General features: G+C 70.3%; 82 protein-coding genes and 2 pseudogenes. 52 read left to right on the forward strand and 32 right to left on the reverse strand.

Annotation, left to right across the window (positions count from 1 at the left end; translation table 11 throughout):
• A partial coding sequence (locus tag ACIHCQ_RS20135; protein WP_399663839.1) for an acetyl-CoA C-acetyltransferase occupies positions 1–1,210 on the reverse strand: 1,210 nt, incomplete at its 3' end.
• A gap of 560 nt (positions 1,211–1,770) precedes the next feature.
• Positions 1,771–2,781: an SGNH/GDSL hydrolase family protein gene (locus ACIHCQ_RS20140; protein ID WP_399663841.1), complete on the reverse strand. Its 1,011-nt coding sequence runs from the start codon at positions 2,779–2,781 to the stop codon at positions 1,771–1,773.
• 175 nt (positions 2,782–2,956) lie between these two features.
• Here ACIHCQ_RS20140 and ACIHCQ_RS20145 point away from each other — a divergent pair, with 175 nt between their 5' ends.
• On the forward strand, positions 2,957–4,345 hold the full coding sequence (locus tag ACIHCQ_RS20145) for a cystathionine beta-synthase (RefSeq protein WP_399663843.1): 1,389 nt from the start codon (positions 2,957–2,959) through the stop codon (positions 4,343–4,345).
• 592 nt (positions 4,346–4,937) lie between these two features.
• Complete coding sequence (locus ACIHCQ_RS20150; protein WP_399663845.1) at positions 4,938–5,432, forward strand: MarR family winged helix-turn-helix transcriptional regulator; 495 nt, start codon at positions 4,938–4,940, stop codon at positions 5,430–5,432.
• A 114-nt stretch (positions 5,433–5,546) separates the two neighbouring features.
• Here ACIHCQ_RS20150 and ACIHCQ_RS20155 read toward each other — a convergent pair whose 3' ends face one another.
• The 5 genes and pseudogenes from ACIHCQ_RS20155 to ACIHCQ_RS20175 form a co-directional block, all read right to left on the reverse strand.
• Entirely contained in the window at positions 5,547–5,963 is a 417-nt protein-coding gene (locus ACIHCQ_RS20155) for a hypothetical protein (protein WP_399663847.1), read from the reverse strand.
• Positions 5,964–6,076: 113 nt separating this feature from the next.
• A complete protein-coding gene (locus ACIHCQ_RS20160) occupies positions 6,077–7,024 on the reverse strand; it encodes an ABC transporter substrate-binding protein (RefSeq protein ID WP_399663849.1) in 948 nt (315 codons plus the stop codon).
• A 66-nt stretch (positions 7,025–7,090) separates the two neighbouring features.
• On the reverse strand, positions 7,091–7,753 hold the full coding sequence (locus ACIHCQ_RS20165; protein ID WP_399663851.1) for an ABC transporter permease: 663 nt from the start codon (positions 7,751–7,753) through the stop codon (positions 7,091–7,093).
• A 1-nt stretch (position 7,754) separates the two neighbouring features.
• A complete protein-coding gene (locus ACIHCQ_RS20170) occupies positions 7,755–8,399 on the reverse strand; it encodes an ABC transporter permease (RefSeq protein ID WP_399663853.1) in 645 nt (214 codons plus the stop codon).
• Between the two features lie 320 nt (positions 8,400–8,719).
• Positions 8,720–9,787: pseudogene (locus tag ACIHCQ_RS20175) on the reverse strand (ABC transporter ATP-binding protein); the annotation flags it as partial.
• A gap of 151 nt (positions 9,788–9,938) precedes the next feature.
• On the opposite strand from ACIHCQ_RS20175, the gene ACIHCQ_RS20180 reads away from it, so the two are divergent.
• From ACIHCQ_RS20180 to ACIHCQ_RS20190, 3 genes are all read left to right on the forward strand, one after another.
• Positions 9,939–11,525 (forward strand): aromatic amino acid ammonia-lyase, encoded by a 1,587-nt coding sequence (locus tag ACIHCQ_RS20180; protein ID WP_399663855.1) that lies wholly within the window; start codon positions 9,939–9,941, stop codon positions 11,523–11,525.
• Complete coding sequence (locus ACIHCQ_RS20185; RefSeq protein WP_399663857.1) at positions 11,522–12,364, forward strand: MurR/RpiR family transcriptional regulator; 843 nt, start codon at positions 11,522–11,524, stop codon at positions 12,362–12,364. The genes ACIHCQ_RS20180 and ACIHCQ_RS20185 overlap by 4 nt, the downstream gene beginning before the upstream one ends.
• A gap of 236 nt (positions 12,365–12,600) precedes the next feature.
• A complete protein-coding gene (locus ACIHCQ_RS20190; protein ID WP_399663859.1) occupies positions 12,601–13,173 on the forward strand; it encodes a hypothetical protein in 573 nt (190 codons plus the stop codon).
• Positions 13,174–13,183: 10 nt separating this feature from the next.
• Here ACIHCQ_RS20190 and ACIHCQ_RS20195 read toward each other — a convergent pair whose 3' ends face one another.
• Together ACIHCQ_RS20195 and ACIHCQ_RS20200 are read right to left on the reverse strand one after the other, a co-directional pair.
• Positions 13,184–14,539 (reverse strand): APC family permease, encoded by a 1,356-nt coding sequence (locus ACIHCQ_RS20195; RefSeq protein WP_399663861.1) that lies wholly within the window; start codon positions 14,537–14,539, stop codon positions 13,184–13,186.
• Positions 14,540–14,609: 70 nt separating this feature from the next.
• Positions 14,610–15,938 carry a diaminopimelate decarboxylase gene (locus ACIHCQ_RS20200; RefSeq protein WP_399663863.1) on the reverse strand — a complete coding sequence of 443 codons (1,329 nt, stop codon included), beginning with the start codon at positions 15,936–15,938 and terminating at the stop codon, positions 14,610–14,612.
• Between the two features lie 106 nt (positions 15,939–16,044).
• Between ACIHCQ_RS20200 and hutU the strand changes: the two genes are divergently transcribed.
• The 6 genes from hutU (at position 16,045) to hutI (ending at position 23,768) form a co-directional block, all read left to right on the forward strand.
• Positions 16,045–17,709, forward strand: a complete 1,665-nt coding sequence (gene hutU, locus ACIHCQ_RS20205) for a urocanate hydratase (RefSeq protein ID WP_399663864.1) — start codon at positions 16,045–16,047, stop codon at positions 17,707–17,709.
• 452 nt (positions 17,710–18,161) lie between these two features.
• On the forward strand, positions 18,162–19,352 hold the full coding sequence (locus ACIHCQ_RS20210; protein WP_399663866.1) for an allantoate amidohydrolase: 1,191 nt from the start codon (positions 18,162–18,164) through the stop codon (positions 19,350–19,352).
• Positions 19,349–20,677: a formimidoylglutamate deiminase gene (locus ACIHCQ_RS20215; protein ID WP_399663979.1), complete on the forward strand. Its 1,329-nt coding sequence runs from the start codon at positions 19,349–19,351 to the stop codon at positions 20,675–20,677. The genes ACIHCQ_RS20210 and ACIHCQ_RS20215 overlap by 4 nt, the downstream gene beginning before the upstream one ends.
• 163 nt (positions 20,678–20,840) lie before the next feature.
• Entirely contained in the window at positions 20,841–21,248 is a 408-nt protein-coding gene (locus tag ACIHCQ_RS20220; RefSeq protein WP_399663868.1) for a YciI family protein, read from the forward strand.
• Positions 21,249–21,256: 8 nt separating this feature from the next.
• Positions 21,257–22,423, forward strand: a complete 1,167-nt coding sequence (locus ACIHCQ_RS20225; RefSeq protein WP_399663870.1) for an RNA polymerase sigma factor — start codon at positions 21,257–21,259, stop codon at positions 22,421–22,423.
• Between the two features lie 124 nt (positions 22,424–22,547).
• Positions 22,548–23,768 carry an imidazolonepropionase gene (hutI, locus tag ACIHCQ_RS20230; protein WP_399663872.1) on the forward strand — a complete coding sequence of 407 codons (1,221 nt, stop codon included), beginning with the start codon at positions 22,548–22,550 and terminating at the stop codon, positions 23,766–23,768.
• Here hutI and ACIHCQ_RS20235 read toward each other — a convergent pair.
• From ACIHCQ_RS20235 to ACIHCQ_RS20250, 4 genes are all read right to left on the reverse strand, one after another.
• Positions 23,729–24,352, reverse strand: coding sequence for a hypothetical protein (locus ACIHCQ_RS20235; protein ID WP_399663874.1), 624 nt, complete (start codon positions 24,350–24,352; stop codon positions 23,729–23,731). The genes hutI and ACIHCQ_RS20235 overlap by 40 nt on opposite strands.
• Complete coding sequence (locus ACIHCQ_RS20240; protein WP_399663876.1) at positions 24,318–27,884, reverse strand: hypothetical protein; 3,567 nt, start codon at positions 27,882–27,884, stop codon at positions 24,318–24,320. Before ACIHCQ_RS20240 ends, ACIHCQ_RS20235 begins: the two co-directional genes overlap by 35 nt.
• A complete protein-coding gene (locus tag ACIHCQ_RS20245; protein WP_399663878.1) occupies positions 27,877–28,782 on the reverse strand; it encodes a hypothetical protein in 906 nt (301 codons plus the stop codon). Before ACIHCQ_RS20245 ends, ACIHCQ_RS20240 begins: the two co-directional genes overlap by 8 nt.
• Before the next feature lie 128 nt (positions 28,783–28,910).
• Positions 28,911–29,873, reverse strand: coding sequence for a ricin-type beta-trefoil lectin domain protein (locus tag ACIHCQ_RS20250; RefSeq protein ID WP_399663880.1), 963 nt, complete (start codon positions 29,871–29,873; stop codon positions 28,911–28,913).
• A 315-nt stretch (positions 29,874–30,188) separates the two neighbouring features.
• Between ACIHCQ_RS20250 and ACIHCQ_RS20255 the strand changes: the two genes are divergently transcribed.
• The 8 genes from ACIHCQ_RS20255 to ACIHCQ_RS20290 all read left to right on the forward strand — a co-directional run bounded on the left by ACIHCQ_RS20255 (position 30,189) and on the right by ACIHCQ_RS20290 (position 38,425).
• Positions 30,189–30,854, forward strand: a complete 666-nt coding sequence (locus ACIHCQ_RS20255) for a formylglycine-generating enzyme family protein (protein ID WP_399663981.1) — start codon at positions 30,189–30,191, stop codon at positions 30,852–30,854.
• Positions 30,851–31,546: an aspartate/glutamate racemase family protein gene (locus ACIHCQ_RS20260; protein ID WP_399663882.1), complete on the forward strand. Its 696-nt coding sequence runs from the start codon at positions 30,851–30,853 to the stop codon at positions 31,544–31,546. Before ACIHCQ_RS20255 ends, ACIHCQ_RS20260 begins: the two co-directional genes overlap by 4 nt.
• Before the next feature lie 143 nt (positions 31,547–31,689).
• Positions 31,690–32,814, forward strand: a complete 1,125-nt coding sequence (locus tag ACIHCQ_RS20265) for a GNAT family N-acetyltransferase (protein ID WP_399663884.1) — start codon at positions 31,690–31,692, stop codon at positions 32,812–32,814.
• Between the two features lie 9 nt (positions 32,815–32,823).
• Positions 32,824–34,134, forward strand: coding sequence for a glycosyltransferase (locus tag ACIHCQ_RS20270; RefSeq protein ID WP_399663886.1), 1,311 nt, complete (start codon positions 32,824–32,826; stop codon positions 34,132–34,134).
• Positions 34,135–34,926, forward strand: coding sequence for a polysaccharide deacetylase family protein (locus tag ACIHCQ_RS20275; protein ID WP_399663888.1), 792 nt, complete (start codon positions 34,135–34,137; stop codon positions 34,924–34,926).
• Between the two features lie 90 nt (positions 34,927–35,016).
• The gene (locus ACIHCQ_RS20280) at positions 35,017–36,924 is read left to right on the forward strand and encodes a hypothetical protein (protein ID WP_399663890.1); all 1,908 of its coding nucleotides are present in this window, start codon (positions 35,017–35,019) and stop codon (positions 36,922–36,924) included.
• Positions 36,921–37,331, forward strand: coding sequence for a hypothetical protein (locus ACIHCQ_RS20285; RefSeq protein WP_399663983.1), 411 nt, complete (start codon positions 36,921–36,923; stop codon positions 37,329–37,331). Before ACIHCQ_RS20280 ends, ACIHCQ_RS20285 begins: the two co-directional genes overlap by 4 nt.
• Positions 37,328–38,425 (forward strand): glycoside hydrolase family 26 protein, encoded by a 1,098-nt coding sequence (locus ACIHCQ_RS20290; protein WP_399663892.1) that lies wholly within the window; start codon positions 37,328–37,330, stop codon positions 38,423–38,425. Before ACIHCQ_RS20285 ends, ACIHCQ_RS20290 begins: the two co-directional genes overlap by 4 nt.
• On the opposite strand, the gene ACIHCQ_RS20295 is transcribed toward ACIHCQ_RS20290, so the two are convergent.
• The 3 genes from ACIHCQ_RS20295 to ACIHCQ_RS20305 form a co-directional block, all read right to left on the reverse strand.
• Positions 38,400–40,622: a lipopolysaccharide biosynthesis protein gene (locus tag ACIHCQ_RS20295; RefSeq protein ID WP_399663894.1), complete on the reverse strand. Its 2,223-nt coding sequence runs from the start codon at positions 40,620–40,622 to the stop codon at positions 38,400–38,402. The two genes, ACIHCQ_RS20290 and ACIHCQ_RS20295, sit on opposite strands and share 26 nt — an antisense overlap.
• Positions 40,615–41,787, reverse strand: coding sequence for a DegT/DnrJ/EryC1/StrS family aminotransferase (locus ACIHCQ_RS20300; RefSeq protein WP_399663985.1), 1,173 nt, complete (start codon positions 41,785–41,787; stop codon positions 40,615–40,617). Before ACIHCQ_RS20300 ends, ACIHCQ_RS20295 begins: the two co-directional genes overlap by 8 nt.
• 170 nt (positions 41,788–41,957) lie before the next feature.
• A complete protein-coding gene (locus ACIHCQ_RS20305) occupies positions 41,958–42,863 on the reverse strand; it encodes an RNA polymerase sigma factor SigF (protein ID WP_399663896.1) in 906 nt (301 codons plus the stop codon).
• Between the two features lie 323 nt (positions 42,864–43,186).
• Here ACIHCQ_RS20305 and ACIHCQ_RS20310 point away from each other — a divergent pair, with 323 nt between their 5' ends.
• The 6 genes from ACIHCQ_RS20310 to ACIHCQ_RS20335 all read left to right on the forward strand — a co-directional run bounded on the left by ACIHCQ_RS20310 (position 43,187) and on the right by ACIHCQ_RS20335 (position 48,957).
• Entirely contained in the window at positions 43,187–43,555 is a 369-nt protein-coding gene (locus ACIHCQ_RS20310; protein WP_399663898.1) for an STAS domain-containing protein, read from the forward strand.
• A 157-nt stretch (positions 43,556–43,712) separates the two neighbouring features.
• Positions 43,713–44,207 carry an ATP-binding protein gene (locus tag ACIHCQ_RS20315; RefSeq protein ID WP_399663899.1) on the forward strand — a complete coding sequence of 165 codons (495 nt, stop codon included), beginning with the start codon at positions 43,713–43,715 and terminating at the stop codon, positions 44,205–44,207.
• Between the two features lie 150 nt (positions 44,208–44,357).
• Entirely contained in the window at positions 44,358–45,029 is a 672-nt protein-coding gene (locus tag ACIHCQ_RS20320) for a peptidase (protein ID WP_399663901.1), read from the forward strand.
• A gap of 18 nt (positions 45,030–45,047) precedes the next feature.
• The gene (locus tag ACIHCQ_RS20325; RefSeq protein WP_399663903.1) at positions 45,048–45,920 is read left to right on the forward strand and encodes a hypothetical protein; all 873 of its coding nucleotides are present in this window, start codon (positions 45,048–45,050) and stop codon (positions 45,918–45,920) included.
• Positions 45,921–46,588: 668 nt separating this feature from the next.
• The gene (locus ACIHCQ_RS20330) at positions 46,589–47,572 is read left to right on the forward strand and encodes a hypothetical protein (protein WP_399663987.1); all 984 of its coding nucleotides are present in this window, start codon (positions 46,589–46,591) and stop codon (positions 47,570–47,572) included.
• A 14-nt stretch (positions 47,573–47,586) separates the two neighbouring features.
• A complete protein-coding gene (locus ACIHCQ_RS20335) occupies positions 47,587–48,957 on the forward strand; it encodes a hypothetical protein (RefSeq protein WP_399663905.1) in 1,371 nt (456 codons plus the stop codon).
• 66 nt (positions 48,958–49,023) lie between these two features.
• Here ACIHCQ_RS20335 and ACIHCQ_RS20340 read toward each other — a convergent pair.
• A pseudogene (locus ACIHCQ_RS20340) lies at positions 49,024–49,902 on the reverse strand (peptide MFS transporter); the annotation flags it as partial.
• A gap of 320 nt (positions 49,903–50,222) precedes the next feature.
• Here ACIHCQ_RS20340 and ACIHCQ_RS20345 point away from each other — a divergent pair.
• Together ACIHCQ_RS20345 and ACIHCQ_RS20350 are read left to right on the forward strand one after the other, a co-directional pair.
• On the forward strand, positions 50,223–50,900 hold the full coding sequence (locus ACIHCQ_RS20345; RefSeq protein ID WP_399663907.1) for a response regulator transcription factor: 678 nt from the start codon (positions 50,223–50,225) through the stop codon (positions 50,898–50,900).
• A 145-nt stretch (positions 50,901–51,045) separates the two neighbouring features.
• Complete coding sequence (locus ACIHCQ_RS20350) at positions 51,046–52,314, forward strand: ATP-binding protein (RefSeq protein WP_399663908.1); 1,269 nt, start codon at positions 51,046–51,048, stop codon at positions 52,312–52,314.
• A 23-nt stretch (positions 52,315–52,337) separates the two neighbouring features.
• Here ACIHCQ_RS20350 and ACIHCQ_RS20355 read toward each other — a convergent pair whose 3' ends face one another.
• Positions 52,338–52,880, reverse strand: a complete 543-nt coding sequence (locus ACIHCQ_RS20355; protein WP_399663910.1) for a GtrA family protein — start codon at positions 52,878–52,880, stop codon at positions 52,338–52,340.
• A gap of 121 nt (positions 52,881–53,001) precedes the next feature.
• Here ACIHCQ_RS20355 and ACIHCQ_RS20360 point away from each other — a divergent pair, with 121 nt between their 5' ends.
• The 3 genes from ACIHCQ_RS20360 to ACIHCQ_RS20370 are packed head-to-tail and all read left to right on the forward strand — an operon-like array spanning position 53,002 to position 55,910.
• Positions 53,002–54,153, forward strand: a complete 1,152-nt coding sequence (locus ACIHCQ_RS20360) for a 5-(carboxyamino)imidazole ribonucleotide synthase (RefSeq protein WP_399663912.1) — start codon at positions 53,002–53,004, stop codon at positions 54,151–54,153.
• Positions 54,150–54,686 carry a 5-(carboxyamino)imidazole ribonucleotide mutase gene (gene purE, locus ACIHCQ_RS20365; RefSeq protein ID WP_399663914.1) on the forward strand — a complete coding sequence of 179 codons (537 nt, stop codon included), beginning with the start codon at positions 54,150–54,152 and terminating at the stop codon, positions 54,684–54,686. Before ACIHCQ_RS20360 ends, purE begins: the two co-directional genes overlap by 4 nt.
• A gap of 6 nt (positions 54,687–54,692) precedes the next feature.
• Positions 54,693–55,910: a dipeptidase gene (locus ACIHCQ_RS20370; protein WP_399663915.1), complete on the forward strand. Its 1,218-nt coding sequence runs from the start codon at positions 54,693–54,695 to the stop codon at positions 55,908–55,910.
• A 115-nt stretch (positions 55,911–56,025) separates the two neighbouring features.
• On the opposite strand, the gene ACIHCQ_RS20375 is transcribed toward ACIHCQ_RS20370, so the two are convergent.
• A complete protein-coding gene (locus tag ACIHCQ_RS20375; RefSeq protein ID WP_399663917.1) occupies positions 56,026–57,369 on the reverse strand; it encodes a UDP-glucose dehydrogenase family protein in 1,344 nt (447 codons plus the stop codon).
• A gap of 201 nt (positions 57,370–57,570) precedes the next feature.
• Between ACIHCQ_RS20375 and ACIHCQ_RS20380 the strand changes: the two genes are divergently transcribed.
• Positions 57,571–58,728, forward strand: coding sequence for an acyl-CoA dehydrogenase family protein (locus tag ACIHCQ_RS20380; RefSeq protein ID WP_399663919.1), 1,158 nt, complete (start codon positions 57,571–57,573; stop codon positions 58,726–58,728).
• Positions 58,729–58,817: 89 nt separating this feature from the next.
• On the opposite strand, the gene ACIHCQ_RS20385 is transcribed toward ACIHCQ_RS20380, so the two are convergent.
• Positions 58,818–59,282, reverse strand: a complete 465-nt coding sequence (locus tag ACIHCQ_RS20385; protein ID WP_399663921.1) for a hypothetical protein — start codon at positions 59,280–59,282, stop codon at positions 58,818–58,820.
• Positions 59,283–59,542: 260 nt separating this feature from the next.
• On the opposite strand from ACIHCQ_RS20385, the gene ACIHCQ_RS20390 reads away from it, so the two are divergent.
• On the forward strand, positions 59,543–60,196 hold the full coding sequence (locus ACIHCQ_RS20390) for a hypothetical protein (RefSeq protein ID WP_399663923.1): 654 nt from the start codon (positions 59,543–59,545) through the stop codon (positions 60,194–60,196).
• 60 nt (positions 60,197–60,256) lie between these two features.
• Here ACIHCQ_RS20390 and ACIHCQ_RS20395 read toward each other — a convergent pair whose 3' ends face one another.
• Positions 60,257–61,582, reverse strand: coding sequence for an LCP family protein (locus ACIHCQ_RS20395; protein ID WP_399663925.1), 1,326 nt, complete (start codon positions 61,580–61,582; stop codon positions 60,257–60,259).
• Positions 61,583–61,700: 118 nt separating this feature from the next.
• Here ACIHCQ_RS20395 and ACIHCQ_RS20400 point away from each other — a divergent pair, with 118 nt between their 5' ends.
• Positions 61,701–62,249 carry an acyl-CoA thioesterase gene (locus ACIHCQ_RS20400; protein WP_399663927.1) on the forward strand — a complete coding sequence of 183 codons (549 nt, stop codon included), beginning with the start codon at positions 61,701–61,703 and terminating at the stop codon, positions 62,247–62,249.
• A 40-nt stretch (positions 62,250–62,289) separates the two neighbouring features.
• Here ACIHCQ_RS20400 and ACIHCQ_RS20405 read toward each other — a convergent pair whose 3' ends face one another.
• Positions 62,290–63,987 carry an LCP family protein gene (locus tag ACIHCQ_RS20405; RefSeq protein ID WP_399663929.1) on the reverse strand — a complete coding sequence of 566 codons (1,698 nt, stop codon included), beginning with the start codon at positions 63,985–63,987 and terminating at the stop codon, positions 62,290–62,292.
• Between the two features lie 20 nt (positions 63,988–64,007).
• On the opposite strand from ACIHCQ_RS20405, the gene ACIHCQ_RS20410 reads away from it, so the two are divergent.
• Positions 64,008–65,027, forward strand: coding sequence for a glycosyltransferase family 2 protein (locus tag ACIHCQ_RS20410; RefSeq protein ID WP_399663931.1), 1,020 nt, complete (start codon positions 64,008–64,010; stop codon positions 65,025–65,027).
• A gap of 78 nt (positions 65,028–65,105) precedes the next feature.
• On the opposite strand, the gene ACIHCQ_RS20415 is transcribed toward ACIHCQ_RS20410, so the two are convergent.
• The 4 genes from ACIHCQ_RS20415 to ACIHCQ_RS20430 form a co-directional block, all read right to left on the reverse strand.
• Positions 65,106–66,860, reverse strand: coding sequence for an LCP family protein (locus ACIHCQ_RS20415; protein WP_399663932.1), 1,755 nt, complete (start codon positions 66,858–66,860; stop codon positions 65,106–65,108).
• Between the two features lie 53 nt (positions 66,861–66,913).
• Positions 66,914–68,779: an LCP family protein gene (locus ACIHCQ_RS20420; RefSeq protein WP_399663934.1), complete on the reverse strand. Its 1,866-nt coding sequence runs from the start codon at positions 68,777–68,779 to the stop codon at positions 66,914–66,916.
• Between the two features lie 227 nt (positions 68,780–69,006).
• Positions 69,007–70,314 (reverse strand): LCP family protein, encoded by a 1,308-nt coding sequence (locus tag ACIHCQ_RS20425; protein WP_399663936.1) that lies wholly within the window; start codon positions 70,312–70,314, stop codon positions 69,007–69,009.
• 203 nt (positions 70,315–70,517) lie between these two features.
• Positions 70,518–71,270: a TIGR03089 family protein gene (locus ACIHCQ_RS20430; protein ID WP_399663938.1), complete on the reverse strand. Its 753-nt coding sequence runs from the start codon at positions 71,268–71,270 to the stop codon at positions 70,518–70,520.
• 127 nt (positions 71,271–71,397) lie between these two features.
• On the opposite strand from ACIHCQ_RS20430, the gene ACIHCQ_RS20435 reads away from it, so the two are divergent.
• The 3 genes from ACIHCQ_RS20435 to ACIHCQ_RS20445 all read left to right on the forward strand — a co-directional run bounded on the left by ACIHCQ_RS20435 (position 71,398) and on the right by ACIHCQ_RS20445 (position 75,093).
• Entirely contained in the window at positions 71,398–72,636 is a 1,239-nt protein-coding gene (locus ACIHCQ_RS20435; RefSeq protein WP_399663940.1) for a peptidoglycan recognition protein, read from the forward strand.
• A 97-nt stretch (positions 72,637–72,733) separates the two neighbouring features.
• Entirely contained in the window at positions 72,734–73,825 is a 1,092-nt protein-coding gene (locus ACIHCQ_RS20440) for a sugar phosphate nucleotidyltransferase (protein ID WP_399663942.1), read from the forward strand.
• 254 nt (positions 73,826–74,079) lie between these two features.
• A complete protein-coding gene (locus ACIHCQ_RS20445) occupies positions 74,080–75,093 on the forward strand; it encodes a DNA-3-methyladenine glycosylase family protein (RefSeq protein ID WP_399663944.1) in 1,014 nt (337 codons plus the stop codon).
• Between the two features lie 54 nt (positions 75,094–75,147).
• On the opposite strand, the gene ACIHCQ_RS20450 is transcribed toward ACIHCQ_RS20445, so the two are convergent.
• On the reverse strand, positions 75,148–78,648 hold the full coding sequence (locus ACIHCQ_RS20450; protein ID WP_399663946.1) for a DNRLRE domain-containing protein: 3,501 nt from the start codon (positions 78,646–78,648) through the stop codon (positions 75,148–75,150).
• A gap of 384 nt (positions 78,649–79,032) precedes the next feature.
• Between ACIHCQ_RS20450 and ACIHCQ_RS20455 the strand changes: the two genes are divergently transcribed.
• Both ACIHCQ_RS20455 and ACIHCQ_RS20460 read left to right on the forward strand, forming a co-directional pair.
• Positions 79,033–85,704, forward strand: coding sequence for an RHS repeat domain-containing protein (locus ACIHCQ_RS20455; RefSeq protein ID WP_399663948.1), 6,672 nt, complete (start codon positions 79,033–79,035; stop codon positions 85,702–85,704).
• Between the two features lie 145 nt (positions 85,705–85,849).
• On the forward strand, positions 85,850–86,362 hold the full coding sequence (locus tag ACIHCQ_RS20460; RefSeq protein WP_399663949.1) for a hypothetical protein: 513 nt from the start codon (positions 85,850–85,852) through the stop codon (positions 86,360–86,362).
• 218 nt (positions 86,363–86,580) lie between these two features.
• Here the strand turns inward: ACIHCQ_RS20460 and ACIHCQ_RS20465 are convergent, their stop codons facing one another.
• Genes ACIHCQ_RS20465 through ACIHCQ_RS20475 form a run of 3 tightly spaced genes read right to left on the reverse strand, consistent with a single transcriptional unit; the run spans position 86,581 to position 89,457 of the window.
• Positions 86,581–87,966: a coenzyme F420-0:L-glutamate ligase gene (locus tag ACIHCQ_RS20465; protein ID WP_399663951.1), complete on the reverse strand. Its 1,386-nt coding sequence runs from the start codon at positions 87,964–87,966 to the stop codon at positions 86,581–86,583.
• Positions 87,963–88,931, reverse strand: coding sequence for a 2-phospho-L-lactate transferase (gene cofD, locus ACIHCQ_RS20470; protein WP_399663952.1), 969 nt, complete (start codon positions 88,929–88,931; stop codon positions 87,963–87,965). The genes ACIHCQ_RS20465 and cofD overlap by 4 nt, the downstream gene beginning before the upstream one ends.
• 13 nt (positions 88,932–88,944) lie before the next feature.
• Complete coding sequence (locus ACIHCQ_RS20475) at positions 88,945–89,457, reverse strand: cysteine dioxygenase (protein WP_399663954.1); 513 nt, start codon at positions 89,455–89,457, stop codon at positions 88,945–88,947.
• 630 nt (positions 89,458–90,087) lie between these two features.
• On the opposite strand from ACIHCQ_RS20475, the gene ACIHCQ_RS20480 reads away from it, so the two are divergent.
• From ACIHCQ_RS20480 to ACIHCQ_RS20490, 3 genes are all read left to right on the forward strand, one after another.
• Positions 90,088–90,351, forward strand: coding sequence for a WhiB family transcriptional regulator (locus ACIHCQ_RS20480; protein WP_023541320.1), 264 nt, complete (start codon positions 90,088–90,090; stop codon positions 90,349–90,351).
• A gap of 265 nt (positions 90,352–90,616) precedes the next feature.
• Positions 90,617–94,360, forward strand: coding sequence for a glycosyltransferase (locus ACIHCQ_RS20485; protein ID WP_399663956.1), 3,744 nt, complete (start codon positions 90,617–90,619; stop codon positions 94,358–94,360).
• 5 nt (positions 94,361–94,365) lie between these two features.
• Positions 94,366–95,922: a DUF5719 family protein gene (locus ACIHCQ_RS20490; protein WP_399663958.1), complete on the forward strand. Its 1,557-nt coding sequence runs from the start codon at positions 94,366–94,368 to the stop codon at positions 95,920–95,922.
• A gap of 50 nt (positions 95,923–95,972) precedes the next feature.
• Here the strand turns inward: ACIHCQ_RS20490 and ACIHCQ_RS20495 are convergent, their stop codons facing one another.
• Positions 95,973–96,401, reverse strand: a complete 429-nt coding sequence (locus tag ACIHCQ_RS20495) for a metallopeptidase family protein (RefSeq protein ID WP_399663989.1) — start codon at positions 96,399–96,401, stop codon at positions 95,973–95,975.
• Positions 96,402–96,688: 287 nt separating this feature from the next.
• On the opposite strand from ACIHCQ_RS20495, the gene ACIHCQ_RS20500 reads away from it, so the two are divergent.
• The 9 genes from ACIHCQ_RS20500 to ACIHCQ_RS20540 all read left to right on the forward strand — a co-directional run bounded on the left by ACIHCQ_RS20500 (position 96,689) and on the right by ACIHCQ_RS20540 (position 106,991).
• Positions 96,689–97,117: a DUF3499 domain-containing protein gene (locus ACIHCQ_RS20500; protein WP_399663960.1), complete on the forward strand. Its 429-nt coding sequence runs from the start codon at positions 96,689–96,691 to the stop codon at positions 97,115–97,117.
• A 101-nt stretch (positions 97,118–97,218) separates the two neighbouring features.
• Positions 97,219–98,853, forward strand: coding sequence for an L-lactate permease (locus tag ACIHCQ_RS20505; RefSeq protein ID WP_399663962.1), 1,635 nt, complete (start codon positions 97,219–97,221; stop codon positions 98,851–98,853).
• A 60-nt stretch (positions 98,854–98,913) separates the two neighbouring features.
• A complete protein-coding gene (locus tag ACIHCQ_RS20510) occupies positions 98,914–100,281 on the forward strand; it encodes a phosphomannomutase/phosphoglucomutase (RefSeq protein ID WP_399663964.1) in 1,368 nt (455 codons plus the stop codon).
• A 471-nt stretch (positions 100,282–100,752) separates the two neighbouring features.
• Positions 100,753–100,935, forward strand: coding sequence for a Trm112 family protein (locus ACIHCQ_RS20515; protein WP_360882018.1), 183 nt, complete (start codon positions 100,753–100,755; stop codon positions 100,933–100,935).
• Between the two features lie 84 nt (positions 100,936–101,019).
• The gene (locus ACIHCQ_RS20520; protein WP_399663966.1) at positions 101,020–102,162 is read left to right on the forward strand and encodes an SIS domain-containing protein; all 1,143 of its coding nucleotides are present in this window, start codon (positions 101,020–101,022) and stop codon (positions 102,160–102,162) included.
• 50 nt (positions 102,163–102,212) lie between these two features.
• On the forward strand, positions 102,213–103,403 hold the full coding sequence (gene manA, locus ACIHCQ_RS20525; RefSeq protein WP_399663968.1) for a mannose-6-phosphate isomerase, class I: 1,191 nt from the start codon (positions 102,213–102,215) through the stop codon (positions 103,401–103,403).
• 113 nt (positions 103,404–103,516) lie between these two features.
• Positions 103,517–104,482: a cation diffusion facilitator family transporter gene (locus ACIHCQ_RS20530; protein ID WP_399663970.1), complete on the forward strand. Its 966-nt coding sequence runs from the start codon at positions 103,517–103,519 to the stop codon at positions 104,480–104,482.
• A gap of 276 nt (positions 104,483–104,758) precedes the next feature.
• On the forward strand, positions 104,759–106,189 hold the full coding sequence (gene ahcY, locus ACIHCQ_RS20535) for an adenosylhomocysteinase (RefSeq protein WP_399663971.1): 1,431 nt from the start codon (positions 104,759–104,761) through the stop codon (positions 106,187–106,189).
• A gap of 187 nt (positions 106,190–106,376) precedes the next feature.
• Complete coding sequence (locus tag ACIHCQ_RS20540; RefSeq protein WP_399663973.1) at positions 106,377–106,991, forward strand: hypothetical protein; 615 nt, start codon at positions 106,377–106,379, stop codon at positions 106,989–106,991.
• A gap of 40 nt (positions 106,992–107,031) precedes the next feature.
• Here ACIHCQ_RS20540 and ACIHCQ_RS20545 read toward each other — a convergent pair whose 3' ends face one another.
• Complete coding sequence (locus ACIHCQ_RS20545; protein WP_399663975.1) at positions 107,032–108,024, reverse strand: RDD family protein; 993 nt, start codon at positions 108,022–108,024, stop codon at positions 107,032–107,034.
• Positions 108,025–108,167: 143 nt separating this feature from the next.
• Here ACIHCQ_RS20545 and ACIHCQ_RS20550 point away from each other — a divergent pair, with 143 nt between their 5' ends.
• Positions 108,168–109,175, forward strand: a complete 1,008-nt coding sequence (locus tag ACIHCQ_RS20550; protein ID WP_399663991.1) for a stage II sporulation protein M — start codon at positions 108,168–108,170, stop codon at positions 109,173–109,175.
• Positions 109,176–109,522: the final 347 nt, after the last annotated feature.

Here is a 109,522-nt window from a genome sequence, read left to right on the forward strand (position 1 = left end):
GCTCTATCACCATCGCCATGCCTTGGCCGCCGCCCACGCACATCGTCTCCAGGCCGAACTGCTTGTCGTGGAACTGGAGGCTGTTGATCAGCGTGCCGGTGATACGGGCGCCGGTCATGCCGAAGGGGTGGCCGACGGCGATCGCGCCACCGTTGACGTTGAGCTTGTCCAGGTCGACGCCGAGGTCGCGGTAGGAGGGGATCACCTGCGCGGCGAAGGCCTCGTTGATCTCGACCAGGTCGATATCGCCGATGGCCAGCCCGGCGCGGGACAGCGCCTGCTTGGAGGCCTCGACCGGCCCGTACCCCATGATCTCGGGCGAGAGGGCCGAGACACCCGTGGAGACGATGCGGGCGAGCGGGGTCAGACCGAGCTCGCGCGCCTTGGTGTCGGACATGATCACGAGCGCGGCGGCGCCGTCGTTGAGGGGGCAGCAGTTGCCGGCGGTGACGAGGCCGTCGGGGCGGAAGACGGGCTTGAGGCCCTGGACGCCCTCCAGGGTGACGCCGGCGCGGGGGCCGTCGTCCTTGGAGACGACTGTGCCGTCGGGGGTCGTCACCGGCGTGATCTCGCGCGCCCAGAAGCCGTTCTTGAGGGCTTCCTCGGCGAGGTTCTGCGACCGTACGCCGAACTCGTCCATGTCCTGACGGGTGACGCCCTTGAGGCGGGCGAGGTTCTCGGCGGTCTGCCCCATCGTGATGTACGCGTCGGGGACGAGGCCGCCCTCGCGGGGGTCGTGCCAGCTCGCGCCCTCGCTCTGGGCGACGGCGGCGGTACGGGCCTCGGCGTCGGCGAAGAGGGGGTTGTGGGTGCCGGGCATGCCGTCGGAGGAACCGTTGACGGAGCGGGAGACCATCTCGACGCCGGCGGAGATGAAGACGTCGCCCTCGCCGGCCTTGATGGCGTGCATGGCCATACGGGAGGTCTGGAGGGAGGAGGAGCAGTAACGGGTGATCGTGCAGCCGGGGAGGTGGTCCATCCCCATCTGCACGGCGACGATGCGGCCGAGGTTGTGCCCCTGCTCCCCGCCGGGCAGCCCGCAGCCGAGCATGAGGTCGTCGATGTCGCGCGGATCGAGCCCGGGGAGCTTGGCCAGCGCGGCCTGAATGATCGTGGCGGTCAGATCGTCGGGGCGCAGCTCCTTGAGGGAGCCCTTGAAGGCCCGGCCGATAGGGGAGCGGGCGGCAGAGACGATCACGGCTTCGGGCATCACAGCTCCAGGAGATCTGAGGGCAGGACTGTCTGGGAAGTTACCCGCACGTAGCGCACAGGTCACGGGGTGGGCGCTGTGATGCGGGCCTCTTTCCTAAGCGCTTGCTCAGGGTACCTCTGGATGCGGGGCGTGTTGTGGGTGCGGGCGGGTTGTTCCCCGACCCCGCCCCTCCCGTAACTGGGGGCTGCCGCCGAACGCGCTGCGTGCCGCGGCGATGCGCTTACCCGCGTCGAGGGACTGGCAGGTGGCCGAGAGCCGCCGCCCGCGCCGCGGGACAACGCCGACGAGGCGTGCCGGGCGGGTCCAGCCCTGGGAGTGGGGTCGGCCGCGCCTGTCGTTGTGCGGCAGTTTCGCGGCGGGGGCCATTGGCGCGGCCAGAGCCTGCCCGCGGCAGCCGTACGGGCGAGCCTTGGTACCGGGGCGGGTCCAGGTTTTGGGCCGACGCTCCCGCGCCTCCCGCCGTGCGGCAGCTTCGCGCCGTCGGCCGCTGAGGCGTCCACGCTCGCCGCGGCCGTGCGGGCGACCCGGGGGCCCGGGGCGCGCGCCCCCGGGGTGCCTCAGGCGCGGCGTACCTCCGCCTCAGCGGCGGGCGCCGCCCCCTCCGGTGTCGTCGACGCCTCCGACGGGGCGATGCGGTGCCTGCGACGGTGCTTGAGCAGAGCCCACGGGCCCCGAGCGCCCGTGACCTCCGTGCCCGCCTCCGACGCGGCCGTCGCCGCCGCCCTCGCCACCGGCAGCATGTCCTCGTCCCGCTCCGCATCCAGCCTGTCCGTCTCCGGCCACAGGCCCAGCGCCGCGCACAGCGTCGGCAGCATCGCCATCGCCGCCGTCGCGTAGCCCTCCGCCGACGGGTGGTAGTTGTCCGCCCCGAACATCTCCCGCGGGTTCGCCGCGAACTCCGGCCCCAGCAGGTCGCCCAGCGACACCGTACGGCCGCCCTGCTCCACCACCACGATCGTCTGCGCCGCCGCCAGCTGGCGCGAGACCCGGCGGGCCAGCCACCGCAGCGGCTGGTACACCGGCTCGATCGTCCCCAGGTCCGGGCACGTGCCCACCACCACCTCCGCGCCCGCCGTACGCAGCCTCCGCACCGCCGCCGACAGGTGGCGTACCGACTCCGTCGGCGGCATCCGGTGCGTCACATCATTCGCGCCGATCATGATCACGCAGACGTCGGGCGGCCCCGCCCGGTCCGCGAGCAGCAGGTTCACCTGCCGCTCCAGGTCGTCCGACATCGCGCCGGGCAGCGCGATATTACGCAGTTCCACCGGCCGCTCCGCCACCGCCGCCAGGCCCGACGCGAGCAGCGCCCCCAGCGTCTGGCCCGCCCGGCGTACGCCCTGCCCCGCCGCCGTGGAGTCGCCGAGCACCCTCAGGCTCAGCGGATCGGCGCGGCCGAAGTCCAGCCCGTACATACCGTCACCGCGCGGCGGGACCGGAGCCCTGCCATTGCTCAGGGAACGTTTCGCCAGCTGGACCTCCGCCAGCACCATCCCCACGGCAGCCGCACCCAGCAGGCCGATGCTGCCACCGCCGTAGGCCGCGCCCGCGGCGATGCGTCGTGCCACCCTCGCCCTCGACACTGTCGGAGCCACCTCCTCGTAGGCGTGGATCAGTCATCAGTGGATACCGGCAGTCACATCAGCTAACTGCCCCGTAGTCACCGTCGCTCAATCGCGTCGCGGTCCGCTTACGCTGGCCGCATTACTACGGAAACCCCGTACGGAGATCCCGGAGAACATTGTGCGCATCCACGACTCGATGATCAGTCTGGTCGGCAACACCCCGCTGGTCAGACTCAACAGCGTCACCACCGGCATTCAGGCGACCGTCCTCGCCAAGGTCGAGTACTTCAACCCCGGCGGCTCCGTCAAGGACCGGATCGCCGTGCGCATGATCGAGGCCGCCGAGCAGAGCGGCGCCCTCCTGCCGGGCGGCACCATCGTCGAGCCGACCAGTGGAAACACCGGCGTCGGACTCGCCATCGTCGCCCAGCAGAAGGGCTACAAGTGCATCTTCGTCTGCCCGGACAAGGTGTCCACAGACAAGATCAACGTCCTCCGGGCGTACGGCGCCGAGGTCGTCGTCTGCCCGACCGCCGTCGACCCCGACCACCCGGACTCGTACTACAACGTCTCCGACCGGCTGGTGCGTGAGACTCCCGGTGCCTGGAAGCCCGACCAGTACTCCAACCCCAACAACCCCCGCTCTCACTACGAGACCACCGGTCCCGAACTGTGGGACCAGACGGACGGGCGTATCACGCACTTCGTCGCGGGCGTCGGCACCGGCGGCACCATCACCGGAACCGGCCGCTACCTCAAAGAGGTCAGCGACGGCAAGGTCAGCGTCATCGGCGCCGACCCGGAAGGCTCCGTCTACTCCGGCGGCTCCGGGCGGCCCTACCTGGTCGAGGGCGTCGGCGAGGACTTCTGGCCGAGCGCGTACGACCGGACGGTGACCGACGAGATCATCGCGGTGTCCGACAAGGACTCCTTCCAGATGACGCGACGCCTCGCCAAGGAGGAGGGACTGCTCGTCGGCGGCTCCTGCGGCATGGCCGTGGTCGCGGCTCTGCGCGTGGCCGAACGGCTCGGGCCCGACGACATCGTCGTCGTCCTGCTGCCGGACAGCGGTCGCGGCTACCTCAGCAAGATCTTCAACGACGAGTGGATGGCGGACTACGGCTTCCTGGAGGGCTCGGGCCCGTCCGCGAGCGTTGCCGACGTGGTCCGGCACAAGGAGGGCGGCCGCATTCCCAGCCTGGTGCACATGCACCCGGAGGAGACCGTCGGCGAGGCCATCGAGGTGCTGCGCGAGTACGGCGTCTCCCAGATGCCCATCGTGAAGCCGGGCGCCGGGCACCCGGACGTCATGGCCGCGGAGGTCATCGGCTCGGTGGTCGAACGCGAACTGCTGGACGCGCTGTTCACGCAGCGGGCCTCGCTGGGCGACCCCCTGGAGAAGCACATGTCCTCGCCGCTGCCACAGGTTGGCTCGGGCGAGCCGGTCGGCGACCTGATGAAGGTCCTCGGCGAGGCGGACGCGGCGATAGTGCTGGTCGAGGGCAAGCCTGTGGGTGTCGTGAGCCGACAGGATCTGCTGGCGTTCCTGGCGAAAGGCGGCAATTAGCCCGCCGGAAGGCCGGACTCCCGGACGCGGGTTTGCGAAATAGGTACGAGCGCGACACGTACGCGCAGCACTCGCTTAACACGCGTCCGGCACATTGGTGGATGTCGGCAGGGGGACCGGGCAGGTAACCCGGCCGGCACCCACAGCGGCGTCTAGGACTTCGGAGCGGCTCCCGGATTCCCAAGACGCCTTGGACGCGGAGACCGGCCTGACCCGGACCGTGTCCCTCGCGGGGACCGCCGTCGTCCCGCCCTCCGGCTCGCCGGGGGTGCGGCGGTCCCCGCCTTATTTTTTTGGGGCTCGGTTAGCCGGCCTTCCCCAGCCCTCCACTTTCGACAGCGCCGCGCCCCTTCGGCTCACTCGTCGGCAACTTCAGCCCCGCCGGCGATTGAGGCGCTGGGGGTCCTCCCACGCCCGCTGGGGGTCCCCCCACGCCGCTAGGCGTAGGGGGAGTAGGGGGCGGGTTCGGGGGCAGCGCCCCCGACAAGGACCCGACGCCTTCAGCCCCGCCGGCGCACAGGTACCGCGGCTGACCGTGCATCATCGGTGCAGACGGCGCAGTCGGTGCCGAGTCACGGAGGAGCGGCGGCCAGTGGGCGAGCGGGCGGAGATCTCGACGGCGCAAGAGGCGGCGGACCATGAGCTGGTCCTGGCCTTCGGTCGGCTCCAGGGGGCGGCCAGCCGGCTGGAGTACATCCTCGGGCGGGCCATCGAGGAGGAGTGCGGGATCAGCCATCTCATGTACGAGGTGCTGCTGATCCTGGGCCGGGCGGGCGGCCCGGGCCTGTCGATGCGGGCCATCGCCCAGGAGCAGGTCCTCACCACGGGCGGGGCGACCCGGCTGATCGACCGGATGGAGGCCGCCGGGCTGGTGGAGCGTACCGACGACCCCGCCGACCGGCGCGGCCGTCAGGTGCGGCTCACGCCGCTGGGTGAGGAGACGGCCGTACGCGCATCCCGGGTGCACGTGGAGAACATCAAGCGCTACTTCCTGGAGCCTCTGCCCGCCGACCACCGCGAGCGCTTCGCGGAGGATCTCCGCCTCCTCAGCCACGCGGCGCGGGACGTGCTGCCGCGCCTGCGCTGAGCGCCCGGCAGGGCGTGCGGCTTCTACCCGCCGATCACACGAGCTGAAAATGCCTGTGCATGGTGATCGCCGCCGAGATCGGTGAACAAGGTCGCCAAGGGACCGCGACGTGTCTCAGTCCTCCCAGTCGGACTTCTCGCTCCGGGCGCGGTTCCACGGCCAGCCACGCGACGCGTGCACCGCGTTCACGCCGACGATGCCGAGCCACGTGACCAGCAGGCCCGGAAGCTCGGCGTTCACCGCGCCGATCGCCGACAGGGGAATCGCCAGGATCAGCGAGACGATGCCGAAGCCGAAGCGCTCCCCGAAATTGGACTCATCGGACTGCGGTGCGCGGCTGCCGCGCGCGACGACCATCTGCTGTTCGGCCATCTGGCGGCGGACCCGGCGGTCGACCGTGCTGTCGAGGCGCTGATCGACCTTGTCCAGAAATGATTCGACGAGGGCGGTTTCGTACTCCTCTCCCAGCTCGCGTCGGGCGTTGAGAGTGGCGTCGAGCTCTTTCTTGAGCTCAGGGTCGCGGGCTTCCATACTCCCCACGCTACGGGCGGCCTCCTGCGGCGTCAGTGGGGGTAGCACCACTGTTTCCCCTGGTTTTCCCCTAGGGGTACAGGGGTGCCACCGTCACTGGTCAGCTTCCATTGTCAGCTTGCCTGCTTGGCGAGGCCGTGCTGCTTCGCCCAGGCGTTCGCCACGTCCTCGGGGTCCTTCTTGTCCTTGTCGGCCTGCCGGTTCAGCTCGGTCAGCTGTTCCGTCGTCAGTACGGCGCCGAGCCGGGCCAGCGCCCTGCGGACGGTGGAATCCGCCTTGCGGTCGGCGATCAGCGGGACGACGTGCTGGCCGGGAATCAGGTTCTTGGGGTCGGCCAGGACCACCCACCCCTCCGCGACGATGTCCGTGTCGGTGGTGAACAGGTTGGCCACATCCACGTCGCCCTTCTTCAGCGCGCCCTTGACCAGCGGACCGGAGGAGTCCAGCGATTTGAACTCCTTGAACTCCACTCCGTACGCGTCCTTCAAGCCGATGACGCCGACGACCCTCTTCTTGACTTCGGGTGCGGCCCCGATGACGAGCTTGCCGTTCTGCTTGGCGAGGTCGCCGAGGGATTTCAGGCCGTACCTCGCGGCGGTCTCGCGGGTGACGGCGAAGGCGTCCGAGTCCTCGGCCATGCCGTACGGGAGAACCTGCAGGCCCTGAGGGAGCGCGATGGCCAGGGCGTTCTGCATCTCGCCCTCCTCGGTGGCCTTCGCCTTCGGGTCGAGGTAGTGCAGCAGCGCGCCCTGATACTCCGGGAGCAGATCGATGTCGCCGCCGCGGAGGGCGGGGATGAGGATCTCGCGGGTGCCGAGGTTGGGGCGGACCGTGGTCTTCACGCCGGCGGCCTGGAGCACGGCGGCGTACAGGAAGCCGAGAATCTGGTTCTCGGTGAAGTTGGCGGTGCCGATGATGATGCCGTCGGCACTGGAGCCGGCGCCGGTGCCGGTGCCTGCGGCTCCATCGCCGTCGAGGGAGGTGATGCCGCCGCTGCACGCGGCGAGCGCGGGGACGGAGGCCGCGGCGAAGAGGCCGCCGAGGAGGGCTCGTCGGTTCATGGAATGTCCTTACGCGGGTTCATGCGGGCTACGGCGGGTTGCGGCGGTTACGGCGGTTACGGCCGGTTACGCGGGGCGGTTGCTGAACAGCACGCGCTGGAGAGCGGCCAGCGTCAGATCGAGTGCGACGGCGACCACCGCGACGAGGACCGCTCCGCCCAGCACCTGGACCAGATCGCGCTGGGCGAGACCGTCGAAGACGTACCGCCCGAGTCCGCCGAAGCTGACGTACGCGGCGATGGTGGCCGTGGCCACGACCTGGATCAGGGCGAGCCGCACGCCGGTCATGATCAGCGGCAGCGCGAGCGGGATCTCCACCTGAAGCAGGACCTGGTGGGCGCGCATGCCCTGGCCGCGGGCGGCGTCCTTCACCTCCGGGTCGACGGCGCTCATGCCCGCGTACGTATTGGTGACGATCGACGGCACGGCGAGGGCGACCAGCGCGACGTACACCGGGGTCATGGACAGGCCGCTGGCCAGGAAGACCAGGACGACGAGTCCGACCGTGGGCAGCGCCCGGCCGAAGGACGAGAGGTTGATGGCGAGGAAGGCGCCCCGGCCGGTATGCCCGATGAGCAGGCCGACGGGCAGCGCGATCAGTACGGCGATCAGGGTCGCGAGCAACGAGTACTGCAGGTGTTCGGCGAGGCGGTGGCCGATGCCGTCGGGGCCCGTCCACTGTTCGCCGCTGACCAGCCAGGAGCCGAGATCCTTGAAGAGTTCGTACATCTCAGGCCCTTCGCTTTCTGGTCCAGGGGGTGAGGACGTACTGAAGGGCGACCAGCAGCGCGTCCGCGATCAGAGCGAGGAGAAGGGTGAGGACGACGCCGACCACCACGGGGGTGGGGAAATTGCGCTGGAAGCCGTCGGTGAACAGCTGGCCGAGGCCGCCGTCACCGATGTAGGTGGCCACGCTGACGAGCGAGATGGACATGACGGTGGCGATGCGTACGCCCGCCATGATCACGGGGAGCGCGAGGGGCAGCTCGACGGTGAGGAGGGCGCGCAAGGGGCGTGTCCCCATCGCTTTCGCGGCCTCCTTCGTACGGGCCGGTACGGAGTCGAGGCCCTCGACGGTGTTCCGGAGCAGGACCACGAGGGTGTAGATCGTCAGGCCGATGACGGTCGTGGTGCGGGTCAGCCCGGAGACGGGGAGGAGCAGCACGAAGACGGCGATGGAGGGGATGGTGAACAGGACGTTCGAGATCCCGAGGAGAAGTCCGCGCAGAAAGCGCACGCGGTGGGCGACGACGGCCAGGGGGAGGGAGATGAGCAGCCCGAACAGCACGGCGGACAGGGCGGCCTGGAGGTGGGAGACGGCGAGGGTGGTGAGGTCACCGGTGTGGTCGGCTATCCACGACCAGTCGATGGTCATGCGGTGCCGCCGGTGGGGGTGACGGCGTCGCTGCCGGTGCCGGGGGCCGTGCCTGTGGCCGGTGCGCTGCCGGTGCTGGTGGTCGCGCCTGTGGCGGGTGTAGTGCCGGTGCCGGTTTCCGTGGCGCTTGTGGTTTCTGGCGGTGCGGGAGTGAGTGGCTCGCCCGCGCCCTTGGCGGGGCCGATGTCGCCGCCGGCGGGTGTGGTGGGCTTCCCCGCGTCCTGGGCCGTGTCGGCGCTGGTGCTGGTGGCCTCCGCCTCTGCGTGCACCGCCTCTGCATGCACCGCGTCGGCGGGCAGTGGGCGCGCGGCCCCCCTCGCCGCCGAGATGTGCCACTCGCCCGCGTGGTCGTGGATCACCTCTCGGGGCGTGACCCCCGTCAGGACCCCGTTCGCGTCGACCCGGGCCACCAGTCCGGCGGGCGAGGCGACCGACTCGTTCAGTGCCGACAGCAGCGAGTCGCCGTCGCGCAGCGGGCGTACGGGGAGCAGCCGCCCCTCCGCCGCCCCGGACGTGTCCGACGTGCCCGGCGCCTCCGTGTCGAGCCAGCCCCGCGGCTCGCCCTTCGCCGAGACGACCAGCCGCCACCGGCCCGCGTCCCCGCCCGCCGGTGCCGGGCTCTGCGGTACGTCCCTGAGGGTGCTCAGAGACAGCAGCTTCAGGCCGCGCTCCGCGCCCAGGAAGTCCGCCACGAAGTCGTCCGCCGGGCGGGCCAGCAGTTCCGTGGGCGTCGCGCACTGGACCAGGTGGCCGCCCGTGCGGAAGACCGCTATCCGGTCGCCGAGCCTGACCGCCTCGTCGATGTCGTGCGTGACGAAGACGATCGTCTTGCCCAGCTCCTTCTGCAGCCGCAGCAGCTCGTCCTGGAGTTGCGTGCGTACGACAGGGTCGACCGCGCCGAACGGCTCGTCCATCAGCAGCACCGGCGGGTCCGCCGCCAGTGCGCGGGCCACCCCCACGCGCTGCTGCTGCCCGCCGGACAGCTGGTGCGGGTAGCGCTTCGCGGACTCGGCGGTCAGGCCCACCGTCTCCAGCAGCTCGGCGGCCCGCGCACGGGCCTTCTTGCGGCCCCAGCCCAGGAGCAGCGGCACGGTCGCGACGTTGTCGAGGACCGTGCGGTGCGGGAAGAGCCCGGACTGCTGGATGACGTAGCCGATGGAGCGCCGCAGCTCCGCCGCGTCCTGGGTCAGTACGTCCTTGCCGCCGACATGGATCGTGCCGGAGGTCGGATCGACCATCCGGTTGATCATGCGGAGGGTGGTCGTCTTACCGCACCCGGAGGAGCCGACGAGGACGGTGATACCGCCTTCGGCCATCTCCAGCGTGAGGTCGTGGACTGCGGTCGTGCCGTTCGGGAAGCGCTTGTTCACTGCGTCGAATCTGATCATCAGTCGTCCCTTGCCCGGCCTGCATATAGTCATGCAGAGTTCTCCGTGTCTGAATAAGTTGTCAATGCTCTCGGGTAAATCGCTGGTTACATATGCCCGACAGGCGAGACAAGCCATCCGAAAAGCATCGAAACGGAGGGGATGGCGCGTGATGTCGTCCCACATGGTGGACCCGCCCACCGGTACCGCTTCCGGCATTGTCGTCCTCGACGGACAGAGCCTCCCCGTTGCCGACGTTGTCCGGCTGGCCGACGGCATGGCCCGTCCCGTGCCCGGAGCCGCCGCGGCCGAGCGCGTCGAGCTCTCCTGGAACGTGGCGCGCGAACTCGCCGCGTCAGGCCGGGTGTACGGGCGCTCCACCGGAGTCGGCGCCAATCGGACCGAGGACCTGCCCACCGAGGCCGCAGGGCACGGCCTGCGGCTGCTGCGCTCGCACGCCGGCGCGATCGGTGATCCGCTGCCCGCCCGCGAGGTCCGCGCCATGCTCGCCGTACGGGCGAACCAACTGCTCGCGGGCGGCGCCGGATTGCGGCCCGGTGTCGTCACCGCGCTCTGCGAGGCGCTGGAGAGCGGCGCGTATCCGGTGGTCAACGAGTTCGGCTCGGTCGGCACCGGCGACATCGCGGCCCTGGCCCAGTTGGGCCTCGCGCTCGCGGGCGAGCACCCGTGGCACGGCGGCACGCCCCCCGAGCCGCAGGCCCTCGACAACAACGACGCGCTCGCGCTCATCAGCTCCAACGCCCTCACCCTGGGCCAGGCGGCGCTCGCCTTGGCGGAGCTGCGCGCGCTGATCACCGCCACCGAGCTGGTCGCGGCCCTCTCGCTGCTCGCCGTCGACGGCTCCTACGAGGCGTACGCGGAACCGGTGCACGCCGCCCGCCCGCACCCCGGGACGTACGCCGTCGCCGCCAGGATGCGGCAGCTGCTGGGCGCGCCCGAGCGGCCCACCCCGCCGCTCGGGCGGATCCAGGACCCGTACGGTTTCCGCTGTCTGCCGCAGATCCACGGGCCCGCGCAGGACGCGGCGGACGCGCTGGAGCGGACCCTCGCCGTCGAGATCAACGCCGCCGCCGAGAACCCGCTGATACGTCCGGCGGACAAAGCCGCGTACCACCACGGCGGCTTCTATCTGGCCGGTCTCGCCCTGGACCTCGACCACTTCAGGCTGGCCCTCACCCAGACCGCCCGGCTGTCCACCTCCCGCCTCTCCGCCCTGAACGAGCCCGCCTTTACCCGGCTGCGGCCCTTCCTCGCCGGCGCGGAGGCGGCAGGCTCCGGCGTGATGATCCTCGAATACGCGGCCGGCGCCGCCCTCGGTGACCTGCGGGCGTTCTCCGCGCCCGCCTCGCTCGGCCACGCGGTGCTGTCCCGTGGCGTCGAGGAGCAGGCCAGCTTCGCTTCGCTGGCCGCGCGCCAGACGCTGCGCGCGGTCGGCCCGTACCGGCTCGTCGTCGGCTGCGAACTGGTCGCGGCGGTACGGGCGTTGCGCCAGCGTGGGCTGCGGCCCGACCCCGGGCTCCCGGTGGGCAGGGCCTTCGAGCTGGCCGAAAATGTGCTCGACGCGGACGTCGCCGACCGGCCGCTGACCGATGATGTGACGGGGGCGGCCGGGCTGCTCGACCGGTTCACGGACCTGATGAGGGTCCTGACACCGGACCCGATCAGGGATCTGACCAGGGCTCCGATGACGGACCTGACCAGGGATCCGATAAGGGATCCGACGAGGGGGATGGTATGAGCGACAGCGCTGCCGCACGGCTCCAGCAGCTCTTCGAGGGCCACCGGCTCACCCCCACCCAGCGGCGCATCGCGCACAGCATGGTCCGCCGGGCCGTCGACGTTCCGTTCCTGTCCAGCGTGGAGCTCGCCGAACTCGCCGGTGTCAGCCAGCCGTCCGTCACCCGCTTCGCCGTCGCCCTCGGCTTCGACGGCTACCCCGCGCTGCGCCGCCATCTGCGGGAGGTCACGCCCACGGAGAGCGGTGGCGGTAGCGAGAAGGACGCGTACAACGAGTACCAGCAGGCCGTACAGGGCGAGATCGAGAACCTGCGCCACCTGTCCGAACTTCTCGCCGACCCCGCCCCCATCGAACGCGCCGGGCGGCTCCTCGCCGCGTCCCGCCCGCTCCTCGTGCTCGGGCTGCGCGCCGCGTCCTCGCAGGCCCGTGGTTTCACGTACTTCGCGGCCAAGGTCCACCCGGACGTACGCCTCCTCGACGAGGGCGGCACGATGCTCGCCGACCGCATCGACGCGGCCCGCCGGGCGGGCGCGAGCACGCTGCTCTGCTTCGCGCTGCCGCGCCACCCCAAGGAGGTCGTGGAGGCGCTGGAGTACGCGCGTTCGGCGGGCCTGACCGTGGTCACGGTCGCGGACTCCGCCTTCGCGCCGGTGGCCGGGCACAGCGACCTGCTGATCCCGGCGGCAGTCGGCACGGGCCTGGCCTTCGACACGGCGTGCGCGCCGATGCTGCTGGGGCGGGTGCTGCTGGAGGCGATGTGCGACGACCTGCCCGACGCGCAGGCGCGGCTGGAGGCGTTCGACGCGCAGGCGGCGGCGCGCGGCCTGTTCATCGAGTAGCCGGCAGCAGGGTTCCTGATGGGCCGTCTGTACGCTGCCCCGTGATACGCCGCCGCGTGATCGTTCTCGTCTGCTCCGCCGCGCTCGTGGCCACGGGCTGGTACGCGACCCGTACCGTCAGGCCCGATGGCGGCTGTTGTTCGACTGATCCGGCCGATTCCGCCGATTCTCACGCGCGCCTCAGAAACAGCCGCTAATCTCCGCGCCCAACAGCAACCGGCAGAGGGAGTACGGACGTGGGGCGCGGGGCGCAGTCGCTGGCGAGGGTGGCCGTGGTCGTACGGGCGGGGGCAGCGCCCCTGTGGTGGCTCGGGCTGATCGCCGCCGCCATCGGAATTCTGCTGCCCGGGCTGACCGGGCGCCGGATCGGGCTGCTCGCCGCAGCGGCCCTGTTCCTGGTCACGGCGGCCCTCGTCGCGCTCGTACGACGGCGCAGATACACGCGCTTCGCAGCCGACGACGTCACCACCCGGGCCGCCCGCGCCGACTTCCTCCAGGACCGCCGGGTGACCTTGCGCGTCTGGCGGCGCGCGCGCCGGTGGTGGCTGCTGCTCGCGTTCCTCGCCGCCGTGGGGAGCTCGTTCGTGCTGCCCGCCGCGGGCGGGGCGGTGCTGGCGGGCGCCGGGGCCGGGCTCTGGGCCAAGGCGCTGTGGGTCGGCCGCCGGGAGCGGGCGAGCGAGACGCTGCTGTGGATCCGTACCGACTGGATAGCGAAGGGACCGGTCGGCGCGCCCGTCGAGGGCTTCCACACCACCGGCATCGCGGCGGGCGACGCCGCACCCGGCGGGGCGCGGCGCCGCCCACGCTGAAGGTGGCTCCTCACTCCTCGCCGTGGACCTTCAGCACCACCTTGTTGACCACCCACAGCCCGATGCCGATCGCGAGCAGCACACCGGCCCGGATGTACACCTCCGCGTCCCGGTCGGCGAGCGGGCTCGCCAGGATCAGCGCGCTGATCGCGCCGAGCACCGGCAGGACCGTGGGCGTACGGAAGTGGGCGTGGCCCACGCGGTCCTTGCGCAGCACCAGCACCGCGATGTTGACCACCGCGAACACGCACAGCAGCAGGAACGCCGTCGTGTCGCCGAGCCCTGCGATCTCGCCCGTCGACACCAGGCCGATCGCGAGGACGGAGACGAAGATGATCCCGACGACGGGCGTACGGCGACGGGCCAGCACCCGTCCCATGGCCCGCGGCAGGATACGTTCGTTGGCCATGCCGTAACAGAGCCGCGAGGCCATCATGATGTTGATCAGCGCGGAGTTGGTGACCGCGAACAGTGCGATCAGCGCGAAGAGTCTGGGCGGGAAGTCGATGCCGCCCGCCTTGACGACCTCCAGCAGGGGGCCGCTGGATTTCTCCAGCGTCTCGTAGTCGACGAGCAGCGACGAGACCAGCGCCACCAGGACGTAGATCGTGCCGGTGACCGCGACCCCGATGAAGATGGCCTTCGGGAAGGTGCGGCCCGGGTCCTTGGTCTCCTCGGCCATGTTCACCGAGTCCTCGAAGCCCACGAAGGCGAAGAAGCCGAGCGCCGTGGCCCCCAGCACGCTGGTGATCAGCGCGTACCCGGTGCCGCTCGCCTCGAACTCGCCCAGCCGGGACGGCTGTCCGTCGCCGGACAGCACCGCCCACGCGCCGATCGCGAGGATGATCGCCAGGCCGGTCAGCTCGACCAGCGTCAGGACGACGTTCGTCTTCACCGACTCCGAGACGCCGCGCAGATTGAGCGCGGCCAGTGCGACGACGAACAGGATCGCGACCAGCGTCGCCGGGATCACGTCCGTGAACTCGGCCAGGTAGTCCCCGCTGAAGGCGCGTGCCGCCGCGCTCGCGGACGACAGCCCCGAGCACATCACCATGAACGCGACGATGAAGGTGAGGAAGGGGACCTTGAACGCCTTCTGGGTATAGAGCGCGGCACCGGCGGCCCGGGGGTACTTGCCGACGAGTTCGACGTACGACGCCGCCGTCAGGATCGCGACGACGAAGCCGATCAGGAACGGCAGCCAGAGCGCGCCGCCCACCCTCCCCGCGACCTTGCCGGTGGTGGCGTAGATGCCGGTGCCCAGGATGTCGCCGATGACGAAGAGGATCAGAAGTTTGGGCCCGATGGCACGTTTGAGCGGAGTTTCGAGTTCTGGTGCTTCTGGTGTTTCGGATGTGGTTGCCAAAGGGACCTCCCCCGATGTCATTTGGGGAAGTGTCTGCCCGCCGATACGCCTGTGATGCGTACGACACGGCTCAGGGAGCGAGCAGCGCGTCCGAATGGGCGCCGCCCGACTCGGCGACGATCTCCGCCACCCGCTGAGCGGTCCGTACGGTCGCGAACCGCACCTTCCCGCGCACATCGGTGACGAAGCCGTGGACGCCGGGGCGCGGCAGGCTGTTGTAGCCGTAGTGGTTCGAGAAGTAGTACGCACCGGTGTCCAGCACCGCGATCACATCGCCCTGCTCCAGCAGCGGCAGCGGGCGGTTCTCGGCGAGCAGGTCACCCGCGAAGCAGGCGGGCCCCGCTATGTCCTGCGGTACGGCCGGTCCGTTTTTGGGGCTGCCCCCGGCGTCGTACGCGGCGATCCGCAGCGGCCACGAGATGGGGTCGTAGACAGTACGGGTGGCGACCTGGACGCCCGCGTGGGTGACCGCGATGGGGCGTGCGCCGGCCGTCTTGGCGTACTCGACGCGGGCCAGGATCGTGCCGTGCTTGGCGAGCAGGGAGCGGCCGAACTCGGTGACCAGGCCGTAGCGCCCGTCGAGCAGTCCGGGAACCTCCTCCTTCAGCAGCAGCGCGTACTCGGCGAAGGTCGGCGTGGCCTCGTCGGACGCGAAGTTGACCGGGAGACCGCCACCGATGTCGATGGTGTCGATCTGCCGGCGGCCGGCCGCGGCGTTGATGTCCTCGGCCAGGTCGTACAGGACGCGGATGCCGCGGGCCATCAGGGTCAGGGGTATGCCCTGGGAGCCGGAGTGGGCGTGCAGGCGGGTGAGCCAGGGGCGGTCGGCATACGCGCGTACGACCCACTCGCGGGCGCCGCTGTCGAGCAGTGCGACGCCGAACTTGGAGGTGGCGGTGGCCGTCGACAGGGCGCTGATGGTGCCGCCGCCGACCTGGGGATTGACGCGCAGCCCGATCGGGGAGGCGGTGGCGGCTTCCGATCCGACGAGGGCGTCGATCCTCGCCAGTTCCTGCGGGTTGTCGGCGTTGACCGCGATGCCGAGGGCGAGGGCCTCCCGCAGTTCGGCGGGGGTCTTGGCGGGGGAGTCGAGGACCGTACGCCCGGCCGGCACCCCGGCGGCCCGCGCCAGGGCCAGCTCTCCCGGGCTCGCGACCTCCGCGCCGATGCCCTCGGCGTGCAGCAGCGCGAGTACGGGGACCAGGGGCGCGGCCTTCACGGCGAAGGCGTGCAGCACGGGGGTGCCCGCCGGGGTGACGGCGGCGAAGGCGGCGCGCAGCGCGCTCGCGGAGGCGCGGATCGCGGCCACGTCGAGGAGCGCGGCGACGGGCTCGGCCTCGGTGAGGAGGCCCTGGTCCAGCGCGGCGCGTATGGCCTGATCCCGGCGTTCTGGTGGCATGTGCGCCAGCCAATCATCAGGCGCGCCACCGCGCAGCCGTTGACTAAAACTATTCAGGTCGTCAGGATGTGAATATCTGTGGTCGTAGTCGCGAGGAGGCATCGCCATGTCAGGACCCCGCCCCGTACGGGCAGCGCGCGGTACGGAACTGAGCGCCCTGGGATGGCAGCAGGAAGCCGCCCTCCGCATGCTCCAGAACAATCTCGACCCCGAGGTCGCCGAGCACCCCGACAAACTCGTCGTCTACGGCGGCACCGGCAAGGCGGCCCGCGACTGGCGCTCCTTCGACGCGATGGTGCGCACGCTGCGGACGCTCAAGCAGGACGAGACGATGCTCGTCCAGTCCGGCCGCCCGGTGGGCGTGATGCAGACGCACGAGTGGGCGCCGCGCGTGCTCATCGCGAACTCCAACCTGGTCGGCGACTGGGCGAACTGGGAGGAGTTCCGGCGGCTTGAGCAGCTGGGCCTGACGATGTACGGGCAGATGACGGCGGGCTCGTGGATCTACATCGGCACGCAGGGCATTCTGCAGGGCACGTACGAGACGTTCGCGGCGGTGGCCGCGAAGAAGTTCAACGGCACGCTGGCCGGGACGATCACCCTGACGGCGGGCCTCGGCGGAATGGGCGGCGCGCAGCCGCTCGCGGTGACCATGAACGACGGCGTCGCGATCTGCGTCGACTGCGACCCGCGCGCGATCGAGCGCCGTATCGAACACGGCTACCTGGACGTACGCGCCGACTCCCTGGAGCACGCGCTGCACCTGGCGGTCGAGGCGCGTGACGCGCGCCGCCCGCTCTCCATCGGCCTGCTGGGCAACGCGGCGGAGCTGCTGCCGCGGATGCTGGCGGAGAGCGCGCCGATCGACATCGTGACCGACCAGACCTCGGCCCACGACCCGCTGTCGTATCTGCCGCTGGGCATCGACTTCGACGACATGGCCACGTACGCGGCCGACAAGCCCGCCGACTTCACACAGCGGGCGCGCGAGTCCATGGCCGCGCATGTGGAAGCCATGGTCGGCTTCATGGACGCGGGCGCGGAGGTCTTCGACTACGGGAACTCCATCCGGGGCGAGGCGCGGCTGGCGGGCTACGACCGGGCGTTCGCTTTCCCCGGCTTCGTACCGGCGTACATCCGGCCACTGTTCTGCGAGGGGAAGGGACCGTTCCGGTGGGCGGCCCTGTCGGGCGAGGCGTCGGACATCCACAAGACCGACAAGGCGATGCTGGAGCTCTTCCCGGAGAACGAGTCCCTGCACCGCTGGATCAAGCTGGCGGGCGAGCGCGTGCGCTTCCAGGGCCTGCCGGCGCGTATCTGCTGGCTCGGTTACGGGGAGCGGGACCGCGCGGGCGAGCGCTTCAACGACATGGTGGCGAGCGGCGAACTCGCGGCCCCGCTGGTGATCGGCCGCGACCACCTGGACTGCGGGTCGGTGGCCTCGCCGTACCGCGAGACGGAGGCGATGCTCGACGGCTCGGACGCGATCGCGGACTGGCCGCTGCTGAACGCGATGGTGAATGTGGCGTCGGGGGCGTCGTGGGTGTCGATCCACCACGGGGGAGGGGTCGGCATGGGCCGCTCCCTCCACGCGGGCCAGGTCTCGGTGGCGGACGGCACGAAGCTGGCGGGCGAGAAGATCCGGCGGGTGCTGACGAACGACCCGGGGATGGGCGTCATCCGCCATGTGGACGCGGGCTATGAGGCGGCGGAGTCGGTGGCGGAGGAGAAGGGCGTTCGCGTCCCGATGCGCGAGGGGGACGACGCGTGAGCGCGCGCGATACGGCTGGGGCTCGCGCGGAAGGCGCGGTGCCGGTGCCGTCGGCGGAGTCCGCGGATGTGGGTTCCGTGACGGGGAGCCGGGTAGCTCGGGCCTGCGCGGAAGGTGCGGTGCCGGTGCCGTCGGCGGAGTCTGCGGGTGCGGGTGCGGGTGCGGGTGCGGGTGCGGGTGCGGGTTCCGTAACGGGGAGCCGGGCAACCAGGACCTCCGCGGCGGGTTCGGCGGCGGAGTCTGCCGGTGTCGGCAGCGGTTACGGGCCCAGCAGCCCGGCGACCAGCGGGGCCTCGGCCGTGCCGTCTGCGCCGTCTGCGCCGGCCGCGCAGGGCGAAGCCCGAGGCGTCGGCCGGTCCGCCGTCCGGGCACGCACCGAAGGCGGCGTATCCGGTCCCGCTTCCGAGGGTCCGGGAGCCCAGCCCTCAGCGTCGGGAGACTCCTTCCACCGCATGTGGCGGGACCTCGCCCCCATCGGCCGCGACGCCGCCACCCACGGCTACCGCCGCCACGCCTGGACCGGCGCCGACGCCGACTGCCGCGCCTGGTTCCGCGACCAGGCGACCGCCCGCGGCCTCACCTACGAGCTCGACCGCAACGGCAACCAGTGGGCCTGGCTCGGCGACCCCGAGGGCCGCGACGCCGTCGTCACCGGCTCGCACCTCGACTCTGTCCCGGACGGCGGCGCCTTCGACGGGCCGCTCGGCGTCGTCTCGTCCTTCGCCGCGCTCGATGAACTCCGCCGCAGGGGAGCGGAGTTCACCAAGCCCCTCGCCATCGCCAACTTCGGCGACGAGGAAGGCGCGCGTTTCGGCCTCGCCTGCGTTGGCTCGCGCCTCACCTCCGGGCAGCTGACGCCACAGCAGGCGGCCGAGCTCCGGGACGCGGACGGCGTCACCCTCCCCCAGGCCATGGAGCGCGCCGGATACGACCCCTCGCGCATCGGCCCCGACCGCGACCGCCTCGCGCGCATCGGCGCGTTCGTGGAACTGCACGTCGAGCAGGGCCGCGCCCTGGACCTCACCGGCCACTCCGTCGGCATCGCCAGCGCCATCTGGCCGCACGGCCGCTGGCGGTTCGACTTCCACGGCGAGGCCAACCACGCGGGCACGACACGGCTCGCCGACCGCCGCGACCCGATGCTGACGTACGCGGAGACGGTCCTCGCGGCCCGCCGCGAGGCGGAACTCGCGGGCGCGGTCGCCACGTTCGGCAAGATCTCGGTCGAGCCGAACGGCGTCAACGCCATCCCCTCGCTCGTACGCGGCTGGCTGGACTCCCGCGCCGCCGACCAGGCCACCCTCGACACGGTCGTCGCCGCGATCCAGCAGGCCGCGAAGGGCCGGGCCGAGCGTGACGGCGTCGATCTGAACGTCGTCCGCGAATCGTTCACCCCGGTGATCGAGTTCGAGCACGCGCTGCGCGACGAGCTGAACACCATCCTGGGCGGCGACCTCCCGGTCCTCGGCACGGGCGCGGGACACGACGCCGGGATTCTGTCCGGCTCGATTCCGACCGCGATGCTGTTCGTACGGAACCCCACCGGCGTCTCGCACTCCCCGGCGGAGTTCGCCGAGGAAGACGACTGCGTGGCCGGGGTGCTGGCGCTCGCCGACGTACTGGAGGGGCTGGCGTGCGGATGACGTACTGGGCCGAGCACGCCTGGCTGGGCGAGCGGGTCGAGCCGGGCGTGGCCCTCGACGTGACGGACGGCCGGATCACGGCGGTACGGACGGGGGCCGAGGCCCCGACCCCGGGCGCGACGGTGCTGCGCGGCCTGACCATCCCGGGGCTGGCCAACAGCCACAGCCACGCCTTCCACCGGGCCCTGCGCGGCACGACGCAGGTAGGCGCCGGGACATTCTGGACGTGGCGGGAGGCGATGTACGAGGTCGCGTCCCGGCTGACCCCGGACACGTACTTCTCGCTCGCGCGGGCGACGTACGCGGAGATGGCGCTGGCGGGGATCACGGCGGTGGGCGAGTTCCACTACCTCCACCACGCCCCCGGGGGCGTCGCGTACTCCGACCCGAACGCGATGGGCGAGGCGCTGATCGCAGCGGCGGCGGAGGCGGGCATCCGGATCACGCTGCTCGACACGGCGTATCTGTCCGCCGGTTTCGGCGAGCCGCCCAACCGTCATCAGCTGCGCTTCTCCGACACCACGGCGCAGGCGTGGGCGGAGCGGGCCGCGCTGCTGAAGGACGGCGACCAGGTCCGTATCGGCGCGGCGATCCACTCCGTACGGGCGGTGCCGGCGGGGGAGCTGAGCACGGTGGCCGAGTGGGCGGCGGCCCGCCGAGCCCCTCTCCACGTCCACCTCTCCGAGCAGACGGCGGAGAACGACGCGTGCATGGCGGCCCACGGGTGCACCCCCACCCGCCTGCTCGCCGACCACGGCGTGCTCGGCCCCCGCACGACGGGCGTCCACAACACCCACCTGACGGACCTGGACATCGCCCTGCTCGGCGGAACGGCGACCGGCACCTGCATGTGCCCGACGACGGAACGCGACCTGGCGGACGGCATCGGCCCCGCCGCGGCGCTCCAGCGCGCGGGCTCCCCGCTGTCGCTCGGCAGCGACAGCCACGCGGTCATCGACCTTCTGGAGGAGGCCCGCGCCCTGGAACTCAACGAACGCCTGCGCACCCGCACCCGGGGCCACTGGACGGCGGCGGCCCTCCTCCGCGCGGCGACGGCGGACGGCCATGCGGCGCTGGGCTGGCCGGAGGCGGGCCGCATCGAGTCGGGCGCGCTCGCGGACTTCACGACGGTGGCACTGGACTCGGTACGGACGGCGGGCCCGGGGCCCGGGCTGGGGGCGGAGACGGTGGTGTTCGCGGGGGCGGCGGCGGATGTACGTCACACGGTTGTCGGGGGCCGTCATATCGTTCGGGACGGAGCGCACGCGCTGGTGGCCGACGTGCCGTCGGCGCTCGCGTCATCGATTGCGGCCCTGCGCGGATGACGTGCGGTCCCGGACACCGCGAGAGGGCTCGCCCAGGCTCGTCTACAAGAGCCAAAAAACAACGGCCAAGAAATTCGGTCGGTGATGTCGAGAACCCGTGATCGGCTCCGTCCCCGTAGTGAAGGCGACCACAATGGGTCGCATCAGCACCGAGGAGAAAACGATGGCCAAGTACTTGCTGCTCAAGCACTACCGCGGCGCCCCGGCTGCGGTCAACGACGTGCCCATGGAGAAGTGGACGCCGCAGGAGATCTCGGACCACGTGCAGTACATGAGCGACTTCGCGGCCCGGCTTGAGGGGACCGGGGAGTTCGTCGACGGTCAGGCGCTCGCCCCCGAGGGAACATGGGTCCGGTACGACGGCGAGGGCCGCCCGCCGGTCACCGACGGACCGTTCGCCGAGACCAAGGACCTCATCGCCGGCTGGATGGTGATCGACGTCGACAGCTACGAGCGCGCCGTCGAGCTGGCCGGCGAGCTGTCCGCGGCTCCGGGTGCGGGTGGGAAGCCGATCCACGAGTGGCTCGAGCTGCGCCCGTTCTACGGCGTGTCGCCCACGATCACGGAGTGACCTCTTAGATGAACGAGGCCCTGCTCCGGAGCCTCACACCGAGCGTGCTCGGGATCCTCGTCCGCCGCGGAGCCGACTTCGCGGCGGCCGAGGACGCCGTGCAGGACGCGCTGGTCGAGGCGGTCCGCGTCTGGCCGGCCGACCAGCCGCGGGATGCGAAGGGCTGGCTGGTCACCGTGGCCTGGCGCAAGTTCCTCGACCAGGCCCGGGCGGACACCTCCCGCCGCCGGCGTGAGGACCGCCTGGACGAGGAGCCGGCGCCCGGGCCCGCACCCGCGGTCGACGACACGCTCCAGCTCTGCTTCCTGTGCGCCCACCCCTCACTGACACCGTCGTCCGCGGTCGCGCTCACGCTGCGCGCCGTCGGCGGGCTGACCACCCGCCAGATCGCCCAGGCCTACCTGGTACCCGAGGCGACCATGGCGCAGCGCATCAGCCGGGCCAAGCGCACCGTCTCCGGCGTGCGCTTCGACCAGCCCGGCGACGTCGCCACCGTCCTGCGCGTCCTCTACCTGGTCTTCAACGAGGGCTACTCCGGAGACGTCGACCTCGCCGCCGAAGCCATCCGCCTCACTCGCCAGCTCACCGCCGCCATCGACCACCCCGAGGTGGCGGGACTGCTCGCCCTCATGCTGCTCCACCACGCCCGCCGCACCGCCCGGACCGCGCCCGACGGCAGCCTGGTGCCGCTCGCCGAGCAGGACCGAAGCCGGTGGGACACCAAGTCGATCGCCGAGGGCGTCGAGATCCTGCAGGCGGCCCTGGCCCGCGACCGGCTGGGCGAGTTCCAGGCCCAGGCCGCCATCGCGGCACTCCACGCCGACGCGCCCACCGCCGAGGAGACCGACTGGGTGCAGATCGTCGAGTGGTACGACGAGCTCGCGGCCCTGACCGACAGCCCGGTCGTCCGGCTCAACCGGGCGGTGGCCCTCGGCGAGGCCGACGGACCACGCGCCGGCCTGGCCGCGCTCGCGGCGCTGGACGACTCACTGCCCCGCCACGCCGCGGTGGCGGCCTACCTCCACGAGCGCGACGGCGACCTGGCGACGGCGGCACGGCTGTACGCCGAGGCAGCCCACAAGGCACCCAACCTCGCCGAACGCGACCACCTGACACGCCAGGCCGCCCGGCTCAACGCCCGCCGGGGGAGCGCACGTGGTGCGAGACTGCCTTGACCTGCTGCGTTACCGCCACTGTCGCTGGCGTAGGGGGAGGACCTGAGTGGGGGTAAGCCCGCCGCAGCGCACCCCGCACCCCGCAGGCAGGCGCCCGCGCCCGTTCCCCCGCACAGAGGAACCCATGACCACCACCCTCATCACCAACATCCGCACCCTCGTCACCAACGACCCCGACCTCGGCGACGGCACCCCCCTCGGCCTCCTCCACCACGCCGCCGTCCTCATCGACGGCCCCCGCATCGCCTGGGTCGGCCCAGCCGGCACCGCCCCCGCCGCCGACACCGCCTACGACGCCGACGGCCGCGCCGTCATCCCCGGCTTCGTCGACTCCCACTCCCACCTCCTCTTCGCGGGCGACCGCACCGAGGAGTTCAACGCCCGCATGTCCGGCCGCGCCTACTCCGCCGGCGGCATCCGCACCACCGTCGCGGCGACCCGCGCCGCCACCGACGACGAGCTGAGCGCCAACGTCGCGAGATACGTGGCCGAGGCCCTCCGCCAGGGCACCACCACCTTCGAGACCAAGTCCGGCTACGGACTGACCGTCGAGGACGAAGCCCGCGCCCTGCGGATCGCCGCGCGTCATACCGACGAGGTCACCTACCTCGGCGCCCACATCGTCCCGCCCGACTACGCCGACGACCCCGCCGCGTACGTCGCGCTCGTCACCGGCGAGATGCTGGACGCCTGCGCCCCGTACGCCCGTTGGATCGACGTCTTCTGCGAGCAGGGCGCCTTCGACGGCGACCAGGCCCGCGCGATCCTCACCGCGGGCAAGGCGAAGGGCCTGCACCCCCGCGTCCACGCCAACCAGCTCACGTACGGCCCCGGCGTGCAGCTCGCCGTCGAGCTCGACGCCGCTTCCGCCGACCACTGCACCCACCTCACCCAGCAGGACGTCGACGCGCTCGCGAGCGGGAACACCGTCGCCACGCTGCTCCCCGGCGCCGAGTTCTCCACCCGCGCCGAGTGGCCGGACGCCCGCCGCCTCCTCGACGCGGGCGTGACCGTGGCGCTCTCCACGGACTGCAACCCGGGCTCGTCCTTCACCTCCTCCGTCCCCTTCTGCATCGCCCTGGCGGTACGGGACATGAAGATGACCCCGGACGAAGCGCTCTGGTCCGCGACGGCGGGCGGCGCGGCGGCCCTGCGGCGTACCGACATCGGGCGCATCACACCGGGCGCCCGCGCCGACCTCGCGGTGCTCGACGCGCCGAGCCATGTCCACCTGGCGTACCGGCCGGGCGTACCGCTCATCACGGATGTGTGGCGGCAGGGCGAGAAGTGTCAGCGGCAGCCGGGTCAGCTGGGCCGCGCGGGCGGCACCGGCGGCGGGCTCTGATCACGCTGTGGCTCGGCCGACTCCTCCTCGACCATCCGCAGGAACCGGCTCCGGTCCTCCTCGGACCGCCAGGCGCGCAGCTCCAGCTCGGCATGCCCGTCCCTGCACTTGCCGAAGGTGAGCTTGAGACGCTTCTGGATCCGTTCCAGCAGGTCCTGCCACCACGACGGCATCGAGGCGTCCGAGTCGTTGGCGAAGGCCACCAGCCGCGCGCTGTAGAGGGCGGTGAGCTCCTCCACGGCAAACCCGTGACGCCACCAGCACGGCCTGATGTACTGCTGCATACCGTGCCGCTCCACGAGTTCGGTGACGAACTCGTCCAGTTCCAGCCAGGCCGCCCGGCGCTGCTCGCCGGTCAGAGTCTCCCAGCGGATCGGCTTCGGCTTGCCTCCGAAGGGCGGCGGCAGGGGCGGCGGCGGTGCGGCGGGCCGGGCCTCAAAAGTGTCCATACGGTCGTTGAGATGTGTCTCGACTCGCTCGATGTACTGCACGAGATAGTCGATCGACTCCTGCTGCGTCTGAATCAGGCCGACCAGCCGCTGTGTCTCGTCAGCGGCTTCCGTGGCTCCCGTGGCTTCCGGCATCGGCTGTTCTCCAATCCACGTCGAGTACGTACACGTCCGAATCGACCCGTCCCACGACGGTTCCCGTCTCCGGCACCGTGCAGACGTACGTCTCTTCCGGAAACGCGATGTTGTCGAGGCACTGACCCGAGGCCAGATCCCAGACGGGGACCACCGAATCCCCACTGGCCATCGCGATGTCGCGCCCCCGCATACGGCACGCGGACACGGAAGTGAACTCCCCCGCCCGATGTCCCCGCAGTGCCCGCACCCGTACACCGCGCTCCAGATCCCACAGCGCGGCGTTCCCGTCCAGGTCCGCGCTCACGGCGGTCACGGGACCGGGCAGCGAGGTCAGCGCGAGGCCGAAGGTGTCGGCCGAGAACCGGCCGGGCAGCGCCCTTCCGGTGCCCCGGGCCAGATCCCACACACGGATTTCGGCGTCGAGACTGGTGGTGGCGGCAAGGTGCTCGCCGCGTTCGGACACCGCGCAGACGACGCGGTCCACGTAGTCATTGTGGCCCTCCAGCACATGGAGTTCCTCGCCGGTCGTCACATCCCAGGCGATCGCGGTGCCGTCGCTGCTCGTCGTCACACAGACCGTGGGCGCGCTTTGGCAGACACCGATGCGCCAGATCGGGTACGCGTGACTGATGAGGCTGTGCACCTCTTCGCCGTGCTGAGGGTCCCAGACCATCACCGTGTGGTCGTCGCCGCCCGTGATGAGCAACGGCCGGCCGGGTTCCACCTCGCTGCACACCACAGAGGTGACCCGCTCCGTGTGTCCGCTCAGCACATGCAGCGCGTCGCCGGTCTCCGCGTCCCAGAGCCAGACGGTCGGATCCCCGCCCACAGCGGCGATGACGGGCCGCCCGCTCACCTCAGTGGTCTCGATCTCGTAAATGGCGTCGTCCGGGCCGGTCAGCACCCTCAGCAGCGCCCCCGTGCGCAGGTCCCACACGCGTACTTCGGCGTCCTCGCCGCAACTGACGAGGGCGTCTCCGGTGGCGAGCCGGACCGTCGTGACATCGTAGACACGGCCGTCATGGCCGGGCCTTCCCCGGCCTCCGGTCGCCCAGCGGGGCCGCAGCGTCAGCGGCGGCTCGGCAGGCGGGTCGATGAGGGCGGCGACGAGAGAGGGCATGCCATGCTGCGCCCCGGTGAAGGCCAGCAGCTGCCTGCGAGTCCGTCCGTCGGACGTACGCAGCCGGGACACCGCCGCCCGGTAGACGCGGGCCTGCCTGCGGGTGATGGGAGAACCCATACGCTGCGGGTCCACCAGCGGCAGCAGGACCGCCGGGTCGGCGTGGACCAGGAACTCCGGATCGGCGAGCAGCTGTTCCAGCCTGCTGCCCCGGTCGGGCGCCGTGCTGCCGGGCGGCGAGGGCACGGGCGCCGCATGGCCGACCGCCTCGCCGCGGTGCCGGTTCGACAGCCACTGGGGCTGTCGGTCACCCTGCGGTTCCGACTCGCTGCGGACCGCATGAGCCGCGATGTACTTGCGGGTGTACGCGGAGGCGCCGGCCCAGTCCGTGCCGTCGACGGTACGGCGCAGCCGCGAATGCAGCACCCTCGTGAAGGCGGCGTGAATGGCCGCCGGGTCCAGGTCGTCCTGCTCCCGCAGCCACTCCCCGAGAGCCTCGTGGTAGAGGCTGTAGACGGAGCCGCCGTCCTCGACGGTGTCGACCACATAGGAGCCCGCGGCTTTCATGAGCCAGCGGATGTCGTCCTCGCTGTACGGAGTGGAGGACAACTCCGAGGCGAGGCGCGGCCAGATGTCCTCGAAGGGCAGGCCCTGCCCTTCGTGGTGGGCGAGGGGCCTGAGCAGGTCTATGGCCCGCTGCCGCTGGTCGCCGAGGCGTTCCAGGTCCGTGCGCATCGCCCGGCCGGCGTGACGCGGCAGGGCGGCACGCCACCGGGAGTCGTGAGGATCGGGGATCACGGGGTCCGAGGCGAGCCTCAGACTGGTCATCCGGGCCACCAGGAACGAATGGCCGGCCGCTCTGGCGATGGCCTCGGCGACCGCCGCCGCGGTGGCCGTCGGGACCGAGTCCGAAGCGTAGGGGCTGTCGGGTGAACTGTCCCTGAGCCCTTGCAGGGCGTAATTCTTGAGCGCCTTGAAATCCGCGTACTTCTCCGCGTCCAGATCGATGACGTTTTCCGCGCTCTGCCGGGACAGTTTGAAGACCGGCAGCAGGTGCGGACGTGTGCCGACGATGAGCCGGACGCGGCCGTGAGAGTGAATCGCGAGATTCAGGAGCAGGTTCTCGCACAGCTCGTAGGGCGCCGCCGACTCGTCGAGCGCGTCGACGATGACGGTCAGCGGGCGTTCCCGGTCGCGCAGGCGGTCGATGAGCTGGCGTACGGTCTTCGCCTCCACGCCGGCGGCTGCGGCAATTCCCTGAAGCACCTGCCCCGACTGCTGGTTCTTGGCGTAGATGACGGTGTCGACGCTGCCGACCGCGAAGGTGTCCGCGGACAGTCCCAGCCGCCGCAGCGGCACGGCGGGGCGGTGCTGGGCATCCGTCACCGAGGCGACCATCCCCAGCAGAGCCGACTTCCCCGACCCCGGATCCGCCGTGATCGCGAGCAGCGGCCTGTCGGGGGACGGGTTGCGGAGCCATTCCGCGATGTCGTCCTGCGCCTGCTGCCGCCCCTCGAACCACCAGCCGCCGTCCGAGTCGGGGGAGGCCTTGGCCTTCGGCCGAAGATGCTTCTGGTATTCGAGCTGCCGCTCCTCCTGCTGCCTCTTGCGTTCGCGCACGTGCTGCATATGCAGGTCGAGACCGGTGAGTTCGGGGTCGTACCGGGGGTTGGGAAAGAAACGGGTGCTGTGCAGATCACCGAACGCCCGGCACTGCTGCTCGCCCGGGCCGCAGTTCGCGTTCATCCGGTCGACCAGGGTGTTGATCATCAGGTACTCGGGGCCGTGTCCCGCTGTGGCGCGGTCCTCGACCGCCGCACGGAGCCGGGCGGGGAACACGCCGGGCCTGGCGACATCGCCCACCCGAGCTGAGTTCATGACCACGACAGTGCGGTCCGGTTCGCCCATCCCGGCGAGATTGGCCTCGGTATGGGCCGCAGCCATCAGTGCGTTTCCGCCGCGAGCCGCGTAGCAGCAATCGAACATCAGGAGCAGATTGCGGACCTTGGTCCCGCGCAGCATGTCCGCCGCGAGACTCTCCGTGGATACGGAGGTGCCGCTGATGTCGCCGTGAACGGTGTCCTGCATCAGCAGCCGGTGCCCATGGGGACCCTCCCCCGGATCTCCGTGGGTGCCGATGTAGACGGCGACGCAGTCCTCCGCGGTGAGGTCTGGAGAGCGGCACACCTTTTTCAGCTGATCCTCAAGCTCCGCCTTCGACGGATTGAGACCGAGGCCGAGGAACAGCTGATAGCGGAGCCGTTCCGTGAAGAGGCGCACTATGTCCTCGCGGGCCGCCGCCAGCCCGGGCAGATCCCAGTCGCGCCACCGCCCGAAGGTGGTCACCGCCGTCGCGAGCAGGTATCTCCTGCCGCCCGGGTTCTCCGCGTTCTCCGCCTGCTCAGCCATCGAGGCCTCCGGCGATCGCGGTACCGGTCATGGCGTCGCAGAGATACGCGGTCGCGTCGTGCGCATGGCTTCCGTTGTGCACGACGCGCCCGTGTACGACCTGGCCCAAGGGCTGCCCGAAGACGGTGTGCAGGTTCTTCCGTAACGCGACCACGTCGCCCTGGTCGACCACATTGGTCCACTGGAATCCGGCAGCACTGCCGGGCCACTGGACCTTTCCGGTGTCCCGTACGGGCTGAAGGTGATCGAGGATCAGACGCGGAATCCCCAGCGGCGATCCGAGGGTCACGAACGCGCGCACGTGGTGGCCGCCCGCGCTTCGTGCGAGTGAGCAGAGGGTCTCGTACGCGGCGATGGATCCCAGCGAGTGTGCGATCACCACGCGCGTGTCCGGCCCGATCAGGGCGCGCAGGCGGCTCTGGACCTGCTCGCGCAGACTCTCGCGGTCGGGCGTCCCGGGTTCGAGCAAGTAGCGGCTGACCTGCTTGAGGTCGTACAGGAGGGAGCGGAGCGCCAGACCGGAGAAGAACGATGACGAGGCCAGCGCGAGCAGGGCGGCCTGTACGCGTGAGGGGACGCGGGCCATCGTGTTCGCCCCGGGAGGAGGCACCCGCTCGTCCACTGCGGCAGCCTCCGCCCACCAGGCCAGCAGAATTTCCTCTTCCAGCCCTTCTTCGACGTCCTGGGCGGTGAAGGGTGGATCCGCGACGTCCATGGTGTGCCCCGGCGGGCGGAAGAGATCACCGTAGAAGGCCATCCCGACATCGGCATCGGACAACGGCGCGCTTCTGCCCGCACGCGTCAACCCGTCATGCAGGGCGGGCAGCCATTCCCGCAGCAGCAGCTCTTCGCCGAGATACTGCTTCCCCACCCCATGGACACAGACCACACGAGCCACTGAGCCCCCTCATTGCCTCTCGTTGCCCCTCGCCCTGTTCAAGGGCAAGTGTTGGGCAGTCAGAAGGAGGCACGCAATAGCGGTACCGCCCGCGCGAGGAGGGAACGTTTGCACGAGGAGCGCGGGTGTCAGGCGCTGGACCAGCGCTGGTTGTCCCGGCCGTTGCATTCGAAGAGGACGACGGCAGTGCCGCTCGCGCCCCCGAAGAGGTCGGCGCATTTGCCCGACTGATCGGCCATCAGCGTGACGCCCGACAGGTGGAATCGCTGGCCCGCCGCGCCGTTGCAGGCGGCGAGTCCGATCGGGGTGCGGTCGGCGGTCTTGCCGCCCTCGACGCTCATGCACATCGCCCCGATCCGCAGGGTCCCGCCTGTCGCGACCCAGCTCTGCCCCGTCGAGGCGGCACAGGGCTGGACGGTCAACTGCGCGCTCGCCCCGCCCGACCCGCCGCTCAGGCACTTGCCGCCCGCTTCGACGGCCAGTCGCTGCCCGGACGGAGCTTTGGGCGAGGCAGAGCTTGTGCCTGTGCCCGTGCCCGTTGCCGGGCCGCCCGCCGGTTTCTTGTTCTTCCCGGCCTTGTCACCCGAAGCCGCCGTGGAACCGGTCGGGGTCGCGGCCGGGCTGGAGGTGGAGGAGGTGAGATCGCCGTCGGCGCTGACGGACGGTGCCGGGGAGGCGCTATCGGTGGCGGACGGGGCGACCTCCTCGGGCCGGACCTTGTCGGCCTCTCCCGCGTACTCGCTCGTATCGGCGTCCTTGTTCCCTGCACCGCTGATCACCACGCCCGCCCCGGCCAGCAGTGCGACAGCGCACAGGGCGGCGACGGCCCACAGCCGGCGGCGCTTGGGGGACTTCTCGCCGACCGCGGGCCCTGTGTCGTTTGCCGGAGCCGCTGCCGGTGGCGCCGAGGGCTTCTCGAAGGGTGACCACGTGGTTTTGCCGCGTCGCCGTTCCGCTGTGCCGCCCGATGATCGGCTGATGTCGGACTGATGTGCCGCGCTGGCCCGGGCCAGCGCGGCACGGGCAGCCGCCAGGCGCACCGCCTCGCGCGCTGACTCAGCTGATTCGTCGGTGGGGGGTCGGTCCGGCATGGGGGTAATGCTCCTTCGGCAGTTGATCTCATCGTCAGTCTGCCAGCGCCCAAGTGCGGTTCCTCATTCGGCGCGCCGCCCCATGCCGGCGTCAACGCTTCGCGGCATCACGGGGATTCGTGCCGTCCCACTCCGCCAACCCGTGCGCAATGCCGGCGCCGGCCGGTCCGGCGCTCGTGGCCGGGCAGGTCCAGCCGCCCGTCGGCCCACAGCCGGTGCATCGCCGAAAACCCGGACGGGTCGGCCAGACCGATTGAGTACGGTGGGCCACCCCGGACAGAGAGGCCCACCCGCGTGCACCCACCTGCCCCCGAGATGGTCCACGTTCCCGCCGGCGCCGTGGACCTCCGGGACGACCGGCGCGGTACCCGCTGGCGGACCGAGATCGCGCCCTTCCGGCTCGGCCGGTACCCCGTCACGGCAGCGCAGCTCGATCCCTCCGCGAGCGGAGCCCTGCCCGCGACCAACGTCAGCTGGCTCGATGCGGTCGACCTGTGCAACAGCATCTCGGCCCGGTCCGGACTGGACCAGGCCTACTCCCGCGACCCGCGGAGCGGGGAAGTCACCTGCGACTGGGCGTCCAACGGCTACCGCCTGCCGACCGAGGCGGAATGGCAGTACGCCTGCAAGGCGGGCACCAGCGGATACCGGTACGGCGAGATCGACGGCATCGCCTGGTACGCGGACAACTCCGACGGCCATGTCCACGACGTCGGCGGCAAGGCCCCCAACCCCTGGGGGCTGCACGACATGCTCGGCAACATCTGGGAGTGGTGCTGGGACCTCTACGACGAGGAGATCTACGGCTCCTACCGCATCTTCCGCGGCGGCGGCTGGGCCGAGTCGACGCGCGGCTGCGGCGCCTCCGTGCGCCGCCGCAGCCACCCCTCCTTCGCCATCGACGACCTCGGTTTCCGACTCGCTCAAACCGTTCAAACCGTTTCACCGGAGCCGTCCACGCCTGTCACAGTGGATCGATGAAGACCATCGGGCTCATCGGCGGCATGAGCTGGGAATCCAGCGCGGAGTACTACCGGCTGCTCAATGAACTCGTACGCGACCGGCTCGGCGGCCTGCACTCCGCCAAGTGCATCCTCCACTCCGTCGACTTCGCCGACATCGAGGCGCTCCAGGCCGCCGGGGAGTGGCAGCGCGCCGGTGAGATCCTCGCCGAGGCCGCCCGAGGGCTTCAGGTCGCCGGCGCCGACCTGATGCTGCTCTGCACCAACACCATGCACAAGGTCGCCGGGCAGGTCGAGGCCGCCGTCTCCGTACCGGTGCTGCACCTCGCCGACGCGACCGCCGATGCCGTACGGGCAGCGGGGCTCGTCCGGGTCGGGTTGCTCGGGACCGCGTTCACGATGGAGCAGGCCTTCTACCGGGACCGGCTGGCCGGGCACGGCATCGAGGTGCTCACGCCCGGTGCGCAGGAGCGCGCCCTGGTGCACCGGGTGATCTACGAAGAGCTGTGCGTCGGTGTCGTACGGGAGGAGTCCCGCGCCGCGTACCAGGACGTCATCGGCAGTCTCGTCACCGCCGGGGCCGAAGGCATCGTGCTCGGGTGCACCGAGATCGAGCTCCTCATCGGGGAACAGGACAGCCCGGTGCCCGTCTTCCCGACGACCCGGCTGCACGCCGAAGCCGCCGTGGCCGCCGCGCTGGACGCGCGCTAGGCGCCCTGGACGAGCGCTGGGCGCACAGGCCCGCTCTGAGCGCGTATCCGTACGTGCCCGTTCTTCACGGATCGGTCACAAATGGGTGATGCTCCCTACCCTGTCGGGATTTCAGCCGGTAGCTTCCCGCCCTGAGGAAGGCCATGGGGGAGCAGCGGGGGGTCGAGTTGAGCGGTGTACACATTCGCGTGGTGAAACCGGACGAGCTGAGCGAAGTGGAGACAGAGGTCTGGCGGGAACTGCGCGCCAAGACCGGCGCGCCCGCCAGTCCCTTCATGGAACCGGAGTTCACCCTCGCCGTCGGCCGCGTGCGGCCCGCGGCCAAGGTGGCGGTGCTGTGTGAGGACGGCGAGCCCGTCGGTTTCTTCCCGTACGAACGAGGGCGGCTGGGCCACGGACGTGCGATCGGTCTCGGCGTCTCCGACTGCCAGGGCGCCGTACTGAGCTCCGGCCTGAAGACGACAGCCCGCGAACTGCTGCGCGCCTGCGGCCTGTCCGCGTGGGAGTTCGACAACCTCGAAGCCGGGCAGGACGTGTTCCTGCCGGGCGCGGCCGAGGAGTCCGCCTCTCCCGTGATCGACGTCGGCGAGGGCTACGCGGCGTACGAAGAGGTCCTGCGCGCGCAGTCGCCGAAGTTCCTGCGGACGACCCTGGCCAAGGAGCGCAAACTGGGCCGACAGGTGGGCAAGGTGCGGTTCGTCTTCGACGAGCGCGACCCGGCGGCCCTGCGCGCGCTCATGGAGTGGAAGTCCGCGCAGTACCGCAGGACCGGCCGCCGGGACCGCTTCGCGCAGGAGTGGATCACCACCCTGGTCCGCCTCCTGCACGAGACGCGGACCCCGGGCTGCTCCGGGGTGCTGTCCGTGCTGTACGTCGGCGACCGGCCGGTCGCCGCGCACTTCGGGCTCCGCTCGCGCACCGTGCTGTCCTGCTGGTTCCCGGCGTACGACCCCGAGTTCGCCAAGTACTCGCCGGGGCTGATCCTGCATCTGCGGATGGCCGAGTCCGCCGCCGCGGAGGGCATCGGGATGCTGGATCTGGGGCGCGGCGCCGCGGAGTACAAGGACGCGCTGAAGACCGGGGAACTGCGGGTCCACGAGGGCTCCTCGGTGGTGCCGGGGGCGCGGGCCACGCTGTACTGGCTGAGCCGTGAGCCCGCGCGGCACGCACACCGTTTCGTACGCAGCAGGCCGCGGCTGGCCGGGTACGCCCAGCGGGCGCTGAACCACGTGGGCAAGGTGCGGGGCTCCAACCGACAGCGGGGATGAGGGGATCACATGGACGAGATACAGGTAGCCGAACTCGACCTGGACGGCCCCGACGGCGCCGTCCTCCACTTCGGCCCCGCCCCCGGCGGCGGCCCGCCCGTCCGGGACGGCGGTGACGTCTACGCCCTCGTCCGCCTCCGCGGCCGTCCCGCCGCGACCGTCGTCTGCCGGGTGCCGCCCGGCGAGGACCCCGCCCGTGTTGTCGCCGCGACCGCCCGCGCCACACTCGCGCACGACCTTACGTACGACCTCACGTACGACCGGGAACCCGCGCCGGTCATCCCGGCCGAACTGCCTCGTACGAGCATCGTCGTCGCCACCCGCGAGCGCGCCGATCAGCTGGCCCGCGCCCTGGACTCGCTGCTCGCCCAGGACCACCCGGACTTCGAGCTCGTCGTTGTCGACAACGCGCCCGCCACCAGCGCCACCTACGACCTCGTCGCGAACAAGTACGGCGAGCGCGTCCGGTACGTCCGCGAGCCCGTGCCCGGCCTCGCCGTCGCCCACAACCGGGGCATCGCCACCGCCGACGGCGCGGTCATCGCCTTCACCGACGACGACGTGATCGCCGACCCGCACTGGCTCACCGCGCTCACCATGTCCTTCGCCACCGACCCCGGCCTGGGCTGCGCCACCGGCCTGATCCTGCCCGCCCGGCTGCGCACGACCGCGCAGATCCTGCTGGAGAGCCACGGCGGCTTCGCCAAGGGCTTCACCACCCGCCAGTACGACCCGGCGCACCCGCCCGCCGGTGAACCGCTCTTCCCGTTCACCGCGGGCAGCTTCGGCTCCGGCGCGAACATGGCCTTCCGGGCCACGGTCCTGCGCGAGATCGGCGGCTTCGACCCCGCCACCGGCACCGGCACGCCCGCCAGGGGCGGCGACGACCTGTACGCGTTCGTCAGCGTCCTTACCGCCGGGCACCGGCTGCGCTACACCCCCGACGCGCTGGTCTGGCACCACCACCGGGAGAGCTGGCGGGACCTGACGAACCAGGCGTACGGATACGGGGCCGGGCTCACCGCGTATCTCACCGCCGTACTGGTACGCAGGCCCGCCCTGCTGCCCGCGCTGCTGCGCAAGCTCCCGGCCGGCCTCGCCCACGCCCGCTCGATCACCGCCCACCGCGAGGCGGGCGGCGGCGCCGTGCCCGGCGCGCACGGGGCGCAGGACCATCCCTGGCCGCGTCACCTCTCCCGGCTGGAGCGGCGCGGGATGCTGGCGGGCCCGCTCGGGTACGCGAAGGCGCGACGGCGGGTGCGCGGACTGCCGCTGCCATGGAACGAAAGAAGCGAAAGAAACGAAAGAAACGAGAGGTGAATGGAACGGATACCGGTACTGCTCTACCACGCGGTGACGGACGATCCGCCCGGCTGGATCGCCGAATTCTCCGTGACGCCGAAGGAGTTCGGCGCCCAGCTGGACGCGATCGTGGCGACCGGGCGCGCCCCGGTCACCGTCGGCGCGCTCGTGGACCACCTCGCGGGCCGCGCCCCGCTGCCGCCCCGGCCCGTCGTCCTCACCTTCGACGACGGCTTCGCCGATCTGCCGGGACCCACCGCCGAGGCACTGGCGTCCCGCGCGCTGCCCGCCACCGCGTATCTCACCACGGGGGCCATCACCCCGGGCGGGCACAGCCTCCTGCCGCCCGCGCCGATGATGACGCTCTCCCAGGTGCCGTTACTGGCGCAGTACGGAATGGAGGTGGGCGCCCACACGGTCACCCACCCGCAGCTCGACACCCTCCCCGCCGCCGCGCTCCGCCGCGAACTGCGCGAGCCCAAGGCGGTGCTGGAGGACGTACTCGGCCACGAGGTGACGCATCTGGCCTATCCGCACGGCTACAACAGCCGGGCCGTGCGCAGGGCCGTCGCCGACGCGGGCTACGCGTCGGCGGTCGCGGTCCGGCACGCGCTGAGCTCCGGGACGGACGAGGCGTACCGCATCGCCCGCCTCATCCTGCGCCGCGGTCATACGGTCGCGGACATCGAGGCATGGATGGACGGGCGTGGCGCCCCGGTCGCGCCGTTTCCCGACTCGCTGCCGACGGTCGGCTGGCGGCTGTACCGACGCGCCCGTGCGGCGGTGAAAGGGCCCGTCTTCGCGGGATGACGAGAGCCGCGCGAAAGCTACGCAAAAGCTACGCAAAGGCGAAGTGCATTCCTATACTTCACCGAAAGGGACAGTGGGGGGAGTCGCACAGTGCAGCAGAGCGTGCCCGCAGCGGTCACCGGGAGCAGCCTGCCGCCCCCAGGCCAGGACGACACCGGGGACGACACCGGGCCCCGTATCCGCAGCGCCCCCGACCTGCGGCGAATACGGCGGATCGGCCCCTTCCTGCCCTGGCTGACGCTGCTGCTCGCCGCCGCCCTGTGGATCTACTCCCTGGGCCACATCGGCTTCCGCGACATGGGCGACTACGGACTCCTCGACCGCCTTCCGCCCACGTACTACCTCTCTCTCCTGATCCTGACCGGCGGCTTCCTGATCACCCTGCGGCGCGCGGGGACCGCCCCCTGGTGGCCCCTCACCCACTGCGTGGCGCTGCTCTTCGCGCTGAAGGCCCCGCCCGCCCTGCTGTACGACTCCGTGCGCTACCCCTGGGCGTCCAAGCACGACTCGGTGGTCAGCCAGATGCTCACCAACGGCGAGCTCCGGCCGAACGCCGCACTGTCCGGCAATATGTCGGCGTACGACCAGTGGCCCGGCTTCTTCTCCCTCAACGCCGCTCTGGTGCGGGCCTTCGGAGTGGAGAGCACCGCCGCGTACCTCAACTGGGCGCCGATCGTGCTCGGGCTGCTGATGATGCCGGTGCTGATCCTCATGTACCAGACCTTCACCGAGGACTGGCGGCTGGTGTGGACGGCCTTGTGGATCTTCCAGCTCGCCAACTGGGTGGGGCAGGACTACCTGGCTCCGCAGGGCTTCGCCTACCTCCTCCACCTGGCCGTACTCGCCGTCGTGCTACGGCATTTCGTACGGCCGGGATCGGCCGGCAGGCTGCGGGACCGCTCGTATCTCGATCCGGCGTCGGCGGTCGTGCCACCGCCCACCGGGGCCGGGCAGCGCGCGGTCTGCGTCGTCATCCTCGCCCCGCTCATCGCCGCCATCAACGCCGCCCACCAGCTCACCCCGGTCATGCTGTGCGCCTCTCTCTTCGCGCTCAGCCTCACCCGCCGCTACCGCAATTACGGGCTGCTGGTCGTCGCCGGGGTGCTGATGCTGATCTGGGACCTGACCATGGGGCGGGCGCTGTTCATCGAGACCCTGTCCACCCTGCGGGACTCGATCGGCCAGCTGACCCAGAACTCCCGCGCCGGGTACGCCGGTCAGCTCACAGGACCGGGGCCCGAGCTGGCGGGCCGCGCCAATGTGCTGATGGTGCTGGCCGTCGCCGCGCTCGCCGGTGTCGCCGTCGTCGTGCGGCGCCGGCTCACCCGCAGCGCGCTGCCGCTGCTGCTGGTCTCCGCCGCGCCCCTGCCGCTGTTCGCCGTGAACGACTACGGCGGCGAAATGCTCTTCCGGGTCTACCTCTTCGGGCTGCCGGGCGCGGCGTTCTTCGCGGCTGCCGCGCTGATCCCGGCGGCGGGCGGAGCCCGCAGGACCAAGGCGCACATCGTACGGCGGCGCATCGCGGCGGTCGCGCTGCCACTGGCCCTGACCGCGCTGGTCGCGGGGTTCCTGCCGTCGTACTACGGCAAGGAGGCCATGTACTACACGCCGCCCGCCGAAACGGCGATGGTCACCCGGGCCATCGACCGCGCGCCCCGCGGGGCGCTGATCCTCGCCACCACCGGCTCGTTCCCGCAGGCCCTGCACCGCTACGACCGCGTCGAGCACTGGTTCTTCGCCGAGCAGGAGCTCCCGGAGAACGAGAAGATGCTCAAGGACCCGGCGGGCTACCTGGACGCGGGCATTCCGCCCGGCACCACGGCGTACGTCATCCTCACCCGCACCCAGGACATCTACAGCGCAGGAGAGGGACTGCTGCCGCCCGGCGGCTTCGCGACCCTGCGCTCGCGGCTGTCGGCGTCGCCGCTCTTCCGCGTCGTCGAAGAGCGCCCGTACGGCATCGTTCTCGAATACCGACCGCGAGGTGGGACCCGGTGAATCTTCCGTCGCGTCAGATACAGCTCAGAGTGGGCCTGGCGGTGTCCGGGTGGCCGGCGCTCGCGGCGACCGCGCTGCCCGGGGCCTCGCCGCTGCGCTGGATACCGGTGTTGCTGTTCGTCTGCTTCGGCCCCGGGCTCGCGCTGCTCTACCCGCAGCCGGGCGGGCTGCGGCCCGGCGCCCGGCTGGAGGCGGTCGCGCTCGCGGCGCCCATCAGCCTCTCGCTGGGGGTCCTCACCGCCACGTCGCTGTTCCTGGTGCGGGGCTTCTCGGCGACCGCCTTCCTGATCGCGCTGGCCGGTTTCACGACCGTCGCGTGCGCGCTGCCGGGGCTGCCGCTGCCCGCCGCGACGCAGGGCGCGGCCGAGCGCGTCAAACGCAAGCCGATCAGGCGCACTCGCCGGTGAACCGCCGCCCGTACGCGACGACGGTCCTGGTCGCGGTGGCATTGCTCGTCGCCGGGCTCAGCCTCTGGACTCTCGGCTCGGCGAACGACACCGGGCACGACCGGCAGGACCTGCCGCGGAACGCGGCGTCCGGCGAGCCGCTGGAGGGCCCGTGTGCCCCGACCGGGGAGCTGGTGCCGCGGTGCGGGGCCTGGTGGGGGGCCTATGTGCCGTACGCGCCGAACGGTTCCTTGAAGGACGCCGTGTACGCCTTCGAGAAGAAGCTCGGCCGCAGACTCGACCTCGTCTACAACTACCACGACATGTCGGGGAACGAACTCGACGGCGAGCTGCTCACCCCCGACGAGCAGGAGCTCGGCAAGGACCGGCTGCTGATGCTGGCCTGGGAGTCCACCGTGTGGCGCGAGCCCCATCACGCCGACTACACCGAGGACCAGCTCGGCTGGCGGAACATCGCCTCCGGGAAGTACGACTCCGAGATCATCGACCCGCAGGCCGCCCGTATCAAGGCGTACGGCAAGCGGATCTTCTTCTCCTTCGACCAGGAGGTCGACGCCCGCATCGATGAGGGCGCGGGCACGCCCGAGCAGTACGTCGCCGCCTACCGCCATCTGCGCGACCGCTTCGAGGAGCTGGGCGTGGACAACGTGGTGTGGGTGTGGACGGTCTCCGGCTTCCTCGACAACGCCGAGCTGTTCAAGCGGCTCTACCCCGGCGACGACTACGTCGACTGGATCGGCATGGACCAGTACAACTACTACCTCTGCCACGACACCACGGACTGGAAGGACTTCGAGCGGAGCCAGCGGCCGACGTACGAATGGCTGCGCGCGAACATCTCCGACAGCAAGCCGGTGATGCTGGCCGAGTTCGCCACCGTGCCCGACCCGGACCAGCCACTGCGGCAGCGCGACTGGTACACCGCCATCCCCGGCGCCGTGAAGAAACTGCCGGAAGTGAAGGCGCTGGTGCACTGGAACCGGCCGGTGGACGGCGAGAACTGCGATCTGACCGTCAACTCGGGCCCGGGCCTGGAGGGCTACCGGGAAGCGGGCAGGAACAGCTACTTCAAGCAGCCGGTCCCGACCCGGTAGGAGGCCCGGTAGGCGGCCCGCGCCGCACGTCGAGCGCCAGCGCCAGGGCCGCTGCGGCGAAGAACCCGGCGAAGACCGGGAACGGGGCCGCGGCGACGATGTCCTGCGCCACCCAGCCGGCCACCCCCAGCACCCACACCACACCCGCCGTCACCCGGCCGGGCACGCCGAACGCGTTGAGCGCGACGGCGGCCAGCGCCAGGCAGAGCAGTTGCAGGATCAGGGGCAGCGCCTGGGCGACCCCGGCGGGGCTGTCCAGACCCGCCGCCTGTGCCAGGAACCGGGCGAACGGCCCCGCCCCAGGACCGGTGGCGGGGTCCGGCCGGATGCCCAGCAGCAGCGGCGCGGTGTGCAGGGCGGCGACCGTGATCAGCAGTACGGCCGACAGCAGCACCAGGCGCAGCCGCAGCAGCGAAACGGCCGCGCAGTAGACGACGATCAGCAGGACGCCCCCGGTGAGGGTCATGGGGGGCAGGGCGTCGACCAGTTCCCGCCCGGACAGCCGTTCCTGCGCGACGGACTGGGCCCGCGAGAACGGCACCCAGAACAGCCCGGCGGCGAGCCCGAGCAGCAGCCACAGCCAGGCCGCCGGCCAGCGCTCGTCACCGTCCGGAGCCGCCGGCTCCGCCGCTTTGACCTGCGGCGCCGGACCCTGCCGTACGTACATGGGGATGCCGAAGGCAGGCGTCGCCGTGTCGTCGTGGACGCCGCGCAGATACGCGGTCTGCCGTGCCCAGTCCTCGCCGTACTCCTGCGCGTAGTGCGCCTCGGCAGCCCGGCGCTCGGCGGCCAGCCGCGCCCAGGTCGTCCCGTACTCCTCCGGGCTGGTCCGCTCGCGGCGCATCAGCCGCACCAGCCGGGCGAGCCGGCTCGGGCGGGGCTCGCGGCCCGACAGCGCGGCGCGCAGGCCGGGCGCGGACACCGCCGCCATCACCGTCATCGAGCACAGCAGCGCCAGGCCCGCCCCGGAGATCCCGAAGGGCCCGAGCATCAGCGCGGCGCTGCCGAGCACCAGCGCGCACATCGTGCCCTGGAGGGCGGCGAGCATGCCCGTACGGCCCTGGACGCGCAGCACCCCGATGTACAGCTCGACGACGACGCGGGGCAGGGCGGCGGCGGCCAGCAGCCGCAGCACTGTGGTGCCGTGCGAGGCGTAGTCCTCACCGAAGGGGGCGAGGATCTGCGGGGCGAGGAGCACCAGGAACAGGACGACCGGCACCAGCAGCACGGTCATCCGGCGCAGCGCGCCGCGTACCCCGACGGCCAGGTTCTCCGGGCTGTGCGAGGCGTGCGCGGTCAGCGAGGAGGCCATGTTGATGGCCATGAACTCCATGGTCCCGCCGACGGTGTACGCGATGTAGAAGAAGCCGTTGTGCGCGGCGTCGAAGCGGACCGCGACCATCACCGGCAGCAGGTTGATCATCGCCAGCGAGAAGAGCGAACCGACCGAGTCACCGGCGAGGAAGCGGCCGATCTCGCGCAGGCGCGGCGGCTCGCGGTCGCGGTCGGCGGCGGCCTGCCGGGGGATGAGTGTGCGGAAGATCAGCCAGCCCAGCGGCAGCACGGACAGGGCGATGGCGGCGGCCCAGGAGACGAAGATGCCCAGCATGGGCATGGCGGTGGCGAAGACGGCGAGGAGCAGCAGCTTGCCGATGGAGAAGACGGCGTTGCCGACCGGCACCCACACGGCCTTGCGCAGCCCGGTCAGGACCCCGTCCTGGAGGGTGAGCAGCGCCCAGCCGACGCAGGAGGCGGTGAAGATCAGCCCGGCGGTGAGCCCGCCGAGGGGCGCGTACGAGGGTCCCCAGAGGTCGAGCGTGCAGAGGAACACGACCGCGGCAAGGCAGACCACCAGGGAGCTGAGCGCGTAGGCGCGCCACACGAGCGGCCCGGTGGCGCGCCCGGCCCGGGGCACGTACCGCACGACCGCGCCGATCATGGTGGTGGCGGTGATGGAGGCCAGCAGACGCATGGCGGCGATGGCGGCGGAGCCCTCGCCGACCGCCTGCTCGGTGTAGTAGCGGGCGGCGACGAGCCAGAAGCCGAGGCCGAGGGCGGCGGAGACGCCGGTGGAGAGCATCAGCGCGTAAGCGTTGCGGAACATCGAGTCGCCACTGGGTGCCGCTTCCGGCACGGGGTCGGCGACCGGCCCGGCGGCCCGTTCCGACGGCTTGTTCAGCCGGGCGGTGTCAGACACCGCGCTCCCCCCAGGCCCGGGCGGGCTGTGCGTCCAGCTCCGTGAGGACGGATATCACCTGCTCCGCGAGGAGCGGGTCGACGGGCAGCGCGTGCCGGGCGAACCAGGCGGCCCGCTCCGGCGCGGGCGAGGGGTCGGTGAAGACCTCCCCCGCGTACGTATCGAGGGGCGGGTCGTAGAGATAGCCGACGGTGATCCGGCGGCGGGCGAGCGCGGCGATGGCGGCGTCACGGTCGGCTACGAGCAGCGGCACCCGGAACAGCGGCTGTACGGGACCGGGGCGACCGGGGCGCGGCACGGCCCACCGGGTCTCCAGCAGGCGCCCCGTCCCCGCCCGATGCGCGGCGAGCCGCGTGTCGAGGCGGCCCAGCAGCCGCCGCGTACGCCGCAGCCGCAGGGAGCCGGGCCGGCGGCGGTAGTCGTGCATGTCCACCCGTATCCAGGAGTGGAAGTCCGTGAGCGGGGGCGGCGCGGGCGCGGGCGCGGCGGAAAGGGCCTGCTTCAGCTCGCCGGGCCGCAGCTCCATCCGGATCTCCGCGCGCTCTTCGAGGCCGAGCAGCCGCAGCGTGGCGCGGGCCGCCCGGACGAGCCGCAGCCCCCGCACACCCGCCTCGGCGTACGGCCTCAGGCCGTACGCGAGCTCCGCCGACAGTCTCGACGGTTCGAGGAGCTCGTCGCGTGCCCGCTCCAGCGCGGGGCGCAGCGACGGGTCGGCGAGGGCGAGGAAGCCGCCGGTCCTGGCCCCGGTGTGCTTGGAGAGGCTGAAGACGGACGCCTCGCCGAAGGTCCCCACCGCCCGGCCGCCCACCGAACTGCCGATCGCGTGCGCGGCGTCCTCCAGCAGCGGGATCCCCAGCCGGTCGCAGCGGGCGCGCAGCTCCGGGGCGGGGTCGGGGTTCCCGTACAGATTGGTGGTGAGTACGGCGGACAGTCCCTGCCATACGGAGTCGGGCAGGCCCGCCGGGTCCAGCGAACCGTCCTCGGCTTTCAGCGGCGCCTGTACGGGGCGCAGCCCGGCCGCGAGCACCACAAAGAAGATGACGTCGTCATTGACGGGGGACATCAGCACCCGGCCGCCGGGTGGGCACCAGTGGCGCAGCGCGAGATAGAGCCCAAGACGGCAGGACGGCACGTACAGACATTCTCTGCCCAGGCGGCGGCGCATCAGTTCCTCCAGTGACGCGTACGCGTTCGGGCTCTCCCCAAGAGCCATGATCTTCCCCCCACTTAACCCAGGCTCAATGTGGACCAATCCGGACTGTCCCGTCAATAACGGGGAAGGGCTCACTCCTTGACGGAATGAGCCCTTCCCTGTCGGCCGTGGTCACATGCTGGTCACTCTTCGAGCGTCAGGCCCTTCCGGAGTCCGACCAGGGTGCGCGACAGCAGCCGGGACACGTGCATCTGGGAGATCCCGAGCTCCTCGCCGATCTCCGACTGGGTCATATTGGCGACGAAACGGAGGGAGAGGATCTTGCGGTCCCGTGGCGGGAGCTCCGCTATCAGCGGCTTCAGTGACTCGACGTACTCGATGCCTTCGAGGCCGTGGTCCTCGTAGCCGATCCGGTCCGCGAGCGCGCCCTCGGACTCGTCCTCCTCGGGCTGGGCGTCCAGCGAGCTCGCGGTGTACGCGTTGCTCGCCGCCATGCCCTCGACGACCTCTTCGTCGCTGAGGGAGAGGTGCTCGGCCAGCTCATGGACGGTGGGTGCGCGGTCGAGCCGCTGGGAGAGTTCGTCGCCCGCTTTCGCGAGGTCGAGCCGCAGCTCCTGGAGGCGTCGCGGGACCCGCACCGACCAGCTGGTGTCGCGGAAGAACCGCTTGATCTCGCCGATGATGGTCGGCATCGCGAAGGTAGGGAACTCGACGCCCCGGCTGAGCTCGAAGCGGTCGATCGACTTGATCAGGCCGATTGTGCCGACCTGGATGATGTCCTCCATCGGCTCGCTGCGGGAGCGGAACCGGGAGGCGGCGAACTTGACCAGGGCGAGGTTGAGTTCGACCAGGGTGTTGCGGACGTATGCGTACTCGTGCGTGCCTTCCTCAAGGGATTCGAGACGCGCGAAGAGCGTCTTCGACAGGGCGCGCGCGTCCAGTGGTCCCACCTGGTCGAAAGGCGGGATCTCCGGGAGGCCTTCCAGGAATGCGGAGGACGCTTCGGTGGCGAGGGTGGGGACGGGGGCGTGGGTGGTCAGTGCCGACGGCGCGCTCGGGGTTCGCGATTCGTCGAGCCGGGGTGACATGGGTCTCCTCCATCGTTCTCGGCATATGGCCGCCGATGCCAATACAAGCTGCTGCGGTGAGCGGCGCCTCCAAAGCCGGTCGAGGTTCGATGTGCGTGTGTCCTTACTAGGCCTACCCGTTTCGCACGGACAGGTGCAAGTGTCATATGTTCGGTATGCCGGTTTTGATGGGGAGTTCGGCTACCGGTCGACGTACGGAAGGCGTAATGTTCGACCGACGTCCACGCCGCCAGTCGGCGGCGTGCGGCGCGAGAAACGACACGGCGCGAGGCAGCCGCGAGGCGGCGAACACGCGGCGCACACCACGGCGAAGAGGGACGGGCATGGACCGCGGGACGGTCGGCAGCGCGAACCGGGGCCGACTTCAGGTCGAAGTCCGGACCGAGGGGCGCAGCGAGATTGTGAAACCGGCGGGTGAGCTGGATCACCACACCGCCGACCTGTTGCGCGTGCCGCTGGACGAGGCGCTGGAGCAGGGCCGGGTACGCCTGGTCATCGACTGCTCACGGCTTGAGTTCTGCGACTCCACCGGACTCAATGTGCTGCTCGGCGCGCGGCTGAAGGCCGAGGCGGCAGGGGGAGGCGTCCATTTGGCGGGGATGCTGCCCGTGGTGGCGAGGGTTTTCGAGATCACCGGGGCGGAAGCGGTCTTCACCGTGCACGACTCCGTCGAAGCGGCACTCGCCGACTGACTGTTGTCTGAGTCACGCGCCCCACGGCTACGTAGTGGGTGTTGTCACGATCCCGCAGGGCAGGAGAACCCCGCAGAACGTTGATGACCGCGCACTCTGTGTATTTCTGTGTACGGACGGCATGGCACATCTGGTGAATCGGTGAGGTGAAGCGCTGATGAGCACCACCCGGCAGGAACCGCCGGGCGATCTCGGCCCAGAGTCGAACGCCGCGGGCCCGCACGCTGCCGCGGCGGTATCCGGCGGGGCGGTGCGCAGCCTTGCCCTGGGCAGCGCGAGCGGCATCGTGCCGCTGGCCCGCGACTTCACCCGTGAGGCGCTGTACGACTGGGGCTGGCTGCCCTCGGCCACCGCCGACCGGCGCGCGGCGGCCGAGGACGTACTGCTGGTCGTGTCCGAACTGGTCACCAACGCCTGCCTGCACGCCGAGGGCCCGGAGGAGCTGCGGATCGGCTGCAACGGGAAGGTACTGCGCGTGGAGGTCGCGGACCGGGGCGCGGGGCAGCCCGCACCGCGCACGCCGCACCGGGCGGGACGTCCCGGCGGGCACGGCATGTTCATCGTCCAACGGCTCTGCATGGAGTGGGGAGTTGTACGGGTGCCCGGCGCGTCCGGCAAGGTTGTGTGGGCGGAGCTGGCCGCGCCGTCATAACGGCCCGCGGCCGGCGGTCTGCGGCCGGTTCATGAAGCTCTTGTAGAGCTTGTGGAGCACGTCAACAGGGCGTGCTCTTTGTCTTCCCTCCCCAAGGTCCCAGGCGTACCTTGACGCTCAATCTGATGGGTCGTCAGAGGGGAATTCGAGGTGTCGTACCAGAAGCGGACAGCTCTTGCGACGCTGGCGGCAGCGGTGTCGGGCTCGGTGGTGCTGATGGCCGCCCCCGCCGCCCATGCCACGGTCGTGGACGTCAATTACGAGTGCAAGACCCCGATCGGTCCCAAGAGCGCGGTCTCGCCGATCGACATCAAGAGTGTCAAGAGCGGCAGCGGCTACCGGCTGACGATGTCCTTCCAGAAGGGCGTCTCGTCCAGCCCTGTCGAGCTCGGCAAGGGCGCGATGAACCCGAGCGCGCTCATCAAGCTGGGTGGCGTGGGGGAGGGCACGGTGACGGTCTCCGGACCGTCGAACGCGGCGGCCGTCCCGGCCAATACCCCCATCAAGATCACTGACTTGACGGGGATGTACACGCCGAAGAAGAGCGGGAAGGTCACGTTCACGGCCGGGGTGCTGACGATCAAGGCGCTCGGTACGACGACGACGTGCACGCCCACGAACAACCCCGAACCGTCACTGGAACTCGACGTCACGGGGGCCGGCGGCACCACGCAGACGACCCCGACGGGCGGCGGCGAACTGCCGAAGACGGGCCCGCTGGACTCGGCCGTCGCGCTGGGCACGCTCGGCGGGACGGTACTGCTGTCGGGGGCGGCGGGTGTGCTGTGGCTGACCCGGCGCGGCCGGCGGACCGCGAGCTGACCTGTGCTTGTGCTGTGTGTGCTGCGGACCGCCGCCACCGCGGTTTTCGTGCTCCTGTGCGCTGCCCCCGCCGCGAGGGCGGCGGACGCCCCGACGTGGACGGTGGAGCCGACGGCGGGCGGTGGCAGACCGTACGTCTACATGGAGGGTGTGCCCGGCACCGTACTGGAGGACAGGCTGTCCGTGACGAACCGGAGCACCGATCCGCTCACGGTCCGGTTCCAGCACTCCAACAGTGCGGCCACCTGGCTCACCCTGGCCACGACCCGGCTCACGGTCCCGCCCCGCACCCGGGCGGAGATCCCCTTCTCGGTCACGGTCCCCGCGGACGCACTCCCGGGCGACCACCCGGCGGCGATCACGGCGGCGTCCGGCGGCCGTGAGGCGTCCGTACGCATCCGGCTGCGGGTCGGCGGCCCGACGCTGGGGGCGCTGACGGTCGAGGACGTATCGGTCTCCGGCGACGCGATCCGCTACTCCCTGGTCAACCGCGGCAACACGCCACTGACCCCGAGCATCACCATCCGCACGGACGGCTTCTTCGGCCGGCCTCTGCACCATCGCTCCCACGGGCAGCCCCCGGAACTGCTCCCGGGCAGGCGCGTCACGCTGACGGAGAAGTGGCCGAACCGCCCGTCGCTGGACGCGGTGGACGTCCACATCCGCGCCACGGCACCGGGCGCGCCGCCAAGCGAGGCGACGACCTCGGCGACGTTCGTCCCCTGGCGGACGGCGGCACTGGCGGCGGCCCTGTTGGTGGCGGCGGCGGTACCGGCGCGTCGGCTACTCCGCCGCAGGGATGCGTCTCCGGCGAGACCCCGGCCCCCTGACGCCGTGGACGCCCCCGAGGGCCCAGGCAACGTACGGCACGCGGCGAGGTCAGGAGCATGACGATGCACGACGACGATGCCGGCCTCGAACGCCGGCGACGCGGGGGAGCGGTGTGGGGCGTGGTGGGCGGCGTCCTGCGGGGTGAGGGCAGCTCCGTTGCGGGGCGGGCGGGGTCGCGGCGCGAGGGCCTTGTGTGGGCGGGCGCTTCTGCGGGGCCCGCTTCCGTACTGCTGGCTTGGTTGCGGTGGCGCGGGGTTGCGGTGTGGGGCGTGGTGGGCCGCGTTCCGCGGGGTGAGGGCAGCCCTGTCGCGGGGCGGGCAGGTGCTTCGGCGCTGGTGGCGCGGTTGCGGCACGCGCCTCCCGTACGGCGCGCTTTCACGCCGCCGGTGTGGTTTGCGGTCTGGGGCACGGTTGGTCGCGACCCGCGGAGTGAGGGCAGCTTCTCTGCGGGGCCGACGGGTTTGTGGCGCCAAGGTTCCGTGTCGAGAGCGGCTGGTCGCCGCGGCGCGAAGCTGCCGCGCGGCCGGTCCACGGGAGGCTCCGCGGCGGAGCCGCTGGAGCACCCGGGGGTGTGGGGGCGTCAGCCCCCACGTACCCCCACCCCTGCCCCCAGGGGTCTGGGGCACCGTCCCCCCACGCGGCGGAGCCGCATATCAGATGCGGCCGGGAAGGGGCGGCGTGGGGGAAAGGCAACCGCCCGCGCCCCGAAGGGCCTCGCCCTCCTTGGCCTGCTCGCCCTCCTCCTGCTCCCCGCCCCCGGCCTGGCCTCCGCCTCCGCCCCCACCCCACCCCCCACCGTCAAGCTCTCCCACCCCAACGCGAGCAAGGGCGCCGACATCACCGTCAGCGGCACCCGCTGGCGGCCCAACGCGTTGCTCATGATGCTCATCTGCGGGCAGTCCACCCCCGACGCAGGCGTGATCGGCGGCACCAACTCCTGTGCCAACGCCGACGGCCGCGCCGTCACCACGGACCGCAACGGCGCCTTCAGCAAGAAGTTGCCGGTGGCCACGCCCCCGAAGCCCTGCCCCTGCGTCGTACACGTAGCCACCGTCACAGGCGAACAGGCCACCGTCGACGCCCCCTTCACCGTCACCGGTCACCCCACCGCCCCCCTCCCCCAGCAGACCACCGGCGGCAAGCTCGCCGTCCTGGCCACCACCCGGCTCGAAGGGGACTCCGGCATCCTCGTCTTCTTCGGCGCCCCGCCCTCCCGCCAACTCGCCTTCACCGTCGGCAACCTCGGCTCGGCCCCCGTCAAGGACCCCGTCTTCCAGGTCGGCACCTCGCACGGCGTCTTCTCCCCGCAGTGGGAGGAGCAGCAGTGGCGCGGCACCATCGCGCCCGGCCAGAAGGCGCAGGTAAAACTCAACGTCCAGCTGTCCGCCGGTGCGCACGGCGGCTACCAGGTCTCCGTGAAGTACGGCACGAAGGTGCTCGTGGAGCAGCCGTGGGGCGTCGGCAGACCCTGGGGCGTCACGATCTTCTGGCTGCTGCTGGCCGTCGTCGTACCGGCCGCCGTCTTCCGTATCGGCATGGCCGTGGTCGACCGCCTCCGCCCCCACGGCAACCATCGCCACCGCCCCTGGCCACGGTTCCGTACGGAACCACCCGTAACCCCGAAGGCCACCACGACCACCACGGCTCTGCCGTGGTTCACATCTGACTCCGCACCGTCAGAGAACCGATCCACGACGAAGGGACATTCGTGAGCACCCAACGGAGGATGAGCGCGGCCGGAGTCGCGCTGATGCTCGGCGGTGCGGGGATTCTGCTGGCCGCGAGCCCCGCCCAGGCAGCCGAGGTGTCGTACAAGACGGAGTGCATACCGCCGCCCATCTCAGGCCTGCCGCCCGTGCAGGGCACCACCAAGGTCCAGATCACCGCGCCCGCCGAGGCCAAGGTCGGTGACTCGGTCGAGGTCGTGTGGAAGACGGTCGAGGCCGCGTCCAAGAACCCGGACATCCTCGACCTGGAGAAGGACACGGTCCTGCCGACCGGCACCATCACCGTGGGCGGCGCGGCGACGGGGGAGCTGGCGATGGAGGGCCCCCGGCAGAACCCGCCGATCCCCAAGAACAGCCCGATGGTGCTGCCCGACATGAAGGGCACGCTGAAGCTGGAGAAGGCGGGCGAGATCACGCTGACACCGGGCGCGTACAACATCAACGTCTCCAAGCCGGTCTCGACTGACACCAAGTGCTCGGCGAAGGAGGCGGTCCAGGCCGCGGCGACGATCAAGGTGTCGGCCGGGGGAAGCACGACCTCGGGCGGCACGACCAGCGGCGGCACCACGACCTCGGGCGGTACGACCACCGGTGGTACGACGACGTCCGGCGGAACCACGACGTCAGGCGGTACGACCTCCGGCGGTACGACGACGTCCGGCGGTACCACCTCCGGCGGCGGCAACGGCGGCCAGACCGACTTCCCCGGCAAGGCCGTCAACGTCACCTACGACTGCAAGTCACCCGGCCCCACGGGCGTCAAAACCCCGATCACCGTCAACGCCAAGAAGAACGGCGGCAGCTACGACCTCACCGTCAAGACCGGTGAGTCCGTCATGAACAGCCCCGCCGCCCTGCCCGCGGGCGCGCTCAAGGGCTCCATGCAGATCGTTCTCGGTGGCGCCGACAAGGGCACGGTCGGTGTCGTGGGCCAGCCCAACAAGGACCCGATCGAAGCGGGCAAGCCCGTCGGCATCGGCGATCTGACGGGTACGTACAAACCGGGCGCAAGCGGCAAGTCGACGCTCAGCCCCGGCACCCTGACGATCGATGTCGATCTGGCCGGACAGAAGCTCAGCATCCCGTGCAAGGTGAAGGGTTCGGTGGGCGTCTCGCTCGAACTCGACACCGATGCCCAGCCCGGCGGCGCGTCCGGCGGCACCGCGTCCGGCGGCGGCGACGGCGGCGCGACGGCCTCCGGCGGCGGTACGAGTACGAGCGGCGGCCTCGCCCAGACCGGCGCCGAGGACAACGGCACCCTGCGCGCCCTCGCGCTCGTCGCGGGCACGGCGATCCTGCTCGGCGGCGCGGTATTCACGTTCACCCCGTGGCGCCGGCTGTTCGCGGAACGCCCCACTGACAAGTGCTGACAAGCGACGGAGGGCCGCCGCACCGGAAACGATGCGGCGGCCCTCCCCCGAACATACGAAGCGTGCTCAGTGCACGCCGCCCATGAGCGGCTGCACCTTCCTGCGGTACATGAAGATCGCGAACCCGGCCAGCGCGGCGAGCGCACCCTGGCTGGCGAACCACCCCTGCGTATCGGTCGGCGCGCCGATCAGCTGAGCCAGCGCGATGACCGAGTCACCCGCGGTGACGGCCAGGAAGAAGACGCCCATCATCTGGGAGGCGTACTTCTTCGGCGCCAGCTTGGTGGTCAGCGACAGGCCGACCGGGGAGAGGCAGAGCTCACCGACGGTCTGGATGAAGTAGACGCCGACCAGCCACATCGGGGAGACCCGGGCGTCGCCCCCGGCCATGCCCTGGGCGATCATCATCACGCCGAAGGATCCACCGATCAGCACCAGCGCCGCCGCGAACTTCGACAGCGTGGTCGGCTCCTTGGCGCGCCTGCTGAGCGCGACCCACGCCCAGGCGAAGACCGGAGCCAGCGCCATCACGAACAGTGGGTTCAGGGACTGGAACCAGCTCTCCGGGAAGGCGAAGCCGAACAGCGACGACTGGGTGTCGTTCTTGGCGAAGAGCGACAGAGTCGAACCGGTCTGGTCGTAGATCGCCCAGAAAATGGCGGCGGCGACGAAGAACCAGATGTATCCGGACATCCGGCGCTGCTCGACGGCCGACAGGTCCTTGTCGCGCTTGATACGGAGCAGGTACCAGGCAGGCAGTACGAGGCCCAGGATCGTCAGCGGCCACAGCGCCCAGTTGATGGTGAACAGACCGGCCAGGCCGACGACGGCGTACGCGGAGCCCGCGACGGCCAGCCAGATCAGCGACTTGCGGAGCGTGGCGGCGCGCTCGGCGGCGGACAGCGGGGACGGGACCTGGTGGGACTTCTCGTCCAGGTGGCGGAAGCGGGTACGCGCCCGGTGGGGGGAGCCTTCGCGCAGAAAAAGCAGAAAAAGCAGAAAAAGCAGGAAACGCGCAAAAAGGCAGACAAAAAGGAGACCCTCGGCGCGCGTCACGCAGGCCAAAGGTCTCCATGTACTGCTACAGGCGTCCAGTCACCATACGACACGACACGGTGGCATATGGAAGGACTTGAGAGATGGATCACAGGTGATCGATAGGGCTGCTGCCCTAAATCGAAGGCGACAACCATGATTGCACCCCAAACTCGCAGGCCTTGCCGATCGGCCTCCGGCGCGCAGGACTTGCGGACTACCATCACCCCATGACCCGTGTACTGCTCGCCGAGGACGACGCTTCCATCTCGGAGCCGCTGGCCCGTGCCCTACGGCGGGAGGGTTACGAGGTAGAGGTGCGCGAGGACGGCCCAACCGCGCTCGACGCCGGTCTGGCCGGAGGCGTCGACCTGGTGGTCCTGGACCTCGGGCTGCCCGGCATGGACGGCCTGGAGGTGGCCCGGCGACTGCGTGCCGAAGGCCACACGATCCCCATCCTGGTGCTCACCGCGCGCGCCGACGAGGTCGACACGGTGGTGGGCCTGGACGCGGGCGCCGACGACTATGTGACCAAGCCCTTCCGTCTCGCGGAGCTGCTGGCGCGGGTGCGGGCGCTGCTGCGGCGCGGCGCGAGCGAGCCGGTGGTGGCACCGGCCACGCACGGCGTACGGATCGACGTGGAGTCGCACCGGGCGTGGATGGGCGAAGGGGAGCTCCAGCTCACGGCGAAGGAATTCGACCTGCTGCGGGTCCTGGTCCGGGACGCGGGCCGGGTCGTCACGCGTGACCAGCTGATGCGTGAGGTCTGGGACACGACGTGGTGGTCGTCCACGAAAACGCTTGACATGCACATCTCCTGGCTCCGCAAGAAGCTGGGCGACGACGCGGCGAACCCGAGATACATCGCGACGGTACGGGGTGTGGGCTTCCGCTTCGAGAAGAGCTGAGGGAGCCGCCGGGGAGCGTGTCCGTATCGGGTGGTGAATCCGTATCGGGTGGTGACCGTGGGCGGTACTTCCCACCCCGCATACGACCCCGCATACGCTGAACGCACGGGCACATCCGTACCCCGCTCCCCGCCCGGAGGGCACATTGCGCCGCCGTCTCATCAACTCCACGCTCGCCGTCGTGCTCGTCGTCATCGCCGTCTTCGGGGTCTCCCTGGTCCTCGTGGAGACCCGCACCATCAGCAACAGCGCCCAGGAAAGCGTGGAATCCGAGGCCCGTGGCCTCGTCAGCATCGTCGAGAGCCGTCTCACGAGCGGTGAGCCCGTCAACCCCGGCATCCTCGCCGAGCAGAGCGGCGCCAAGCGCTACGCCCTCATCGAGATCCCCGGCCGCCGCCCCATCGAGATCGGCGAGCGCCCCACCGGCGGCGTCATCCGCGGCGTCGCCGAGGGCAAGCGCAACGAGCGCGTCACCGTTGAGGAGTCCCGCTCCTCCGTCACCAGTGAAGTCGGCCGGAGCCTGATGATCATCGGCGGTGTGGCGCTGCTCGCGATCATCGCCGCCGTCCTGCTCGCCGTACGCCAGGCGAACCGGCTCGGCTCCCCCCTCACCGACCTCGCCGAGACCGCCGAACGCCTCGGCTCCGGCGACCCGCGCCCCCGCCACAAGCGCTACGGCGTCCCCGAGCTCGACCGGGTCGCCGACGTCCTCGACGCCAGCGCCGAGCGCATCGCCCGGATGCTCACCGCCGAGCGCCGGCTGGCCGCCGACGCCTCGCATCAGCTCCGTACGCCCCTGACCGCGCTCTCCATGCGGCTGGAGGAGATCACCGTCACCGACGATCTCCAGACGGTGAAGGAGGAGGCGAGCATCGCGCTCACGCAGGTGGAGCGGCTCACCGACGTCGTACAGCGGCTGCTCACCAACTCCCGAGATCCCCGTACGGGGTCCGCCGTGGCCTTCGACCTGGACGAGGTCGTCAAGCAGCAGCTGGAGGAGTGGCGGCCCGCCTACCGCAGCGTGGGCCGGGCGATCGTCTGCTCCGGCAAGCGGGGCATGCGGGCTGTCGGCACCCCGGGCGCGGTCGCCCAGGTGCTTGCCGCGCTGATCGAGAACTCCCTCATGCACGGCGGCGGCACCGTCGCCCTCCGCACCCGCGCCACCGGCAATCAGGCCGTGGTGGAGGTGACCGACGAGGGGCCCGGCGTACCGGCCGATCTCGGCGCGCGGATCTTCGAGCGGACCATCAGCGGCCGTAACTCCACCGGCATCGGACTGGCCGTGGCCCGCGACCTGGCCGAGGCGGACGGTGGTCGCCTGGAACTGCTTCAGCAGCACCCGCCGGTCTTCGCGCTCTTCCTGAGCCGGCTGCAGCGCAGCCGCACGGAGGACCCCGAGCCCACCGTCAGGTAGGGCTCGGGGAGGTCAGGGAGCTCTCAGCTCCGCACCCTGTCGGGCTCGGGCTGGGGCCGTCGGCGCCGCTGCCCCAGAATCGATTCCGCAGCTTGCACCGGGTCCGGGTCCGCGTCCGGTTCCGGCGCCGACGCCGGAAGCGCCTTGAACACCCACGTCCGGTACGACAAGAAGCGGAACAGCGTCGCGATGCCGATGCCGAGGAACTTGAAGATGTTGCTCTGCAGCGGGCTGTCCCAGCCGAAGCCGTACGTCGCCGCGTACAGAACCCCGCTCTGGATCACCAGCCCGACCAGGCTGAACAGGAAGAAGAGCGACAGCTCCTTGGTCCTGTGGGTCTTGTCGCGGTCCCGGTAAGTGAAGTACCGGAAGCCCAGATAGTTGACGCCGATCGCGACGACCGTGGCCACGATGCTCGCCCGAACGACCGGGAGCTCCGTGACCTGCCGTAGGAGATTGAAGACCCCCAGGTCCACCAGGAGCCCGACCCCGCCGACCGCGCCGAACTTCGCGAACTCGCGCATGAGCTGCTCAAGCCGCACACGCGGTGCGCTTCGTTCACTCATGGTGATTGCTCAGCCCCGTTCGGGTCGGTGTCGCCAACCCAGCCATGCTAACCAGCGCATACCGTTCGTGCTTGCGGAAGGTGACGGGACCTGGCTCAAACCCTACGGATACCCTAAGAGAGTGACGTTCCCGGTAGTCGGCATGGTCGGCGGCGGTCAGCTCGCCCGTATGACCCACGAGGCGGGCATCCCCCTCGGCATCAGATTCAAGCTCCTCAGCGATACCCCGCAGGACTCCGCGGCCCAGGTGGTCGGCGATGTCGTCATTGGCGACTACCGCGACCTGGACACGCTCCGTGAGTTCGCGCGGGGCTGCGATGTGCTCACTTTCGATCATGAGCATGTCCCCATCGAACATCTCCGGGCGCTGGAGGCGGACGGCATACCCGTCCGCCCCGGCCCCGAAGCGTTGGTCCACGCCCAGGACAAAGGTGTGATGCGGGCCAAGCTGGACGAGCTCGGCGCGCCCAGCCCGCGCCACCGCATCGTCGCGGACCCCGCCGACGTGGCCGCGTTCGCCGCGGAGGCCGGAGGCTTCCCCGTCATCCTCAAGACGGTGCGCGGCGGCTACGACGGCAAGGGAGTCTGGGTCGTCCATACGCAGCAGGACGCCGCCGGGCCCTTCCTCGCGGGGGTGCCCGTCCTTGCCGAGGAGAAGGTCGACTTCACGCGCGAACTCGCCGCGAACATCGTCCGCTCCCCGCACGGCCAGGCCGTCGCCTACCCCGTCGTCGAGTCGCGCCAGGTCGACGGCGTCTGCGACACGGTGATCGCGCCCGCGCCCGACCTGCCGGACGAGCTCGCCGGACAGGCCCAGGAGCTCGCCCTGCGCATCGCGCAGAGTCTCGGCGTCGTCGGCCACCTCGCGGTCGAGCTCTTCGAGACCGTCGCCGCCGACGGCACCCGCGGCATCCTGGTCAACGAGCTGGCCATGCGCCCGCACAACTCCGGCCACTGGACGCAGGACGGCGCGATGACCTCCCAGTTCGCCAACCACGTACGGGCGGTGCTCGACCTCCCGCTCGGCGACCCGCGCCCGCGCGCACGGTGGACGGTCATGGCGAACGTACTCGGCGGCGACTACCCGGACATGTACCAGGCGTATCTGCACTGCATGGCACGCGACCCGCAGCTCAAGATCCACATGTACGGCAAGGACGTGAAGCCCGGCCGCAAGGTGGGACACGTCAACACCTACGGCGACGACCTGGACGACGTGCTGGAGCGCGCCCGTCACGCTGCCGGCTACCTCAGAGGAACGATCACCGAATGACCATTCCCGCCGCCGGCCCTGTTGTCGGCATCGTCATGGGCTCGGACTCGGACTGGCCCGTCATGGAGGCCGCGGCGCAGGCTCTGGACGAGTTCGAGATCCCGTACGAGGTCGATGTCGTCTCCGCGCACCGGATGCCGCGCGAGATGATCGCGTACGGCGAGCAGGCCGACGAACGCGGTCTCAAGGTGATCATCGGGGGCGCCGGGGGAGCGGCCCACCTCCCGGGCATGCTCGCCTCCGTCACCCCGCTCCCGGTGATCGGCGTTCCCGTGCCGCTGAAGTATCTCGACGGGATGGACTCGCTGCTCTCCATCGCGCAGATGCCCGCGGGCGTGCCCGTCGCCACGGTCTCCATCGGCGGCGCCCGTAACGCGGGCCTGCTGGCCGTCCGCATCCTGGCCACGCAGGACCCCGAGCTCCTCGGCCGCGTACGGGAGTTCCAGCAGGAGCTGAACGACCAGGCCACCGAGAAGGGCAAGCGACTGCGCGCCAAGGTCGACGGCGCGGGCGCGTTCGGCTTCGGAAAGTAGGACCCCATGAACGCAGCGGCACCAGCCCCAGCGGTCCCGGCGGACTTCCTCGGGCGGGCGCGCGAACTCCTCGCCGCGCACCCCGTCGTGGACGGCCACAACGACCTGCCGTGGGCGCTGCGCGAGCACGTCCGCTACGACCTCGACCGGATGGACATCGCCCGCGACCTCACCGGCAGGCTCCACACCGACATCCCGCGGCTGCGCGCCGGCGGCGTCGGCGCGCAGTTCTGGTCGGTGTACGTACGCAGCGGCATGGCGGGCGACGAAGCGGTCAGCGCGACGCTCGAACAGATCGACGTGGTACGGCAGTTGCTCGACCGCTACCCCGCGGACCTGGCCCCCGCGTGGACCGCCGACGACATGGAGAAGGCGCGCGCTGAGGGCCGTATCGCCTCGCTCATGGGCGCCGAGGGCGGCCACTCCATCAATAACTCCCTCGCCACCCTGCGCGCGCTGTACACCCTGGGCGTGCGCTATATGACGCTCACCCACAACGACAACAACGCGTGGGCGGACTCGGCGACGGACGAGGAGGGCGTGGGCGGCCTGTCGGCCTTCGGCCACGAGGTCGTACGGGAGATGAACCGCACCGGCATGCTGGTCGACCTCTCGCACGTCGCCGCGTCCACGATGCGCGACGCGCTCGCGACCTCGGCCGCCCCGGTGGTCTTCTCGCACTCCTCGTCCCGGGCGGTCTGCGACCACCCGCGCAACATCCCCGACGACGTACTCACGCTGCTGCCCGCGAACGGCGGCGTCGCGATGGTCACGTTCGTACCGAAGTTTCTGCTTCAGGCGGCGGTCGACTGGACCCGGGCCGCGGACGAGAACATGGAGGCGCACGGCTTCGACCACCTGGACACCACGCCGGACGCGATGAAGATCCAGCAGGCCTACGAGGCGGCGCACCCGCGCCCGGTGGTGACGGCCGCGACGGTGGCCGACCACCTGGACCATATGCGGGAGGTCGCGGGCGTCGACCACATTGGTATCGGCGGCGACTTCGACGGCACGGCCTTCACCCCGGCCGGGCTCGACGATGTGGCGGGCTACCCGAACCTGATCGCGGAGCTGCTGCGCCGCGGCTGGTCGGCGGCGGACCTGGCGAAGCTCACCTGGCGCAACGCGGTACGGACGCTGCGGGGGGCGGAGGACGTGGCCAGGGGGCTGCGGGCGATCCGGGGCCCGTCGAACGCGACGATCAAGCAGCTCGACGGCTGAGACGAAGCGACGCGGCGGTACGGGGCGGGGGTACGGGGCTCGGGCGCCGTACCCCCGCCCCGTCCCGCCGCGCCCCGAACACCTGACCGCGCGAACGCTGGACTGGACGTCCCCCTCAGGCGCGGGGACGCCCCATCGCCCGGTACGTCCAGCCCGCCTCGCGCCACACGGCGCTGTCCAGAGCGTTCCGCCCGTCCAGGACGATCCGCTTCCTGGCGACCTCGCCCAGCTCCGCCGGGTCGAGCTCGCGGAACTCGCGCCACTCCGTCAGGTGCAGCACCACATCCGCGCCCCGCACGGCGTCGAGCGCCGAGTCCGCGTAGCCGAGCGTCGGGAAGAGGCGCTTCGCGTTGTCCATGCCCTTGGGGTCGTACACCGTGACCTGGCCGCCCTGAAGGTGCACCTGGCCCGCCACATTGAGCGCGGGGGAATCACGTACGTCGTCCGAGTCCGGCTTGAAGGTCGCGCCGAGCACCGCCACCCGCTTGCCCAGGAAACCGCCGTCCCCGAGCGCCACGCGCGTCAGCTCCACCATGTGGCCGCGCCGCCGCATATTGATCGAGTCGACCTCCCGCAGGAAGGTCAGCGCCTGGTCCGCGCCCAGCTCACCGGCGCGGGCCATGAACGCCCGGATGTCCTTGGGCAGACACCCGCCGCCGAAGCCGATCCCGGCGCGCAGGAACTTGGACCCGATGCGCTCGTCGTAGCCGATGGCCTCGGCGAGCTTGGCGACATCCCCGTCCGCGGCCTCGCACACCTCGGCCATGGCGTTGATGAAGGAGATCTTGGTCGCGAGGAAGGAGTTCGCGGCGGTCTTCACCAGCTCGGCGGTCGGGTAGTCCGTCACCACGAACGGCGACCCTTCCCCGACGGGCGTCGCGTAGACCTCGCGCAGCAGCTTCTCGGCGCGCTCGCTCTCCACACCGACCACGAGCCGGTCGGGGTGCAGCGTGTCCTGTACGGCGAAGCCCTCCCGCAGGAACTCGGGGTTCCAGGCCAGTTCGGCGTCCGCGCCGACCGGGGCGAGCTCGGCGAGCAGGCCGGCAAGGCGTGCCGCGCTGCCGACGGGCACGGTCGACTTGCCGACGACCAGGGCGGGTCGCTTCAGCTGCGGCGCGAGGGAGGCGAAGGCGCGGTCCACGTAGCTCATGTCGCAGGCGTACTCGCCGTGCTTCTGCGGAGTGTTCACGCAGACGAAGTGGATATCGCCGAACTCCCCGACCTCCTCCCAGGAGGTCGTGAAGCGCAGCCGCCCGCTGGATCCCTCGATCCCGGCGACATGGCGGGCGAGCAGCTCCTCAAGCCCCGGCTCGTACATGGGGACCTTGCCGGCGGACAGCATTTCGATCTTTTCGGGGACCACATCGAGGCCGAGGACCTCGAAGCCCAGCTCAGCCATGGCCGCGGCGTGGGTGGCGCCGAGATATCCGGTGCCGATCACAGTGATCCTCAGGGCCATGCGGTGCTCCAGTGACTGTGAAGTGCGGGCGAGGTTCGGGCTCAAGTGCGAGGTCCGAGCATAACCGGGGCTGGTCGGGGGTAGCCGGGGGCCTTTGCCGGCCCGGTTTCCCCTTGTCGCCAAGGTCACGTATCCCGGGAGCGCCGGGCACTCTAAAATTACGTTACTTAACGGTAGTTAGCATTCTGGGGAGTGAGAGTCTTGGCCGGTTCGGCTGATTTCGACCTGTACCGCCCATCCGAAGAGCACGACATGCTCCGCGACGCCGTCCGCTCGCTCGCCGAGGCGAAGATCGCCCCGTTCGCCGCGCAGGTGGACGAGGAGGCCCGCTTCCCGCAGGAGGCGCTGGACGCGCTGGTGGCCTCCGACCTGCACGCCATCCATGTCCCGGAGGAGTACGGCGGCGCGGGAGCGGACGCGCTGGCGACGGTCATCGTGATCGAGGAGGTCGCCCGCGTCTGCGCGTCCTCGTCCCTGATCCCGGCGGTCAACAAGCTCGGCTCCCTCCCGGTGATCCTCGCGGGCGGCGAAGACCTCAAGAAGAAGTACCTGGGCCCGCTGGCCAAGGGCGACGGGATGTTCTCGTACTGCCTCTCCGAGCCGGACGCGGGGTCGGACGCCGGCGGCATGAAGACCAAGGCGGTGCGGGACGGGGACTTCTGGGTCCTCGACGGCGTGAAGCGCTGGATCACCAACGCGGGCGTCTCCGAGTACTACACGGTGCTGGCCGTCACCGACCCGAGCAAGCGCACCAAGGGCATCAGCGCCTTCGTGGTGGAGAAGTCGGACGAGGGGGTCTCCTTCGGCGCCCCGGAGCGGAAGCTCGGCATCAAGGGCTCGCCGACGCGCGAGGTCTACCTCGACAACGTACGCATTCCGGCGGACCGCATGATCGGCGAGGAGGGCACCGGCTTCGCCACGGCGATGAGGACCCTGGACCACACGCGCATCACGATCGCGGCGCAGGCGCTGGGCATCGCGCAGGGGGCGCTGGACTATGCCAAGGGATACGTCCAGGAGCGCAAGCAGTTCGGCAAGGCGATCGCCGAGTTCCAGGGCGTGCAGTTCATGCTCGCGGACATGGCGATGAAGCTGGAGGCGGCGCGCCAGCTGACGTACTCGGCGGCGGCGAAGTCGGAGCGCGGGGACGGTGACCTGACGTTCTTCGGCGCGGCGGCGAAGTGCTTCGCGTCGGATGTGGCGATGGACATCACGACGGACGCGGTGCAGCTGCTGGGGGGCTACGGCTATACGCGGGACTACCCGGTGGAGCGGATGATGCGCGACGCGAAAATCACGCAGATCTACGAGGGTACGAACCAGGTTCAGCGAATCGTGATGGCGAGGAACCTGCCCTAGCAGGGCTTTTGCGGCCCGACCGACCGCGGGCCGCACGGCTCGGGCCGTCCACAGGCATGTGGACGGCCCGAGCCGCTGCTGTGGCTCCGTCAGAACGGGTCAGCGTTGCCGTCGTCCCATCCGCCAGGGTTGTTCATCGCCGCGCCGCGGCACTCGAGGATCTTCCCCTGCTCCAGCAGGCAGAGCTCAAGCTTCACCCAGTTGATGTTGTCGTGGTCGGAGAAGTACAGGTAGGTCTCCCAGCTGCCGGTGTCCCCGGCGCCGCCGGTCACCTTGCGCATGGTGAAGTACTCGGTGCCCCGCTTCTGGCTGTTCGAGACCACGCGCACGCCCACACTGTGGCCGTCCACTTTCTGGTCCTGCGCCCACAGCTTGATGGGCTTGATGCTCCAAGGGCTCTGCCACACGAAGGTGGCCGTGCCCTCGCCCCACGACTCGTCGATGTTCCTGGTGCCCTGTTCAGCCGCAGCGGCCGGCGAGGCGGCAGCCGGCACCAGGAAGGCGGCAAACGCCACGGCGACCGCTGCGGCAGTTACCGCGACGGCATTTTTCACGCCCTGGTGCGGCGGCCTCGGCCACCCTCCGCTACGGCGGGGGGGTCTCCATGTCCGTTTCCGTCAGACGATGTTGCGCGGGTCGTCCAGCCACACCCGTTGTCCGTCACCACCGGCCGACAGGCGTCAGGCGCCAGGGGGCCGGGGCCATGACGCCGTCGCGTTGGTGTGGAGGCGAACCGGAACGACACCCTCCGGTGCAGTTATGCTGCGCTGCCGCATACCGGCGATCAGCCGTCAGAGCATGACAGGGGTGGGTAATGAGAACGGGCGCAGACCGAAAAGCAGCGGAGCTGCTTCGCCAGATCGCGAGTGAGGACGTCGTCGTACTGCGGCACGAGATGTCCATAGCCGGAAAGCTGGCCTCCCAGGCATATGTCGTAGAGCAGTACGGCTTCGAGTACGGGGAGGCGTGGCGTGAAGGGCCCAACAAGCAGACACTGACGGTTCACATGTACCGCGACCCGCGTCCCGAGGCGCGTCGGCGCGAGGCGGCGACCATCGCCGCGTTCCCGGAAGCCGGCAACGGCGGTGCCGTTCCCGGGATGCAGCCCGGGTCGTTGAAGCCGACCGCCGAGGCGCAGGAGGCAGTAGCGCGGCTCAAGGACCGGATCGGGTTCGACGTCATGAGCAAGGGGGCGGACAAGAAGCAGAAGGCCGTCGCGTGGGGATGCTGCGGAGTCCTCGTGCTGACTCTGCTGCTTGCCGGAATGTACGTCGGAGCACTGGCCGGGGGTGCCGTGATGGCCGCGTTCCTGGCGGGAGCCTTCAAGCTGAGCACTGTCCGCAGGCAGCGGCTTGCGCAGCGGTTGCAGGACGCCGGGTTCGTCCCCGTGCAGGACGAGCACGGCAGGCAGCGCTTTTTGCGGCCGGGACAGCAACTGCCCGGGCACGCGAACCCGTTCGTGGGCTGAGAGAGCCCCGAAGGGGCCCGCACCGGGCAGTGGATGCCGGTGCGGGCCCCTTCGCGTACGTCAGCGGTCCGAGGTGACCGTGACCTTCTCGTCGTTGTTCAGCTGCTGCACCAGCTGCTTCACCTTCGCCTTGTCCCAGACCAGGTTCCCGCCGCTGCTCCCCGAGATCGGGATGTTCATCGACGTGCCGTCGCCGCCCGTCACGCCCTTCATCGCGAAGAACATCTGGCCCAGCGACCACAGGGACATGTCCTTGTCGACAATCAGCGTGTCCAGGCCCGCGCCCATCACCGGGTAGAGCTTGAACGGGTTGATGATCGTGCCCGGCGTCGCCGTCTGGCTCGCGAGCGCCGCGAGGAACTTCTGCTGGTTCTTCGTACGGTCCAGGTCGCTGTTGGCGAACGCGTACCGCGTCCGTACGAACGCCAGCGACTCCTCGCCGTCGAGCGTCTGCTTGCCCGCCTGGAAGTCCGCGCCCGAGTTCTTGTCCTTGAACGCCTTCGGGATGTCGATCTCCACACCGCCGATCGCGTCCACGATGTTGGCGAAGCCCGCGAAGCCGATCTCGACGTAGTGGTCGATACGCAGGCCCGTGTTGAACTCGACCGTACGGACCAGCAGCTCCGGGCCGTCCGTCGAGTACGTCGCGTTCAGCTTGGTGCGCTTCCCTGCTGCCGGGAAGAGCTTGCCCGACTCCGAGCCCCTGAAGGACGGAATCTCCACGTCCGAGTCGCGCGGCAGCGAGATCAGGGTCGGCCCGTTCGAGCCGTCGTGCAGGATCATCATCGAGTCGGTCCGCTTGCCCTCGGCCGAGCCCGTGTGGAGCTTCTTCTTCTCCTCCGCCGACATGCCCTCACGGCTGTCGGAGCCCACTATCAGATAGTTCGTGCCGTCGCCCGCGCTCGGGCGCTCGATCACCTTCGACAGGTCGACCTCCCGCTTGAGCTTGGAGTCGGCCCAGAAGTACGTGCCTATGGAGACCACGAGCAGCGCCACGACCAGGGTCAGCGACCCGATCTTGATCCGGCGGCGCCAGTTCGGGGCCGGTCGGCCGCCGGGCGGCGGGCCGCCGTACGGCTCGTGGCGGCTCTGCGGTGGGACGCCGCCGTTGCCGCCGGCGGGGGAGCCGTAGACCTGGCCCGTGTTGTAGTCGCTGTCGTACGACGACTGCTGGTCAGGGCCGGCGTCGTACGTCCGCGGCTGCTGCGGAGGGACCCCGCCGTACTGCGGCGGGCCCGGAGGGGCAGCAGGGCGCTGCACATGGCGCATCACCTGCGCGCCCTCGGGCTGGGCGCCGGCGCTGCCACGTCCGTAACCGCGCGCGTTGCCCGCGTTGCCGTTGCCGTCGCGGTTGTCGTCGGTCCATCCATCGGGCCAATCGTTCATGCGGACAGTGTGCAGGCCGGGCGGTCCCGCCAGACAGGGAGGGTGGGAAATCGGGCCACGCCTGTTGCCAAGCTGATGCAATGAGGGCCCCGGCACGGCCCCGCATAGGGTGGAGGGCATGACAGATCAGCCCCAGCGCCCGGAGAGTGAGATTCCGGGCAAGCCCACCTCGGCGTCCCGGACGACCCTCAGCCACATCATGACCCACAGTGACACCAACCTCCTCGGCACGGTGCACGGCGGCGTGATCATGAAGCTGGTGGACGACGCGGCGGGCGCGGTCGCGGGCCGGCACTCCGGCGGGCCCGCCGTCACCGCCTCCATGGACGAGATGGTCTTCCTGGAGCCGGTCAGGGTCGGCGATCTGGTTCATGTGAAGGCGCAGGTCAACTGGACCGGCCGGTCCTCGATGGAGGTCGGCGTGCGGGTGCTGGCCGAGCGCTGGAACGAGTCGACCCCGGCGACGCAGGTCGGCAGCGCGTATCTCGTCTTCGCGGCGGTCGACGCGGACGGCAAGCCCCGCACCGTACCGCCGGTGCTTCCCGAGTCCGAGCGTGACCGGCGGCGTCACCAGGAGGCGCAGATCCGGCGTACGCACCGGCTCGCCCGGCGGCGCGCGATCAAGGAGCTGAGGGAGAAGCGCACGGCGGAGGGTATGGCGGATTAGCGCCCAGCGGCGGGCCTATCAGCGGGTCTACCAGCGGGCCTCAGCGGCAGACGACCTGGTCTCCCTTCACCGCGCCGTACTCCCCGCGGGCGGGCTCCTCCGCGCGTACCGGCGTGGCCGCCTTGAAGTCCCGGCCCGCCACCACCTTCAGGGTCGGGCCCTGGCCCTTGGACTTCCGTAGCTCCGAACCCGGCAGCGCCGCCGCGAGCGATCTCGCCGAGCGGTCCCAGCGCGGGTCGTACAGCACATAGGTGCGCCGGACCTCGCGGCTCTCGCCGTTCAGCGGGGCGCGGGTGGTGTTGAAGCCGATGGCGCGCAGCGCGTCGTCCATTCTCCTGCCGAGGCCGTCCGTGTGTGTTCCGTTGTAGATCTGGACCCGGATACGCCGTGGCTCGACATCCACCAGTGCTGTTGACGGCTGTGCCGAGGCCGAGGCCGGTACGGGTACGGGTACGGGTACGGGTACGGGTACCGGCCCCGACGGCGCCGCGGTGAGCGGCTTGTCCTCGCGCAGCATCCGGAACAGCTTCCCCGCCTTCGCCTCGTCCCACTTCACCGTCGAGCCGATCCCCTTCACAATCACGCTGGAGTCGCCCACCGGCACCGACGTGAACTCCGACGACGCCGCCGAGAACCCCCGCATCGCCCTGCCCAGCGCGACCAGCTCCGCCGCGCCGAAGCCCTTGTCGGCCCGTACGGAATCCAGCATCGTCCCTGTGACATCGCGGAACTTCCCAGGGTTCAGCAGGGCGCCGCCCTGAGCCCCCTGGTGGATGAGAGCCGCCAGGAAACGCTGCTGGCGCCGCATCCGGCCCAGGTCGCCCGCCCCGTCGACATGGCGCGAGCGCACGTACTGCAGCGCCTGCCCGCCATTCAGCCGGTGCGTGCCCGCGCCCAGATCGAGACCGGTGCGCGTGTCCTTCAACGGCCGGGCGGTGCAGATCTCCACCCCGCCCAGCGTGTCCACCGTCTTCATGAAGGTGGTGAAGTCGACCTCCAGATAGTGATCGATCTTCACCTTGGTCAGCTGCTCGACGGTCCGCACGGTCAGCTGAGGACCGCCCTCCGAGTACGCCGCGTTCAGCTTCAGCGGATGCGCCGTGTGGCGCTCGCCCGTGCGGGCGTCCGTGTGCTCGGGAATCTCGGCGTAACTGTCCCGCGGCAGGCTCACCACACTCGCGCGCTCCCGGTCCGCCGAGATGTGGACCAGCATGATCGTGTCGGCGCAGCGGCAGGGCGCGCCGCCGAGGCGGTATGTCCGCTTGTCCTCCGGCGTGATCTTGTCGCGGCCGTCCGTGCCGACGACCAGCAGATTCATGCCGTGGCCCGCCTCGGGCCGGTTCTTCATGTCCTTGAACGGGTCGACCCGGCCGATCCCCGTGTCCAGGCTGGTGACCACCGCGTGCCCGATGCCGCCCGTGCTCAGCACCAGCACCGAGAGCGTCGTCGCCACGCGCGTACGCCAGTGGGTCGTCCGCACCGCAGGACGGGGTCGGGGCCGGGGCTGAGACGGCCGGGGCTGAGACGGCCGGGGCTGAGACGACTGGGGCTGGGACCGGGACCGGGGGCGGGGACGGGGGCGGTGGCCCGGGCTGGGGCCGGGAGCGCGGCGGGGGCGGGGCGGCGTGGGCACGAGGGACACCTCCGCGGGGTGAAGAGGGGGAATCCTGAGCACCGTAGGCCCATACGATCTGCGACAACCGGCAGGGACCGGCCGCCGCGCGTCCGTGTCCCCCATTCGCGGTAACGTGGCGCCCGATGAACGCCACGCCGCCTGTCTCCGTGATCATGCCGGTCCTCAACGAGGAGCGGCATCTGCGCGACTCCGTCCGTCACATCCTCCAGCAGGAGTACGACGGCGAGATGGAGGTGGTGATCGCGATCGGACCGTCCACGGACCGTACCGACGAGATCGCCGCCGAGCTCGTACGGGAGGACCCACGGGTCCACACCGTGCCCAACCCCACCGGCCGCACCCCGGCCGCCCTGAACGCCGCCATCAAGGCATCGCGCCACCCGATCGTGGTACGCGTCGACGGCCACGGCATGCTGTCGGCCAATTACATCGCCACCGCCGTCCGTCTCCTGGAGGAGACCGGCGCGCAGAACGTCGGCGGCATCATGCACGCCGAGGGCGAGAACGACTGGGAGCGGGCCGTCGCCGCCGCCATGACCGCCAAGATCGGCGTCGGGAACGCGGCCTTCCACACCGGTGGCGAAGCCGCCCCGGCGGAAACCGTGTATCTGGGTGTCTTCCGCCGTGAGGCGCTGGAGCAACAGGGCGGCTACAACGAGGAGTTCATCCGCGCCCAGGACTGGGAGCTGAACTTCCGTATCCGCGAGGCGGGCGGCCTGATCTGGTTCTCGCCGGAGCTCAAGGTCCAGTACCGGCCGCGGCCCTCCGTCCGCGCGCTCGCCAAGCAGTACAAGGACTACGGCCGCTGGCGTCATGTCGTCGCCCGCTACCACCAGGGCTCCATCAACCTCCGCTACCTCGCCCCGCCGGCCGCCGTCTGCGCGATCGCCGCGGGCATCGTGGTGGGCGTGGCCCTCACCCCCTGGGGCCTGCTGATCCCGGGTGGCTACCTGGCCGCGATCGCCGCCGGGTCGGTCCCGGCCGGCAAGGGGCTGCCGCTCAAGTCCCGCCTGCGGATTCCGGTCGCGCTGGCCACGATGCACATGTCGTGGGGGTACGGCTTCCTGACCAGCCCGCGCTCGCTGGCGCGGAAGGTCATCGCGAGCCGCCGCCCGTCCGTGAAGACGGAGACGGCCGCCTGAACCTGAACCACGTACGTACGCGAAGGAGCCCCGGGCAGGTCGTCGCCCGGGGCTCCTTCGCTTCCGCCGCCCTCGCTGCTAATAGGTGAAGCCGGGCTGCACGGGCATGCAGAACTTGTCGTCGTCGCCCTGCAGCGCGTTCGCCGAAGTCGGCGTCTTGTCGTCCTTCGGCGCCGCCTTCGGGAAGGCGGTGCCCTTGCGCCAGTCGGCGCCCACGGTCAGCGTGATACCGGTGGCCTCCGTCGACTTCTTCACCGAAGTGAGCGGAATCCCCAGGGACGTGGCAATCGCCTGCGCGTCGCCCTCCAGCTCCGCGTTGGAGAACAGGATCATCGTCTTCTTCTGCGGATTGCGCGTGGCGTCCTTCTTGGCCTGGGTGAAGCCCTTGCCCGTGAGGATCTCGGCGACCGTCCCAGCCCGCCCCCTCTCGGCGAGCAGGCCGTCGCCGTCGGTGCCGTTCTGCACCAGCACCGCGATCTCACCGGGCGCCGCCGCCGGGTCCTTGGACTTGGCGGGCACGGTGGCGGGCTTCTTCTTCGACGCCTTGCCGTCCATCGGAATGTCTTCACGGATCATGCGGAACACCTGCTCGGCGTCGCCCGGCTTGGGCACGACCTTGCCCGTGTAGCCCTGCCGCGTGCTGTATTCGTTCGGCATGGTCGTCATGGTGATGCGCCCGGTCGGAACGCTCTTGAGCTCCTGGGCCAGGTCGTAGAGATCCGTGACGGTTTCGATGTTCTTGTCGACGACGAGCGCGTTGATCGCGGCCGTGGCGAGCTTGCGCAGCTTGTTCGGGTCGGTGAGCTTGGTGTTCTTGCGCATCTCGCGGACCATCGAGTTCATGTACATATGCTGCCCGCGGGTGCGGGCGAGGTCGGTTCCGTCGATGAAGCCGTAGCGCGTACGCAGCCACTGGAGCGCCTGTTCGCCCTTGACGGGGTGCGTGCCCTTCGGCAGCTTCAGCCCGGAGCCCTCGCCCTTGCTGTTGAGTGAGTGGACGTTGTCCAAAACGCAGACGGGGACGCCGCCGATCGCGTCGGCCATGGAGACCACACCCGCGAAGTCGATCATCATGAAGTGGTCGATGGTGATGCCGGTGAGCTTGAACCAGGTGGCCACCGTGCAGCCGGGCCCGCCGCGGCCGAGCGACTCATTGGTCTGCGTCCAGGTGGTGGCGGCGAACTTCTTGCCGGTGTCGGGGTCCTCGCACGCCGGTATGTCCAGCATGGTGTCGCGCGGCATGCTGATCGCGGAGATATTGCTGCGGTCGGCCGAGATGTGCAGCAGCAGCTGTACGTCCGCGAGCGGCGGGCCGTTGAACGTCTTCTTCGCGCCGCCGAGCGCCTGGTTCGCCTTGTTGTTCCGCGCGTCAGAGCCGATGACCAGTATGTTCAGCGGGGTCTGCCCGGCGGCGTTGGCCTTGTGGCCGGGCATCTTCTCGCCGAGCGTCAGGTCGTCCTTCTTGAGCTTGCTGTTGAGGTACTCGTAGTAGAGGTATCCGGCCCCGGCCGTGCCCACGATCAGCAGCGCCACCGAGGAGGCGACCCAGCGCAGTATCCGGCGTTTGCCGCTGGGTCTTCCGCGTCGGCGCGCGTCGGCGCGACGTTGACCGCTGCCGTCGTCGCTGCCCTCGCCATCCGCCGCCGCCGCCGTCGCCGTCGTGGCGTCCGTGCCGCTGCCGGGCGGGTCGATCGTGCCCGTACGGCTCTTGGGCACGCGCTCGCCGCCCGCGCCCTCCTCGCTGTACAGGCTGTCGTCCCAGCCCAGCTCGCGGGCTTGGGCTTGGCGGCCACGGGACCGCGGCCCTTCCCCCCGTGCTCTGTTCTGTCCCACCCCGGGTCCCCCCCCTGTAGTTCAGGCTCTCCCCATGACCCGGTGTTCCGGTGTCACTTGGCGCACACTTGCTTGTCCGCTTCGACCTTCTGCACATCCGAGGGCAGCTTGGCCGGACCGCTGATGGGCACCCCCGCGCCCTTGAAGTCCGAGCCGAGGGTCAGCGTCATCGCCTCAAGCCCCACGGCGTCCGTTGCGCCCGGCTTCAGCGCCGTGGCGGGCAGGCCCATCAGGTCCGCGAGCTTACGGGCCTGATCGGCCTGGTTCGGCGCGTACGTCAGCGTCGTCGTGGCGAGGTTCTGCGGCGCGTTGCCCTCGTTGCTCGACTTCAGTACGCCTTGCTCGTTCTGCAACCATTGCAGGGTCGCCAGCGCCGCCCCTTGCTTCTGGCTGCCGTTGAAGACCGCGACGCGCACATCGGCGGCGGCGGCCCTGGTCCCCTTGAGGAGGCCCTGCTGCCGGGCCTTGGCGGCCTGCTCCTTCGCCTTCACCTCGGTCAGCGAGGTGTCGCTCTTCATCATCGAGAACAGCGTTTGGGCCTGGGGCTCTTTGAGCACGACCGTGGCCTTGATCTTCTCCGCGGGGTTGTCGTTGACGGGCACCGTGGCGAAGGTCAGGTTCTTCATCTCGAACTTGCCGAGCTCCAGGCCCAGGTCGCGGAGCTTCCCGATGTCGCTGATCTTGCTGTCGACGGTCAGCGCCTTGGTGCCGGCCTCCGCCAGCTTGAACAGCTTCGTCGGGCTGCTGAGCGTGTCGTTCGACTTCAGGGTGCGCATCAGCGAGCTGAGGAACTGCTGCTGCTGCTGGATGCGGTCGAGGTCACCCCTGTTGCCGAACGAGTACCGGGTGCGGAGGAATGCCAGGGCCTCTTCGCCCTGGATCTTGTGATTGCCCGCCGGCAGATTCAGATGCGACTCCGGGTCCTTGACGTCCTTGGCGAGACAGATGGGGACACCGCCGACCGCGCTGGTCAGCGTCTTGACGGCATTGAAGTCGGCCACCATGAAGTGGTCCAGCGTGATGCCGGTGATCGCCGTGACTGTCCGCATGGTGCAGCTCGCCGTACGCCCGGACTGGCCGAGGCTCGTGTTGAACCGTTCGTTCGGAGTTCCGGGGATGGTCTTGACGGAGCCGTCCGGCTGCGTGGTGTCACAGTCCGGGATGTCGGTCTTCAGGTCACGGGGAATGCTCAACGCCGTCGCGTTGGTGCGGTCCTTGGACACATGCAGCAGCACCGTCGTATCGGCGTGGCCGGGGCTGTTCTTGTCGCCGTAACCCTGGTTGCCCGCGCCGGTGCGCTTGTCCGTGCCGATCAGCAGGATGTTGATCGCCCGGTCCTTGCTGAAGCCGCCGGTGCCCGCGTTGTCGTCGGGGATCGTGGTGATGTTCGAGTTGAGGTGCTCGTAGTAGAGGTATCCGCCGGTCACGGTCGCGACCATCACCAGCGCGAGCGTGCCGCCCGTCCACAGCAGCATCTTCTTCGCACGCGATTTGGACTGCTTGCGCTTGCGGCGGCCGACTGTGGCGGACGCCGCACTCTCGGCGCCCTTGCCCGCGCGGCGCGAGCGCTGCCCGGGCACGTCGCCACCAGGTGTGCCGGGCGTGCCGGGCGTGCCGGGAGCGCCGGGCACGTCATGGCCGGGAATGCCCAGGGCCTGGGTGTCGCCGCCGGGCGCCTGCCGGGGGCCGGGCGCGGCGGTACCGCGGCGTCGCTGCCCTTGGCTCTGTCCCTGTCCCTGACTCTGTCCCTGGCGCGGAGTCCGCGGGGCCGGGGGTCTGGTCGCAGCGGCGCCAGGCGGGGCCGATGGCTGCTGTGCGGAATTGTCCAGTCGCAATTCGTAATTGCCGGTTTGCGGATTGAGTACCCACTGGTCGGCGGGATCGATCTCGTCCGCCTGTCCACGGCTTTGCGCATCCACGGTTGCCTGAGTCCTCCGTCGGTGCCACGCGAGGCGCCTCCCCCGAAGGGCGCTCGGTCTTTCGATCCAGCAGTGCGCGACCCATGGTCGGGGTCGGATAGACCGGATCGCGTCACACTATCCGCCCAGTTCAGCGTCGAGCGACGTCCGTGACACATTCCACGTCCCTTACATGCGGGCAATCCACCCAATCTCCATAGACTACCGACCCTGCCTTGGCCATTGTTTTACTCACACATACCGACAGCGGCGTTTGTGCCGGTGAAAGTCGGGGTCGGGGTGGGGCTGGCACCGGTGCTGGTGTCGCCCGATTCTTTTTCGGTTTCCTTGTCCGGGTCCGTCTTCGCGACGACTGAGACCGGTTTGTCCTCGCGCAGCCGCTGGAAGAGGTCGCTCGCGTCGGGCTGGACCAGTTCGTCGCGGTTCCGGTTCGCCGTGTACGGCTGCCGCGGAACCGTCAGAAACTGCACCTTTTCCGTCGGAATGCTGCGGAGCGCGCGGGTCAGATCGTACAGATCCTTGAGCGAGTCCAGACCCGGGTCCGTGGTCAGCGACTTGGTCGCCGCGTCCAGCACCGGGACGAGCCTGGCCGGATTGAGCAGTACGCCGTCGCTCTGCATCTTGTTGACCAGCGCGCCCAGGAACCGCTGCTGGCGGTCCATGCGTTCGGTGTCGCTGCCGTCGCCGATGGACTTGCGGGCGCGTACGTAACCGAGCGCCTCCTCGCCGTTGAGCTTCTGCTTGCCCGCCGCGAGCCGCAGGCGGGCGTCGGCGTCGTTGATCGGCTCGGTGAGGCAGACATCGACCCCGTCCACCGCGTCGACCATGTCCTTGAAGCCGCTGAAGTCCACCACCATGTGGTGGTCGAGGCGGATACCGGTGAGGCGCTCGACCGTACGGACGGTGCATGCCGTGCCGCCGAGCTCGAACGCCCAGTTGAACTGCGAGAACTGATTCCGCGAGCGGGTGCCGTCGTGCTTGCGGCAGCTCGGGATGTCCACCATCAGATCGCGCGGGACGGACATCGCGGTCGCGCTCCGCAGGTCCGCGGAGATGTGCAGCAGGATGGTGGTGTCCGAGCGCTGGCTGCCGCCGTCGTCACGGCCGTACTTGCTGTTGCCCTCGCCGGTGCGGGTGTCGGAACCGAGGAGCAGGATGTTCTGCGCGTCGTGAACGAGCGGGGTCGGGCGCTCCTTCTCGTACGTCTCCAGTTCCTCGGCGGCGGTGGTGTCGGTGGTGATGTTGGCGTCGAGCTTGCGGTAGAACCACCAGCCGACGCCGGCGGCGGCGAGGAGGACGAGGGAGGTGGCGAGGGCGGTCCAACGCACCCAGTGCTGCTTGTGTTTGGGCACGATGTCCTCGGCGTCGCTGTCCTCGGCGTCACCATCCACGGTGCCGGTGACCGCCTCCGAGTCCGCCTTCGCCCTCGCGTCCGGTGCCTCGGCGGTCCCGGCCCCGGGCCCAGGCGTTCCGGTGGGCGGCTCGTTCTCGGCCGGCCCGTCCGGTTCGGTGGGCGTGCCAGCACTGTCCGTCACGTCTGCGTCCATCCTTCACGGCGTCGGCGGCGCGCTGGGTCGCCGATCGCAGGACTAGACGGCTGAACCTCGCGCTTGGTTGTGCTCGGTTGTGATTGCCTTTGTGTTGAAGCGCATGCATCGCCGATCATCCACCGGAGTTGACTCTGAGGCCCGGGGGCTCGGCCCGGGTGTGCGCCACACGAGTGGACCTCAGAGGCTTGTCATACTGCGGTTTTGGTGACCCGCTCGCTGTCGACCCGCTTCGCGAGACCCTCCTGGGACAGCTCGCCGAGGTACGGACAGAGCACCACGGATCCACCCGCCGCGAGCGGCGCGTACAGCCCGGCGGACAGCCCCTCCCACGAGTCGTACGAACGTCCCGAGAGCAGCCGCGAGCCGGGCGCAAGGCCGAATCCGGCCGCGTCCGCGCGGGCCCGCTCCACCAACTGCGCGCCGGTGAACTCGATGCCGTCCACGGCCAGGGCGGGTGCGTCGGGATCCACCGGTGCGTACGGGGCGAAACGGTCACCCTGGCTCGGCACCTCGACCGCGTAATCCAGGTAACCGGCGGGCGGCTGAGGGAAGCGGCGGCCGAGCGGCGCGAGGGAGAGCGCGACGCGCTCGCCGGAGCAGGCGAGTCCGGCGTCGAAGTGCCCGGGCCCGGCGACGACGAGGTCGGCGTCCGCCGGATCGCCGCCGATGTCCACGACCACGCCCACCGAGGAGCAGGCGAGCAGCCAGACCGCGCTCTGCCAGTGCGCGGGCAGCAGCAGAGCGAGCCGGTCGCCGGGCGCGGCGGCAAGATCGCCCTGGAGCAGGTTCGCCGTCTTGGCCACCCAATTGGCGAAGGTGGTCACGGACAATTCGATCCGCTCACCGGTGGCGTCGTCGTAGAAGGTGACCAAGGGGCGCGCCGGGTCCGTGGCGAGCGCGGATCGCAGCAGGTCGGCAGGGGTACGGTCGCTGGCGTTCATCCGGGCAAGCGTACGTGGCGGGGCGGCGGGCGGGCCGCCGTACCGGTGACGGGGTCCACCGGTCGGACGGACGGGCCGCCGGTTTTCCGGGGAGCGGCGGCGGTGGACCCGGCACAGCATCGAAGCCATGCGTGGATTTCTAGCTACTTCGATCGGCGTCGCGTGCTCAGCCGCGCTGATACTGCCCCTCTGTCTGCCCTCCGGGGCCGCCGTTGCCTCGGCTTCAGGGGCATCGGATCCGCCCGGCTCCACTCAGTCCCTGCCGCTGGCGGCGGTTGATGCGGGGGGCTCGAACCGGTCGCTGGGGCCGGGAGCGGGGGCGGTTCATGGGCTGACCCGGCGTGACGTCAGACCGTTCTCCCTGGTCGGCATCATCTGGGACGACGTGCAGGCCGAACTGCACGGCACCGTCCAGATCCGCGTCCGGGCGGTGGGCTCCACCCGCTGGTCCGGCTGGCAGGACGTGGAGACCCACAACCACGAGCACGCGGCCGACCCCGGTACGGCGGAGAGCGACTCGGGGAAGGTGCGCGGTTCGACGGCGCCGCTGTGGGTGGGGGAGTCGGACGGCGTGGAGGTACGCGTACGGCCGGAGGCGATGCCGCTCCCCGAGGGGCTGCGCCTGGAACTCGTCGATCCGGGCGACGATCCGGAGGCGGAGTCCACGGTCGAGGAATCCACGGCCGAGGAGCCCATGTCCGCAGCGGAAGCCAGGAGCATGGCCGGGGGCGTTGGCGCACGGTCGCACACACGGCCGTACATCGGACCGCGCCCGCGCATCATCACCCGTAAGGGCTGGGGCGCCAGCGAATCGCTGCGCGAGGAGGGCTTCGTCTACTCGAAGGCGGTGAAGGCCGCCTTCGTACACCACAGTGCCACCGGCAACGGCTTCACCTGCAAGCAGGCGCCCTCAGTCCTCCGCAGCATCTACCGCTACCACGTAAAGAGCAGCGGATGGCGGGACATCGGCTACAACTTCGCCGTCGACAAGTGCGGAAACATCTACGAAGGACGCGCGGGAGGCGTGGCCAAGGCGGTGCGGGGCGCACACACGCTGGGGTTCAACACCAACAGCATGGGCGTCGCTGTGCTCGGCACCTACAGTCACTCCACTCCGCCGGCGGCGGCGGTGAACGCCGTCGCCCGGCTGACCGCGTGGAAGCTCGGACTGTACGGAGTCAATCCGCGCGGCCAGTCGGTGCTGACGTCGCAGGGCAGCAACAAGTACAAGAAGGGCAGAAAGGTGAGCTTCAACGCCATCTCCGGGCACCGGGACGGATTCCTCACGGAATGCCCCGGCAGCCGCCTGTACGGCAAACTCGGTACCGCCAGGACATCCTCGGCCGCGTATCAGGGCCGTCGCTGACGGAATCGCGGCAGCCCACTGCATACACTGGCCGGTCTCGAACGAGTGATCACGCCCGTCCGTCATGCCCGCCCCAGCAGGAAGCAGAGACAACACGGTGACTGAAGCGCCAGAAGCGATCCTCCTGGTCGGCGGCAAAGGCACGCGGCTGCGTCCGCTCACCGTCAACACGCCGAAGCCGATGGTTCCGGCGGCGGGTGTCCCCTTCCTCGCGCATCAGCTGGCGCGGGCACGGGCGGCGGGTGTCGTCCACGTCGTGCTGGCGACGTCGTACCTGGCGGAGGTGTTCGAGCCGTACTTCGGCGACGGCTCGTCGCTCGGCCTGCGCCTGGAGTACGTCACCGAGGAGGAGCCGCTCGGCACGGGCGGGGCGATCCGCAATGTGGCGTCCCGGCTGACCTCGGGCCCCGAGGACCCGGTGCTGATCTTCAACGGGGACATTCTGACGGGCCTCGACATCGGGGCGCTGGTCTCCACGCACCGGTCGTCGGGCGCGGACGTCTCGCTCCACCTGACGCGGGTCGAGGACCCGCGGGCCTTCGGCCTGGTCCCGACGGATGCGAACGGCCGGGTGACGGCCTTCCTGGAGAAGCCGCAGACGCCGGAGGAGATCGTCACCGACCAGATCAACGCGGGTGCGTACGTCTTCCGCCGCTCGGTCATCGACCTGATCCCGGAGGGCCGCGCGGTCTCGGTGGAACGCGAGACGTTCCCGGGCCTGCTGTCGTCCGGAGCGCATCTGCAGGGCATGGTCGACTCCACGTACTGGCTGGACCTGGGCACCCCGCAGGCCTTCGTCCGCGGCTCGGCGGACCTGGTTCTGGGCCGCGCCCCTTCCCCGGCGGTCCCGGGCCGCTGCGGCGACCGCCTGGTGCTCGCGTCGGCGACGGTGGCCCCCGACGCGAAACTGACGGGCGGCACGGTCATCGGCGAGGGCGCGGTGATCGGCGCGGGTGCCCGGATCGACGGCAGCGCGGTCCTGGAGGGCGCGACCGTGGAAGCGGGCGCGGTGATCTCGTCCTCCCTGATCGGCGCGGGGGCGCGGGTGGGGGCGCGCACGGTGCTGTCGGGCGTGGTGATCGGCGACGGCGCGGTGGTGGGGGAGGACAACGAACTCCGCGAGGGCGCGAGGGTGTGGTGCGGTGCGACGCTCCCGGCCTCGTCGGTGCGCTTCTCTTCTGACCAGTAGGACGGATACGGGTCCGACTGGGCCCTCGGGGCCGGGAGCCGGACGGGCGCGTGGGGACATTGCTGCGGCAGGCCGCCGAGGCCCCGCGTCCGCGCCGCGAAGCCGGCGCGCCCGGAGGTGTGGGGCGTCAGCCACCACGTTCCCTCCCCGGCAGGGGGCTGGGGGCACCGCCCCCAGTTTCGGGAAGGGGCGGGGTGGGGGAACAACACCGCCTACCCTCAAAGGGCGCACCCCGAGCCCCAAGGACCACCCCCGTGTCAGGACGCTTCGCCCCCCGCCACCCCCGCACCCCCATATCAGGCCCCCACACCGCCGTACCCCACCAGAAGGCCCACCCGCCAAGCTCGCGCACCCGGCGCTGGGCGCCCCCCGGGCCACTCGATCTCGGGCTGGTCCTTGGGCCCCTTCGGCGGGGGCCCGCCGATCCCACCTTCCGTACGACCCCGGACGGCTCCGTCTGGCGCACCAGCCATACGCCCGCCGGCCCCGGCACGCTCCGTGTCGGCCCCGGCCACGCCCCCGGCCCCGTCGCCGGAGAGGTCGAGGCCGAAGCCTGGGGCCCCGGCGCCGACTGGCTCCTGGAGCAGCTCCCGGCGATGCTCGGCGAGGCGGACGACCCCGCCGCCTTCACCCCGCACCACCGACTGATCGCCGCCTCCCAGCGCCGCACCCCGGGCCTGCGTCTCACCCGCACCGGTCGCGTTCTCGAATCCCTGATCCCCTCGATCCTGGAACAGAAGGTCACCACGGACGAGGCGTACCGCGCCTGGCGGCTGCTGGTAAGGAAGTACGGCGAGCCCGCCCCCGGCCCCGCCCCCGACCGGATGAGCGTGATACCCGACCCCCGCACCTGGGCGCTGATTCCCTCGTGGGAGTGGCACCGCGCGGGTGTCGACAACAAACGCGCGGCGACCATCCTGCGCGCCGTCCGCGTCGCCCGCCGCCTTGAGGAGGCCGCGGCGATGGAGCCCCAACAGGCCCAGGAGCGACTGGAGCTGATCCCCGGCATCGGCCCCTGGACCTCCGCCGAAACCATCCAGCGCAGCAACGGCGCCCCCGACGCCGTCACCACCGGCGACCTGCATCTGCCCGGCATCGTCGGCTACGCCCTCGTCGGCGACCGCACCACCGACGACGCGGCGATGCTCGAACTCCTCGTCCCCTACGCGGGCCAGCGCCACCGCGCCGCCCGCCTGATCCTCCTCAGCGGCCGGACTCCGCCCCGCCGCAAGCCGAAGATGCGGCGCACGGACATCGCCGCCTGGTAGATCGCCGGGGGCCCGGTCGAATCCGACCGGGCCCCCGACGCGTGCGCACGTACGTCAGCCGATGGCCAGCTTGCTCTGCCAGCCGCCGGCACTGATGTCGATGACCTCGACTCCGCTGTGCGGCATTTCCCCGCGTGTGCCCGCGTAGAAGCGCACGGCGCCGTCGGTCCGCAGCGTCCAGATGTCCGGGATCAAGTCGCCATTGGCGTCGGGGGTGCCGATGAGCAGCCGGATGCCGCTGGTGCCCCAGCCGGATGATCCGTACACCTCGTCCAGTCCCTTGGCCGAGTTGGCCGCGGCGGCGAGCGAGTTGAGATCGACGCCGCCGGACGCGGCCTTCTTGCCTGTACGCAGCAGCAGCCGCCCGGTCGCATCGGTCCGGTAGAGGAGGTCGGTGACCCCGTCCCCGGTGATGTCCTGGGCGGTGACGATGTCACGGTCCAGCCACGGCGAGCTGGACAGCTGGACCGCTTGCTCGACGGAGGCGCCGTTGTAGCCGATCAGCACCCAGATCGCGTCGCCGACCGTGAGGAAGAAGTCGGTCTTGCCGTCACCCGTGGCGTCTCCGGCGGAGACGATCTGGCTGATGGAGTCCGGAGCGGGCGCGTTCGACGGCAGCAGAATCTGCTGCCGCTTGTCGATGTTCACACCGCCGTATCCGTCACCGGGGTAGACCCAGAGCCTGCCCTCCCGGCGAGCGACCAGGTCCTGCAGACCGTCGCCGCCGTAGATGTCGCCGAGGTGGGTGATCAGGGTGTTCTTCCAGTACCCGGACGCCGCCGCGACATGGACCGGGCGGCCGTCGTCCCCGTTCGGATCCTTGTCCGGGTTGCCCTGGTACGCACCCGACATGGAGTAGTCGAGATCGCCTGTGCCCTTCAACAGGTCTGTCGTCGACTCGGAGGGGTACTGCCGCAGATTGCCGTTTCCGTCCACGACCATCAGGTCGGGCAGCCCGTCACCCGTGAAGTCCCCGGCCTTGTCGGCCTGGTCGCGCGGGGTGACGTAGAAGAAGTACTTCAGCGGCTGGGAGACATGGCCCGCGTCGTCCACCGCGCGCACATACAGCACATTGGGGCCCGCGAGCGGCGGCTTGGCGTTGGCCACGGTGGTCAGCGTGGTGACGGCAGCCCCGTTCGTACGCGGTACCGAGAAGGGGTACGAGGCCTGGTTGAAGCCGTACTCGAACTTCACCACATCGGTCTGGGCGGCCTTGAAGGTGAAGGAGCCCGCGGTGCCGAACTTGATCGTGCTCCACTTCACGTCCTCGGCATCGTTGTTGAAGCCGTTGTCCATGGCGTCGGCGTCCGGGAAGTGGGGCGAGGTGACGGTCGGCGGCGACGGCTTCGCACTGTCGAACACGAACCGGCACGGCGTCTTCGCGGGCGAGTACCCGGAGGCCGCGCCGAACTTGTCGACGGCCTTGGCGCGCCACGAGTAGGTGGTGCCGTTGACCAGCTTGAGTCCGCCGGTCACATTGCCGGTTGCCACCGGATCGGTGTGGACGCGGGCCGAGCTGGTCTGACTGCCGACGGACACCTTGCCCTTGGTGCCGAGCAGGTTGGCGGTGCTGCCACTGGTGGGCCACAGCTCGAACTGGAGCGTGGCGAGGTTGCCGTCCTTGTCGCTGCCGCTGCCCCAGAAGGTGATGGAGGAGGCTCCGACGTTCACGTACGGGGCGGTGGTGTCGCAGCTCAGGTTGGGGTCGAGGTCGAGGCTGCCGGGGGGCGCCGGCGGCCTGTTGTACGACAAGTCGACGTACGGGTCGCTGCCGCCGTCCGCCCGGAACTTCTTCCAGGAGTACTGAGAGTCCTCGTCCGAGGCCCTGAAGCCGACGGTCATCGTCTTCCAGCCGCCGTCGACGGCGCTCTTGGCGGTGGGTTTCACATCGAAGACGACGTACTCGTCGGGGCAGGAGGAGGACTTCCAGCCGTGCGCGAAGCTGCCGCCGCCGATCTTGTTGGCAGTCGTCATCTTCGGCGCGTTCTTCCACGTGGTCTTGGAGCTGATCGCGCCCGTAAGGTGCACCGTCATGCTGCGCTTGCTGCACGACCACGAGTAGGTCTCCAGAGCCCGCAGCTTCGCGCTGTGCACCGTGGCACCCTTCAGGTCCGGGTCCCAGTCGATGGTGAAGAACGACCGTGACGTGCCCCAGGTGTCCGATTCGAAGCCGACGCGGGCCTCGTGGGTGCCCCCCTTGTTGAAGCCCTTGCCGTTGTAGAAGTTGGCGTTGGGATGGCGGCTGTACGCCGTCGTCCAGTCGTTGGTGTGCTTCTTGACCGACGGGTCGATGAAGACGGGATACGCGGTCGTGGGATCCGTCAGGAAATCCTGATCAGGAGTGAGAACCCAGTCCGAGCCGGACAGGTCGGTCCCGACGAGCGTGCCGTGCGAGTTGGGCTGCGGCCCATTGAGAGACGGCAGGGAGAGTGTGGCCGCGGCGCCGGTCTGCGTGGGCTCCGGGGAGGGCTCCGCGGGTACGGGGGGAGCCGACCCCTCGATCTCGGTGATCACGGAGGGGTCGGCGGCCTCGTCGGTCGCCTCCGGCAGCACCTCGTTGAAGGTGTCGCCCTGGTCGCCGTCATTCATCGAGTCGGTGGGCTCGGCCGAAGCCGAGGGGGAGATCTCGGGGTCGGAGGTGGGAACCGGGGAGTCGGACGGGATGATCTCGGGGGGCGGGCTCGCCGTGCCGCCGCCCTGGCCGTCGGTGTCCGTCGGGGTGCCCGCGCTGTCCCACATCAGCGGAGTGGGGGAGACCGCCACGTCCTTGCCCCCGATGTCCTCGGCGCTGACGATGCCGGTGGTCGGGTCGAGCTGGAAGACCAGATCGGGGGAGGAGAGTCCGTACGAGAGCCGGGCGACACGTGGGTCAGCTGCCGCCTGACGGTTCTTCACGACCAGAAGCTGGGCGAAACCGCTGTCGTCGGCGGTGAGGACCAGGTCGGCGCCCGGGAGGATCTCCGGGTAGAGAGCGCGCGAGCCGTCGATGATGGGCTGAGGGACGCTCCCCGGCCAGGTCAGGGTGATGTCATGGCCGTTCACGGTCAGCGTCACCAGCGGGTCGCCGGTCGCGACAGCGCCCTTGAGCAGGGACATCTGTCGGACCTGGCCGCGCGAGGCACGCTCGGCGCCGGCCTTCGACCCGTCGGAGAAGACCATCTGTGCGTTCGTCGCCTTCGGCGCCCAGCCACCCTTGACCCGGGTGAGGTCCGTGTTGATGGCCTTCCATGCGCCGCCGACCTTCGCTCGTACCGGGCTGGCGTGGATACGCCGTTGGAGCAGCCCGTCGGGGCGTGCCCAGGTCGTCGAGTACGCGGTGCGCATCGCCGTGGCCTCCACCGACTGGCCGGTCCGCGTGGCCTTGATACCGGCGTCGGCCTCGCTCAGCGGAGCGCTGAGCTCAGCGGGCTTGTCCGAATCCCGTTGACCCCGTTGATCCCGTTGATCCACCGGGCCGTTCAGCCCGGCGTAGGTGAGCCCTGAGGCTACGACGACGGCCACCGCGACCGCCGACATTGACCGGCGTCCGGGCATGCGGCGCCATCTGCTCGTCATGAGCGAGATTCCCTTTCCCCCTCGAAACCGGCCTGACGGCGGACCGTCGGCCGGGCTCCTCCAGCTGGTCACGCGGGGTGCGGAGAGCGGGCCCGAGCGTGACGGATGCGAGCAGATCATGACGTACGAGGGGTCGGCTGATTGCTGACTGTGATGATCATCACTTGATCACTTCATGTCTGGCGTTTCTTCACAGTGGCCCCACAGAATCACACCGGCCTGATCTGGCCTCACCTGCGGTTTTTCGCCCATTGCCGCTCCATGTCGTCCGGGGGGACCACACCCGTGTCTGCAGTGCTGTCAGCGCGCCATCGGCGCCTTCGTTCTGCCCTGGTGCCGGCCATTGGTGCCGCACTCCTCGTGGGGCTTCTTCCCCTGCAGGCCATGGCGTTGCCGCCGGATCCCGCCAAGGACGAAGTGCCCCGCGAGGAACTCGTCCTGGAGGACCTCCCCGCCGAGCAACTCGTGAGCGGCGCGACCCGCAACGCCGGTCTGGAGAGCATCGAGGCAGCGGCTCCGGAGGACCAGGTCGAGGCCCCGGCGGGCACGGCGACGCCGCCCGCCGCAGGCGCGGCCGACGTCTCCTTCGGTGGATCGGTGCAGCAGACGGCGCTCGCCGCCCCCGCCACCTCGGTCGAGCCCGCCGCGCTCGAACCCGCCGGCAGCCTCCCCGTGAAGCTGGGTCAGGCTCCCGGCGCGGCCATGCCGACAGGCACCTGGCAGGTGGCCGTCTCCGCACGAACGGCTCCGGAGTCCGACGGTATCGACGGTGCGGTGGTCACCGTGACGGCCCCCGCCACCGGCTCGGTCCCGGTCTCCGTCCAGCTCGACTACAAGACGTACCAGAACCTCTACGGCGCGGACTGGGCCTCCCGGCTGCGGTTCGTGCAGTTCCCCGAGTGCTACCGGACCACTCCTGATCTCGAGGAGTGCCAGGCGTACGAGGAACTGGAGACCGTCAACGACACCGACGCCAAGACGATCACTGCCACAGTCGATACCGCCGCCGACGGCACGATCACTCCGGCTGTGGCGCCCCGGACTGCCACCACCTCGCCCGGCGTGATGCAAGCCGCCTACGTCCAGCCGGTCGCGGTCGCGGCCGGCGGCGACACGGCCGTCATCGGCGCGGTTGACTCCGGTACCGGAGAAGGGGGGTCGTTCAAGGCGACCCCGCTGACCTCCAACGGAAGCTGGGCGTCGGGCAACTCCGCGGGCGCGTTCAGCTGGACGTACCCCCTGGCGGTGCCGTCGGCGCCGGCCGGCCCCACGCCGGACATCTCCTTCGCCTACAACTCGCAGTCGGTCGACGGCAGAACGTCTGTTTCCTCTCCGCAGGCATCCTGGATCGGCGAGGGCTGGGACTACGACCCGGGCCACATCGAGCGCCGCTACCGGACGTGCAGCGATGACCGGAAGGCCACGGACGCCGGCACCCCGAACAACACAGCCAAGAAGGAGAAGACCTCCGACCTGTGCTGGGTCTCGTACAACGCCGTGATCTCCCTCAACGGCAAGACCCTTGAACTCGTACGGGTCGGTGAGACGAATGTCTACAAGCCGCAGCAGGACGACGGCACCCGGGTCGAGCTGAAGACCGGCGGTGACAACGGCGACAACGACGGCGAGCACTGGATCGTCACCGGCCCCGATGGCACCCGGTACTTCTACGGTCTGAACAAAGTGGGAGACGGCCACGCCGACACCAACTCGGTCTTCACCGTCCCCGTCTTCGGCAACCATCCCGGCGAGCCCTGCCACGCTTCCACGTTCGCCGCGTCCCGCTGCAACAACGACACCCAGAAGCAGCAGGCCTGGCACTGGGGCCTGGACAAGGTCGTCGACATCCACGGCAACGCCATGGTCGTCAACTGGGTCCAGTCGATGAACCACTACGCCGTCAACAAGAAGTTCAAGACGCCCGAGAAGTACATCAGAGGCGGCCTCCCGGACTCCATCGACTACGGTCTGCGCGTCGGCGCGCTGGGTGCCACGCCCGCCGCGAAGATCGACTTCCTGCTGAAGCAGCGCTGCGTGCAGAACGACACCGTCTGTTCCTCGGAGAAGTTCGACCTCACCAAGGACCCGGCCTCCTACCGCCCATGGTGGGACAGCCCCGGCAACCTCAACTGCAAGTCGGATTCCAAGCTCTGCCCTGCGTTCCCGTCGTTCTGGAACCGGCTGCGTCTCGGTGGTGTCACCACCTATGCCCATCGCCCCGGCGTGAGCGGGCTGGCCAAGGTGGACACGTACACGCTCAACCACTCCTTCCCGCGTGACTGGTACGACACCTCTCCCGGTCTCTGGCTGAACTCCATCACCCGCCATGGCTTCACGCCCGGTGCGACCAGCGGCACGCCGATGTCCTCCGCCGGTGTCAGCTTCCACCCGTATGTCGTCGGCACCGGAGCCGAGCACCCGCTGAGCTCTTACCTCAAGGACAAGCATCTCCCCAACCTGGTGCCCAGGAGTGGCACAGATCCGCGTCCTGGCTTCACCCGCCCGCGCATCGGCGCCGTCTCCACCGAGCACGGCGGCGACATCGAGGTCACGTACAAGGGCGGCTGCAAGATCCAGCCGAGCGTTGCGCCCGCGGACAACCACGGCACGTGCTATCCGGTCCGCTGGTCTCCGGACGGCGAGGAGGAGAAGCCGGCCCTCGCCTGGTTCAACAAGTACGTCGTCCACACGGTGACCGAGACAGACAAGATCACCGGTGTCTCGGACCGAATCACCACCAAGTACGACTACGCGGGCGCCGGCTGGGGCAAGAGCGACGACGAATTCACCAAGCCCGAGCTGCGCACCCACAGCGTGTGGCGCGGCTACCAGCAGGTCACCACGGTCAAGGGCAGCAAGAACATCCCCGCCACGGGCCGGCCTCAGACCCAGTCGTACTCCGTCGTGCGCTACTTCCGCGGCACAGGCGGAGCAGTCAAGGACTCCAAGGGCGAAGTCACGCTCGCGGCGGACGACGCGCCCCAGTACGCCGGCCTGCCCGCCGAGGCCATCACCTATGACGGCACCGGCGGCCGGATCCTCAAGCGCACCCTGAACTTCCCCTGGTCCAAACAGACCGCCTCGCGCGAGCGAGCGGGCATCCCGGAGCCACTGCTGGCGCACCGGACCGGTGTCAGGCGCACCGATGCGATCCAGACCGTCGGCACCGGGTGGCAGGCGGTCCGCACCGAGACCGAGGTCGACCCCGACCACGGGCTGCCCATCCAGGTGCAGAGCGCGGTGGTCAAGCCCAACGGAACAGGCGAGACGCTCAGCGACTACAGCTGCGCCAAGACCGAGTACGTGGAGAACACGGTCGCGCACCTCATCGGCCTGCCCAAGTCCGCACGGGCGACGTCGACTTCGTGCGCGGACCATGCCTCCGCCGACCCCGCCACCCAGCTGATGGAAGCGGAGCACGTCTCCTACGACGGGCAGGCGTGGGGTGCGGCGCCGGTGAAGGGCCTGGCCACGACCGTCGCCCAGATCAACGGTGCGGGCACCGCCCATGACGTCGTCACCAGCGCGACGTACGACCCGCTGGGCCGCGTCCGCACCGTGACGAAGCCGCTCGTCGGGACCACGGAGACCCAGTACACCCCTGGTGACGCGGGTGGTCCCACCACCTCGGTCAAGTCCATCAATCCGAAGGGCCACACGAACGTCACCACGTTGGACCCCGGGCGCGGTACGGAACTGACGGTCACGGACACCAACGGCCGAGTGGTCCGCAACGAGTACGACGCGTTCGGACGGCTCATCAAGGGATGGTCGCCGTCGCGGTCCTCGGGCATTCAGAACCCCGACGTCCAGATCAGCTACCAGATGGCGGCGGTCACGCCCACGACGACCAAGCCATCCGCGGTGACCGTCCAGAAGATCAAGGACGACGGCACCTACGCCAAGCAGGTCACGATCTACGACGGTCTGATGCGGCCCGTCCAAACCCAGGGCGAGGCACACGGCCCCGGTCGGATCATCACCGACACCCGCTATGGCGACCACGGTGAGGTGAGCGAGCAGACCAACTCTTACCTGGCCAAGGGCGCCCCGGAGGCGGCGCAGTTCAAGCGGGCGTCCGACTCGCTCGTCCCGAGCCTGACCCGGACGCGCTACGACGGCCTTGAGCGCCCGGTCCGCGTGACCACCTACCACGGCGGAGAGTCCGCGTACTACTCGACGACGAGCTACCAGGACACGAGCACGTACAGCCGCCCGGCGGGTGGCGCGGCGCCGGCGACGAACACGTGGACCGATGCCCGTGGCCGGGTCGACATGGTCCAGCACTACACGAACTACTCCAGCAGCAAGTGGCGCGATACCCGCTACACCTACGACGCCCGGGGCAACCGCACCAAGGTCACCGACCCGGCGAACAATGTCTGGACGTACACGTACGACGCGCGGGGTCGCGTCACCGCCGCCACCGACCCGGACACCGGGGACGAGACGTACGGCTACGACGACGCCGACCGCCGGATCAGCGTCTCCGGCATCCGGAGCACGGTCCACACCGCATACGACACGCTGAGCCGCGTCACTGCCATCCGCGAGGGCTCCACGACCGCCGCGCCCGTCAAGGAGTTCACGTACGACACCCTGCCCGGTGCCGTGGGCAAGCAGGTGGCCTCGATCCGGCACGACGCCAGCGGCGACTACATCAACAGGATCACCGGGTACGACACCAGCTACCGGCCGACCGGCAGCGAGAAGGTCATCCCGGTGAACTCGATGACCACAGGAGTCTCGGGAACCTACGCCTACGCGTACGCCTACACCCCGACCGGCAAGCCGCTCTCGGTGACTCTGCCGGCCAAGGGCGGCTTGGCCCAGGAGAAGGTCATCTCTCGCTACAACGGAGATGGTCTGATCGAATCGACGTCAGGTCACACCTGGTACACCGCCGATGCGACGTACTCCCCGTACGGCGAGGCGCTGCGCACCGTCAGCGGACCGCAGCCGTACCGGGTGTGGACGACGAACTTCATCGATGAGCACACGGGCCGGGTGCAGCGCACGGTCGCCGACCGCGAGACCGCGAACTCCCACCGCATCAGCGACAGTTACTACTCGTACGACCTCGTGGGCAACATCACCTCCAATGCCCGCAAACTGACCGACTCCACCACCTCGACGTGGGACAACCAGTGCTTCACCTACGACGCGCTCGGCGAGCTCGTCCAGGCCTGGACGTCCAGCATCACGCCCACGACGGGTGGCACCGGGTGTAAGGCGGCGAACGGGGCCACCTGGGGGCCCCGCACGGACGGGATGAGTTCCGGCGGCCCGGTCGCGGACGCGGCCAACGCCGAGAACCCGGACGCCGCAGTGACGGACTCACTGGCGACAGCCGCCCCGGCGGCCGGAACGGTTTCCACAGGGACCACCGCGTACTGGCAGTCGTACGCGTTCGACGTCATCGGCAACCGCTCGTCGCTGGTTGAGCACAACACGGCCGATGCCACGAAGGACGTCACGTTCACGTACGGCTACGGCACCACGGTCACCGGGAATGGCACGGGTCCGTCCTCCCTGTCACAGCCGCACACCCTGGCCTATGTCTCGTCCACCCCGGCCGGCAGCGGCAGCTCCTACAAGAACGACGCGGCGGGCAACACGACGCTGCGCGACCTGCCGAGCGCCACGCAGGACCTGAAGTGGAACCGGGAGGACAAGCTCGAATCGATCACTGACGACGGCGTCACGACGCGGTACGTCTACGACGCCGATGGCAACCGCATCCTGGAGAACTCTCCTGCGGGCAGCGTCCTGTACCTCGGTGAGACCGAGTTGACCACCGCGGCGGGCACGATCACCCGGGCGGCTCGTACCTATGCGCAGGCGGGTGCCCCCACAGTCGTCCGCTCCACTGTCAACGGTGCCGCCAGTGGCCACAAGCTGGCCGTCCTGCTCACCGACCACCTCGGTACGGCTACGACGTCCGTCGAGCAGGCGGCGACCCAGCCGGTGACCCGCCGGGCCCACAAGCCCTACGGCGAGACGCGCGGTCCGAAGCCCGCCTGGCCCAACAAGCGCTCCTACCTCGGCGTCGGCATCGATGACGCGTCCGGCCTCACTCACATAGGAGCCCGCGAGTACGACCAGTCGACGGGACGCTTCATCTCCGCGGACCCGGTCATCGACATCACCGATCCGCTCCAGATGAACGGCTACACCTACGCCAACGGCAGTCCGATCACCAGGAGCGACCCCACGGGCCTCTTCTCCTGGGGAGACATCGGGAAGGCGATCAAGGACGCGGCCAAGGGCGGGTACCACGCCGGCGTCGACTGGTCGTCCGAGGTGGGCGAGACCTGGCACCGGTGGACCGGAGACCGGGACAAGGCCGAGCGCATGAAGGCGGAACGGGAGGGGAGGACGGGTCCCTTCAACGGGACTCAGTTCCTCAAGGGCCTCGCGGGCAAGCCGGTCAACAGCGTTCCCTACCGCGCCGGGTACGCGACTGTGTGGTTCCTGATGCCCATCCTGCCGGGGGCCTCAGTGGCGGCCAAGGCTCCTGCCTTGGTGGCCAAGGCGACGAACAAGTTGGGGTCGGGTGCGGCGAAGGGCGCCGCGAGTAGTTCGGTCCGGGCGGCACGAGAGGGCCTTCCGGTCATCGTTCCCAGCAGACGGGGTAATGGGTCGGTGAAGTTGCCCGCGCCCCCGCTGGAAATCCACAAGGCCTCCCCCGGGTGGACGCATTCGGGTCAGCTCGAGAAGGCATCGGGGATGGTTCACGACTTCGCCGTGAGGACTCGAAGCGGTAAGGTGAAGAACCGGACTTTCGCGGGTGCGTACAATATCGATACGGGTGATATCGCACTCGCCGGTTCTGGAGGAAAATCTCCCGGTTGCGGCTACTGCGCCGAGGGGAACCTCGTATGGGCGCTCGGCGGGGATGCTTCGAGAATTGTCTTCACCCACGCTGTCCAGGGTTCCGGTACGGCAGTGGAAAAAAAGACCAAGCCAAAGCCGGTCTGTGTCGATTGCCAGGATGACTTCCTGCCCGACATGTTTGAAGACGGCATCACGTTTGAACCTGGCGGCGCCTGGTAGCTTCCCGGGCCCTGAGAGGTGAAAGCATCTGGTTACCCGCCTGTCCCTGGCCCTCAGTGGCCGGGGGCAGGCGGGTAATATTTTGTTCGCCGGTGCGGGTTGAGCCCGACAGGGCAGTCGCCGAATGAGAGGCATGGAATTCCCAATGGACCATCGAAGTCGGCTGATTCACGCCGTGGTTGAGCAGAGTGGGCTCTCGAGGAGTCTCTGCAAGTGCGGAAGGCACAGCTCCCGCCACATCGTTGACGAGTTCTTCGAGACGCTTGACCGTGACCCCGGCAGCCTCATCGAGGAGGATTGGATGGAGGGGCACGTCCTTATTCAGTCATTCCTGATGGACTCGGCACCTGCCGTCGCGAGGATCCTCATGGCAGCCCTGCCGCACTACGGTTCCGGGGATGCCAGGGAAGTACTCCTGGAATCCATCAGTTTTCTCTCCGGCGGCGACTCCGACGAACTGGTCGCGCAATGCCAGGAAGTGATGGTCCGCGGTGTTTGGATCTTCCTCGAGGAGATTTCTTCGGGTAGGTCGGACAGATGTGCCTCATATGCCTTCGAAATCCTTGAGGCCCTCGAAGAGGACGAGTGGGTGAGGTTCGCGCGAGCCGAGTTCGCTGATCTCCTGCCGGCCGAACTGCTTGATCCGGATCATCTGTGAGGTTGTGAACGGCACGGACTCAGTGACGGGATCTGGAGCAGATTGGGGCCCGGAACTGAATCAGCAGGATGTTCCGGCTGCCGCACAGGAACCTGTGGCCCCGCCGGTTGGCCAGTCGTCGCCGCAGGAGCTTCAACGCCTACCTGGAGGCCCTGCCTGACGACGCGATGGTCGTACGCGTGCTCCACCACTCATGACGCGCGGCAAGGGAAGCCCAGTCATCGCACCTCGATGAACGCCTCGGCGTTCCTCGGCGGCCGTTCCTTCGGCGCCGCCGCCGCGTGTCCCACCGCCACCGCCCCCATCGGGTCCCACCCCGCCGGCAGCCCCAGCACCTCCCGTACGACGTCCCGGCAGAACATCGTCGACGACACCCACGCCGAGCCGAGCCGCTCGCCCGCCAGCGCCACCAGGAAGTTCTGCACCCCCGCGCCCGCCGCGACCACGAACATCTCGCGCTCGGCCGCGTCGCGCCGCGCGTCCCCGTAGTGGTGCGAGCCGTCCATCACCAGGCACGGCACGACCAGATACGGCGCCTTGCGCAGCACATCCCCGCGCCGCACCCGCTTGGCGACGGACTCCTCCGACTTGCCGTCGCGCCGCAGGTCCGCGACCCACGCCTCGCGCATCGCGTCGAGCAACCCGGCCCGCGCCGCCGCCGATTCGAGGAGTACGAACCGCCACGGCGTGGTGTGATGCGGCGCCGGGGCCGTCACCGCCGCGGCCACCGCCCGGCGTACCGCGCCCGGATCGACGGGCGCGTCGGTGAACTCCCGTACCGTGCGGCGCTGGGTCACCGCCTCCCGTACCGCCTCCGAGGTCCCCAGCCGGAACATGTCGTCGGCCGCGCTCCGCACCAGCGCCCGCGCGCCGGCCGCCGAGCCGTCGATGTCGCCCACCAGCTGGGACAGCCCGCGGACCACCGCCACCGGCAGCCCCGCCGCCTTGCCCTTCACCAGGTCGCCCGCCCCGGCCAGTTCATCGGCGGTCGCGACGACGGTCGCGCTCAGCTCATTGCCGTACGCGTCGACCCCGCCGCGCAGATCGTCCAGCACCCGCACCCCGGCCGCGCCGATCGCGACATCGGTCAGGCCACTGCGCCAGGGCCGCCCCGACGTGTCCGTGACGATCACGCCGATGTCGACCCCCAGCGCCTCCCGCAGCCCCTCGCGGATCGTCCGCGCCGAGGCGTCAGGGTCGGCGGGCAGCAACAGCACCGTCCCGGCGGGGGTGTTGGACGCGTCGACACCGGCCGCGGCCATCACCAGGCCCTGCCGGTTCTCGACGATACGCAGGGTGCCGCGCCGCGCCACCACCCGTACCGTCTCGGCGTCGATGGCCGCCTCACGCGAATCGGCCTCGACGATCCGGCCCTCCGCCTTGGACACGATCTTCGAGGTGACCAGCAGGACGTCACCGTCCACCAGTCCGGGTGACGCGGCGACGATCAGCTTGGTGAGATCGTCTCCCGGCTGGATCTCCCCGAGACCGGGCAGCGCCCAGACGCGGTACGAGGGCGCGGCCACCGGCACCGGCGAGGGCGCCGCGGCGGGTGAGGGCGCCAGAGCGGGTGAGGGCGTCGGAGCGGGTGACGGCGCGCTCATGTCCGAACCTCCTCGGCCAGCTCCAGCGCCCGCCGCGCCATCTCCGCCGCCGCGTCCACATCCGTCATCAGCAGCGGCACGGCCCGGCAGCGGATGCCCGCCTCCTCGACCTCCGCCACCGCGCCCGCGTCCACCGTGTCGACCAGCCAGCCGTCCAGCAGCCCCGAGCCGTAGTGCTGGGCGACGGCCGCGGCCGTGGCCTCGACGCCCACCGCGGCCAGAACCTTGTCCGCCATCCCCCGCACCGGCGCGCCCCCGACGATGGGCGACAGGCCCACCACCGGGACGCCCGCCTCCGCGATGGCCTCGCGGATCCCCGGCACCGCCAGAATCGTGCCGATGCTGACGACCGGGTTGGACGGCGGGAAGAGGATCACGTCGGCGGAGGCGATCGCCTCCAGCACCCCCGGCGCGGGCTTCGCCTGCTCCGCGCCCACCGGCACGACCGCCTCGGCGGGCACGGACGCCCGCAGCCGCACCCAGTACTCCTGGAAGTGAATGACCTTGCGCTCACCGTCCATCTCGACGGCGACATGCGTCTCGACGCGGTCGTCGGACATCGGCAGCAGCCGCACGCCCGGGTTCCAGCGCGCGCAGAGCGCCTCCGTGACGGCGCTGAGCGGATAGCCCGCGGCGAGCATCTGCGTACGGACGATGTGCGTGGCGAAGTCGCGGTCGCCGAGGCCGAACCAGTCGGGCCCCACTCCGTACGCCGCGAGCTCGCTCTTGACCTGGAAGGTCTCGTCCGTACGCCCCCAGCCCTGCTCCTCGTTGATGCCACCCCCCAGGGTGTACATCACGGTGTCGAGGTCGGGGCAGACCTTGAGTCCGAACAGATGAATGTCGTCACCGGTGTTGCCGATGACCGTGACGGCAGTGTCCGCGGCGTCGCCGCCGACGGCCTTTTGCAGACCGCGGAGGAAACGGGCGCCGCCGATGCCGCCGGCCAGAACCAGAATGCGCATGGAGAGCAGTCTGTCAGGCGGATACGACATCCCGGGCACCATCCCGGGCGGCCGGTGAGCAGTGCGCATGATGCATCGGCATCTCGGTCAGACCCGGGTAGTAAATGTGCAGACTGACGGCCGGTTCGAGCGAATCATTGATCACTTCGTGTACGTAGCCGGGAGCGAACACCCGCTGCGCGCCCGCCGTCAGAGAGCGGGCGGTCTGCCGTGTCCGTTCCGTGAGCTCGCCGTCGAGGACGGTCAGCACACCGGAGGACGGGCCGTGGTCGTGCGCTCCGCTGCCCTGGCCGGGCACCCAGGACAGCAGCCACACCTCGTAACCGGGGCCGGTGCGCAGCCGGTGGTACCAGCGGGTGGCGGTGTCGTACTGGACGAGGCCGGCCCACTGCGCGCGGTCGGCGGCGATGGAGCGGGCGAGCCCGGCGAATTCGGCGACGGTGGCCGGGTGGAGGGGGGCGGGCTGGAGGAGGTGCTGTACGGCGAGGATGTCGCCGGCAATCTGGAGATCGCTGTCGCTGTTCATGGGTGCGGTGGTTCCTCGGCAGAGAAGGTGCAGCGAAGGTGCGGAGCACGCGGAGGGAGCGAAGCCGGAGCGCTGAGGCATCAACAGCTGGAACAGCAACAGCAACAGCGCGCCTGGACAGCGCTGCGGAACCCACGGAGGGGGGTCGCGGAGAGCGCTGCGGTCGCTGGCATGGAATCAAAGGTGACGGGCGGGTCCACTGCTGTCAAATCAATGCCCGATTTGGCGGTAATGTTTCACCTCATCCGGTTACTGGGTGCGGAGAAAGGTTTGTGCATCCGCGACCGCGGAGACATGGCGCAGCAACCGCGCTCGTAAACGTCGTTGCGTCCCTGTGATCGGACTGTGATCCAGATCGCTTCAGTGGCTCGATCGCAACAGGATCGAACCCCGCGGCGTCTTCCCCGTGGTGGGGAGGGGTGCGGGGCAGGCCACTGGCATGTGTCAGGTTTTTGCTGATTTGAACACTTTCCGCATAGCCTTGGTTCCGCAGAGTGAATACCGGGCTCGATAGCAGATCTCGGCTTGACTGGCCCGGAGCTACGCACTTGTAATTTCACTCGTGTCGTTCCGCCTGAAATGGATAGCGGCAACATCACGGGGACGCAAAAAGACAGACGAGGGGCGCACATGACCGAGCTGTTCGAACAACTGCTGGTCGAGGACGCGGACGAGGAACTCGGCTGGCAGGAGCGTGCGTTGTGCGCCCAGACAGATCCCGAGTCCTTCTTCCCCGAGAAGGGCGGTTCCACCCGCGAGGCCAAGAAGGTATGCCTCGCCTGCGAGGTCCGTTCCGAATGCCTTGAGTACGCCCTCGCCAACGACGAGCGATTCGGCATCTGGGGCGGCCTGTCCGAACGCGAACGCCGACGGCTCAAGAAGGCCGCCGTCTGAAAAGCCGACAACCCGCAAACCCGGCCGATGCCGGGGCGGATTCCTGAACCCGAGCGGACTGCCTGAACCGGATGCCTGAACCAACGCGCCTCATACCCGAGACCCGGCCAAACGCCACAAGCCGCTACGTACACCACGGTCCGTCGCCTGCGTACTCTCCGCAGTCGGCGGACCGTTGCAGTACCAGCCGTTAGTGTGGGGCCCCGTCCGAGACGCTCCAACGCCCCCCACGGGGCGAACCCCCGGCCGGAGGGCCCGTACCTCGATGTCCGCCACCACAGCCGCGTTCGTTCCCGCACATCCGCCTGAGTTCCCGCGGCATGTCGTCACCGCCGTGCTCGTCTCCCACGACGGCGCGCGCTGGCTCCCCGACGTCCTCGCCGGACTCCTCGGCCAGGAGCGCCCCGTACAGAACGTCGTAGCCGCCGACACCGGCAGCGCCGACGACTCCGCCCGGCTGGTCACCGAAGCGCTCGGCGCCGAACGTGTGCTCCACCTGGCCCGCCGTACCGGCTTCGGCACCGCCGTCGACGAGGCCACCCGCACCGCGGCCGAACTCACCCCCGACGACCTGCCTTACCTGAAGCGGCCCAGCGGCTGGGATCCCGTCAGCCGGAGCTGGCGCGACGAGGCCTACGACCTGCCTGAGCTGCCCCACGGCGAACCCGTCCAGTGGCTGTGGCTGCTCCACGACGACAGCGCGCCCGAGCCCGGCGCCCTCGCCGCGCTCCTCAGGGTCGCCGACTCCGACGAGTACGCGGCCGTCATCGGCCCCAAACTGCGCGGCTGGTACGACCGCAAGCAGCTCCTCGAAGCAGGCGTCTCCATCGCCAACAGCGGACGGCGCTGGACCGGACTCGACCGGCGCGAACAGGACCAGGGACAGCACGACCAGGTCCGTTCCGTCCTCTCCGTCTCCTCCGCCGGAATGCTCATCCGCCGCGACGTCTTCGATCAGCTCGGCGGCTTCGACCGGCGGCTGCCCCTCATGCGCGACGACGTCGACCTGTGCTGGCGCGCCCACACCGCCGGGCACCGCGTCCTCATCGCCCCCGACGCCGTCATGCGCCACGCCGAGGCCGCCGCCCGCGAGCGCCGCAGCGTCGACTGCGCGGGCCGGTCGGTCGCCAACGCGCACCGCGTCGACAAAGCGGGCGCGATCTACACCCTCCTCACCAACACGCGCGGCGTCGCCCTCCCCTACGTACTCCTGCGGATCGTCCTCGGGACCCTGCTGCGCACCCTCGCCTACCTCGTCGGCAAGGCGCCCGGACAGGCCGTCGACGAAGTCATGGGCCTCTTCGGCACCCTGCTGCGGCCCGAGCGGATCATCGCCGGACGCCGCAGACGCGCCAAACAGGGCAGCGCCGTGGAGAAGGGCGAGCTGCGGCCCCTGTTCCCGCCGCCCGGTGCCACCATCCGCGCCACCGTCGAACAGATCGCGGGCCACTTCGGCAGCGGCGACGAGGCCGACACGGGCGGTTCGCGGCACGGAGCGGCCGGCGTCGTCGAATCGGGGCCCGGCGACGACGAAGCGGACTTCCTCCAGGTCGAACAGTTCGCGCGGCTGAAGAAAATCGCGCGCAAGCCGGGCCCGTTGCTCTTCGCCGTGCTGCTCGTCGTCTCGGTCGTCGCCTGCCGCGGACTGTACGGCGGCGGGGCGCTGGCGGGCGGCGCGCTGCTGCCCGCGCCCGCCGACGTCTCCGATCTCTGGTCGCGCTACGCCGACAGCTGGCACCCTCTCTCCACCGGCGGCACCCAGACCGCACCCCCCTACCTCGCGGTGCTCGCGGCCCTGTCGGCGCTGTTCCTCGGCTCCACCGGGCTCGCGCTCACCGTGCTGCTGGTCTGCTCGGTCCCGCTCGCCGGGTTCACCGCGTACTTCGCGTCGCGCCCCATAGTCGGATCCCGGCTGCTGCGCGCGTGGGCGAGCATCGCGTACGCCTTCCTGCCCGCCGCCACCGGCGCGCTGGCGACCGGACGGATCGGGACCGCCGTACTGGCGGTGCTGCTGCCCCTGATCGCACGCGCGGGCGTCGCCGCCCACGGACTGCGATACGGCGGCGGGAGCGGGAGTGGTGAGCGGGGCAGCTGGCGCGCCACCTGGGCCTACGCCCTCCTGCTGACCCTCGCCATGGCGTTCACGCCCATCGTGTGGCCGATCGCCCTCGTTCTCGGGATCGGCGTCCTCGCTCTGCGGCGCGGCGACATCATGGCGTACGGGCTGCGCTTCCTCGCCGCCCTGGGCACCCCGCTGCTGATGCTCGCGCCCTGGTCGCTGACGCTGCTGACCAGCCCGTCGGCCTTCCTCGGTGAAGCCGGACTCGAGGCCGGAACCGCTGCCCTGGATTCCGGGCAGGCCACCGCGCTCGACCTTCTCTCCATCAGCCCCGGCGGCCCCAAGGCAGCCGGCGGACTCCTGCTCATCGGTATCGTCCTCGCGGCGCTGGCGGCTCTGCTGCGCGGCGAACGGCAGTTCGCGATCCGTACCGCCTGGGCCGCCGCCCTCATCGCGCTGATCTTCGCGGCACTGGCCAACGGCTCCGGCTGGGCAGGCCCCGCCACCCTCGTCTACGGCATCGCCCTGCTGGCCGCCGCGGTACTCGGCGCCGAAGGCGGCCGTACCCGCGTCGCCGCCCAGAACTTCGGCTGGCGCCAGCCCGTCGCCGTACTCATCGCGCTCGCGGCGGGCGTCGGCCCGGTCCTGGCCGCGGGCAGCTGGATGCTCAGCGGGGCGGCCGGGCCGCTGGAACGCCGCGACCCGGTCCAGGTGCCCGCCTTCGTCGCGGAGGAGAGCAGCACCCGCGACCAGCCGCGCACCCTGGTCCTCGGCGGCACCTCGGCCGCCAAGGTCTCGTACAGCCTGGTACGGGGTTCCGGCGCCCGGCTCGGCGATGCCGAACTCGCCGCGGCGGGCGGCGGCGACGCCCGCCTCGACAAGGTCGTCGCCAACCTCGTCGCGGGCTCGGGCGCCGACCAGACCAGCCAGCTCAGCGGCTTCGCGATCCGGTACGTGCTCGTACGGGCCGGAGTACCGCGCCAGACCAGCCGCGTCCTCGATGCCACGCCCGGTCTCAGCAGGCTGAGCCAGCTCGACGGCAGCGCGCTGTGGCGCGTCGACCGGCAGGTCGCACGGGCGACCATTGTCACCGGCAAGAGCGACCCGCTGCCGGTCGCGTCCGACGCCGTCGAGGCGCACGCCAAGATCCCCGCGGGAGCGGCGGGCCGGGTGCTGCGCATCGCCGACCGCGCCGACGAGGGCTGGCAGGCCACACTCGACGGCCGCGCCCTGAAGAAGACCACCGTCGACGGCTGGGCCCAGGGCTTCGAACTGCCCGCGGAGGGCGGTCGGCTGGACCTGACGTACGAGGACACCGCCGCGCACACGGTGTGGGTCTGGGCACAGGTCGTGCTGGTGCTGGTACTGGTGGTGCTCGCGCTGCCGGGCAGGCGGCGCGAGATCGACGACGACCTGCCGGAGGAGGAGGTCGTCGTACCCGCGCAGGCGGTGGCGGGCGAGGGCCGCAGGGCACGCAGGCTGCGCGCGCAGTCGGAGGAGGGGGCGGCGACCGAAGAGGCCGCGGAAGTGGCGGTGGACGCCGGCCCTGAGCAGTACGAGCAGCAGCACGAGCAGCACGAGCAGCACGAGCAGCACGCGGCCGTGCCGCAGCAGCAGCCCCAGCCGCAGTACGACGAATGGGACGCGCAGACGTACCCGGCCCCGGATGCCGGAGGCGGCTACGCCGCAGCCCCGTACAGCAATGAGCAGCAGTACCAGTACGGCGGCGAGCAGCAGCAGTACCAGCAGCAGCCGCCGTACCAGGCGGACCCGTACCAGGCGGACCCGTACCAAGCGGACCCGTACCAGGCGGACCCGTACCAGTACGGCGAGGCGCAGCAGTACCAGGAGGGGCAGTACGACCCGTACGGATACGGTCAGCAGCCCCCGCAACAGCCCTACGTCGACGGTGTCGACGGTACTGAGAACGAGCGAGGCGAGTCACAGTGATCAGAGTGCAGCGCACCACCATCTCGCTGATCGCGACCGCCGTCGCACTCGCCGCGGTCACGGGTTTCGCCGTGCTCACCGCGCCGGACGGCGGTACGGCCGACGAGGCGAAGGCCCCGGCGCGGCTGCCCGTCGAGCGCTCCAGCCTGGTCTGCCCCGCGCCCAGCAGCTCCGAGATCGCGGAGACCGCGTACACGTCCTTCACACCGGCGGGGAAGGCCGCAGGGTCAGGAGAGGCGAAGGGCGGCACAGCGGAACTGAAGCCGTCCGCCACCACCCTGGTTGACGTCGACACGGCAAAGACGGACACGGCGAAGACGGACACGGCCAAGGCTCCGAAGAAGCCGGCGGCGGACAAGCCGGGCAAGGCGCTGCTCACCCTGAAGGAGCCCGGCAAACCGGTCGCGGCCAAGGCCGCCGGCGGCGAGGCCCCCGCCCTCGTCGGCACCGCCACCGGCAGCCTCGCCCCCGGCTGGGCCGCCCAGCAGACCACCGAGGTCAGCGTGGGCGACGGGCGCGGCCTGCTCGGCGTCAGCTGCACCGCGCCCGACACCGACTTCTGGTTCCCCAGCGCGTCCATCGCCAAGGAGCGCCAGGACTATGTCCACCTCACCAACCCGGACGACACCGCCGCCGTCGCCGACATCGAGCTGTACGGCAAGGACGGCACCCTCAAGACCACGCTGAACGAGGGCATCCCGGTCCCGCCCGGAGCGAGCGTCCCGGTCCTGCTCTCCACGCTGACCGACGAGACGGCCACGGATGTCACCGTCCATGTCAGCACCCGTACGGGCCGCATCGGCGCGGTGGTCCGGGCCGCCGACGACAAGACGGGCAGCGACTGGCTGGCCGCGTCCGCCGACCCGTCGGGCACGATGGTGCTCCCCGGCATCCCGGCGGACGCCACCTCGGTACAGCTGGTGGCTCTCGCGCCCGGCGACGAAGACGCCGACCTGAAGGTGCAACTGGCGGGCGCGACCGGCACGATCACCCCGGCCGGATCAGAGACGCTGCACCTCAAGTCCGGGATGACCGCGGCCCTCGACCTCAAGGACGTAACCAAGGGCGAGGCAGGGTCCCTGATCCTCAGCCCGGTCCAGAGCGGCCGGGCGACCCCTGTGGTGGCGGCGCTGCGCGTCGTACGGGGCAAGGGCGACAAGCAGGAGATCGCCTTCATCCCGGCGACGGCCCCGGTGGGCGAACGGTCGAGCATCACCGACAACCGGGCCACGGGCTCGATCCTCTCCCTGACCGCGCCGGGCGCCGCCGCCCAGGTCAAGGTCACCGCTTCGGCCGGTACGGAGGGGGGCACCCAGGTCGTCAAGACGTACACCGTCAAGGCCGGTACGACGCAGGCGGTCACCCCGCCGGTCCCGGCGGGCCTCAAGGGCTCGTACGCCCTCACGATCGAGACGGAGTCGGGCGGCCCGGTACACGCGTCGCGCACGCTCACGCTGCCGGAGAACGGCATCCCGATGTTCACGGTGCAGACGCTGCCGGACGACCGGGGGACGGTGGCGGTACCGGAGGCGGAGCAGGACCTGTCCGTACTCGACGACTGACCGGTCGGCCGTCAGTCCTGTCCGTTCACTTCACTTCACTTCAGTTCAGTTCAGTCCTGCCCGTACCGGGGATCCACCGACTCCGGCGCCAGCCCCAGCAGCTCAGCGACCTGCTCCACCACGACCTCGTGCACCAGCATGGCCCGCTCGTCGCGGCTCTTCGTACGGATCTCCACGGGCCGCCGGTACACGACGACCTGGGCGGGCCGTTCCTTGTTCGCCGGAACGGAGCTGCCCAGCGGCACCGACTCCTCCGGCGCGCCCGGCACGTCCAGTACGAGGAAATCAACATCGGCGAGCTGTGGCCATCGCCGCTCCAGCCGCTCCACCGAGTCCTGCACGAGGTCCCTGAAGGACTCGGCCCGGCTGGTGGCAAGGGGTACCTGGGGCGGTGCGACCGGCCCGCGCATACCGCGGCCGTGGCGGTCGCGGCGGCGCGGCCGTGGCTCGGTCGGGCGGGGCGGTACGGGACTGTCCATCACTGACGCAGCGTAGCTCTCCCGGGCGTGCGTCGATCCGGTGCGCGCCCCCGGGGCAGCGGCATGTCGCCATGCGTGTCGCTAATTGAACATTCCAGCCAAGCTTGGGCCCGAATGTGTACCGCCCGACGATCATCGATCGCATCGGGACTGACCTTATTTATCCCAAGTCGTGACCGGCCAGGCCGCGGCCGTCGCCCGCGCGCCTCTCTTTCCGTGCAGGTCAGGGCAGTTGCCCGGAGAGCCGCTATGGCGGACGTCACACGGCGACACGGTGGAGTGAGCTGGTGGAGAGTCGTCGCAGCCCGCTCAAGAGTGCGGTACCGTCCAACATCGTGAGCCCTGTACGTCGCTGTTCGCGCACCGCGTGCGGCCGTCCCGCCGTCGCGACACTGACGTACGTCTATGCCGACTCGACCGCGGTCCTCGGCCCGCTCGCCACCTACGCCGAGCCCCACTGCTACGACCTGTGCGCCGAGCACAGTGAGCGGCTGACCGCCCCGCGCGGCTGGGAGGTCGTGCGGCTCACCGACGGTTCCGTTCCGGCGCGCCCCAGTGGTGACGATCTCGAAGCGCTCGCCAATGCCGTACGGGAAGCGGCCCGCCCGCAGGGGCGGACGGCCGAGGCGGGCGCGCGGAACGGCCGCAGGACGGCGGACCCGCTGGAGGTCGCGCGCCGCGGCCATCTGAGGGTGCTGCGCTCCCCGGATTCCTGAGCGACCAGGGGACCCTTCTTGGCGAGTGAATCCCGTCCGGACGATTGACCTCCACTTGTCGCGAACATGACAATTCCTTCATCTCTGGAGGTAGGTCTGCCGTGTTTGTGCAGCAACTGGAACCCGTCGCCGACTCGCTCGCCCTGTCCGCCCTGGTAGCCGCGCTGCCGCTGGTCACCGTCCTCGTACTCCTCGGCGTCGTACGCATGAAAGCCCACCGCGCCGGACTCACCGGCCTCGCCGTCGCCCTGTCGACCGCCTGGCTCGCCTACGGAATGCCCCTCGGGCAGACCCTCTCGGCAGGCGCGCAGGGAGTGCTCTTCGCGCTCTTCCCCATCATGTGGATCGTCGTCAACGCCCTGTGGGTCTACCGGATGACCGTCCGCACCCAGCACTTCGACGTCCTGCGGCGCTCCTTCGGCCGGCTCTCCGACGATCCCCGCATCCAGGCCCTCGTCATCGCGTTCTGTTTCGGCGCGCTGCTCGAAGCGCTCGCCGGTTTCGGTGCGCCGGTGGCCATCTGCTCGGTGATGCTCGTCGCGCTCGGTTTCGACCCGGTCAAGGCGGCGGTGGTCGCCCTCGTCGCCAACACCGCGCCCGTCGCCTTCGGCGCGATGGGCACCCCTGTGGTGACACTCGCGCAGGTCACAGGCCTGCCGCTGGACTCGGTCGCCTCGGTCGTCGGCCGCCAGACACCGCTGCTCGCCCTCGTCGTGCCGCTGGTGCTGATCGGCCTGGTCGACGGGCGGCGCGGCCTGCGCGAGACCTGGGCCCCGGCGCTCGCCTGCGGTTTCGCCTTCGCGGCGGCACAGTTCGCGGCGGCCAACTACGTCTCGGCCCAACTCGCGGACATCGGCGCCGCACTGGCGGGCGCGGCGGCCTTGGTCGCGGTGCCGGGCGCGCGCAGGCCGGCCGCCGAGGCGGTACGTACGGCGGTGCTCACGGGCGTACGGAGTGAGGACCTGGACCAGGAGGACCCGCGGCGCGAAGTGGTGCGCGCCTACGCGCCGTACGCGCTCATCGTCGCGATCTTCTCCGTCGCCCAGATCCCTCCGGTCAAGCGCCTGCTGGCGGAGGCGACCCGCGTCTTCGACTGGCCCTTCCTGGAGGTCGCCGGTCCGGATCCGGAGCGGGCGCCGGCCGGCGCCAATGTCTTCACGCTGCCGCTCGTCTCCACCGGCGGGACGCTGGTGCTGCTGGCGGGGGCGCTGACCGCGTTCGTCCTGGGCGTACGCGCGCGGGAAGCGCTGCGCGAGTGGGCGGCGACCGTGCGCGAGCTGCGGTACGCGATCCTCACCGTGACCTCCGTACTGGCGCTCGCGTACGTCATGAACCTGTCCGGCCAGGCCGCCACCATCGGCCACTTCGTCGCGGCGGCGGGCGCCGGACTCGCCTTCCTGTCGCCGGTGCTCGGCTGGTTCGGCGTCGCCGTCTCCGGATCGGACACATCGGCGAACGCGCTCTTCGGCGCGCTCCAGGTGACGGCGGCCAGGGAATCCGGTCTGTCGCCGGAGCTGCTGGCGGCGGCCAACAGCTCGGGCGGCGTACTCGGCAAGATGATCTCCCCGCAGAACCTGACCATCGCGTGCGCGGCGGTGGGACTGGCGGGGAAGGAGGGCGATCTGCTGCGCAAGGTGCTGCCGTGGAGCCTGGGACTGCTGCTGGTGATGTGTCTGATCGTTACGGCACAGAGCACCGCGGTACTCGGCTGGATGCTTCCGGGTAGTTTGAGGTGACCGCATCGCAGAGATGTGCGGAGAAACTTACCGACATTCAGGATTCAGGAGGGATGGCCCGTGACTGCTGATCTGTCGCAGATCGTGAAGGCGTACGACGTCCGCGGGGTGGTGCCGGATCAGTGGGACGAGGATCTGGCGGAGCTGTTCGGGGCCGCCTTCGTCCACGTGACGGGCGCGGACGCGATCGTTGTCGGCCATGACATGCGGCCGTCGTCGCCGGGGCTCTCCAGGGCCTTCGCGCACGGGGCCATGGGCCGGGGCGCCCATGTCACCCTGATCGGGCTCTGTTCGACGGACCAGCTGTACTTCGCCTCCGGGAAGCTGGACCTGCCGGGCGCGATGTTCACGGCCTCGCACAACCCGGCGCAGTACAACGGCATCAAGCTGTGCCGGGCGGGCGCGGCGCCGGTGGGCCAGGACTCGGGCCTGGCGGACATCCGGGCGCTGGTCGAGGACTGGTTGGAGCACGGTACGCCGCCGGCCCCGACCATCGTGCCGGGCAAGCTGACCGAGCAGGACACGCTGACGGACTACGCCGCGCACCTGCTGTCCCTGGTGGACCTGTCGGCGATGCGCCCGCTGAAGGTCGTCGTGGACGCGGGCAACGGAATGGGCGGGCACACGGTTCCGACCGTTTTCCAGTCCCTGCCCGTGACGCTCGTACCGATGTACTTCGAGCTGGACGGCACGTTCCCCAACCACGAGGCGAACCCGCTGGACCCGGCGAACATCGTGGATCTGCAGGCCCGCGTGCGATCCGAGGGCGCGGACCTGGGCGTGGCCTTCGACGGCGACGCGGACCGCTGCTTCGTGGTGGACGAGCGGGGCGAGGGCATCTCGCCGTCGGCGATCACTGCTCTGGTGGCGGCCCGCGAACTGGCCAAGCACCCCGGCGGCACGGTGATCCACAACCTGATCACGTCGTGGTCGGTCCCGGAGGTTGTACGCGAGAACGGCGGCACACCGGTCCGTACGCGGGTCGGCCACTCGTTCATCAAGGGGGAGATGGCGCGTACGGGCGCGATCTTCGGCGGAGAGCACTCGGCGCACTACTACTTCCGGGACTTCTGGAACGCGGACACGGGCATGCTGGCGGCGCTGCATGTACTGGCGGCGCTGGGCGAGCAGGACGGCCCGCTGTCGGGGCTGGTGGCGCAGTACGACCGGTACACGGGCTCCGGCGAGGTCAACTCCACGGTCGACGACCAGGCGGGCCGGATGGCGGCGGTGAAGGCGGCGTTCGAGGGCCGTGAGGGCGTGACGACGGACGAACTGGACGGCCTGACGGTGTCGACGGCGGACTGGTGGTTCAACTTGCGCCCGTCGAATACGGAGCCGCTGCTGCGCCTGAACGTGGAGGCCCGGGACGAGGCGACGATGGCGAAGGCCCGGGACGAGGTACTGGGGCTGGTCCGGGGGACGTGATCCAGCCCCGCCGGCGTTCGAGGCGCGCTCTCAGCCTCACCGGCGTTTGAGGGCGCGCTTCTCAGCCTGGTCGGGGTGTGAGGCGCGCTCTCAGCCTCGCTGGGGCGTTCGAGGCGCGCTCTCGGTCTGGTCGGCGTTTGAGGCGCACTTCCAGCCTCGCCGGCGTTTGAGGCGCGGGGTCTGGGGCGGAGCCCCAGTTAAGGGATGGGGGTACCTCCCACGCCGCTAGGCGTAGGGGGAGGGCGGGTAGGGGAAAGCCCGCCGCAGGCGCACCCCGCACCCGCACACCCCGAACCCCCAGAACGAGCCGCACCCCGCCCCCCGGCGGTAGGCTGACGTGGCTCAATCCGCAAGACGACGACCGCAAGACGCGACCGCAAGACGCGACCGCCACGTGCCCGCAAGTCCAGACGCCATCGGCATGCGACGCGCGCCAGGCAACCTGCAACCCACCCGAAGGGACACCCCCATATGCCGCTCGAAGCCGGTCTCCTGGAGATCCTCGCCTGCCCGGCGTGCCACGCTCCGCTCACTGACCGGACGGCAGCCGACACCCCGGAGCTGATCTGCACCGGCAAGGACTGCGGCCTGGCCTACCCCGTACGGGACGGTATCCCCGTCCTCCTGGTCGACGAGGCGCGCCGCCCCGCGTAACCCCGCACCTGCGTAACCCCGCACACCTGCGTAACCCCGCACCACGACCCCCCGCACGCGCACGGCGATCGGAGGCCCACCCCCATGCTCGACGAGTCGCTCCTCGATGCCCCGGAAGCCCTGGCCCGAGCCGATCGCCGAGGCCTCCTGCGAGGTGCCGCCGAGGCCGGGGCGCGCGTGCGCACCGCCGCCCGGCACGCCGCCGAGGCCGGCATCGCCGAGCTCAAGCCCGAGGGCCGCCCCCGCGCCGTACTCATCGCGGGCTCCGGCACCGCCGCGACCGGCGTCGCCGAGCTGGTCAACGCCCTCGCCGGCGCCACCGCCCCCGTCGCCCGTCTGCACCCCTCCGGCGTCGCCCACGCCGCCGGCGCCCTGCGCTGGGCGCTCCCCGGCTGGGCGGGCTCCGTGGACCTCCTCCTGATCGTCACCACCGACGGCAGCGAACCCGGCCTCGCGCTCCTCGCCGAGCAGGCGTACCGCCGCGGCTGCACCGTCGTCGCCGTCGCCCCTCAGCGCTCCCCGCTCTCGGAGGCGGTCAACGGCAGACATGGCCTGGTCGTCCCCATGGCCACCGCCCCGCACGAGATGTACGAGGAGGAGGAGACGCAGGCCGCGAGCCCCGGTGCTTTCTGGGCGCTGTTCACCCCGCTCCTCGCGCTCCTCGACCGGGTCGGCCTGATCGAGGCCCCGCCGGAGACCCTCGCCAAGGTGGCCGACCGCCTGGACGCCACCGCCGAACGCTGCGGCCCGGCCATCGCGACGTACAGCAATCCCGCCAAGACACTCGCCGCCGAGCTCGCCGACAGCCTGCCGCTCATCTGGACGGAGGGCGAGGGCGCAGCCCCCGCGGGCCGCCGCTTCGCCGCCGTACTGGCCGAGCTGGCAGGCCGCCCCGCCCTCGCCGCCGAGCTTCCGGAGGCGCTGACCGCGCACGGGGTGCTGCTCGTGGGCTCCCTCGCGGCGGGCGCGGACCCGGAGGACTTCTTCCGGGACCGCGTGACGGAGGAGCAGGCGCTGCGCGCCCGCGTCGTACTGCTGCGCGATCGCCCGGCCGGCGGGCTGACGGCCGCGCCCGCGGCCCGCGAACTGGCGCTCAGCCATGACGCCCCGATCAGCGAGCTCGAACCGGAGGAGGGCACGGAGCTGGAAGCGATCGCCGAACTCCTCGCCGTCACCGACTTCGCCGCCGTCTACCTGGCCCTGGCGGACACCGGCGATCACGCCTGAGAACCACCGCCACGCCACAGTCCCGCAGTCAAGGAAGAGCGAAGAACAACATGGACCGCCTCTCCAACACCGTGCGCCCGTACGCCTGGGGCTCCACGACCGCCATCCCGGAACTGCTGGGCGTCGCCCCCACCGGCGAGCCCCAGGCCGAGATGTGGATGGGCGCCCACCCGGGAGCACCCTCCCGCGTCACGCGCGATACGGACGACGCGTTGGGGGGCGACCAGCCCCTGTCCGCTCTGATCGCCACCGACCCCGTACGCGAACTGGGCCACGCGACCGTCGAGCAGTTCGGCCCGCGCCTCCCCTTCCTCTTCAAGATCCTCGCCGCGGGCGCGCCCCTCTCCCTCCAGGTCCACCCGAACCTGGCGCAGGCCAAGGAGGGCTACGCGGCCGAGGAGAGCGCGGGCATCCCGATCGACGCCCCGCACCGCAACTACAAGGACGCCAATCACAAGCCGGAACTGATCTGCGCGCTCACGCCCTTCGACGGCCTGTGCGGATTCCGTAGGCCCGTCGAGGCCGCGGAACTCCTCGCCGGACTGGATGTGGACTCCCTCAAGCCGTACGTCGATCTGCTCCACGCCCAGCCGGAAGAGGCCGCGCTTCGCGAGGTCCTTACGGCCGTCCTGACCGCGGACCCCGCCGAGATGGCGGCCACGGTCGCCGACGCCACGGCAGCCGCCGAACGCCTGGGCGGCCACTACGCCCCGTACGCCGCGGTCGCACAGCACTACCCCGGCGACCCGGGTGTCATCGCCGCCATGCTGCTGAACCACGTACGGCTCCAGCCCGGCGAGGGCATGTTCCTCGGCGCGGGTGTGCCGCACGCGTATCTCAACGGCCTCGGCGTGGAGATCATGGCCAACTCCGACAATGTGCTGCGCTGCGGACTGACCCCCAAGCATGTGGACGTCCCCGAACTGCTGCGTATCGTCCGCTTCGAGGCGACCGACCCCGGCGTACTGCGCCCCGAGGCCTCACCCTCGGGCGAGGAGGTCTACGACACCCCGATCGAGGAGTTCCGGCTTTCCCGGTACGTCCTGGCCCCGGGCGCGGCACCTCGCGACCTCACCGCGCCCACGCCGCAGATCCTGCTGTGCACGGCGGGCAGTGTGCGGGCCGGGGAGCTGACACTCGCCCCCGGCGAGTCGGTATTCGTCCCGGCCCAGGAGAAGGCAGAGATCTCGGCCCCCGATACGGCCCCCGGCACCGTCTTCCGCGCGACAGTGGTGGCCTGACGCAGCGCCCCCTTCAGAGGCTGCAACTCAGAGGCTGCAACAATGGCGCACCGCAAAGACCGGGCAAAGCCCGGACGGCGACCGAAGTACGTACGAAGGGACATCCGGCACACATGAGCGCGTCAGGCGGAACCAAGGCGATCGTGGCGGCACTCGCCGCCAACCTCGCAATCGCGGTAGCGAAGTTCGTTGCGTTCGTGTTCAGCGGCTCGTCCTCGATGCTCGCGGAGAGCGTCCACTCACTCGCGGACTCCGGGAACCAGGGGCTGCTGCTCCTCGGCGGCAAGAAGGCCCAGCGCGAGGCGACCCCCGAGCATCCCTTCGGCTACGGGCGCGAGCGCTACATCTACGCCTTCCTCGTCTCGATCGTCCTCTTCTCGGTCGGCGGCATGTTCGCGATCTACGAGGGCTACGAGAAGATCAAGCACCCGCACGAGATCGATCTCTGGTACCTGCCGGTCGGCGTGCTCATCTTCGCGATCATCGCCGAGTCCTTCTCCTTCCGTACGGCCATCAGGGAGTCCAACGAGACGCGCGGCGACCTCACCTGGACCCAGTTCGTACGCCGCGCCAAGGCACCCGAGCTCCCGGTCGTCCTCCTGGAGGACCTGGGCGCGCTGGTCGGCCTGGTCCTGGCGCTTATCGGCGTCAGCCTGGCGCTGATCACCGGCGAGGGCGTCTGGGACGGAATCGGCACTCTCTGCATCGGCATCCTGCTGATCCTGATCGCGATCATCCTGGCCGCCGAGACGAAGTCCCTGCTGCTGGGCGAGGCGGCAGGCACGGAGGACGTCGAGAAGATCAAGGCGGCGATGGTCGACGGTGACACGGTCACCCGCATCATCCACATGCGTACGCTCCACCTCGGCCCGGAGGAACTGCTGGTAGCGGCCAAGATCGCGGTCCAGCACGACAACACGGCCACGGAGGTCGCCGACGCGATCAACGCGGCCGAGGACCGCATCCGCAACGCGGTCCCGATCGCGCGCGTGATCTACCTGGAGCCGGACATCTACAGCGAGGCGCCGGCCACGCCGGACAGCGCGTCCGGAACCAAAGCACCGAAGGCCGCCCCCTGAGTACCCGGCAGAATCGGTGGACCCGCGATTCTGGCTGAATCCCCAGTCATAGGCGGACTGGGTCCACTGGGCCGATCGGTGTAGATTCGTGACCAGAGTCAGACGTCGCTGCTGATGGCGGTCGGGCGGTCCGTTCCTCTGGACCGGCCGAGGGAGAGAGGGCCTCCGACGGACTGCACTGCACGTGCTCGGGCACTCGTGTGCCCGGCCGCCGCAGAGCCAGCCGTACTCACCTCGAACTCACCTCGACCCCAATCGCACGAGGAGCAGCTCGCAATGTCGACTGTCGCAACTGGCCAGGACTTCAAGGTCGCCGACCTTTCCCTCGCCCCCTTCGGCCGCAAAGAGATCAACCTCGCCGAGCACGAGATGCCCGGCCTGATGTCCATCCGCAGGGAGTACGCGGCGCAGCAGCCGCTCGCCGGTGCCCGGATCACCGGCTCCCTGCACATGACGGTGCAGACGGCCGTACTCATCGAGACCCTGGTCGCCCTCGGCGCCGAGGTCCGCTGGGCGTCGTGCAACATCTTCTCCACCCAGGACCACGCGGCAGCTGCCATCGCCGCCGCCGGCATCCCGGTGTTCGCCTGGAAGGGCGAGACGCTGGAGGAGTACTGGTGGTGCACGGAGCAGGCGCTGACCTGGCCCAACACCGCCACCGGCGGCCCGAACATGATTCTCGACGACGGCGGCGACGCCACGCTGCTGGTGCACAAGGGCGTGGAGTTCGAGAAGGCCGGCGCGGTCCCGGACCCCTCGACGGCGGACAGCGAGGAGTACGCGTACATCCTGACGCTCCTCAACCGCACCCTCGGTGAAGCCCCGCAGAAGTGGACGCAGCTGGCGTCCGAGATCCGCGGGGTGACCGAGGAGACCACCACGGGTGTGCACCGGCTGTACGAGATGCACCGCGAGGGCACCCTCCTGTTCCCCGCGATCAACGTGAACGACGCGGTCACCAAGTCCAAGTTCGACAACAAGTACGGCTGCCGCCACTCGCTGATCGACGGCATCAACCGCGCCACCGACGTGCTGATCGGTGGAAAGACCGCGGTGGTGTGCGGGTACGGGGACGTGGGCAAGGGCTGCGCCGAGTCGCTGCGCGGCCAGGGCGCCCGGGTGATCATCACGGAGATCGACCCGATCTGCGCGCTCCAGGCGGCCATGGACGGCTACCAGGTGACCACCCTCGACGAGGTCGTCGAGACGGCTGACATCTTCGTGACCACGACCGGGAACAAGGACATCATCCTGGCCGCGGACATGGCCCGGATGAAGCACCAGGCGATCGTGGGCAACATCGGCCACTTCGACAACGAGCTCGACATGGCCGGTCTGGCGCAGCTGCCGGGAGTCGTGAAGGACGAAGTCAAGCCGCAGGTGCACACCTGGACCTTCCCCGACGGCAAGGTACTGATCGTGCTCTCCGAAGGCCGTCTGCTGAACCTCGGCAACGCGACCGGGCATCCCTCCTTCGTGATGTCCAACAGCTTCGCGGACCAGACGCTGGCGCAGATCGAGCTGTTCACCAAGCCCGAGGAGTACCCCACCGATGTCTATGTGCTGCCCAAGCACCTGGACGAGAAGGTCGCCAGGCTGCACCTGTCGGCGCTCGGCGTAAAGCTGACCACGCTCCGCCCCGAGCAGGCCGCCTATATCGGCGTCGACGTCGACGGCCCCTACAAGTCCGACCACTACCGCTACTGACCGGTGCCATCCCCTGATCGGACACTGATCAGGGGATGACCCCCTCAGCAGCCGGTACCGGCGTACCAGGCAGGCCCCCGCACCCCCGTGTCGGGGGCCTGCCCCGTACCGGCCCGAACGGCTTCACCGGCAAGAGCCGGTCTCACCGGTCTCACCAGCCTCACCGCACAAGGACACCCGAGCCCCCATGCCCCGCGGCCGCTATTCGCTGCACGATCCGCACGATCACACCCCCCTCGGTGAAGAGCACTTCCAGTGCGCCCCCGGCCCTTCCGGCTGGCGCTATGTCTCTCAGATCACCACCCCCTCCGGCGACCACGCCGGCTCCGTCGACCTCACCCTCGACGAACTCGGCCGCCCCATCCGTCTTGAACTCAACGCCGCCAGCTGGCAGGTCCGCGGCGCAGCCCTCGACGGCGTCACCTGGGTCCGTACCGACCCCACCGGCACTCACGCCACTGAAGGCAATGTCCGCGCCCACGCCTTCACCGGCACATCCCCCGCCTTCCTTGTCGCCACCACACGTCTGCTGCGCCTCACCCCCGGTTCACCCGCGACGCGGGTCCGCCTCGTCGCCTTCACAGACCCGGTCCTCGCCCCCCGCACCGTCGACCAGTCCTGGGCCCTGCTGAAGAGTGAAGCGCATGCCACTGACAATGGCCCCCTGACCGTGGACGAATACCAGGTCAGCGCCCTGGACACGGGCGAACAGCACGTCGTGCACATCGCGGGAGACGTGGTCCTCGCGGCCCCCGGCATCGAACTCGAAAACCTTGAGTCCCCGCCCTCGGTCTTCCCCTGACGGCCAGGTGTTCCCAGAGCTCAGAGATCCCGGACGACTCCTACGCGGGCGGCGAGAACCCGGTAACCGGCTGCGTATCCGATTCCCGTACCCGCTCACCGCCCGGCGAGGCCGCACCGCCCGAGGTCTCCCCACCCGGTACGGCGCCGGTACCACCCGTCGCCGCCCCCGGCACGACTCCCCACTCGCCCCGAGCACCGGCCCCGGGAACCGCCCCGCCCGCGGCTGCACCATTCGCACCCGGAGCACCATTCGCACCTGGAACACCCGGAGCGGCTACGCCCGCGGCCTTGAACGCCTTGCGGGCATCCCGCGCCTGCCGCTCATTCACCACCGCCGCCAAATACGCCGCGGGCGGCACCCTCTCCGGTGTGGGCGCCCCCGTGCGCGCCGCCAGATCACCGGCCAGCCGCTCCGCCATCGACCAGCTCACCGCTGGGTCCAGCTGCCGCATCCGCGTCAGGTACTGGCGTATCGCAAGCCACAGATCATCAGGCACCCCCGACAGATCCAGCTGTGCGAACCGCCCCACAAGCCACGGCGGCGGAGGCGGCACGGCCATCGTCCGTCCGGCCGTGACCCTCTCCCGCACGACCAGCGTCCCCGCGAACACATCCCCGATCCGCCGCCCTCGCGCCGACACCAGCGAAGCGATACACGCGATGACCCCGAACGACATGAGGATCTCGACGACGCCCATCGCCCCACGTACCAGCGCGTGCCGGAACCGAATCGGCCCCCCGTCGTCCCGTACCACCCGCAGCCCACAGGCGAGCTTCCCGAGCGAACGCCCATGACTGAGGGTCTCCACGGCTATCGGCGCGCCCACCGGGACTAGCAGGAACGTCGCGATCGACACGGCCATGACCGCCGCCTCATCAAGCGAGGCCGTTGCCATGGAGAGACCGATCGATATCAGGAGAAACCCCGCCCACACCACCACAAGATCGATTACGAGAGCGAGCGCCCGGCTCGGCAGTTTCGCCGGCTGCAGCCCCAGTACGACCGCGTCCCCCGTCACAAGCGCACTCACTGCTGCCGCCCCTTCGTGTCGATCTTCTCTGCCCCTGGATTCCACAGTCTGCCAAGCTGACCCGTAGCGCCCCGCTGTACTACGAACCGGTAGTACGAGTAGTGCGAACCGTACGCACCCAGTGCCTGGAGCAGCAGCCGACCATGGACCTCGATGTCTTTGTGACCGCCCACCGTGCCGAGTGGGACCGTCTGGACCGCCTCCTGCACCGGGGACGCCATCTCACCGGAGCCGAGGCCGATGAACTCGTCTCCCTCTATCAGCGCACGGCCACGCATCTCTCGCTCATCCAGTCCAGTGCCCCGGACCCGATGCTGCTGGGCAGGCTCACCCAGCTTGTGGCCCGCGCCCGCTCCACCGTCACCGGCACCCGCCGTGCCACCTGGCGTGACGCGGCCAACTTCCTCACCGCGGGATTCCCCGCGGCCGTCTACCGGTCCCGCCACTGGTGGATACCCACGGCGGTCCTCTCCACCGTCCTCGCCGCGATCATCGGCTGGTGGATAGGCACCCACCCCGAAGTCCAGTCGGCGATCGGTGCCCCGGACGATCTCCGGCAGATGACCCGCCCGGGTGGTGAGTACGAGGCGTACTACTCAAGCCACCCGGCGGCCTCCTTCGCGGCCCAGGTCTGGACGAACAACGCTCAAGCCGCTGCCATGTGCCTGACCCTGGGAGCGTTCCTCTGCTTCCCGGTGATCTGGATCCTCTTCCAGAACATGCTGAACCTGGGCGTCGGCATGGGCCTGATGTCGTCGGCGGGCCGCCTCGACACTTTCCTGGGCCTTGTCCTGCCACACGGTCTGCTCGAACTGACCGCCGTCTTCGTCGCCGCCGGCACGGGCCTACGTCTGGGCTGGACGGTCATCGACCCGGGCCCTCTGTCCCGCCGCACGGCCCTCGCCCAGCAAGGCCGCGCCGCACTCGGCATGGCAATCGGCCTTGCCCTCGTCCTCTTCGTGTCGGGCGTTATCGAGGGCTTCGTGACTCCCTCGGGCCTGCCGACGTGGGCGCGTATCTCCATTGGCATCGCCGCGGAGGCGGCGTTTCTGGCGTACGTCTACATCCTGGGCGGCCGAGCGGCCCGAGCCGGCGACACGGGTGACGTGGAGGCCACGGACCGTAGCGCGGAGCTCCCGGCTGCGGCCTGATGTGCGTCAAGCCCTTCGGGGCTGCTAGTCTTCCGGTCTGCCCACGAAAGCTGTTGACACAGCCGGTGTGGGGAGGTAGATTTTAGCAGTTGGCCGGACTGGACAAGTCCGAGTGTCACAGCTAGCATCTCTCTCGCTCTCAACGGAAATTGAATTTCCGCAGAGCCGCTCGACTCCTCCATCCGGAACATGAAGGCCGATTAGCTCGGCCCAAATAATCCTGATAAAGTCGGGCTCAGCCGAAAGGCAAACAGGCTCTCCAACAGCCACTGAAATCGAATTCCGAAGCTGGTAACAGAAGCGGAAAAGGTTCTGGTAAAGTTGGAATCGCCGGAAAGCCGAAAGGC

Source organism: Streptomyces sp. NPDC052236 (assembly GCF_044548015.1).
GTDB lineage: Bacteria > Actinomycetota > Actinomycetes > Streptomycetales > Streptomycetaceae > Streptomyces.

Bases quoted from the DNA above. Each gene is read 5' to 3' on its own strand.
- ACIHCQ_RS20180 (WP_399663855.1), top strand. From the start codon at position 9,939: ATGTCGTCCCACATGGTGGACCCGCCCACCGGTACCGCTTCCGGCATT.
- ACIHCQ_RS20215 (WP_399663979.1), top strand. From the start codon at position 19,349: ATGACGTACTGGGCCGAGCACGCCTGGCTGGGCGAGCGGGTCGAGCCG.
- ACIHCQ_RS20400 (WP_399663927.1), top strand. From the start codon at position 61,701: ATGACAGATCAGCCCCAGCGCCCGGAGAGTGAGATTCCGGGCAAGCCC.
- ACIHCQ_RS20300 (WP_399663985.1), bottom strand. From the start codon at position 41,787: ATGCGCCGCCGCCTGGGCAGAGAATGTCTGTACGTGCCGTCCTGCCGT.
- ACIHCQ_RS20225 (WP_399663870.1), top strand. From the start codon at position 21,257: ATGAACGAGGCCCTGCTCCGGAGCCTCACACCGAGCGTGCTCGGGATC.
- ACIHCQ_RS20460 (WP_399663949.1), top strand. From the start codon at position 85,850: ATGGACCATCGAAGTCGGCTGATTCACGCCGTGGTTGAGCAGAGTGGG.
- ACIHCQ_RS20155 (WP_399663847.1), bottom strand. From the start codon at position 5,963: ATGGAAGCCCGCGACCCTGAGCTCAAGAAAGAGCTCGACGCCACTCTC.
- hutI (WP_399663872.1), top strand. From the start codon at position 22,548: ATGACCACCACCCTCATCACCAACATCCGCACCCTCGTCACCAACGAC.
- ACIHCQ_RS20435 (WP_399663940.1), top strand. From the start codon at position 71,398: ATGCGTGGATTTCTAGCTACTTCGATCGGCGTCGCGTGCTCAGCCGCG.
- ACIHCQ_RS20550 (WP_399663991.1), top strand. From the start codon at position 108,168: ATGGACCTCGATGTCTTTGTGACCGCCCACCGTGCCGAGTGGGACCGT.
- ACIHCQ_RS20220 (WP_399663868.1), top strand. From the start codon at position 20,841: ATGGCCAAGTACTTGCTGCTCAAGCACTACCGCGGCGCCCCGGCTGCG.
- ACIHCQ_RS20170 (WP_399663853.1), bottom strand. From the start codon at position 8,399: ATGACCATCGACTGGTCGTGGATAGCCGACCACACCGGTGACCTCACC.
- ACIHCQ_RS20405 (WP_399663929.1), bottom strand. From the start codon at position 63,987: ATGGGGGACACGGACGCGCGGCGGCCGGTCCCTGCCGGTTGTCGCAGA.
- ACIHCQ_RS20355 (WP_399663910.1), bottom strand. From the start codon at position 52,880: ATGAGTGAACGAAGCGCACCGCGTGTGCGGCTTGAGCAGCTCATGCGC.
- ACIHCQ_RS20210 (WP_399663866.1), top strand. From the start codon at position 18,162: ATGTGGCGGGACCTCGCCCCCATCGGCCGCGACGCCGCCACCCACGGC.
- ACIHCQ_RS20160 (WP_399663849.1), bottom strand. From the start codon at position 7,024: ATGAACCGACGAGCCCTCCTCGGCGGCCTCTTCGCCGCGGCCTCCGTC.
- ACIHCQ_RS20200 (WP_399663863.1), bottom strand. From the start codon at position 15,938: ATGCCACCAGAACGCCGGGATCAGGCCATACGCGCCGCGCTGGACCAG.
- ACIHCQ_RS20520 (WP_399663966.1), top strand. From the start codon at position 101,020: ATGCTCGACGAGTCGCTCCTCGATGCCCCGGAAGCCCTGGCCCGAGCC.
- ACIHCQ_RS20335 (WP_399663905.1), top strand. From the start codon at position 47,587: ATGAGCGCGGCCGGAGTCGCGCTGATGCTCGGCGGTGCGGGGATTCTG.
- ACIHCQ_RS20430 (WP_399663938.1), bottom strand. From the start codon at position 71,270: ATGAACGCCAGCGACCGTACCCCTGCCGACCTGCTGCGATCCGCGCTC.
- ACIHCQ_RS20255 (WP_399663981.1), top strand. From the start codon at position 30,189: ATGGTCCACGTTCCCGCCGGCGCCGTGGACCTCCGGGACGACCGGCGC.
- ACIHCQ_RS20270 (WP_399663886.1), top strand. From the start codon at position 32,824: ATGGACGAGATACAGGTAGCCGAACTCGACCTGGACGGCCCCGACGGC.
- ACIHCQ_RS20455 (WP_399663948.1), top strand. From the start codon at position 79,033: ATGGCGTTGCCGCCGGATCCCGCCAAGGACGAAGTGCCCCGCGAGGAA.
- ACIHCQ_RS20450 (WP_399663946.1), bottom strand. From the start codon at position 78,648: ATGACGAGCAGATGGCGCCGCATGCCCGGACGCCGGTCAATGTCGGCG.
- ACIHCQ_RS20375 (WP_399663917.1), bottom strand. From the start codon at position 57,369: ATGGCCCTGAGGATCACTGTGATCGGCACCGGATATCTCGGCGCCACC.
- purE (WP_399663914.1), top strand. From the start codon at position 54,150: ATGACCATTCCCGCCGCCGGCCCTGTTGTCGGCATCGTCATGGGCTCG.
- ACIHCQ_RS20250 (WP_399663880.1), bottom strand. From the start codon at position 29,873: ATGCCGGACCGACCCCCCACCGACGAATCAGCTGAGTCAGCGCGCGAG.
- ACIHCQ_RS20165 (WP_399663851.1), bottom strand. From the start codon at position 7,753: ATGTACGAACTCTTCAAGGATCTCGGCTCCTGGCTGGTCAGCGGCGAA.
- ACIHCQ_RS20530 (WP_399663970.1), top strand. From the start codon at position 103,517: ATGAGCGCGTCAGGCGGAACCAAGGCGATCGTGGCGGCACTCGCCGCC.
- ACIHCQ_RS20495 (WP_399663989.1), bottom strand. From the start codon at position 96,401: ATGGACAGTCCCGTACCGCCCCGCCCGACCGAGCCACGGCCGCGCCGC.
- ACIHCQ_RS20260 (WP_399663882.1), top strand. From the start codon at position 30,851: ATGAAGACCATCGGGCTCATCGGCGGCATGAGCTGGGAATCCAGCGCG.
- ACIHCQ_RS20305 (WP_399663896.1), bottom strand. From the start codon at position 42,863: ATGTCACCCCGGCTCGACGAATCGCGAACCCCGAGCGCGCCGTCGGCA.
- ACIHCQ_RS20310 (WP_399663898.1), top strand. From the start codon at position 43,187: ATGGACCGCGGGACGGTCGGCAGCGCGAACCGGGGCCGACTTCAGGTC.
- ACIHCQ_RS20475 (WP_399663954.1), bottom strand. From the start codon at position 89,457: ATGAACAGCGACAGCGATCTCCAGATTGCCGGCGACATCCTCGCCGTA.
- ACIHCQ_RS20315 (WP_399663899.1), top strand. From the start codon at position 43,713: ATGAGCACCACCCGGCAGGAACCGCCGGGCGATCTCGGCCCAGAGTCG.
- ACIHCQ_RS20275 (WP_399663888.1), top strand. From the start codon at position 34,135: ATGGAACGGATACCGGTACTGCTCTACCACGCGGTGACGGACGATCCG.
- manA (WP_399663968.1), top strand. From the start codon at position 102,213: ATGGACCGCCTCTCCAACACCGTGCGCCCGTACGCCTGGGGCTCCACG.
- ACIHCQ_RS20485 (WP_399663956.1), top strand. From the start codon at position 90,617: ATGTCCGCCACCACAGCCGCGTTCGTTCCCGCACATCCGCCTGAGTTC.
- ACIHCQ_RS20370 (WP_399663915.1), top strand. From the start codon at position 54,693: ATGAACGCAGCGGCACCAGCCCCAGCGGTCCCGGCGGACTTCCTCGGG.
- ACIHCQ_RS20240 (WP_399663876.1), bottom strand. From the start codon at position 27,884: ATGGCTGAGCAGGCGGAGAACGCGGAGAACCCGGGCGGCAGGAGATAC.
- ACIHCQ_RS20265 (WP_399663884.1), top strand. From the start codon at position 31,690: ATGGGGGAGCAGCGGGGGGTCGAGTTGAGCGGTGTACACATTCGCGTG.
- ahcY (WP_399663971.1), top strand. From the start codon at position 104,759: ATGTCGACTGTCGCAACTGGCCAGGACTTCAAGGTCGCCGACCTTTCC.
- ACIHCQ_RS20410 (WP_399663931.1), top strand. From the start codon at position 64,008: ATGAACGCCACGCCGCCTGTCTCCGTGATCATGCCGGTCCTCAACGAG.
- ACIHCQ_RS20345 (WP_399663907.1), top strand. From the start codon at position 50,223: ATGACCCGTGTACTGCTCGCCGAGGACGACGCTTCCATCTCGGAGCCG.
- ACIHCQ_RS20185 (WP_399663857.1), top strand. From the start codon at position 11,522: ATGAGCGACAGCGCTGCCGCACGGCTCCAGCAGCTCTTCGAGGGCCAC.
- ACIHCQ_RS20395 (WP_399663925.1), bottom strand. From the start codon at position 61,582: ATGAACGATTGGCCCGATGGATGGACCGACGACAACCGCGACGGCAAC.
- ACIHCQ_RS20540 (WP_399663973.1), top strand. From the start codon at position 106,377: ATGCCCCGCGGCCGCTATTCGCTGCACGATCCGCACGATCACACCCCC.
- ACIHCQ_RS20390 (WP_399663923.1), top strand. From the start codon at position 59,543: ATGAGAACGGGCGCAGACCGAAAAGCAGCGGAGCTGCTTCGCCAGATC.
- ACIHCQ_RS20515 (WP_360882018.1), top strand. From the start codon at position 100,753: ATGCCGCTCGAAGCCGGTCTCCTGGAGATCCTCGCCTGCCCGGCGTGC.
- cofD (WP_399663952.1), bottom strand. From the start codon at position 88,931: ATGCGCATTCTGGTTCTGGCCGGCGGCATCGGCGGCGCCCGTTTCCTC.
- ACIHCQ_RS20465 (WP_399663951.1), bottom strand. From the start codon at position 87,966: ATGAGCGCGCCGTCACCCGCTCCGACGCCCTCACCCGCTCTGGCGCCC.
- hutU (WP_399663864.1), top strand. From the start codon at position 16,045: ATGTCAGGACCCCGCCCCGTACGGGCAGCGCGCGGTACGGAACTGAGC.
- ACIHCQ_RS20480 (WP_023541320.1), top strand. From the start codon at position 90,088: ATGACCGAGCTGTTCGAACAACTGCTGGTCGAGGACGCGGACGAGGAA.
- ACIHCQ_RS20235 (WP_399663874.1), bottom strand. From the start codon at position 24,352: ATGCCGGAAGCCACGGGAGCCACGGAAGCCGCTGACGAGACACAGCGG.